Annotated in this window: 92 protein-coding genes (2 of these 92 only partly in view); 71 read left to right on the forward strand and 21 right to left on the reverse strand. The window is 68.4% G+C overall.

All coding sequences use genetic code 11. The annotated features are described in order from the left end of the window. Both AC57B8_RS01965 and AC57B8_RS01970 read left to right on the forward strand, forming a co-directional pair. A protein-coding gene (locus tag AC57B8_RS01965) for a UDP-glucose dehydrogenase family protein (RefSeq protein WP_496478491.1) crosses the window boundary here: on the forward strand, positions 1 to 1,088 show its 3' portion. 253 nt of this gene lie to the left of the window's left edge; the window shows 1,088 of its 1,341 coding nt (coding positions 254-1,341); its start codon lies beyond the left edge, outside the window; the stop codon is at positions 1,086 to 1,088. 61 nt (positions 1,089 to 1,149) lie between these two features. Further along, positions 1,150 to 2,172, forward strand: coding sequence for a hypothetical protein (locus AC57B8_RS01970; protein ID WP_496478492.1), 1,023 nt, complete (start codon positions 1,150 to 1,152; stop codon positions 2,170 to 2,172). Between the two features lie 134 nt (positions 2,173 to 2,306). On the opposite strand, the gene AC57B8_RS01975 is transcribed toward AC57B8_RS01970, so the two are convergent. Continuing rightward, entirely contained in the window at positions 2,307 to 2,906 is a 600-nt protein-coding gene (locus AC57B8_RS01975; RefSeq protein ID WP_496478493.1) for a TetR/AcrR family transcriptional regulator, read from the reverse strand. A 419-nt stretch (positions 2,907 to 3,325) separates the two neighbouring features. Here AC57B8_RS01975 and AC57B8_RS01980 point away from each other — a divergent pair, with 419 nt between their 5' ends. Next, entirely contained in the window at positions 3,326 to 4,435 is a 1,110-nt protein-coding gene (locus AC57B8_RS01980; protein WP_496478494.1) for a DUF3800 domain-containing protein, read from the forward strand. Positions 4,436 to 4,531: 96 nt separating this feature from the next. Then, complete coding sequence (gene mrdA / locus AC57B8_RS01985; protein ID WP_496478495.1) at positions 4,532 to 6,508, forward strand: penicillin-binding protein 2; 1,977 nt, start codon at positions 4,532 to 4,534, stop codon at positions 6,506 to 6,508. Positions 6,509 to 6,526: 18 nt separating this feature from the next. Here the strand turns inward: mrdA and AC57B8_RS01990 are convergent, their stop codons facing one another. Together AC57B8_RS01990 and AC57B8_RS01995 are read right to left on the reverse strand one after the other, a co-directional pair. Then, positions 6,527 to 6,670 carry a hypothetical protein gene (locus tag AC57B8_RS01990; RefSeq protein WP_496478496.1) on the reverse strand — a complete coding sequence of 48 codons (144 nt, stop codon included), beginning with the start codon at positions 6,668 to 6,670 and terminating at the stop codon, positions 6,527 to 6,529. After that, entirely contained in the window at positions 6,667 to 7,602 is a 936-nt protein-coding gene (locus AC57B8_RS01995; protein WP_496478737.1) for a LysR family transcriptional regulator, read from the reverse strand. Before AC57B8_RS01995 ends, AC57B8_RS01990 begins: the two co-directional genes overlap by 4 nt. 177 nt (positions 7,603 to 7,779) lie before the next feature. Here AC57B8_RS01995 and AC57B8_RS02000 point away from each other — a divergent pair, with 177 nt between their 5' ends. The 12 genes from AC57B8_RS02000 to AC57B8_RS02055 all read left to right on the forward strand — a co-directional run bounded on the left by AC57B8_RS02000 (position 7,780) and on the right by AC57B8_RS02055 (position 21,455). Then, positions 7,780 to 8,595, forward strand: a complete 816-nt coding sequence (locus tag AC57B8_RS02000) for an ABC transporter substrate-binding protein (protein WP_496478497.1) — start codon at positions 7,780 to 7,782, stop codon at positions 8,593 to 8,595. 33 nt (positions 8,596 to 8,628) lie between these two features. Further along, positions 8,629 to 9,330, forward strand: a complete 702-nt coding sequence (locus tag AC57B8_RS02005; RefSeq protein ID WP_496478498.1) for an amino acid ABC transporter permease — start codon at positions 8,629 to 8,631, stop codon at positions 9,328 to 9,330. Then, the gene (locus tag AC57B8_RS02010; RefSeq protein ID WP_496478499.1) at positions 9,327 to 10,064 is read left to right on the forward strand and encodes an amino acid ABC transporter permease; all 738 of its coding nucleotides are present in this window, start codon (positions 9,327 to 9,329) and stop codon (positions 10,062 to 10,064) included. Before AC57B8_RS02005 ends, AC57B8_RS02010 begins: the two co-directional genes overlap by 4 nt. Beyond that, positions 10,061 to 10,789: an ATP-binding cassette domain-containing protein gene (locus tag AC57B8_RS02015; RefSeq protein WP_495260002.1), complete on the forward strand. Its 729-nt coding sequence runs from the start codon at positions 10,061 to 10,063 to the stop codon at positions 10,787 to 10,789. The genes AC57B8_RS02010 and AC57B8_RS02015 overlap by 4 nt, the downstream gene beginning before the upstream one ends. Before the next feature lie 53 nt (positions 10,790 to 10,842). Beyond that, positions 10,843 to 12,054, forward strand: coding sequence for a pyridoxal phosphate-dependent aminotransferase (locus tag AC57B8_RS02020; RefSeq protein ID WP_496478500.1), 1,212 nt, complete (start codon positions 10,843 to 10,845; stop codon positions 12,052 to 12,054). A gap of 140 nt (positions 12,055 to 12,194) precedes the next feature. Next, on the forward strand, positions 12,195 to 13,331 hold the full coding sequence (locus tag AC57B8_RS02025) for an acyl-CoA dehydrogenase family protein (protein WP_496478501.1): 1,137 nt from the start codon (positions 12,195 to 12,197) through the stop codon (positions 13,329 to 13,331). 111 nt (positions 13,332 to 13,442) lie between these two features. Continuing rightward, positions 13,443 to 14,972, forward strand: a complete 1,530-nt coding sequence (locus AC57B8_RS02030; RefSeq protein ID WP_496478502.1) for a class I adenylate-forming enzyme family protein — start codon at positions 13,443 to 13,445, stop codon at positions 14,970 to 14,972. Between the two features lie 63 nt (positions 14,973 to 15,035). Beyond that, entirely contained in the window at positions 15,036 to 15,755 is a 720-nt protein-coding gene (locus AC57B8_RS02035) for an enoyl-CoA hydratase/isomerase family protein (protein ID WP_496478503.1), read from the forward strand. A gap of 164 nt (positions 15,756 to 15,919) precedes the next feature. Further along, a complete protein-coding gene (locus AC57B8_RS02040; RefSeq protein WP_496478504.1) occupies positions 15,920 to 16,882 on the forward strand; it encodes a Bug family tripartite tricarboxylate transporter substrate binding protein in 963 nt (320 codons plus the stop codon). A gap of 5 nt (positions 16,883 to 16,887) precedes the next feature. Beyond that, a complete protein-coding gene (locus tag AC57B8_RS02045; RefSeq protein ID WP_496478505.1) occupies positions 16,888 to 17,931 on the forward strand; it encodes an NAD(P)-dependent oxidoreductase in 1,044 nt (347 codons plus the stop codon). Positions 17,932 to 17,968: 37 nt separating this feature from the next. Further along, positions 17,969 to 18,898, forward strand: coding sequence for an amidohydrolase family protein (locus AC57B8_RS02050; protein WP_496478506.1), 930 nt, complete (start codon positions 17,969 to 17,971; stop codon positions 18,896 to 18,898). 169 nt (positions 18,899 to 19,067) lie between these two features. Beyond that, on the forward strand, positions 19,068 to 21,455 hold the full coding sequence (locus AC57B8_RS02055; RefSeq protein ID WP_496478507.1) for a DNA polymerase II: 2,388 nt from the start codon (positions 19,068 to 19,070) through the stop codon (positions 21,453 to 21,455). Positions 21,456 to 21,468: 13 nt separating this feature from the next. On the opposite strand, the gene AC57B8_RS02060 is transcribed toward AC57B8_RS02055, so the two are convergent. The 4 genes from AC57B8_RS02060 to AC57B8_RS02075 all read right to left on the reverse strand — a co-directional run bounded on the left by AC57B8_RS02060 (position 21,469) and on the right by AC57B8_RS02075 (position 25,268). After that, positions 21,469 to 22,032 carry a hypothetical protein gene (locus AC57B8_RS02060; RefSeq protein ID WP_496478508.1) on the reverse strand — a complete coding sequence of 188 codons (564 nt, stop codon included), beginning with the start codon at positions 22,030 to 22,032 and terminating at the stop codon, positions 21,469 to 21,471. Between the two features lie 73 nt (positions 22,033 to 22,105). Continuing rightward, positions 22,106 to 24,166 (reverse strand): elongation factor G, encoded by a 2,061-nt coding sequence (gene fusA, locus AC57B8_RS02065; RefSeq protein WP_496478509.1) that lies wholly within the window; start codon positions 24,164 to 24,166, stop codon positions 22,106 to 22,108. Positions 24,167 to 24,300: 134 nt separating this feature from the next. Then, positions 24,301 to 24,765 carry a hypothetical protein gene (locus tag AC57B8_RS02070; RefSeq protein WP_062471967.1) on the reverse strand — a complete coding sequence of 155 codons (465 nt, stop codon included), beginning with the start codon at positions 24,763 to 24,765 and terminating at the stop codon, positions 24,301 to 24,303. Between the two features lie 293 nt (positions 24,766 to 25,058). Further along, positions 25,059 to 25,268: a hypothetical protein gene (locus AC57B8_RS02075; RefSeq protein WP_139702348.1), complete on the reverse strand. Its 210-nt coding sequence runs from the start codon at positions 25,266 to 25,268 to the stop codon at positions 25,059 to 25,061. Between the two features lie 178 nt (positions 25,269 to 25,446). Between AC57B8_RS02075 and AC57B8_RS02080 the strand changes: the two genes are divergently transcribed. Then, complete coding sequence (locus AC57B8_RS02080) at positions 25,447 to 25,851, forward strand: OsmC family protein (protein WP_307693297.1); 405 nt, start codon at positions 25,447 to 25,449, stop codon at positions 25,849 to 25,851. Positions 25,852 to 25,875: 24 nt separating this feature from the next. On the opposite strand, the gene AC57B8_RS02085 is transcribed toward AC57B8_RS02080, so the two are convergent. Then, the gene (locus AC57B8_RS02085) at positions 25,876 to 26,556 is read right to left on the reverse strand and encodes a GNAT family N-acetyltransferase (RefSeq protein WP_496478510.1); all 681 of its coding nucleotides are present in this window, start codon (positions 26,554 to 26,556) and stop codon (positions 25,876 to 25,878) included. A gap of 139 nt (positions 26,557 to 26,695) precedes the next feature. Further along, complete coding sequence (locus AC57B8_RS02090; protein ID WP_095745880.1) at positions 26,696 to 27,094, reverse strand: hypothetical protein; 399 nt, start codon at positions 27,092 to 27,094, stop codon at positions 26,696 to 26,698. 1,079 nt (positions 27,095 to 28,173) lie between these two features. Between AC57B8_RS02090 and AC57B8_RS02095 the strand changes: the two genes are divergently transcribed. Genes AC57B8_RS02095 through AC57B8_RS02115 form a run of 5 tightly spaced genes read left to right on the forward strand, consistent with a single transcriptional unit; the run spans position 28,174 to position 46,692 of the window. Further along, positions 28,174 to 40,422, forward strand: coding sequence for a cadherin-like domain-containing protein (locus tag AC57B8_RS02095; RefSeq protein ID WP_496478511.1), 12,249 nt, complete (start codon positions 28,174 to 28,176; stop codon positions 40,420 to 40,422). Positions 40,423 to 40,456: 34 nt separating this feature from the next. Next, positions 40,457 to 42,382, forward strand: a complete 1,926-nt coding sequence (locus tag AC57B8_RS02100; RefSeq protein WP_496478512.1) for a TolC family protein — start codon at positions 40,457 to 40,459, stop codon at positions 42,380 to 42,382. Positions 42,383 to 42,396: 14 nt separating this feature from the next. After that, positions 42,397 to 43,194, forward strand: a complete 798-nt coding sequence (locus tag AC57B8_RS02105) for an efflux RND transporter periplasmic adaptor subunit (protein ID WP_496478513.1) — start codon at positions 42,397 to 42,399, stop codon at positions 43,192 to 43,194. A 28-nt stretch (positions 43,195 to 43,222) separates the two neighbouring features. Further along, complete coding sequence (locus AC57B8_RS02110; protein WP_496478514.1) at positions 43,223 to 44,575, forward strand: efflux RND transporter periplasmic adaptor subunit; 1,353 nt, start codon at positions 43,223 to 43,225, stop codon at positions 44,573 to 44,575. After that, a complete protein-coding gene (locus AC57B8_RS02115) occupies positions 44,569 to 46,692 on the forward strand; it encodes a site-2 protease family protein (RefSeq protein WP_496478515.1) in 2,124 nt (707 codons plus the stop codon). The genes AC57B8_RS02110 and AC57B8_RS02115 overlap by 7 nt, the downstream gene beginning before the upstream one ends. Before the next feature lie 60 nt (positions 46,693 to 46,752). Here the strand turns inward: AC57B8_RS02115 and AC57B8_RS02120 are convergent, their stop codons facing one another. Next, entirely contained in the window at positions 46,753 to 46,887 is a 135-nt protein-coding gene (locus AC57B8_RS02120) for a hypothetical protein (protein WP_260684871.1), read from the reverse strand. 149 nt (positions 46,888 to 47,036) lie between these two features. On the opposite strand from AC57B8_RS02120, the gene AC57B8_RS02125 reads away from it, so the two are divergent. Further along, complete coding sequence (locus AC57B8_RS02125) at positions 47,037 to 47,534, forward strand: arsenate reductase/protein-tyrosine-phosphatase family protein (protein ID WP_496478516.1); 498 nt, start codon at positions 47,037 to 47,039, stop codon at positions 47,532 to 47,534. A gap of 17 nt (positions 47,535 to 47,551) precedes the next feature. Here the strand turns inward: AC57B8_RS02125 and AC57B8_RS02130 are convergent, their stop codons facing one another. Continuing rightward, positions 47,552 to 47,872 (reverse strand): hypothetical protein, encoded by a 321-nt coding sequence (locus tag AC57B8_RS02130; protein WP_062482657.1) that lies wholly within the window; start codon positions 47,870 to 47,872, stop codon positions 47,552 to 47,554. 266 nt (positions 47,873 to 48,138) lie between these two features. Here AC57B8_RS02130 and AC57B8_RS02135 point away from each other — a divergent pair, with 266 nt between their 5' ends. Further along, on the forward strand, positions 48,139 to 48,396 hold the full coding sequence (locus tag AC57B8_RS02135; protein WP_062482654.1) for a hypothetical protein: 258 nt from the start codon (positions 48,139 to 48,141) through the stop codon (positions 48,394 to 48,396). A 243-nt stretch (positions 48,397 to 48,639) separates the two neighbouring features. Here AC57B8_RS02135 and AC57B8_RS02140 read toward each other — a convergent pair whose 3' ends face one another. Next, positions 48,640 to 49,011: a hypothetical protein gene (locus AC57B8_RS02140; RefSeq protein ID WP_496478517.1), complete on the reverse strand. Its 372-nt coding sequence runs from the start codon at positions 49,009 to 49,011 to the stop codon at positions 48,640 to 48,642. A 235-nt stretch (positions 49,012 to 49,246) separates the two neighbouring features. On the opposite strand from AC57B8_RS02140, the gene AC57B8_RS02145 reads away from it, so the two are divergent. The 14 genes from AC57B8_RS02145 to AC57B8_RS02210 all read left to right on the forward strand — a co-directional run bounded on the left by AC57B8_RS02145 (position 49,247) and on the right by AC57B8_RS02210 (position 75,834). Next, positions 49,247 to 49,981 carry a secretin and TonB N-terminal domain-containing protein gene (locus tag AC57B8_RS02145; protein WP_496478518.1) on the forward strand — a complete coding sequence of 245 codons (735 nt, stop codon included), beginning with the start codon at positions 49,247 to 49,249 and terminating at the stop codon, positions 49,979 to 49,981. A 4-nt stretch (positions 49,982 to 49,985) separates the two neighbouring features. Further along, positions 49,986 to 50,546, forward strand: a complete 561-nt coding sequence (locus AC57B8_RS02150) for an RNA polymerase sigma factor (RefSeq protein WP_095745876.1) — start codon at positions 49,986 to 49,988, stop codon at positions 50,544 to 50,546. After that, on the forward strand, positions 50,536 to 51,534 hold the full coding sequence (locus AC57B8_RS02155; protein WP_496478519.1) for a FecR family protein: 999 nt from the start codon (positions 50,536 to 50,538) through the stop codon (positions 51,532 to 51,534). The genes AC57B8_RS02150 and AC57B8_RS02155 overlap by 11 nt, the downstream gene beginning before the upstream one ends. A gap of 153 nt (positions 51,535 to 51,687) precedes the next feature. Beyond that, a complete protein-coding gene (locus AC57B8_RS02160) occupies positions 51,688 to 65,343 on the forward strand; it encodes a filamentous hemagglutinin family protein (protein WP_496478520.1) in 13,656 nt (4,551 codons plus the stop codon). 258 nt (positions 65,344 to 65,601) lie between these two features. Further along, positions 65,602 to 67,260 (forward strand): ShlB/FhaC/HecB family hemolysin secretion/activation protein, encoded by a 1,659-nt coding sequence (locus AC57B8_RS02165; RefSeq protein WP_496478521.1) that lies wholly within the window; start codon positions 65,602 to 65,604, stop codon positions 67,258 to 67,260. Positions 67,261 to 67,340: 80 nt separating this feature from the next. Next, positions 67,341 to 69,149 carry a DUF2341 domain-containing protein gene (locus AC57B8_RS02170; RefSeq protein WP_496478522.1) on the forward strand — a complete coding sequence of 603 codons (1,809 nt, stop codon included), beginning with the start codon at positions 67,341 to 67,343 and terminating at the stop codon, positions 69,147 to 69,149. 12 nt (positions 69,150 to 69,161) lie between these two features. Next, positions 69,162 to 69,575 carry an ExbD/TolR family protein gene (locus tag AC57B8_RS02175; protein ID WP_062474100.1) on the forward strand — a complete coding sequence of 138 codons (414 nt, stop codon included), beginning with the start codon at positions 69,162 to 69,164 and terminating at the stop codon, positions 69,573 to 69,575. A gap of 10 nt (positions 69,576 to 69,585) precedes the next feature. Beyond that, the gene (locus tag AC57B8_RS02180; RefSeq protein ID WP_496478523.1) at positions 69,586 to 70,329 is read left to right on the forward strand and encodes an energy transducer TonB; all 744 of its coding nucleotides are present in this window, start codon (positions 69,586 to 69,588) and stop codon (positions 70,327 to 70,329) included. Next, positions 70,326 to 72,185 carry a putative porin gene (locus AC57B8_RS02185; protein ID WP_496478524.1) on the forward strand — a complete coding sequence of 620 codons (1,860 nt, stop codon included), beginning with the start codon at positions 70,326 to 70,328 and terminating at the stop codon, positions 72,183 to 72,185. Before AC57B8_RS02180 ends, AC57B8_RS02185 begins: the two co-directional genes overlap by 4 nt. A gap of 13 nt (positions 72,186 to 72,198) precedes the next feature. Continuing rightward, the gene (locus tag AC57B8_RS02190) at positions 72,199 to 72,924 is read left to right on the forward strand and encodes a hypothetical protein (protein ID WP_496478525.1); all 726 of its coding nucleotides are present in this window, start codon (positions 72,199 to 72,201) and stop codon (positions 72,922 to 72,924) included. Then, positions 72,921 to 73,868, forward strand: a complete 948-nt coding sequence (locus AC57B8_RS02195; protein ID WP_496478526.1) for a peptidylprolyl isomerase — start codon at positions 72,921 to 72,923, stop codon at positions 73,866 to 73,868. Before AC57B8_RS02190 ends, AC57B8_RS02195 begins: the two co-directional genes overlap by 4 nt. Before the next feature lie 36 nt (positions 73,869 to 73,904). Beyond that, positions 73,905 to 74,453: a YbjN domain-containing protein gene (locus AC57B8_RS02200; RefSeq protein ID WP_496478527.1), complete on the forward strand. Its 549-nt coding sequence runs from the start codon at positions 73,905 to 73,907 to the stop codon at positions 74,451 to 74,453. A gap of 11 nt (positions 74,454 to 74,464) precedes the next feature. After that, positions 74,465 to 74,749 (forward strand): hypothetical protein, encoded by a 285-nt coding sequence (locus AC57B8_RS02205; protein ID WP_496478528.1) that lies wholly within the window; start codon positions 74,465 to 74,467, stop codon positions 74,747 to 74,749. 68 nt (positions 74,750 to 74,817) lie between these two features. Continuing rightward, complete coding sequence (locus AC57B8_RS02210; RefSeq protein WP_496478529.1) at positions 74,818 to 75,834, forward strand: phosphotransferase enzyme family protein; 1,017 nt, start codon at positions 74,818 to 74,820, stop codon at positions 75,832 to 75,834. Positions 75,835 to 75,843: 9 nt separating this feature from the next. Here the strand turns inward: AC57B8_RS02210 and AC57B8_RS02215 are convergent, their stop codons facing one another. Beyond that, on the reverse strand, positions 75,844 to 76,530 hold the full coding sequence (locus tag AC57B8_RS02215; RefSeq protein WP_095947042.1) for a class I SAM-dependent methyltransferase: 687 nt from the start codon (positions 76,528 to 76,530) through the stop codon (positions 75,844 to 75,846). Between the two features lie 108 nt (positions 76,531 to 76,638). Between AC57B8_RS02215 and AC57B8_RS02220 the strand changes: the two genes are divergently transcribed. The 4 genes from AC57B8_RS02220 to AC57B8_RS02235 all read left to right on the forward strand — a co-directional run bounded on the left by AC57B8_RS02220 (position 76,639) and on the right by AC57B8_RS02235 (position 78,658). After that, positions 76,639 to 76,941, forward strand: coding sequence for a DUF3658 domain-containing protein (locus tag AC57B8_RS02220; RefSeq protein ID WP_070061191.1), 303 nt, complete (start codon positions 76,639 to 76,641; stop codon positions 76,939 to 76,941). Between the two features lie 401 nt (positions 76,942 to 77,342). Further along, positions 77,343 to 77,588 carry a cytoplasmic protein gene (locus tag AC57B8_RS02225; protein ID WP_070061189.1) on the forward strand — a complete coding sequence of 82 codons (246 nt, stop codon included), beginning with the start codon at positions 77,343 to 77,345 and terminating at the stop codon, positions 77,586 to 77,588. 45 nt (positions 77,589 to 77,633) lie between these two features. After that, on the forward strand, positions 77,634 to 78,125 hold the full coding sequence (locus AC57B8_RS02230) for a GNAT family N-acetyltransferase (RefSeq protein ID WP_496478530.1): 492 nt from the start codon (positions 77,634 to 77,636) through the stop codon (positions 78,123 to 78,125). After that, positions 78,122 to 78,658, forward strand: coding sequence for a shikimate kinase (locus AC57B8_RS02235; RefSeq protein WP_496478531.1), 537 nt, complete (start codon positions 78,122 to 78,124; stop codon positions 78,656 to 78,658). Before AC57B8_RS02230 ends, AC57B8_RS02235 begins: the two co-directional genes overlap by 4 nt. A gap of 47 nt (positions 78,659 to 78,705) precedes the next feature. On the opposite strand, the gene AC57B8_RS02240 is transcribed toward AC57B8_RS02235, so the two are convergent. Continuing rightward, positions 78,706 to 79,905, reverse strand: a complete 1,200-nt coding sequence (locus AC57B8_RS02240) for an MFS transporter (RefSeq protein WP_496478532.1) — start codon at positions 79,903 to 79,905, stop codon at positions 78,706 to 78,708. Positions 79,906 to 80,315: 410 nt separating this feature from the next. Between AC57B8_RS02240 and AC57B8_RS02245 the strand changes: the two genes are divergently transcribed. Beyond that, positions 80,316 to 81,725 (forward strand): DUF2130 domain-containing protein, encoded by a 1,410-nt coding sequence (locus AC57B8_RS02245; protein ID WP_495267761.1) that lies wholly within the window; start codon positions 80,316 to 80,318, stop codon positions 81,723 to 81,725. A gap of 25 nt (positions 81,726 to 81,750) precedes the next feature. Then, a complete protein-coding gene (locus AC57B8_RS02250) occupies positions 81,751 to 82,158 on the forward strand; it encodes a GNAT family N-acetyltransferase (RefSeq protein WP_492740922.1) in 408 nt (135 codons plus the stop codon). 18 nt (positions 82,159 to 82,176) lie between these two features. Here AC57B8_RS02250 and AC57B8_RS02255 read toward each other — a convergent pair whose 3' ends face one another. Continuing rightward, positions 82,177 to 82,701, reverse strand: a complete 525-nt coding sequence (locus AC57B8_RS02255; protein WP_062474115.1) for an Lrp/AsnC family transcriptional regulator — start codon at positions 82,699 to 82,701, stop codon at positions 82,177 to 82,179. Positions 82,702 to 82,793: 92 nt separating this feature from the next. Here AC57B8_RS02255 and AC57B8_RS02260 point away from each other — a divergent pair, with 92 nt between their 5' ends. Together AC57B8_RS02260 and AC57B8_RS02265 are read left to right on the forward strand one after the other, a co-directional pair. Then, a complete protein-coding gene (locus AC57B8_RS02260) occupies positions 82,794 to 86,402 on the forward strand; it encodes an indolepyruvate ferredoxin oxidoreductase family protein (RefSeq protein ID WP_496478533.1) in 3,609 nt (1,202 codons plus the stop codon). Between the two features lie 86 nt (positions 86,403 to 86,488). After that, positions 86,489 to 86,845: a hypothetical protein gene (locus tag AC57B8_RS02265; protein ID WP_496478534.1), complete on the forward strand. Its 357-nt coding sequence runs from the start codon at positions 86,489 to 86,491 to the stop codon at positions 86,843 to 86,845. On the opposite strand, the gene AC57B8_RS02270 is transcribed toward AC57B8_RS02265, so the two are convergent. Beyond that, positions 86,823 to 87,779: a LysR family transcriptional regulator gene (locus AC57B8_RS02270; RefSeq protein WP_496478535.1), complete on the reverse strand. Its 957-nt coding sequence runs from the start codon at positions 87,777 to 87,779 to the stop codon at positions 86,823 to 86,825. The two genes, AC57B8_RS02265 and AC57B8_RS02270, sit on opposite strands and share 23 nt — an antisense overlap. 134 nt (positions 87,780 to 87,913) lie before the next feature. On the opposite strand from AC57B8_RS02270, the gene AC57B8_RS02275 reads away from it, so the two are divergent. From AC57B8_RS02275 to AC57B8_RS02305, 7 genes are all read left to right on the forward strand, one after another. Continuing rightward, positions 87,914 to 89,155: a metal-dependent hydrolase family protein gene (locus AC57B8_RS02275; RefSeq protein WP_496478536.1), complete on the forward strand. Its 1,242-nt coding sequence runs from the start codon at positions 87,914 to 87,916 to the stop codon at positions 89,153 to 89,155. Between the two features lie 65 nt (positions 89,156 to 89,220). Next, positions 89,221 to 90,411, forward strand: a complete 1,191-nt coding sequence (locus tag AC57B8_RS02280) for a M24 family metallopeptidase (RefSeq protein WP_496478537.1) — start codon at positions 89,221 to 89,223, stop codon at positions 90,409 to 90,411. A 41-nt stretch (positions 90,412 to 90,452) separates the two neighbouring features. Further along, a complete protein-coding gene (locus AC57B8_RS02285; RefSeq protein WP_496478538.1) occupies positions 90,453 to 91,427 on the forward strand; it encodes a Bug family tripartite tricarboxylate transporter substrate binding protein in 975 nt (324 codons plus the stop codon). Between the two features lie 5 nt (positions 91,428 to 91,432). Continuing rightward, a complete protein-coding gene (locus AC57B8_RS02290; protein ID WP_496478539.1) occupies positions 91,433 to 91,882 on the forward strand; it encodes a GAF domain-containing protein in 450 nt (149 codons plus the stop codon). Next, on the forward strand, positions 91,879 to 92,865 hold the full coding sequence (locus AC57B8_RS02295; protein WP_496478540.1) for a Bug family tripartite tricarboxylate transporter substrate binding protein: 987 nt from the start codon (positions 91,879 to 91,881) through the stop codon (positions 92,863 to 92,865). Before AC57B8_RS02290 ends, AC57B8_RS02295 begins: the two co-directional genes overlap by 4 nt. A 65-nt stretch (positions 92,866 to 92,930) precedes the next feature. Then, on the forward strand, positions 92,931 to 93,608 hold the full coding sequence (locus tag AC57B8_RS02300) for a response regulator transcription factor (protein ID WP_496478541.1): 678 nt from the start codon (positions 92,931 to 92,933) through the stop codon (positions 93,606 to 93,608). A gap of 56 nt (positions 93,609 to 93,664) precedes the next feature. Next, complete coding sequence (locus AC57B8_RS02305) at positions 93,665 to 95,536, forward strand: ATP-binding response regulator (protein ID WP_496478542.1); 1,872 nt, start codon at positions 93,665 to 93,667, stop codon at positions 95,534 to 95,536. Between the two features lie 89 nt (positions 95,537 to 95,625). On the opposite strand, the gene AC57B8_RS02310 is transcribed toward AC57B8_RS02305, so the two are convergent. Next, positions 95,626 to 95,925 carry a hypothetical protein gene (locus AC57B8_RS02310; protein WP_496478543.1) on the reverse strand — a complete coding sequence of 100 codons (300 nt, stop codon included), beginning with the start codon at positions 95,923 to 95,925 and terminating at the stop codon, positions 95,626 to 95,628. A 319-nt stretch (positions 95,926 to 96,244) separates the two neighbouring features. Between AC57B8_RS02310 and AC57B8_RS02315 the strand changes: the two genes are divergently transcribed. Beyond that, a complete protein-coding gene (locus AC57B8_RS02315; RefSeq protein WP_447745344.1) occupies positions 96,245 to 97,132 on the forward strand; it encodes a hypothetical protein in 888 nt (295 codons plus the stop codon). A 45-nt stretch (positions 97,133 to 97,177) separates the two neighbouring features. Here the strand turns inward: AC57B8_RS02315 and AC57B8_RS02320 are convergent, their stop codons facing one another. The 4 genes from AC57B8_RS02320 to AC57B8_RS02335 all read right to left on the reverse strand — a co-directional run bounded on the left by AC57B8_RS02320 (position 97,178) and on the right by AC57B8_RS02335 (position 102,217). Continuing rightward, complete coding sequence (locus tag AC57B8_RS02320) at positions 97,178 to 99,697, reverse strand: TonB-dependent siderophore receptor (protein WP_496478544.1); 2,520 nt, start codon at positions 99,695 to 99,697, stop codon at positions 97,178 to 97,180. 100 nt (positions 99,698 to 99,797) lie between these two features. Beyond that, the gene (locus AC57B8_RS02325; RefSeq protein ID WP_496478545.1) at positions 99,798 to 100,778 is read right to left on the reverse strand and encodes a FecR domain-containing protein; all 981 of its coding nucleotides are present in this window, start codon (positions 100,776 to 100,778) and stop codon (positions 99,798 to 99,800) included. Beyond that, complete coding sequence (locus AC57B8_RS02330) at positions 100,775 to 101,275, reverse strand: sigma-70 family RNA polymerase sigma factor (protein WP_496478546.1); 501 nt, start codon at positions 101,273 to 101,275, stop codon at positions 100,775 to 100,777. The genes AC57B8_RS02325 and AC57B8_RS02330 overlap by 4 nt, the downstream gene beginning before the upstream one ends. 144 nt (positions 101,276 to 101,419) lie before the next feature. Further along, the gene (locus AC57B8_RS02335) at positions 101,420 to 102,217 is read right to left on the reverse strand and encodes an IclR family transcriptional regulator (RefSeq protein ID WP_240531139.1); all 798 of its coding nucleotides are present in this window, start codon (positions 102,215 to 102,217) and stop codon (positions 101,420 to 101,422) included. Positions 102,218 to 102,326: 109 nt separating this feature from the next. Between AC57B8_RS02335 and AC57B8_RS02340 the strand changes: the two genes are divergently transcribed. From AC57B8_RS02340 to AC57B8_RS02420, 17 genes are all read left to right on the forward strand, one after another. Further along, positions 102,327 to 103,484, forward strand: a complete 1,158-nt coding sequence (locus AC57B8_RS02340) for an acyl-CoA dehydrogenase family protein (protein ID WP_496478547.1) — start codon at positions 102,327 to 102,329, stop codon at positions 103,482 to 103,484. After that, entirely contained in the window at positions 103,481 to 104,620 is a 1,140-nt protein-coding gene (locus tag AC57B8_RS02345; protein ID WP_496478548.1) for an acyl-CoA dehydrogenase family protein, read from the forward strand. The genes AC57B8_RS02340 and AC57B8_RS02345 overlap by 4 nt, the downstream gene beginning before the upstream one ends. 34 nt (positions 104,621 to 104,654) lie before the next feature. Further along, the gene (locus AC57B8_RS02350; RefSeq protein WP_496478549.1) at positions 104,655 to 105,623 is read left to right on the forward strand and encodes a Bug family tripartite tricarboxylate transporter substrate binding protein; all 969 of its coding nucleotides are present in this window, start codon (positions 104,655 to 104,657) and stop codon (positions 105,621 to 105,623) included. Continuing rightward, positions 105,623 to 106,840, forward strand: a complete 1,218-nt coding sequence (locus AC57B8_RS02355; RefSeq protein WP_496478550.1) for a CaiB/BaiF CoA transferase family protein — start codon at positions 105,623 to 105,625, stop codon at positions 106,838 to 106,840. The genes AC57B8_RS02350 and AC57B8_RS02355 overlap by 1 nt, the downstream gene beginning before the upstream one ends. 210 nt (positions 106,841 to 107,050) lie before the next feature. Further along, the gene (locus AC57B8_RS02360; protein WP_167395048.1) at positions 107,051 to 107,197 is read left to right on the forward strand and encodes a hypothetical protein; all 147 of its coding nucleotides are present in this window, start codon (positions 107,051 to 107,053) and stop codon (positions 107,195 to 107,197) included. Between the two features lie 16 nt (positions 107,198 to 107,213). After that, entirely contained in the window at positions 107,214 to 107,798 is a 585-nt protein-coding gene (locus tag AC57B8_RS02365; protein ID WP_492696766.1) for a prepilin peptidase, read from the forward strand. A gap of 33 nt (positions 107,799 to 107,831) precedes the next feature. Then, entirely contained in the window at positions 107,832 to 108,671 is an 840-nt protein-coding gene (cpaB, locus tag AC57B8_RS02370) for a Flp pilus assembly protein CpaB (RefSeq protein ID WP_492696767.1), read from the forward strand. 89 nt (positions 108,672 to 108,760) lie between these two features. After that, entirely contained in the window at positions 108,761 to 110,221 is a 1,461-nt protein-coding gene (locus AC57B8_RS02375; RefSeq protein ID WP_095947059.1) for a type II and III secretion system protein family protein, read from the forward strand. Between the two features lie 11 nt (positions 110,222 to 110,232). Continuing rightward, positions 110,233 to 110,526 (forward strand): hypothetical protein, encoded by a 294-nt coding sequence (locus AC57B8_RS02380; protein ID WP_095947060.1) that lies wholly within the window; start codon positions 110,233 to 110,235, stop codon positions 110,524 to 110,526. A 138-nt stretch (positions 110,527 to 110,664) separates the two neighbouring features. Continuing rightward, a complete protein-coding gene (locus tag AC57B8_RS02385) occupies positions 110,665 to 110,874 on the forward strand; it encodes a Flp family type IVb pilin (protein ID WP_095947061.1) in 210 nt (69 codons plus the stop codon). Positions 110,875 to 110,979: 105 nt separating this feature from the next. Then, positions 110,980 to 111,159 (forward strand): Flp family type IVb pilin, encoded by a 180-nt coding sequence (locus AC57B8_RS02390; RefSeq protein ID WP_095947267.1) that lies wholly within the window; start codon positions 110,980 to 110,982, stop codon positions 111,157 to 111,159. 106 nt (positions 111,160 to 111,265) lie between these two features. Then, positions 111,266 to 111,442, forward strand: a complete 177-nt coding sequence (locus AC57B8_RS02395; RefSeq protein ID WP_496478551.1) for a Flp family type IVb pilin — start codon at positions 111,266 to 111,268, stop codon at positions 111,440 to 111,442. Positions 111,443 to 111,483: 41 nt separating this feature from the next. Further along, on the forward strand, positions 111,484 to 112,755 hold the full coding sequence (locus AC57B8_RS02400) for a pilus assembly protein TadG-related protein (protein ID WP_496478552.1): 1,272 nt from the start codon (positions 111,484 to 111,486) through the stop codon (positions 112,753 to 112,755). Positions 112,756 to 112,760: 5 nt separating this feature from the next. Beyond that, the gene (locus AC57B8_RS02405) at positions 112,761 to 113,219 is read left to right on the forward strand and encodes a TadE/TadG family type IV pilus assembly protein (RefSeq protein ID WP_492696770.1); all 459 of its coding nucleotides are present in this window, start codon (positions 112,761 to 112,763) and stop codon (positions 113,217 to 113,219) included. Beyond that, entirely contained in the window at positions 113,216 to 113,644 is a 429-nt protein-coding gene (locus tag AC57B8_RS02410) for a TadE/TadG family type IV pilus assembly protein (RefSeq protein WP_095947064.1), read from the forward strand. The genes AC57B8_RS02405 and AC57B8_RS02410 overlap by 4 nt, the downstream gene beginning before the upstream one ends. A gap of 19 nt (positions 113,645 to 113,663) precedes the next feature. Further along, positions 113,664 to 114,815 (forward strand): CpaE/TadZ family protein, encoded by a 1,152-nt coding sequence (locus AC57B8_RS02415; RefSeq protein WP_095947065.1) that lies wholly within the window; start codon positions 113,664 to 113,666, stop codon positions 114,813 to 114,815. 42 nt (positions 114,816 to 114,857) lie between these two features. After that, positions 114,858 to 115,343 carry the start of a TadA family conjugal transfer-associated ATPase gene (locus tag AC57B8_RS02420; protein ID WP_496478553.1) on the forward strand. Its footprint extends 894 nt past the window's final position, so the window shows 486 of its 1,380 coding nt (coding positions 1-486); its start codon is at positions 114,858 to 114,860; its stop codon lies beyond the right edge, outside the window.

Genomic DNA, 115,343 nt, shown 5'->3' on the forward strand with positions numbered 1-115,343 from the left:
ACACGCCGGCCGACGCGCAAGGCGACGTCGACCTGCGACATGTGATGGCCGTGGCCCGCAGCATCGGGCAGCACCGGGACCGCGACGCCGTGGTCGTCTGCAAGTCCACCGCACCGGTCGGCACCGCTGAGCAGGTCGAGGCCGTGCTGCGCGCGGCGCTTTCGCAGCGCGGTGCGGCCCATCGGATCACGGTGGCCGTGAACCCCGAGTTCCTGCGCGAAGGCTCGGCCGTGCGCGATTGCCGGCAGCCCGACCGCGTGGTGATTGGTGCGACCGACCCCGCGGCCATCGACCTGCTGACACGGCTCTACGAACCCTTCGTGCGCGACCCGGCGAAGCAGCTGCTGGTGATGGACCGGCGCTCCGCCGAGCTCACCAAGTACGCCGCCAACGCGATGCTCGCGACCCGCATCAGCTTCATGAACGAGATGGCGCGCGTGGCCGAGCATGCGGGCGCCGACATCGAGATGGTGCGCCGCGGCATCGGCTCGGACCGGCGCATCGGCCCCGACTTCCTGCAAGCTGGCGCGGGCTATGGCGGCTCGTGCCTGGCGAAGGACGTGCGGGCGCTGCGGCATGCGGCCGATCGCGAGGGGCAGCCGCTGCGCATCCTCGCGGCCGTCGAGACCGCGAACCATGAGCAGAAGGGGCGCCTCTTCGACCTGATGACGCACCACTTCGAAGGCCGCATCGCGAACAAGACCATCGCCCTCTGGGGCCTGGCCTTCAAGCCCGACACCGACGACATGCGCGATGCGCCGAGCCTCGTGCTGCTGGAGCGCCTGTGGGCGGCGGGCGCGCACGTGCAGGTGCACGACCCGGCGGCGATGCCGAATGCGCGCGCCATCGTCGGCGAGCGCGCCGATGTGCGCTGGTGCGACACGCCCGAAGACGCCTTGCAGGGTGCCGACGTGCTGGCGCTCGTGACCGAATGGCCCGTATTCCTCCGCCCCGATCTGGCGCACATCGCCCGCACATTGACGGCGCCCGCGATCTTCGACGGCCGCAACCTCTACGACGCCTCCGAAGTCGAAGCCGCCGGCATCGCGTACTACGGCATCGGGCGCGGGCGGTCAGTGCGGCGCTGAATCGTCGTCAGCAGCATGCCGGTCATTCGCCGGCTTTTGATCCATTGAAAACGTCAACCCCATGTCGGAACGCATCGAACTGAAGCTTGATTGGACAAGAGAACAGGTCCGGCAACTGGCCGCAAACGGCGAGGTGTCCATCCTGCAATTTTCCGCCGCACAGGAGGTGCCGCCTTCGATGCTGGAAATCCTGAACGAAGATCTCTTCAGGCATCGGCCGGACATCACATGGCGGATGTATGGAAGCTACGCGCGTGTGTGCGATCTTTCTTGCCTGAGGCTCATGCCCCATGTCGAAAGGTTGAGCCTTGACTGCCTCACTCGGATCAGCAATGCGCATGCCGTAGAGGCCTTGCCGAAGCTGAAGGAGTTCGTCTTTGATGTGTACGAAGCAGAATCACTGGATGTGTTGAACGCAGTGCCCACGGACCTGCAAAGACTCCGAATCGGCAAGACGAAAACGAAGAAGACCGATCTTTTCGGGCTGGAGCGCTTTTCCCATCTGAGACGACTCGTTGTTGCCGGCCACACGCGAGGCCTCGAGGTGATTGGAAAGCTGTCGACCTTGAATGAGGTGTCCCTCATGGGGATGCCTCTGTCGAACCTGGTCTTTCTGCGGCATCTGCCCCACCTGCATACGCTTCAACTGGGATTCGGAAGCGCGCAGAACCTGGACACGCTTGCGGGCCTGAACGCCCTGAGACACCTGGCACTGCTGCGGATCAAGGATTTGTCGGACCTGTCAGTCGTCAGCCAACTGGAGACGCTGCAAAGGTTGACCGCGCAAGATCAGCCACACCTTGCCAGCTTGCCCTCGTTGGCTGCGCTCGAGGATCTGGCGCTGATCGTCCTCAACAACGTGGGGCTGAAGGACCTGAGGTGGGCGGCCTCTGCACCGGCGCTCGAAAGCCTGGCCATGTTTCAGATGCCAGCGCTGGCGCACGGTGACATCCAGAGTCTCCTGCGTCAGCCCGGCCCTCTGAGGCGGCTGATGGTGGGATTGAAAAGCGCCCGCGAGCACAAGCTCGCGCGACAGGCGATCGAGGAATCAGGCCTGTGGGACGATGGCGGATGGTGGCGGTGACATCGCGACCCTTGGTGTGGTCGTCGCATTGAACTGCGAGGTGACGTCTGTACTCATCAATTCGGAGACGGCCTGCATGAGCATGGCCGCACTGACCGGCTTGGGCAGCCCCACTCGCATATTCGGGCCAGCGCTCATTCCTGGCGCGCGTGGCTTTGGCGCACGGCTTGCAGGTACCCGTCCAATGCCAGCAGGACCTCCTGAACCATGACGTCCGCGCTCGGCAGGGCGGCGCTCACCAGCAGCGTCTGCTTCACCAGCGCATCGACGACGGTATAGGCGCCGAAGGCCACGCGCGCATCGTGCAGCCCTTCGGGCCAGTCCACCGCGCACGTCAGTGCCTTGCCGAAGAGGTTGACGTTGTGCTGGTACAGGCGGTTGTAGACGAGCTGCGGCGAGACGCGGCGCTCGATGGAGCTCAGCACCCGCCAACGCCCGCCGCCCTCCAGCATCGTGTGCACCTGGGTCTGCGCCAGCAGACGCGTGATCTCGCGCAGCGTGCGTTGGCCTTCTGCCTGGACGACGTCGTCCACCGCGCTGGACAGCGCGGTCGAGAGCTTGCGCACCCAGGTGCGCACGGTCATGGCCGCAACCGCTTCCTTGCCGGGGAAGTATTGGTAGACGCTGCCGACGCTGACGCCGGCCACGTTGGCGATGTCGCGCATCGACGTCTTCTCATAACCCTTTTCCAGCAGCAGGAGCACGAAGGCGTCCTGGATGGCGATGGACGTCATCCATGCGCGTGACTGGGAGGGCTTGCGTCGGGGTTTGAGGGCGGTCGTCATGGCTGAAAAGCGAACACCGGGACGGCGCACGCAAGGAGGAGGGCCTCGTTGCAGAGGGAAATCAAGGCCTCGGGGCGCGTCCCGAAAACTGAACATGCCTGCCCGGTCGATTTCCTAGACTTCTTCCAACCCAAGGCAGCCGGTGGCCGCGAGCCCCGAACCTCACTTCAACCCAAGGCCAACGCGCGCACTCGTCATTCTTGCATGTCACCTCCTGCGTCCTACAAAGCACCTCTGCGCGAACTGCGCTTCGTCCTGAACGATCTACTCGGCATCGACGGAGAACTGACGACGCTTCGTCCCGCCGACGCCCCGCACCGTCTCGCGAGGGCGAAGGGAGACCCGACGCGAGGCGTTCGCCCCGCACCATGACTACCATCTACATCGACGAAAGCGGCCACAGCGGCGACATGGTCGACAGCGGCACGGGCTACGACTTCAAGCGGCAACCCTACTTCGCGTTGGCGGGCGTCGGGCTGCAGGACGAAGAGGAGTGGGACGAACGCATCCAGGCCTTGCGCGATCGCCACCGCATTCCCTCGGGCGAACCCGGTGCCCGATCGCTGGCATCCAGGCCGGAGTTCTCCGCGGCCGTGATCCACGCCTTGCTCGACCGGCGGGCACCGCTTTTCGTCGAGCTGGTCGACAAGCGCTACTTCATCTGCACCTGCATCACGTCGTTCCAGTTGCTGCCGTCCTGCCTGGGCTACCCCGAGTCGATGCGGCTCGACTTTCTCAGGAACGCCGTCGCGGATTTCCTGCACGCCCATGCCGATGCGCATGTGCTGGACAGCTTCGTCGCGTCCTGCCTGACGCCGGAGGCCGAGACACTTCACGCATCGTTTGCCAGCCTGCGCGACCTGGCCACGCAAACCGAGGAGGAGGAAGAGGCCGCGGCGCAGGTCGCCAAAGGGTTCGGTCGCATCGTCGAAGCGGCGAACACGGAGTACCACGCGCTGAGTGGCGCCCAGCATCAGCCCTGGCTGGAGTTTCTTCCGCCTCCCGAGCTCAACACGTCGTCGACGCAGGCCTGGACGTTGCCGAACCTGGCGTCGTTCATGCGCATCTACGCCCGGATCCACCTCTACTACCGGCACTGCCTGGCCGATGTCCGACTGGTGCACGACCAGAATTTCGAGGTGCAGCGCATCCTGGGTCAGGGGAAGGTCGCCGCCGAAGGACGGGACCGTGCGATGGAACTGCTGTGCACGCCTCCGTCCGACCACCGTTTCGAAGAAGTGGCCGCCCTCGACTTCAGGCAATCGCACGAAGCGGCCGGCGTGCAGATGGCCGAGGTGGTGGCGGGCGCCACGATGCGGTTCTTTCGTGACCTGCACGCAGGCACAGGCGTGTGCCCCGCGCTGCGCGAGGCCATGATGCGGCTGATCTCCGAAGGGGACGAGCGCACGGGGTACGGCCTCAAGCAGGTGGTGCCGACCCGCCAGGTTCGCATCGGTGCCGAAGAAGCGTGGGCCTGAGCGGACGATCGCGTTTCGTCGACCGCCGACGCGGAACCTTCGGGCGGGCAGGGCCTCCTATCTGGCTTCTCCGCTTCTTTCCCCCCGTTTCGCCCGATGAATGAAATCCGCAATGCCGCCGCCGAGCTCGCTCTTTTTCGCCGCCGCGTGGTGGTGGTCGGTTGCGCGGTGCTGTTCGGATTCGGACTGATCGGCGCGCGGCTGGTCTACCTGCAGGTGGTGCGCCATGAAACGCTGGCGGACCGGGCCGAGAGCAATCGCACCGCGATCGTCCCCGTGGTGCCCAACCGCGGGCAGATCCTGGACCGCAACGGCGTGGTGCTGGCCTCCAACTACGCCGCCTACACGCTGGAGATCACGCCGTCGAAGGTGGGCGACATCGCCACCGTCATCGACGAGCTGGGCGAGCTGCTCGAAGTGACGCCCAGGGACCGCCGCCGCTTCCAGCGCCTGCGCGAGGATTCGCGCAGCTTCGACTCCCTGCCCATTCGCACCCGCCTGAGCGATGAAGAGGTGGCGCGTTTCGCGGCGCAGCGCTACCGCTTCCCCGGCGTGGAAATCAGGGCGCGGCTGTTTCGCACCTACCCGCACGGCGAGGTGGGCGCGCACGTGATCGGCTACATCGGCCGCATCAACCAGCGCGAGAAGACCGCGATGGACGACTGGGACGAAGACGAGCGCGCCAACTACCGCGGCACCGACTACATCGGCAAGGTCGGCATCGAGCAGAGCTACGAAAAGGCGCTGCACGGCCAGACCGGCGTGGAGCAGATGGAAACCTCGGCCGGCGGGCACGCAGTGCGCCGCCTGTCGCGCCACCCCGCCAGGCCGGGGCAGACGGTGATGCTGTCGCTCGACATCAAGCTGCAGAAGCTCGTGGAAGACATGTTCGGCGAGCGCCGGGGCGCGCTCGTGGCCATTGACCCGAAGACCGGCGAGGTGCTGGCCTTCGTGAGCAAGCCCACGTTCGATCCCAACCTGTTCGTCGAGGGCATCGACACCGAGAACTGGAAGGCGCTGACCGAGTCGCCCGACAACCCGCTGCTGAACCGCGCGCTGCGCGGCACCTACCCGCCGGGCTCCACCTACAAGCCCTTCATGGCGATGGCGGCGCTGCAGACCGGCAAGCGCAGCGCCGAGAAGGTGGAGAACGACCCGGGCTTCTACAACTTCGGCGGGCGCACCTTCCGCAGCCACCGGGGCGGGCTGGGCGGCGTCGACATGCACCGCGCCATCCAGTTCTCGAGCAACACGTACTTCTATTCGCTGGCCGCCGAGATGGGCGTGGACCTGATCCACGACTTCATGGCGCCCCTGGGCTTCGGGCAGTTCACCGGCATCGACCTGCAGGGCGAGTCGCGCGGCGTGCTGCCCAGCAGGGCGTGGAAGCGCGCGGCCTACCGGCGTGCCGACATGAAGACCTGGCACCCGGGCGAGACGATTTCACTGGGCATCGGCCAGGGCTACAACAGCTTCACGATGCTGCAGCTGGCCTCGGCCAACGCCACGCTGGCCAACGGCGGCGTGCGCTACCAGCCGCACCTGGTGCGGGCCATCCGCGACACGTCGACCGGCGAGGTGGTGCGGCAGGTCCAACCCCCGGCCCAGGACCTGGGCTATGCGCGCAAGCACGTCGAGGTGGTGCGCGACGCGATGGTGGCGGTCACCAAGGGCGGCACCGGCACGCGCGTGTTCGCGGGCGCCGCGTACACCTCGGCCGGCAAGACCGGCACCTCGCAGGCCGTGGGCCTGAGCCCGAAGGCGCGCGCGAGCGGCAAGGCCCTGGAGGCGCGCCAGCGCGACCACGCGCTGTACATGGCGTTCGCCCCGGCCGAAGACCCGACCATCGCGGTGGCCGCGATCGTCGAGAACGCGGGCTTCGGCGCGGCGCACGCGGCGCCGATCGTCCGGCGCGTGTTCGACTACTGGATTGCGGGGCAGTACCCCAACGACGCCGACATGGCGGCGGTCCAGGTGGGGAAGGCCGGCGCGCCCATCGGCCAACCGCTGGTGGCCAGCGAGGTGCCGGTGTTGGACGACGGTGTGCAGGGGGATGAGGCTGGGGTGCTTTGAGGGGCCGGGGGCGAAGCGTCAACCCGGCGCGAGCCGCTGAGCAAACCAGTCCGCCACGAAGGCGGTCCGCTCCGACGCGTGGTTGTAGATCGTGTGCTCGCCGTCTTCCCACACGCGCAAGGTGACGTCGGGGTTCGTCGCGGCTTCCCGAAGTCCGATCAATAGCTGGGGGGCGCCGGGGCGTCGGCGGGGATGGCGCCGGGTTGGAAAACCTGCGTGAAGTCGCAGCACTCCTGTGCAAGCAGCACCGTGGAGTCGATCAACGTGCTTCGCTGCTCGCTCCTGCTCATTGCGACGTAGGTGATGTCGGGGATTGCCGGCGTGACCTTGATGGGTTGCAGCAAGCCCAGGTCGACCATCGGAGCGAGGCAATCACGAGGAAGGGGACTGATCCCGATTCCAGAAACCGTCATGCCGATGATGGCAATGATGCTGTTGCTGGGCAGCGATTGCTTCGGGGTGAGGCCGAAGGACTTGAACCAGTTCTCCGAGGCGAGGCCCGCCCCCGAGCGGCTGCCCTGGGTCAGGATTCGATGCGAGGCCAGCTCGTGGAGGCGCAACGTCCTGTCCGCAGGCAGCAGGCCGGGCTTGCACATCCAGGCACTGACCACCTTGCCGATGGCTTTCTTGGTGATCCGGCTGTCGTCTTCCGCGTCGGGAACGATCGCCAGATCAATCTCGTCGGCCAGGAGTCTCTTGCGAATGGTCACGCTGCCGTCGACGTCGGGCTCCAGCACAACGCGGGGGTGATGGACCTGCATCATGCCCACCAGCCGCGGGAACCAGGTCATTGCGGTGAGTTCGGTGAGGCCGATCCGCAGTCTTCGCTCGACAACCTGTGCCTGTGCAAGCTGCTCCATCGCCTCGTCGCGCTGGGCAAGAAGCCGCTTTGCGATCGCAAAGGTCTGCTGCCCCTTCTCCGTCAATCGGGCGGCGCGTGAAGAGCGGTCAAACAGTGAAGTGTCCAGCAGGCTCTCCAGTTCCTGGACTCGCCGCGAGATCGCCGACTGCGTGGTGTGAAGCTTCTCCGCGGCCTGCGAGAAGCCGCCAAGCTTGACCACCCAATAGATCGCCTCAAGTTGCTTGAACGACATCATGTTCGTTCTGCCGGTGGGACTTCATGCACTGCGGGTTCCCCCTGGGAATATGTGTAAAACAGATGCAATTCTATAAAAATAAATCGTTTTTTTTAATTTTTCAAAGTCTCCAGAATGCGGGCTTCCACCTCATTTCTTGGCCTCTGGCATCTAGCCGCTTCAGGAGTTGCGCTCATGTTTCGATTGACTTTCACTCGCGTCATCGCCGTCGCTCTTTGCGTCTGCGCCACCACGGCACAGGCCGATCGTCTCAGCGACATCAAGGCGCGCTCCAGGCTGGTGTGCGCCACGCTGACGGGGGCGGAACCCCTTGCGTTTCAGAACCCTGCCACCCGCGAGTACGTCGGCTTCGACGTGGATACGTGCAAGAGCCTCGCAAAGCACCTCCACGTTGAACTGGAGCACCGCCCGATTTCCGTCGAAGCCCGCATTCCCGAGTTGGCGCTGGGGCGTGTGGATGTGGTGGCGGCCTCCCTGGGCTACACGAAGGAGCGTGCCGAGCAGATCGCCTTCTCGGACATCTACTACCAGCTGCCCTTGAAGATCATCGTGGCGAGCAATTCGCCCATCCAGACGTTCGCCGACCTTGCCGGGAAGAAGATCGCCGCCAACAAGGGCTCGACCTCGGAGCTCAACGCTCGCAACAAGCTTGCGGGTTCCGAAGTGGTGACCTACCAGGACGGCACCATGGCCTTTCTGGCGCTCGCACAGGGAAAGGTTCAGGCCTATGCCATTTCTCAAGCGCCTGGCGCGCGACTGCTCCACGAAAGCTCGGGCAAGTTCCGCTTCCTCGACGAGTCCCTCGTCTACGAGCCCACGGGCCTGGGTGTGAAGAAAGGCGAGAGCGAACTGCTCGATGCGGTGAACAAGGCGCTGCGCGACATGGAGTCGTCTGGGGAACTCGACGCGTTGTGGCGCAAGTGGTTCGGGCCCGACACGAAGCTGAAGATCGTTCGCGAGAAGAAGCTGACGCCGCTCAGTGCGTTTTGATCAAGCTCGCAAATCAGAGCCACGAGCGCATCCATGCTTGATCTGAATTTCGGGGCCGTGTTGAACGGCCGCTATCTGGACTGGTTGATCGCTGGCGCGTGCAACACACTCGTGCTCTTCGCGGCTGCATGGGTGTCGGGCCTCCTTCTGGCACTTGTCGTCGTTTCCATGCGGCAGTCCGGTCTGGCCGGACTCCATGCCGTCTCCAAAGGGTTCGTTGGCTATCACCGGAACGTGCCTGGCCTGGTCCAGATCTTCATCTGGTACTTCGGCGTGCCTCAGGTGCTGCCCGAGGCCTGGCAGGCGTGGATCAACGCCCATGGGAGTGAATTCATCTTCGTCTGGATCGCGCTGACGCTGAACGCGGCGGCCTTCATGTCGGAGGATCTGCGCAGTGGTGTGCGGTCCCTGTCGCCCACGCAGATGGAGGCGGCGCGAGCGCTGGGCCTGTCCTACGCCAAGGCGATGCGCTTCGTCGTTCTTCCGCAGGCACTTCGCGTCGCAGTGCCGCCCTTGACCAACCAGTCCCTCGGGCTGTTCAAGGCGACGAGCTTGGCCATGGCGATCGGCCTCGCCGAACTGACCTATGCGGCCCACCAGATCGAGAGCGAGAGTTTTCGCACCTTCGAGGTCTACGCCATTGCGTCGATCTTCTACTGGGTCTGCTCGTTCGCGCTGATGGGCATCGGCCACGCCTGGAGCGTTCGCCTGGATCCGCTGCGAGGTGTCCGATGATCGACATCCTCCACGACTATGGCCTTCTGCTCCTGGTCGGCCAATTTCCGAATGGTCCCGTTGGCGGCTTGGCGCTCACGCTGTTTCTCGCCGTGTCCGGGCTGCTGCTTTCGTTTCCCCTCGCCGTCGTGATGGGGGTGGCCCGAACGTCCCCCATCAAGGCCGTTCAGTACCCGGCGACCGCTGTCGTCTACGCCGTGCGCGGCCTGCCTGTCCTGATGCTGATCTTCTGGGCCTACTTCATCGTGCCGATGGTCGTGGGGCACAGCATCTCCGGGATCACCACCTTGATCGTCGCCCTTGTCGTCTACGAGCTCGCCTTCATGGGGGAGGTCGTGAAGGCGGGCATCGTGGCCGTCCCCAAGGGCCAGGTCGAGGCCGCCCGATCGTTGGGGATGACCTACTTTGCAACGATGCGCAAGGTGATCCTGCCGCAGGCGCTCGTCAACATGATCCCGAGCATCCTGAACCAGTTGATCAACCTGATCAAGAACACGTCGCTCGGCTACATCATCAGCGTCGGCGAACTGACCTACTCGGCCTACCAGATCAACGCCCAACTGCTCACCCGTCCATTTCAGGTGTATCTGATTCTGGCCATCACCTATTTCGTCCTGTGCTGGGCGCTGGGATTGGCTGTCTCCCGGTTGGAGAAGAAGTTGAACCAAGCACGCTGCACGCCCGACGTGCCGACCCCCCTCCAGCGCCTGGTGTCCAAAGAGACCACGACATGATCACCTTCGACAACGTGGACAAGTTCTACGGCGGCTATCAAGCCCTCAACCAGATCAACGAAACCGTCAAGCAGGGCGAGGTGGTGGTGGTGTGCGGACCCTCGGGTTCCGGCAAGTCCACGTTGATCCGAACGGTCAATCGGCTGGAGCCGATTTCGAAGGGCCGCGTCATGGTCAACGGCGAAGACGTGCACAACCCGAAGACGGACGTGAACAGCTTGCGCAGTCGCATCGGCTTCGTCTTCCAGAGCTTCAACCTTTTCCCCCATTTGAGTGTCATGCGCAATCTCGAGCTGGCGCCCATGACGGTGGCGAAGGTGAGCCAGAGCGAGGCGCGCGAGCGCGCAATGGAGTTGCTGGTGAAGGTTGGCTTGGCGCACAAGGCGGATGCCTACCCCCCACAGCTCTCGGGAGGCCAGCAGCAGCGTGTGGCGATTGCCAGAGCGCTCGCGATGCGTCCGCCGGTGATGCTTTTCGATGAACCCACGAGCGCGCTGGACCCTGAGATGGTGGGTGAGGTCCTGGCCGTCATGAAGCAGCTGGCCTTGGATGGCATGACCATGATGTGCGTGACCCACGAGATGGGTTTCGCGAAAGAAGTGGCCGACCGAATCCTGTTCATGGACGCGGGGGCGATCGTCGAGCGTGCCGTTCCCGATCAGTTCTTCGCCAATCCACAACACCCCCGCGCCCGGAAATTCATCGCCGAAGTTCGGCGACCCTGAGTCCCGGCCGCATTCCGATCAAGCCGATTGTGCGCAGCTGCACAGGAGTCGTCATGTCCAATTTTCTTTCCAAGTCTCTGGCTCGCATCAAACCGTCGAGCACCATTGCCGCCACGCAGCGGGCTCGCGAGCTTGCCGCGCAGGGCCGCGACGTGATTGCGCTCAGCACGGGCGAGCCCGACTTCGAGACACCCGAGCATGTTCAGGTGGCTGCCATCCGCGCACTCACTGGCGGCAAGACCAGGTACACGCCGACCCACGGCATTCCCGAGTTGCGTGATGCCGTCGTCGAGAAGTTCCAGCGGGAGAACGGCGTTGTCTACACGCGCGATGAAATCATCATCAGCAATGGCGGCAAGCAGGTCATCGCGAATGCGTTCATGGCCACGCTCAACGCGCACGACGAGGTGCTGATTCCCGCGCCCTACTGGGTCTCGTATCCGGAGCTCGTGGCCCTGTGCGGAGCGACCTCCGTCATCGCGCAGACGACCGCCGCCAACGGCCTGAGGCTGACACCGGAAGCGCTCGAGCGGCACATCACTCCCCGAACGAAATGGGTCGTTCTCAACTCGCCAGGGAACCCCTCCGGCGCAGCCTACACGCGCGATGAACTGCGTGCGCTTGCAGAGGTCCTGCTGCGTCATGAGCACGTCTGGGTCATGAGCGACGACATCTACGAGCACCTGGTGTACGACGCGTTCGAGTTCGCAACCATTGCAGCCGTGGAGCCGCGGCTGCGGGAGCGGACGCTGATCGTCAATGGCGTTTCGAAAGCCTATGCGATGACGGGGTGGCGCATCGGCTATGGCGCCGGGCCGGCCTCCTTGATCAAGGCGATGGACGTGGTCCAGGGGCAGGTGACATCCGCCGCCAGTTCCGTCGCGCAATGGGCGGCTGTGGCGGCGCTGCAAGGCCCACAGGATTTTCTGGCGGCGAGGCGCGAAGTCTTCAGGCAACGCCGAGACCTGGTCGTTGACCAACTCGATGCCTGCGTTGGCCTCGCATGCGCACGACCCGAGGGCGCCTTCTATGTATTTCCATCGTGCGCCGGAACCTTCGGGAAACGAGCGCCCAGTGGCCAGTTGATTCAGGACGACGCGACATTCGTGCTGGAGCTTCTTGCCGCAGAAGGCGTCGGCGTTGTGCATGGAAGCGCATTCGGCATGCCCGGTCACTTCCGCGTTTCGTACGCCGCGAGCACGCAGAGCCTGGTCGAAGCCTGCAAGCGCATCCAGCGCTTCTGTGCCGAACTCTCTCCCTGCTGAATCCGCCGGCCACGCGACGCAGCCGCGCGCGAGCTGCTCTCAATCCCTGCCGTAGAGGCCGCGCGAATTGAAGCTCCCAGATTTCTGGTTGATACGGAATCAAAAGCCTTACCCCTTGATTGACAAGATAGGAGATAAAAATGCCGCTGTGGACGGAATTTGAACCTGCACAAGCCGTGAATGAATTTCGCGCCTTTGCCCAAACCTACGCAAAGCCCGCTGCGGCTCAACTCGATCGGGATGACGCATACCCCTCCGATGTCGTGGAGCAAGCGGCAAAACAGGGCCTGAATGCGTTGATCGTCCCTCAAGAATATGGAGGTGGCGGATGCTCATTCCGGCGAGTGGTTTCGTTTTTCGAAGAAATTGGGGTGGCCAGTGCCTCTGTCGGAATTTCTCTGAATTCCAATTTCCAGGCGCAGAACGCAATTTTGCGATCTGGCAACGAAAAGCTAAAGAACGAGTTCTTGCCGAAATTTTCTCAGGGCTTGACAGCGGCCTATGCGCTGACTGAGCAAAACCATGGCAGCGACATCCGTTCCTTGGACACCAAGGCGGTGCTCGAAAACGATCACTGGATCCTGTCCGGCCAAAAATCATTCATTACATCGGGGAGTGGTGCCGATCTGTTCATCATCTTGGCCCAAACCGAGAAAGGACTAGGGGTTTTTGCAGTTCCGCGAGAAATACCTGGCGTGAGCACCTTTGTTGGCGAGAGGAGCGAGACCTTTGGCGGGCGAAACGGGCCACACGTGGAACTCAAACTCGAGAACGTTCGGTTGCCCTACGAATACCTTCTCGGCGAGCCGGGTGGAGGCCTGAAAGTCGTGCTGCGCAATCTGAACTATTCGCGCACGCTCAACGCGGCCATGGTCATTGGAATGGCGCGTGCAGCATTCGACGAATCCCTTGCCTACGTCAAAAACCGAAAGGCCTTCGGGCAATCGGTCTTCGATTTTCAAGGAATCCAATGGTATTTCGCAGAAATGCTCACGGACATCGACGCCGCCCGCCTGTTGCTGTACTCGGCGGCTGACGCATTGGAGGCGCAGCGCGAGCCCGAGCGCTACGCCAGTGAAGCAAAGCTGTTTTGCTGTTCCGTTGCCAACCGGGTGACGTCCCAGGCCATTCAGGTTTGCGGCGCATACGGAACGGCTGTGAATTCGCCTTTCAATCGCTATTGGCGGGATGCCAAGGTTGCTGAGATCGGGGGAGGGTCGGTGGAAATATTGAAGAACACGATCGGTAAATACATTGGCCGAATGGAGTTGGGTTGATTGAAAAGCAGCCTGCAAATCGGTCGACTGACACAAAGGTCGCTGCCCATCTTCTTCTGAAGAAGACAGTGGTGGCGAAACGCTTCAAATATCCTGCGGAGAACCCAAGCAATGCTCAATCAAAATATCCGTAATCTGGCGCTCTTGATCCAGGACGCCGTTCGACGATCGCCTGAAGCGGTGTTCGGCACAGACAAGGTGTCGGCCCCCATGGCAGATGCTTTCAAGACGGCGCAGACGCTTTGCGCATCGATGTCTGGCGCCATTCTCAAGGGACAAACAGTGGCTTTTGTTGGAGTCACCAGCGAGCACTACTTGATCTTTTGGATGGCTTGCCAGTTGCACGGCGTCCGCACGGCACTCATCAATCCGCACTACCCTCAAGACCTGATCAGGGAAATGCTGCTTGATCTGAATCCAGATGCCGTTGCATTTTTCGATGACACGTACCGCGCACCCACTCATCCGAACTGGGCTTCTATCGATGCACGAAACGCGTGGTCCGGCCATTTGGTTGTAAAGAGTGCCGAGATCCCGAGATCAGGCAAATCAGACGTGCCAGTCGAGGGCGATGCGCTCTTGACGGGGCTGGCCTGCGACGGCTCGGAGATCGCGTGCTATATGCATACCTCGGGCACCTCGGGTCGCCCCAAGTTTTGCGCACTGAGCCACTCTTATTTCATCAGGCTGGGCCGCTTCATTGCCGACTCTCTCGGCTACGTTCGCAATGACGTTGTCTTTGCGCCGATGCCGATGTTCCATATCAACCCTCTGGGCTACGGTGTCGTGGCTGCCTGGACTGCAGGCGCGGGCGTTCTGGGGACACAGCGTTTTGCCGCACAGAATTTCTGGAGCACCGTGAAGCAGATCGGCGCGACCGCACTCGTTCTGCATGTCACGCCCCTTCAGATGCTGATGAAGGAAGCGGATGTCGACGCAAGCGCGGGCCATAAGGTGCGCGTGGTGTTTGGCGCCATCAGCGAATTCCTGGGCATGTTCGGAATCCCCATTGGAATCACGGCGTATGGGTCCACCGAAGCCGGTGGGCTTTGTCATACATGGCATGTTCGCGCAGGCGACCGCTCCTTGGCGGAAGAAGGCCCTACCCACTACGCCGGGCGCGTGCGTTTCGACGCCGAATTCAAGATATCCGAAGAGGGGGAAATCCATGTCAGAGCGCGGGAGGCGGACACGCTGTTTTCTGGCTACCTTCGCGACGGAATGTTGGACCCCTCGACGGATGCTGACGACTGGTTTCACACGGGCGACCGAGGCCGCGTCGACCACCTTGGAAACCTTGTCTTCATCGAGCGGATGAGCGAATCCATCCGGGTCAACGGCGAATACGTTCCGATCGATTTCGTGGAACGCTCTTTGGAAAAAGAAGCGGAGTTGTCCGAGTTCGCGATCTGGTCGAGAGCGGACGCGGTGAGCGGTCAACGCGTTGTCTTGTGGATTGCAGATCCTCGAATTGACCTGGAGAAGACGCTTGCAGCAATTCAACGTTTGCCGAGCATCATGCGGCCCGTTGAAATCATCCAGATCGCGAGCCTCCCTCGGGACACCGGAGTGAACAAGGTTCAGCGCCGACGGCTGCACGATGAGCACGCACTGTGGCGCCATGAAGTTTCCGCGCAATAGCACTCGAGGGTACTTTTCATGAATGCTTGTCGTGTCAGCTGTGAACTCACAGGGCATGTTGCCGTGCTCGAAATCAACAATCCCCCGCACAATTTCGTCGACGTCGAGCTCGTCAAGGAATTGGCCGACAGTTTCGAGCATCTCGATGCTGTCGAGGATTGCCGCTCGATCGTTCTGCGCAGTGGCGGCAGCGTGTTTTGCGCTGGAGCGAATTTCGACCGAACCGAAAACAGCGCGGCGCTCGACCCGTCGCCGTTCTATGCGCAGGCCATGCGGCTTTTCTCGAACAGGAAACCCATCGTTGCGGCGATACAGGGCGCTGCCATCGGCGCCGGATTGGGGCTTGCCCTGGTCGCTGACTTCCGCGTGGGATCGCCCCAGTCCCGGCTCAGCGCCAACTTCAACCGACTGGGCATTCATCCCGGTTTCGGAATCAGCCACACCTTGCCGCGCATCGTCGGTGCGCAAAAGGCAGCCTGGATGCTCTACACGGGCGAGCGGGTCAGTGCGCAGCAGGCATTGGCGCTGGGGTTGATCGACGCTCTTTCCGAGGATCAAGGCCCGTTTGCCACGGCACTGGCCATGGCGGAAGAGATTGCGCGCTCGGCGCCCGGTGCCGTCCAAAGCACGAGGCGCACGTTGCGAGCGGGATTCGCGGACCACGTGATGCAAGTGAATCGCCATGAGTGCGCGGTTCAACTCGAGCAGTTTCGGCATCCCGACTTTCTGGAGGGCGTGAGGGCTGCCGCACAACGCCGCGTTCCGGTGTTTCAGGGTCGTTGAACGCCTTCTACATCAGGCCCGCAGCGTTGCGGAGCCTGGACCTTCGCTTGATCTGTCAGTGCAGGGCGCATTGAACATTCACGGGACACGATATGAATCGAACACTTACCGAGAGACATCCAGGGGCTCCTGATCGCTCGACCCACCTGAGTCGGCGATCCGCCATGCAGCTCGTGACCGCCGGTCTGGCGGTGTGGACTACAGGTGCATGGGCGGCGTCGGCGCAGAGCGATGCCTTTCCCGTGCGGCCCATTCGCATGGTCATTCCATTTCCTCCATCGGGCGCCGCCGATCTCGTCGGCCGCGTGTATGCCAAGGCTCTGGCAGAACTCTCGGGCCAGCCGGTGGTTCCTGACAACAGGCCTGGTGCGAGTGGCCTGATCGGTGCACAGAACGTGCTCGCCTCTGCGCGCGACGGATATTCGCTGCTGATCGGGAGTTCGTCGACGCTTGCAGTGAACGCCGCCATCGCCAAGAGCTTGCCCTACGATCCCCTGACGGACTTCGTACCAGTGGGCGTCCTGGCAACGGGGCCCGTTGTGCTTGTGACGGGGGCATCCTCGGGAATCAAGAGCTTCGAAGACCTGGTCCTGAAAGCACAGGCTCATCCCAGGACCCTGAACCTGGGCACCGGCTCCACGGCCTTGCAGCTGCAAGCCGAATGGCTCAACGAGACAGTGGGCATGAAGATGACGGCCATTCCGTACAAGGGTGGCAGTGAAGTGGCATCCGCCTTGTTGGCAAACGCCGTCGACGTTGGAATGCTGGATGTGTCGGCAGCGCATGCCCTCATCCGGTCGGGCAAATTGCGAGGTCTTGTACTTGGTGCAAGCCAGCCTCTCGCCTCGCTCCCGGGTGTGCCGACGACCGCGCAACTCGGTGTCAGGGGCTATACCGGTGAATCCTGGATCGTCGCTGCGGTAGCTGCGGGCACTCCGGATCATGTGGTTGACTACTACGCCACGGTGCTGGCGAAGGCCGCCAGGCTGCGGTCGACGCAGGATTGGCTCCGCGAGCGAGACCTCGGCTACGTCTATCGCACCGCAGCGCAGACCAAGGCGTTGATCGCTGCCGACATCGCGCTCTACAAGCAGTTGGTCGATCGACTGGGTATCCCGAAGGTATGAAGGCCATGACACCAGCACCTCGCACACTGCTACTGGCTGGGCGCTACAGCCAGGTCTTCAAGGAACCTCTGTTGGCTTGTCTCGGCCCCGGTTGGGTTGCCGAGTCATGGTGCGCCGAAGAGGGCATGGAAGGCTTGACGCGCAAGGCAGCTGCGGCCGAAATCCTGATCGGATCTGCCGAATGGGCGCGACACGCACAAGGCCTCGGTGTTGAAGCGACCTTCGCCGCCAGCCGCCGGCTCGGCCTGACCATTCTCCCGTTCTCGGGTGTCGACTGGTTGCGCTCCGAGTGGGTGCCAGCCAACTCGGTGGTCTGCAACGTCAGCAACGGCAGCGATCCCATTGCCGAGTACGTGATGGGCGCCATCTTGAACGCCGAGATTCCATTCCGCGAGATGGATGCCGAATTGAGGCAGCACCGATGGACCTGGGGCGGCGGCTCCGTTGTCGGTCGCAAGCACGGCGAGTTGCAAGGCAAGACCATCGGCCTGGTGGGCTACGGAAGAATCGGCCAGCGTGTCGCTCAATTGGCCGCTGCGTTTCGAATGCAGGCGATCGCCGTGAGTCGATCGCCCGGCGTCTCCCGCGAGCTGAACTGGTGGCGCGGCATGGAGGCTCTGCCGACCCTCCTTGCGCAGAGCGACTATGTTCTTCTGTGTGTACCGGGTGGCGCAGAAACGCTGAACCTGATCGACAAGGATGAGCTGTCTCGCATGAAGTCGAACGCCATCCTGATCAACGTCGCACGTGGGCCGGTCGTCAACGAGGCGTCACTCTTTGGAGCACTTCAACGGCGCGAAATTCGTGGTGCCATCGTTGACACCTGGTACACGTATCCGCCGCCGTCTTCGATGGTGGGCGCGCCCGGCAGCCTGGCGTTCGAAACTTTGGACAACCTGGTGATGACACCGCATGCCGCGGGATGGACGGATGCACTGGAAACGCGCCGGGTTGAAACCGTCGTGCGCAACGTGCACTGCTACCTGCATCGCAAGGCGCTCACCGAGGTTGTCATCGACAAGCGTTCGGCGACGAGCGAATGCCTTTGATTTCATGGAAAGCGTTTACTGTGTCTGGAGAAGAACGATGCAATTGACAGCAGCCTGCCTGCCGCCGCCGGAGAACTATGCGGCCCCCGACTTTCAGGTCCCCGCGCGGGCGTGCGATTCTCATTGCCATGTCACGCCTGAAGATTTCTTGAACACGGTGCCGGACGCGAGCTACGAACCCGCACCGGCACCGCCGGCGGAACTGCGCCGCTTGCGCCGATCGATCAAGTTCGAGCGATCGGTGGTCGTTCAGGCCAGCGTGTATGGCAAGGACAACCGCGCCGTCGAGCAAGCGCTGCGCGCTGAGCCGCAGGTGCTGCGTGGCGTGGTGGTGGGTGATGCGGACACGACCGATGCACAGCTCGATGCCTGGCACGCCATGGGTGTCAGGGGGATGCGATTCATCATGTCGGGCCAGCTTGGCGGTACCGTCGATCTCCATGACCTGAAGGTCCTGGCGCCGAAACTGGCGGACCGTGGTTGGCATGCCGAGATTCTTCCCAGGGAGGATCAGTGGCCCTCGCTCAAGTCAACGCTGGAGCAGTTGCCCTGCACGCTGGTCGTCGACCATCTCGGCGGGTTGTCCTTGGGGGCGCAGTCCGGTGAGGCTGAGCGTGTCTTGTCGTCGCTGCTCTCAACGGGCCGTGTGTGGGTCAAGCTGATCGGCTATCGCCTGTCGGCCGACCTTCGAGATCCTCGCATCGCCCGCCGCGCCCAGCGCTTGTACTCGGAAGCGCCAACTCGCATGGTCTGGGGAACCGACTGGCCCCATGTTGGCTTTTCGGTTGAGCAGGACGCTGGCGTCTTGCTCAATGCTCTGGCGACCTGGTTTGACCACGATGCAAGCGCCATCGAGAGGATCCTTGCCTCCAATCCTGAGGAGCTTTTCGACTTCCCGCGAGCTGCCGTCCGCGTGGATCCCGTCGATCCGATCATCGTTACTGGAACCCCACAGCGCCGAACTTGACGCTCGGGGCGAGAACGGGGGAAGGCGATTCGGCACGGTCAGCGCATCTGTTCAATCCGGTAGCCCCGCTCGGACGGGTTGCGATCACCGGGCGCCAGCTGGCCGGGCCGGGCGAGAATCCTCCGATTCCCCGTCCGCCTTCCCGTCCCACCCGAATCGCCTAGCGCCCGTGACCTCCACCGACCTCCAGGGCTTCATCCTCACGCGCCACTGGCGTGATGCACCGACCGGCACGGAGATCGAGTACTGGCTGGCCACCGAGGCCGGGCCGAGAAAAGTGGTGCTGACTTCCCGCAGCAGCGTCGCGTTCGTCGCCGCCCGGCACAGGGCGGCGGTGGAAGTCCACCTCGCGGCCATGCCGGGCGTGCAGTTGCGCGAGCTGGAGCTCCGGAATTTCCAGCAGGAAGCCGTCCTCGGCGTCTATGCGACGCACTTCCGCCAGATCGGCCGGTTGGCGCGCGCCCTGCAGGCGCAGGGCATCCCCTTGCTCGAAGCCGACGTGCGCCCGCACGACCGCTACCTGATGGAGCGCTTCATCACCGCCGGTGTGCGGGTGGAAGGCGGTCGCGCCGAGCGCGCCACGCTCGTCGACTGCAAGCTCAGCCCCGCGCCCGAATTCCGGCCGGTACTCAAGTTCGTGTCGCTGGACATCGAGACGAGCCAGCATGAAGGGCTCTACTCCATTGCGCTGGACGGCACGCCCGAGCGCATCGTCTTCATGCTCGGTGAGCCGTCGCCCGGGCCGGGCGAGCCCATGGACTTCTCGCTCGTCTACTGCCCGACCCGCAAGGCGATGATCGAGCAGCTCAACGACTGGTTCGAGCGCAACGATCCCGACGTCCTCATCGGCTGGAACGTGGTCCAGTTCGACCTGCGCGTGCTGCAGAAGACCGCCAACGACTGCGGCGTGCCGCTGCTGCTGGGGCGGGAGCGCCGGCCCATCGAGTGGCGCACGCATCCGGGCAAGCAGGGCTACCTGTTCGCGCCCACGCCGGGGCGGATCGTCCTCGATGGCATCGAGGCGCTCCGGGCCGCGGTGTGGAGCTTTCCGTCCTTCAGCCTCGAGAACGTCTCGCAGACGCTGCTGGGCGAAGGCAAGGCCATCGGCGACGAGTACGACAAGATGGCGGAGATCGAGCGGCGGTATCAGCACGACAAGCCCGCGCTCGCGCTGTACAACATCCGCGACTGCGAGCTGGTCCTGCGCATCTTCGAGAAGGCGAAGCTGCTGCAGTTCATGATGGAGCGCGCCCAGGTCACCGGCCTGCAGGCCGACCACTTCGGCGGCTCCATCGCCGCGTTCAGCCACCACTACCTGCCGCGGATGCACCGCCTGGGCTACGTGGCGCCGAACGTGGGCGAGATCGCGAGCAAGGCCTACCCGGGCGGCTACGTGATGGACTCGAAGCCGGGCTTCTACGACTCCGTCGTGGTGCTGGACTACAAGAGCCTCTATCCCTCGATCATCCGCACCTTCCTGGTCGATCCGGTGGGCCTCGTCGAGGGCTCGAACGCCGCCGATCCGACCGGTCTCATCCACGGACCCCAAGAGACCGTCTTCTCGCGCGACAGGCACTGCCTGCCGCAGATCGTGACCACGCTCTGGCACGCGCGGGACGAGGCCAAGCGGGCGAAGAACGAGCCGCTGTCGCAGGCGCTGAAGCTGCTCATGAACTCCTTTGCCGGTGTGCTGGGCGCGTCCGAGTGCCGCTTCTTCAACCCGAAGCTGGTGTCCGCCGTGACGCTGCGCGGGCACGAGATGATGAAGCTCACGCGCGAGTTCGTGGAGCAGCGGGGCTACGAGGCCATCTACGGCGACACCGACTCGATCTTCATCTGGCTCCGGCGCACCCACACCAACGAGGAGGCGCATGCCGTCGCGGCCCGCCTGGCGGCCGACATCAACGACTGGTGGGCGCGCAGGCTGCGCGAGGAGCAGGGCCTGGAGAGCTTTCTCGAGATCGAGGTCGACACGCACTACAAGAAGTTCTTCATGCCCACCATCCGCGGCTCGGAGGTCGGCAGCAAGAAGCGCTACGCCGGTCTCAGCGTGGATGCCGCAGGCAAGGAGGAGATGGTGTACCGCGGCCTGGAGATGGCGCGCAGCGACTGGACCCCGCTGGCGCGCCAGTTCCAGGAGGGCCTGCTGTCACGCATCTTCCAGGGTGAGCCGTACAAGGCCTTCGTGACCGACTATGCGAAGGCGACGCTGGCGGGCGCCAAGGACGACCTGCTCATCTACCGCAAGCGCCTGCGCCACCGGCTCGACGACTACCTGGTCAACGTGCCGCCGCAGGTGCGGGCCGCGCGCATCGCCGACGAGCACAACGCCCGGGTCGGCCGGACCCAGCAGTACCAGAAGGGCGGCTGGATCCAGTACGTCATGACCCGCAACGGGCCGGAGCCGCTGGAAACCCGCCATTCGCACATCGACTACGAGCACTACCTCACCCGGCAACTGCAGCCGATCGCCGATGCCATTCTTCAGCCCATGGGAGACAGCTTCGCGGCCTTGACGACGTCGCAGCGCGAGCTCTTCGAGCCAGGATCGCCGTGAAGCGACCGCAGGATCAGGTGCCGGGTCGCGGGTCCTTGTCCGTGATGGACAGGTCGACCGGCACCCGCGTCTCGTGCCGGATGTTCCCGGGCATCTCGAACACCACCGTGAGGTGCCCCTTGACGCGCTCGAATGGCTTGTCCAGCTTCACGTAGAAGCCCCGCTGGCTGCTCAGGGCGTTGTCGTAGGTCCAGAGCGAGAAGTCCTGCAGCGACGGCGCACTGCCGTCGTCCTTCAGGCGCAGCTTCTCGTTCTTCTCGTTCGTCAGCGCGTAGTCCTTGATCCGGTAGGTGGCAGCGTCGGCGATGTCGTCGTTCGTGTTGACGATGTGGCCGTTGCGCTTGTATTCGTCGACCTTGGCCTTGGGCAGCGGGTAGTAGGTCAGCACGTCGAACGCGCTCGCCGGCTTTTTCCGGATCAGCGTCTGGTCGGAATTGATGACCATCACATGGGCACCGAGTTGCGTGAGCAGCGCCCGCGCCTGGTCCGGGGTGTACGGCTGGCGCGGTGCGGCGTGGGCCTGCGAAGCGGGCAGGGCGAACAGGGTGGACAGGACCAGTGGCAGCAGTTTCTTCATCGGGGAGCCCGTGCGGGATGAATGGCGGATGCCGGCCATTAGGCCATGGCAGCGTCATGCCCCCGGGGTGCTCCTAGTCGTCGTCGCGCACCCGGTACTGCCCCATCAGCGTGCGCTGCACGGTCGGCGGAACGGCCTCGTAGTGCGACAACGCGATGGTGTAGCGCCCCTGGCCGCTGGTCATCGCGTTGAGCCGCGACTGGTAGTTGGCCAGCTCTACCTCGGGCACCTGTCCGCCGATGGCCACCGTGCCGGCCCCCAGGCCCGACGTGCCGGTGACCAGGCCGCGCCGCGACGACAGGTCGCTGGTGACGTCGCCCACGGCATGCTCGGGCACGGCGATCTCGATTTGCACGATCGGCTCGAGCACGGCCGGTTGCGCCTCGCGGATCGCCGCCATGAAGGCCTTGCGGCCGGCGGTCGCGAAGGCGATGTCCTTGCTGTCCACGCTGTGGTGCTTGCCGTCGTAGACCACCACGCGCACGTCGACCACGGGGTAGCCGGCGATCGCGCCGTAGGCCAGCACCTCGCGCACGCCTTTTTCGACCGCGGGGATGAACTGATTCGGAATGGCGCCGCCCCGGACTTCGTCCGCGAACTCGAAACCCGCGCCGCGCGCCAGCGGTTCGATGCGCAGGAAGACTTCGGCGAACTGGCCGGCGCCGCCGGTCTGCTTCTTGTGGCGATGGTGGCCCTCGGCCGGCGCGGTCACGGTCTCGCGGTAGGCGATGCGCGGCGGCCGCGTCTGGACCTCGAAGCGGTACACCTCGCGCAGGCGTTCGAGCACGAGGCGCAGGTGCAGCTCGCCGAGGCCGTAGAGCACCGTCTCGTTGGTCGCGGCCACATGCTCGATGCGCAGGCACGGGTCTTCGGCCGCGAGCTTGCCGAGGATTTCCCAGGCGCGCTGCTCGTCGCCATGGCGCTTGGGCTCCACGGCCAGGCCGTACACCGGCACCGGGAACGGCAGCGGCGCAAGGTGCACATGGCTGTCTTCGGCCGCGTCGTGCAGCACGGCATCGAAATGGATCTCGTCGACCTTCGCCACCGCCACGATGTCGCCCGGCACCGCGTGCGACACCTCGACATGGTCCTTGCCCTGGAGCATGAACAGGTGCCCGACCTTGAAGGGCTTGCGGCCGTCGCCGATGTAGAGCTGGCTGTCGCGCGTGACCGTGCCCTGGTGCACGCGGAAGATGCCCATCTTGCCGACGTAGGGGTCGATCGTGACCTTGAACACATGCGCCAGCACGTGCAGCGACGGGTCGGGCCGGGCCTGCATGGGCTGGGCCTGCGCGCCTTCGCCGACGAGGAACTCCGGCGGGTTGGCCTCGGTCGGGTCGGGCAGGAGCTTGACGATCACGTCCAGCAGCTCGGCCACGCCGGCGCCGCTGCGCGACGAGGTGAAGCACACCGGGATCAGGTGGCCTTCGCGCAGCGCCTGCTCGAGCGGCGCGTGCAGCTCGGACGGGTCGACGTCGCCTTCCTCGAGGTAGCGGTCGACGAAGGCCGCGTCGACCTCGACCACCTGTTCCACCAGCGCGCGGTGCGCCGCTTCGACGGGGCCGAAGTCGGAGCGTCCGAAGCGGTTGAAGAAGCAGTCGATCACCTGCCTGTTGACCCCGTCGGGCACGTTCAGCGGCAGGCATTCGCGGCCGAAGGTGGCCTGGATGTCGGCCAGCAGGCCCGCCAGCGAGATGCCTTGCGAATCGATCTTGTTGACGATGATCATGCGGGCCAGGTGGCGCGCGGCCGCGTAATCCATCATGCGCACCGCCATCGGCTCGATGCCGGTGGCGGCATTGATGACCACCGCCACCGTCTCGACCGCCTCCAGCGCCGGCAGGCTCTGGCCGAGAAAGTCGGGGCCGCCGGGCGTGTCGATGAGGTGGATGCGCGTGCCGGCGTGCGTGAGGTGCATCACCGAGGCGTTGAGCGAATGCAGCATGCGGCGCTCGAGCGGGTCGTGGTCGCTGACGGTGCTGCCGCGCTCGACGCTGCCGCACGCGCCGACGGCGCCCGCCTTGAACAACAGGGCCTCGGCCAGGGAGGTCTTGCCAGCGGCCGCCGCGCCCACCAGCGCCAGCGTTCGCACTGCTTCCATTTCGGCCGCGAGGCCGTTCGATCGGCTTGGCATGGCGGGACTCCTTTGCGCGTCCGCAAGGCCGGCCCGGCGGCCCGCAAGGGCTCGGGTGCTGCGCATCGACGCCGGGCCAGCGTACGGGATTGACCGTGCCGATGCAAGCCGGGGAGGGCGCACCGGTCGGCCGCTCAGGGCTCCTGCGGCGCGGTGCCTTCGGATGGTGGCCGGTCGGCGGGCAACCTGCCCAGCCGCGACGAGGTCGCGCGCTCCGTGCGGATCTTACGCAACGTGTTCGTCAACGCCTGCGGGCTCGTGTTGAGCTGTCTCGCGGCCTTGGCCGGACGCATGCCCTCGACCAGCACCAGCCGCGCGGCGGCAAGGGACGGGGTGGCCTGCAGGTGCAGCAGCTCGGCCACCTGCCAGAACTCGGCCGAGGTGAAGGTGCCGAGGTCCGGCGGCAACGAGCGCGACGGGACGGCCTGGCGTTTCTCGAAAACGCAGTGGGGCGCCGGGTCCATCTGCCCGACCCGCGCGACCAGCGCCTCGAGGTAGGCCTGCGTGGCGGGGGTGTTGGAAACCCAGTTCGAATGGATGACCAGCTTCGTCCCGTCGTCGGGGAACGTGTGCTCCCAGCTGACCCTCAACTCCGTCATGGCTGGCTGCGGAACGAGCGCATCGTGGGGCGGCTCGTTTCCATGTGATTTTTTTGCATTCGTGCAGTATGTCGCGACAACTCGCGCATTCTTTTGTCGATGTCGCCAGTGTGACCGATGAAGGTGGGTTTTATCCCGGACTTTCGGTGTAGGCGAATGGAAAGACGGGCTGCCTCGCGGCGATGTGGCACGCGATGCCCAGCGGTCACCGGAGGCGAGCCAAGAAGGGCGCACGAACACGCGCCGCGCGCGGCCGGCGCGACGAGGGCTGTCTTCCTTGCGGTCTGTCCGCCCTAGGCCGATGCGGCCGATGGCTGGGCGGATGCGGCCTGCGGTTGTTCCTGCGAGGTGCGAACCGGCGCGGGGGGACCGCAGTCGTCCGGCATCTTGCGCGAGGTGCCTCTCACGAGGTGGCGGGGCACGTGGTGTGTCTTGATGAAAAGTGCCAGCGCCTCGCTGCGCGCGGGCTCGGAGACCGGTAGAAACATGTGCAAAGCGCTCATGGTGTCGTTCCGTCGATGCCAGGCAGGAAGGCGGCGCACCCGCTTGTGCCGGGTGGCTGGCGACCCCTGGCATGGCCGCCCGGCGAGCATTATGAGCGTCTGGATCAACCGCGTTGGCGCTGATGTTTTCGGGCGTTCGGCCGCGCCAGAATGCTTGCTTGTCAACAGGAGCACTCCCATGGGCCACACCGCAACGATCGTCTCCACCGACGTCAATTTCAACCACCGCATCCAGGTCGGCAAGTTCCAGCTCGTGGCGGACGAGCCGGCGTCGCTGGGCGGGCAGGGCGCGGGGCCGGCGCCCTACGACTACTACCTGGCCGCGCTGTCCGCCTGCACCGCGATCACGCTGCGGATGTACGCCCAGCGCAAGGGCTGGGAGCTGGGCGAGTTCAAGGCCGAGCTGAGCTTCACGAAGGACGCCGACGGCAAGGCGCACATCCACCGCGTGCTGCACGCCAGCGCACCGCTGACCGACGCGCAGTGGAGCCGGCTGCTCGAGGTGGTGGCCAACACGCCCGTCACGAAGACGATGCGCGAAGGCGCCGAGATCACGAGCGAGCGTGGGGTGGCGGCCGCCTGATTCGGGCCGCAGGCGCGGCGCCGCTCAGCGCCGAGAGATCACGCGAACCACGGGTTCGCTGTGCACGCGGAAACCCATGCGCTCATAGATGCGTCGCGCGCCCGCGTTGCCCTGCATCACATGCAGCACGGGCACTTCGCCGCGCTGCATCTGCTGCGCCACCAGGCGCGTGACGAGGCGCTTCGCGTAGCCCTTGCCTTGCGCATCGGGGTGCGTGCAGACACCGCTGATCTCGCGCAGCGTGCCGGCGGCCATGCGCTCGCCGGCCATCGCCACGAGGCGGCCGTCGGCGTCGAAGCAGCCGACGTACTCGCCGAGTTCGATGGTGCGCGTGGAGAAGGGGCCGGGGCGGGTGAGGGCGGCCAGGGCCAGCACTTGTTCTAGATCTGCTGCGCCGAGCCGAACGACATCAGGAAGCGTGTCGGCCACGGGTGCAGGCGCGTCCCAGATCATCTTCACGATGACCGATTCCATGTCGACCTGCCAGGTGGACGGCGCGGGGCCCGACCAGCCGATGGCATAGAAGCGCTCGTCCGGCGTGCAGAAGGGCAGCAGCGCGTCGAGGTCGGGGTGCAGTGCGTCGGCAAAGCCGACGATGGGGGAGAAGCCTGTGGCGTAGCGGCGTGCGGTCGATGTGCCGGCGGCAAAAGACGCATGCGGGCCCGAGAGGGCGTGCCAGGTGAGGTTGGTGAGGAGGTCTGTCATGGGGGCTGGATTGTCTCGGTCTGACAGGAACCGTTTCGGCGCCGTCCGCTGTATGGGGCGGCGCCTCCTCGTTGAGGACGAGGAGGTGTGTCGCGTTGCACGGCGAGGGCAAGCTCGCCGGCGTCAGCGACTCAGTGCATCAGCACTTCATGGCCGTGGCTTGTGCGGCGAAGGCGTCGGAAGCGGCCTTGCAGGCAGCGCCGAGTTGGGCTGCGTTGGCGCCGTAGCTGGCCCAGGTGGCCTTGGTCTGCTCGAGGCTGGACTTCAGGGCGTCGGCGGCGGCGCCACTTTGCTTGCCCACGCAGGCGCTCACCTTGTCCAGGTACTCCTGGCATTCCTTGGGCACGTCGGCCGATGCCGTCGTGGTGGCCGCGGGCGCTGCGGCAGCCGGTGCGCTGGCGGCCGGTGCGGGTGCCGGCGTGGCCGGTGCGGTGGCAGCAGGTGCTGCGGGAGCGGCCGGCGCTGCGGGCGTGGACTCTTGCTTCGAGCAAGCGGTGATGGCGGCAGCCACGAAGATGAGTGCGAGCAGTTTGTTCATTTTTTCTTACATGAGCGAGTTGGATGATGTGCCACGCCTCGTGTCCTCCGGCGCGCAGTGCGCACACCAGGAACGCAAGATTCGGGGCCGGAACAGTATCACCGCGCCCTGTGCAACAGACTCCTGTGAAGGCAGGAATCGAGGGTCTGCAGATGCTCCAAAAACGTAACAATTATCTTGAATCGTTAAATATTGCCGGGTTAAGCAGTCGAAGCTGCGCGGGCGTACGCAGGGGGCGCGATGGCCCGCCGAACCGGGTGCTCGACCAGCCTCGCATCTGCAAGCGGATGTTGTTGATTCTTTCGAATTACATCGAAGCGACGAGGCCGCGCGAAGCGTCCCGGATGCGCGGTGCGGGCCGTTTCGGAAGTCCGCCGGGCGGCCCTGCCGTGCCCTTCGGCCGTTGCGCACATGGTTACAACCCCATGCCGCGGACCCGTCCGTCGTGGTGCGCGGCCGCAGGCAAGCAATGGCCGGATGGGGCCCGGTTCCCGGTGATCGAATTACCTCCGGACCCTTGGTTTGTGCATTGCATCAATTAATTCTTATGGTGAAGGTTTTCATTGCCGATCGCGCTCCGCATATTTTTACAGTTGTGAATCGACCTCGATGAATTGAGGCGTTGTTCCATATATCGCGAATAGCGAATGCCTTGTCGCCAAGGAAGAGGGAATTCCCGCCCCTGTTTTCCACGGAATTCCGTAGTTGAAAACCGGCAATGGATCAGGCGTTTCGATCGGACGAGGTTGCAAAGGCGCTGAGCACCCGGCTGTCGAGGGAAGATCGCCTTGCACAGAGGGGAAATACGGCAATGGATATGCCTTTCATATGAGCCGGTGAATGAACCACGATGCGGGTAACAATTAATTTCAAAATGCGGAGGAAAGCAAGGAAAGGCGTGGTTTTTGTGTTTTTTTGACGTGGTTGGCGCGAAACGAGAGAACGTTAATAGTGGACACATTTGCATATTTGTCGTCACACTTTGAGCCATGCCAAGGTCTCAATCGCCCCAATTCCTTCGCCCACGCGCTCATCGATTTGCGCTGGAAAGCCGGCAGCTATTTGATGGCGCCGCTTTTGTGGAGGCCGCCGCGGCGGCACCGGCGGACGCGCCGCAGGGCCCGCACGGGGATGCGCCGCATGCCGCCGACGCGGCGGCGCCCGTTGCCGTGCCGCATGGGCGCGAAAGCACGCCCGAAGCGGACGCGCGATCCGCGCCTGGCCCGGCCCCGACCCCGACCCCGGCCAGCGAGGTCTACGTCGTCGACAAGAATGTTGCCAATTGGCAGCAGCTCGCCGCCTCGGTGCCGCAGGGCGCCGACCTGATCCTGCTGGACACCGGCTCGTCCGGCGTCGAACAGTTGCGCCAGGCGCTCGAAGGGCGCAGCGGCCTCACGGCGCTGCACATCCTCAGCCACGGCAGCGCGGGCGAGATCACGCTGGGCAACGAAACCCTCGACGTCGCCGGCCTGGCGCGCTCGGCCGGCGCCTGGCAGGCGATCGGCGCGAGCCTGGGTGCGGACGGCGACATCCTGCTCTACGGGTGCGACGTGGGCGCCGACGGGCAACGCTTCGTGCAGGCCCTGGGTCGCGCCACGGGCGCCGACGTGGCGGCGTCGCTCGACGCCACCGGCGCGGCCTCGCGCCAGGGCGACTGGTCGCTCGAAGCCGCAACGGGCCTCATCGAGACGCGCGCCTTCGCCGCCGCCGACTACGACGGTCTGCTGGCCGCGCCCACCGTGTCGACGACCACGCCGCGCATCACGGTCAGCGAACCCAGCTCGCTCAACGCGCCGGGCGCCGACCGCGCCACGCTCAGCGGCTGGACGCTCACCGACGACGGCGCGGGCAACGTCACGGTCGACGTGACCGTCGAGAACCCCGCGCTGGGCGCGCTGTCCAGCGCCAGCATGGCGGGCGTCACCACCGTGCCCGGCGGCTACCGCTTCGTCGGCAGCGTGGCCGACGCCAACGCCTGGATCAACCAGCTGGTGTTCACCGCCGCCGACACCGAACTGGGCAACGCCACGGCCACCACGCGCATCCTGGTGTCGATCACCGATTCGGAAACGCCGGCGCTCACCGCCAACCGCGCGCTCGACGTGACGATCACGCCGTCGAACGACCCGACCACGGTGGCCGACGCGGCGCAGACGGTCTCCGAGGGCGGCACCACGCTGCTGACCGGCACCACGCTCAACGCCGTCGACCCCGAGGTGACGATCGGTTCGCAGAACACCGGCCAGATCGTCTACGGCATCGCGACCAACACCACGCACGGCTACCTCACGCTCAACGGCGAGCGCATCGGCGTGGGCTCGGTCTTCACGCAGGCCGACGTGCTGGCGGGCCGCGTCGCCTACGTGCACACGGCCACCGGCGCGGACCAGAACCTGGACGACAGCTTCGTCATCGTCGTCAACGACGGCGCCACGCCGCTGGCCGGCTCCGACCACGCCACCATCACGCTGAACGTCACGCCGCTGAACCAGCCGCCCGTGGTCTCGGGCGGGGGCAGCGTGTTCGAAGGGCAGCCGCCCAACGCCATCGACCCCGGCGGCAACCCGGCCTCGGTCGTGGGCAACTTCATCGTCGCCGACGGCGGCGGCGACGACGCCAGCGGCGACCTCACGGTGCGGCTGACCAGCCTGCCCACCGACGGCACGCTGTACTTCACCGGGACCGTGCTGATCGGCGGCGTGCCCCAGAACGTCACCAACCGCGCCATCACGCAGGCCGACATCGATGCCGGCTTCGTGTTCGGCTACGACGACCGCGGCGGCCTCACCTACGGCAACAACGGCCAGCGCGACAACAACGGACAGAGCTACCCGTTCACCGACGGCTTCGGCGTCACGGTGAGCGATGCCGGCGGCGGCACGGGCACGCCGTCGTCCACCTCGGGCACCATCGCCATCAACGTGCGCCCGGCCAACGACGACCCGGTGCTCGACCCCGGCAGCACGCTCGAGGCGACCGTGGACCCGGCGGGCGGCGGCTACACCGTGACGCTCACGCCCGGCATGCTCGGCGCGACCGACGTCGATTCGAGCGACGACAACCTGACCTTTGCCGTCACCTCGATGAACGGCCTGAACCAGGGCTACCTGCTGCTCGACGGGAAGATCCTGCCGCCGGGCGGCACCTTCACCATGGAAGACGTGCGCTCGGGCCGCGTGCAGTACGTGCAGACGCAGGGCGCGGCGGCGGGCGACACCGACACCTTCAGCTTCCAGGTGGTCGACAACACGCTCGGGCCGACCTGGGACGCCAACGGCAACACCGTGATCCGCGAAGGCGCCGACCGCAACCCCGACGGCACGCTGAAGACCTACGAGTTCACGATCAACCTCGTCGAAACCCCGGCGGGCAACGGCGATCCGCTGCAGACCATCGACGGCACCGTCACCACCTCGGGCTCCAACCACGCGGGCACCGACCAGAACGGCGCCACGCGCGGCACGCTCAGCGAAGGCGGCTCGGTGGTGCTGGGCGGCACCGGCTCCGACTTCAACACCGTGCCGGGCCTGAGCTACGTGGTCGAAGGCGTGCCGCCGTCGCAGGTGATCTACACGGTCACCGACTACACCGGCACCACGGGGCCGGTGCGCAACGGCGTGCTGCAGCGCTTCGATGGCGCGACGTGGGTCGACATCGACACCTACGAGACCTTCACGCAGGAAGACCTGAACGCCGGGCGCATCCGCTTCCAGCACGACGGCGACGTGGAAGACTTCGAATCGGCCGTGTCGCTCTCGGTGACGGCCGGCGTCGCCGTCGGCGGCGTGCGCAACGTCTGGAACACCAGCTTCTCGTTCTTCATCACGCCGGTCAACGACGTGCCCGTGGCCACCGGTTCGTCGAACACGGTCATCCGCGAAGGCGAGACCGCCTACCTCACGACCGGCCAGATCCGCGTGGTCGATGCGGACGACGCTGCGAGCGAAAGCTACCTCGAAGGCTCGGCCACGCTGCTGAACGGCGACCCGAACTACGCCTTCAACAACGGCAGTACCGGGCCGGGCGCGATGCAGTTCGAGTTCGACAGCCTGCCCACCGGCGGCCAGCTGCAGTACTGGAACGGCGCCGCCTGGGTGGCCGTGGCCGTGGGGCAGCGCATCGACGCCTCGCTCATCACCGGCAGCGCCGGCACCACGGGCCTGCGCTTCGTGAGCGACGGTTCCGAAGTGCGCACGACCCAGTTCAACGTGCATGCCGTGGACCGCTGGGGCGCTGCGTCGAACCCCGTCACCGTCGGCATCCAGATCACCAACGTCAACGACGCGCCGGTGATCGCGCCCGACCCGACGCAGCCCGACCCGCCCGGCACCGCCAACCAGCCGCTGACCGTGGCCGAGGGCGGGCGCGGCCAGATCACGCCGGGCATGCTCAGGGCCTTCGACCCCGACAGCACGCTCACGCAGCTGCAGTACACGATCACCTCCGTCACCACGCACGGGCGCATCATGTACTCGACCGACGGCGTCAATTTCGTGGCGCTGGGCGTGGGCTCCTCGTTCACGCAGGCCGACGTGAACGCCGGGCGCATCTACTATTTCAATTCGGGCGACGAATCCGACGGCCACACCGAAGCCAACGGCGATCCGCCGAGCGACCGCTTCACCTTCACGCTGAGCGACGGCGACAAGGAACAGGCCGGCGGCCAGTTCTGGATCTACGTCACGCCGCTGAACGACGCGCCCACGGTGACCGCGCCGGCCGGGCCCATCGACATCGACAGCAGCAACCCGGCGCACAACCCCGTGCCCGGCTTCAACGTCGGCGACACCGACCTGGACGCGGTGATCCAGGGCGAGACCGACTTCGTCCAGGTGACGGTGCGGCTGCTGGACGCCAACGGCAACCCGCTGAATGCCGCGGCCTACACGGGCGCCACCATCGGCTCGACCTCGATGGGCGGCGTGACCGTCGACGGCGACAAGAACGGCAACGGCGACTTCCTCACGCTGCGCGGCACGCGCGCCCAGGTGAACGCCGCGCTGGCCGGCCTCACGCTCACCTTCGACACCGACCGCGACCAGGCCTATCGGCTGCAGGTGATCGTCGACGACCGCCTGCGCGACACCGCCACCGGCGTGCTGCAGCCCGGCGCCAACGGCGGCCCGCAGAACGAGCCGAGCGTGCCGGGCGGGCCGAACATCGCGATCCCGACCACCGAGTACGACTGGTACGCCGACACGGTGCCCACCACCGGCGACATCACGGGCAACATCGCGGCCGCCTCGGTGCTGGTGCGCGCGTCGAGCGAGAACGACCCGGGCGTGCTGGTCGTGCCGCCCGTGCACACGGTCTATGAAGACCAGCCGACCTACATCGGCACGGGCTTCGTGGTGTCCGACCCCGAGTCGGCCGCCTTCGGCACGCCCATCACGCTGCGGCTGACCGTGCCCAACGGCACGCTGGGCATCGGCGGCACCGGCGGGCAGACGAGCTTCACGCTGCCCAGCGGGCGCGTCGTGACCATCGCCGGCGACAACACCGGCGCGCTCACGCTCACCGGGCGCGCCAGCGACATCCAGGAACTGATCACCAGCGGCGCCGCCACGGGCCTGACCTACCGCAGCGCCACCCACGTCAACCACGACCTCAACGGTGCCGACGCCGGCGACGTGACGCTCACCGTCTCCTTCGACGACACCGGTTCGCAGATCGGCGGCGACACCGGCGGCGGCAGCGTGTCGAACAACCCGCCCGACATGACGATGGCGCTGACCATCGTGGCGGTCAACGACGCGCCGACGGCCGGGCTCACGCCGGGCACCAACCCGAACACGCCGCTGTACCTGACGGGCGGCAGCACGCCGTCGGCCGTGCCGGGCTTCGTCGTGCGCGACCTGGACATCGACGGCGATGGCGGCGGCATCGCGTCCGGCGAAGCCGATTTCCTGCAGGTCACCGTGCGCATCACCAACGGCACGGGCGCGCCGCTGGGCGCGGCGCAGTACACGGACGGCGGCAGCGACGCCATCACCATCACCTCGAGCAATGCAGCCGGCTCGGGCGTGACCATCGACAGCACCTTCGACGGCACCGGCAGCGCGCTCGTCATCCGCGGCACGCGCGCGCAGGTGCAGGCCTACCTCGATGGCCTGCAGGTGGCGCTGGGCGGCAGCCTGGCCAACACCGACCAGACCTACCGCGTGCAGGTCATCGTGGACGACCGCCTGCGCGAGAACAGCAGCGGCGCGCTGGCGGGCGGCGCCAACGGCGGCGAGAACAACAACGCGAACGGCGGCACGGTGGCGGTGCCCACCACCAACGTCAACCCCTACGCGCTGATCCCCGCGGGGCTGACGGCGAACGTGGCCTCGGCCTACCGCACGCTGTTCCCGTCGTCGATCAACGACCCGGCCCACATCGCGGCCGGCAACCCGACGGTGGACGAGGGCAACGGCAGCGTCACGCTGACCGGCCTCACGGTCACCGACCAGGACGCAGCCGCCACCGACGTGCTGACGGCCACGGTGTCGGTGCCCCCCGGCTTCGTCATCAACGGCGTGGGCGGCAGCGGCGGCACGGTCGGCCCGTTGGGCGGCGCCAGCATCACCATCACCGGCACGCTGGCGCAGATCAACAGCCGCATCAACGCCATCTCGATCGCGCTGCCCGACGCCCCCGGCGCCGCGCTGCCGGCCGACTGGAACGGCGCCTTCACCGTGACCGTGGTGGTCAACGACGAGGGCCACACCGGCGGGCGTCCGGGCAGCCTGGCGCCCGGCGACAACAGCACGACCGGCACCTTCGCCTACGCGGACGGGGTCGGCAACCGCCTGGTCACCACGCGCACCTTCGTCTTCACGGTGGCGCCGGTCAACGACGCGCCGGTGGTGGTGGGCGGCACCACCCAGACGCTGCCGAACGTGACCGAAGACGTGGGCAACAACGCGGCCGGCACCCCCGTGGGCACCCTGTTCGGCTCGCACTTCGACGACGCCGCCGACCTGATCGACAACAGCGGCAACGGGGGCACCGGCGGCAGTTCGTCCGACCAGTTCTTCGGCGTCGCGATCACGGGCCACGTCCCGGACCCCGCGCAAGGGGCCTGGCAGTACTCGCTGGACAACGGCACCACCTGGATTCCCGTCGGCGCACGCACCGACGGCACGGCCCTGGTGCTGGCCGCCGACGCGCAGCTGCGCTTCGTGCCGGCCGCCAACTTCCACGGCACGCCCACCACGCTGACCGTGCGGCTGGTCGAGACCGACACCAACAACGACAGCGCCACCGCCGACCCCACCTCGGGCAGCCAGGTCGACGTGTCCGGTGCCCGCAACGGCGGCACCACCGTCTACAGCGCCGGCACCATCGTGCTCAGCACCACGGTGATCAACGTGAACGACCGGCCGACGGCGACCGATGCGACCGTGCCCGCCGGCGTCGAGGACGTGACGGGTGCCGGTGTGCGCGTCGACACGCTGCTGGGCGGCGGCTACGGCGACGCGACCGACAACCAGACGTCCATCAGCGGCGGCGGCGATGCATCGACCTCGTTCGGCGGCATCGCCATCGTGGGCAACAACGCCAATGCCGCGCAGGGCGCGTGGGAGTACAGCCTGAACGGCACCGACTGGCTCGCCGTGCCGACGGGCGCGTCCGACACCAGCGCCTTGCTGCTGCCCACCAGCGCGCAGCTGCGCTTCGCGCCGGCGGCCGACTTCAACGGCACGCCCGGCGGGCTGGTCGTGCGCGTGTCCGATGCGCCGGTGGCGGCGGGCAGCGGCGACATCAGCGCCAGCGTCAACGACGCCACCAGCCAGTGGTCGGTGCTGCGCAACGTGTCGACCACCATCGCGCCGCGCAACGACGCGCCGGTGATCGGCGGCACCACCCGCGCGACCGCGGTGGAGAACAACCAGACCGGCACCGGCGTCAGCATTCCGCCCGTGGCGCTGGTCAGCGGCGGCACGGTCGGCGACCTCGACCTGGCGACCACGCCCGGGCTGGCCGCCGGCGTGTTCGGCGCGGGCTCGCTCACCGTGAGCCTGGACGGCTACCAGCCGGGCGACCAGCTGTTCGTCAACGGCGCGCTGCCCCCGGGCGTCAGCGTCTCGGGCGGCAACGGCGCACCGCTGGTGGTGCAGTTCGACGCCGACACCACCGTGGCCGAGGTGCGGGCGGTGCTCGACCAGCTGTCCTACCGCAGCAGCAGCGACAACCCGACGGCGTTCGGCACCGACAACGAGCGCGTCTACACCATCGTGCTCAACGACGGCAACAACGTGCAGCCCGGCGGCAACGCGGGCGGCCCGCAGCCGTTGAACAGCAACGTGCTCGCCGGCACGCTCACGATCACCGCCGTGAACGACCCGCCGACCGCGGTCGACGACACGCACAGCATCGACGAAGACACGCCCTCGGTGGGCAGCAACGTCATCAGCGGGCGCATTCCCGGCGAAGCCGACCACGACCCCGACAGCACCACGCTCACGGTCACCAGCATCCGCACCGGCCCCGAGGCTGGCGCCGGCACGGCCGGCACGCTCGGCAGCCCGCTCACCGGCACCCACGGCAGCATCGTGCTGAACGCCGACGGCAGCTACACCTACACGCTGGACAACAGCGACCCGCGCGTGCAGGCGCTGATCGCCGGCGAGACGCTCACCGACCTCTTCACCTACGCCATCTCCGACGGAGCGGGCGGCACCGACATCGCGCAGATCACCATCACGATCCGCGGCGCGAGCAACGACGTGCCGGGCATCACGGTGACCGACGCCAACGGCAACGCGACCGGCCAGGTGACGGTGCACGAGTCGGGCCTGACGAGCGTGGGCGACACCAGCGAGACAGCGGGGGCCGGCTTCAATATCGCGGCGGCCGACGGCGTGGCGAGCATCAACGTCGGCGGCACGGTGGTGACGCTGGCGCAGCTGCAGGCACTCACGCCGGGCGCGCCGATCACGATCACCACGCCCGACGGCCAGATCCGCCTCACGGGCTTCAGCGGCACCACGCTGCCCAACGGCGTCGTGATCGGCGGCACGGTCAGCTACACCTACACGCTGACCTCGGCGCAGAACCACAGCGCGGGCGAAGTGACCGAGGCGGTGGCGCTGAGCGTGACCGACCGCGACGGCGACGTGGCCAGCGGCACGCTCACGGTGCTGATCGTGAACGACGTGCCCACCGCGAACCCCGACACGAACAGCGTCACCGAAGACACCGCGCCGAACCCCGTGACCGGCAACGTGAAGACCAACGACCGCGAGGGCGCGGACACGGCCGTGCCGGTGACGGGCGTGAGCTTCGGTGGCACGGCCGGCACGGTCGGCAGCGCGCTGGACACGGAATACGGTGCCATCGTGCTGAACGCCGACGGCAGCTACAGCTACACGCTGGACAACACCGACCCGCGCGTCAATGCGCTGAAGGACGGCGAGACGCTCACGGACACGGTGAGCTACACCCTCACCGACGCGGACGGCGACACCTCGACCACCACGCTGACGATCACCATCCACGGCCACTCCGACGCCAGCCCCGAGATCGTGCCCGTGGACGGCAACGGCGCGGCCACGGGCCAGACCGAGGTTTACGAGCGCGGCCTGGTCGACGGCCCGGGCGGTCCCGATGCGCGCGAGAACGGCAGCGGCGTCGTCACGGTGTCGGCGGCCGACGGCCTGCAGACCGTCACCGTGGGCGGGCGCACGCTGACGCTGGCCGAGCTGGCCAGCCTGGGCACCACGCCGGTCGTCATCACGACGCCGCTGGGCACGATCACGCTGACGGGCTTCACGGCCACCGCCTCGGTGGGCGGCGTGCCCACGGCGGGCAACTTGGCCTACACCTACACGCTGCGCGCGCAGGTGCCGCAGCCGGGCGCGACCGAGAGCACCGAAGCCATCGACCTGCAGGTGACCGACGCCGGCGGCGCCACGGCCACGGGCACGCTCACCGTGCGCATCGTGGACGACGTGCCGCAGGCCACCGACGACACGGCCGCCATCACCGAAGACGCCGCGCCGAACACGGTGTCGGGCAACGTGGCGAGCAACGACACCATCGGCGCGGACGACCGCAACGTCGCGCCGGTGACGGGCGTGAGCTTCGGCGGCGCGGCCGGCACCGTGGGCGCGTCGATCACGACCACGTATGGCGCCATCGTGCTGAACGCGGACGGCAGCTACACCTACACGCTGAACAACGCCGACGCGCGCGTGCAGGCGCTGTCGGTCGGCGAGACGCTGACCGAGCAGGTGCGCTACACGATCACCGATGCCGACGGTGACACCAGCACCGCCACGCTCACGATCACCATCCGCGGCGCCAACGACCTGCCGGGCATCGCCGTCACCGACGCCAACGGCGCGGCGACCGGGCAGGTCACGGTGTTCGAGTCGGGCCTGGTAAGCATCACCGACACCGGCGAGCGCGCCGCCAGCAGCTTCAACATCACCGCGGCGGACGGCGTGGCCAGCATCAACGTCGGCGGCACGGTGGTGACGCTGGCGCAGTTGCAGGCGCTCACGCCGGGCGCGCCGATCACGATCAACACGCCCGACGGCCAGATCCAGCTGACGGGCTTCAGCGGCACCACGCTGCCCAACGGCGTCGTGACCGGGGGCGCGGTCAGCTACACCTACGTGCTGGGCGCGCCGCAGAGCCATCGCTCGGGCGGTGTGCTGACCGAAGTGACCGAGCAGATCGCGCTGTCGGTGACCGACCGCGACGGCGACGTGGCCAACGGCACGCTCACCGTGCTCATCATCAACGACACGCCGCAGGCCACCGACGACACGGCCACCATCACCGAGGACGCGGTGCCCGACACGGTGAGCGGCAACGTGAAGGCCAACGACCGCGACGGCGCGGACAACGGCAACGGCGTGCCGGTGACGGGCGTGAGCTTCGGCGGCGCGGCCGGCACGGTGGGCGTGTCGCTCACCACCACGTACGGCGCCATCGTGCTGAACGCTGACGGCAGCTACACCTACACGCTGGACAACGACAACGCCGCCGTCAATGCGCTCAAGACCAACGAGCAGCTGACCGAGACGGTGCGCTACACGATCACCGATGCCGACGGCGACACCAGCACCGCCACGCTGACGATCACCATCCACGGCCGACTGGACGGCGACCCGGCCATCGGCGCGGTGGACGGCAACGGCGCGGCCACGGGGCAGGCCGAGGTGCACGAGCGCGGGCTGGTCGACGGCCCGGCTGGCCCCGACACCCGCGAGCGCACCACCGGCACCATCGTGGTCTCGGCGAGCGACGGCATGCGCAGCGTCACGGTGGGCAACCGCACGCTGACGCTGGCCGAGCTGGCGAACCTGGGCACGACGCCGGTCACCATCGACACGCCGCGCGGCACGCTGGTGCTCACCGGCTTCACGCCCACCAGTTCGGTGGGCGGCGTGCCGACGACGGGCGAGCTGGCCTACACCTACACGCTGGACGGGCAGGTGGCGCAGCCGAACGCCACCGAGAGCACGGAAGACATTGCGCTGCTCGTGACCGACGCCGGCGGCGACACGGCCACGGGCACGCTCACCGTGCGCATCGTGGACGACGTGCCCGAAGCGGTGAACGACACCCACGCCATCACCGAGGACGGCGCGCCGAACACGGTGGGCGGCGACGTGAAGGCCAACGACACCCTTGGCGCCGACGACGCCAACGGCGTGCCGGTGACGGGCGTGAGCTTCGGCGGCGTGGCCGGCACGGTGGGCGTGCCGATCACCACCACCTACGGGCGCATCGTGCTGAACGCCGACGGCAGCTACACCTACACGCTGAACAACGCCGACCCGCGCGTGCAGGCACTGGTCGTGGGCGACACGCTGACCGAGGTGGTGAGCTACACGATCACCGACGCGGACGGCGACACCAGCACCGCCACGCTGACCCTCACCATCCACGGCGCCAACGACGGCGTGACGCTGGTGATCGGCGACAACAACGGCCCCGACACGGCCGGGCAGGCCACCGTGTACGAGCGCGGCCTGGTCGAGCCGGGCGACGCGAGCGAGACCGTCTCGGGCAGCTTCTTCGTCACGGCGCCCGACGGCCTGGGCAGCATCGCGGTGCACGGCACCACGCTCACGCCGGCGCAGCTGGCCGCGCTCGGCACGAGCCCGGTCACCATCGCCACCGACCGCGGGCGCATCACGCTCACCGGCTTCGACGCGGCCACGGGCACCGTGCGCTACACCTACGTGCTGGGCGCCGCGCAGAGCCACGCGGGCGGGCAGGTCACCGACGACATCGCGCTGCAGGTGACCGACCGCGACGGCGACACCACGCAGGGCACGCTGCGCGTGCTGGTGATCGACGACGTGCCCACGGCATGCAACGACGCCACCTCGATCGGCACCGCGCGGCCCGGCGCCACCGCCACCGGCAACGTGTTCGGCGGCAGCGGCATGGGCGCGAACGACGTGGCCGACCGCCTCGGCGCGGACGGCACGCCGACGCCGGTCACGGGTGTTTCTTTCGAAGGCGTGGCCGGCACCATCGGCGGATCGACGGCGGGCCGCTACGGCAACCTGCGGCTGAACGCCGACGGCAGCTACAGCTATTCGGTGAACGCCAGCAACGTGCGCGTGGCCTCGCTGGGCGACGGCCAGACGCTGACCGAGGTGTTCGACTACGTCATCACCGACGCCGACGGCAGCACCAGCACGGCGAAGCTGGTCGTCACGATCAACGGCACCTCGCAGCACCGGCCGCTCACGGGCGACCAGGTGTTCCCGGCGGACTTCGGCGACCCCAGCCGCCGCATCGACCAGTCGATGACGCCGGCGTTGTTCGTGCAGATCGCAGTGCAGGAATCGCAGCGCCTGAGCCAGATGCTGTCGGGCGCGATCGCCGCGCGCGCGCTGGGCGGCGACCGCCTCTTCGGCGAGGACCGTCCCACCGACCTGTGGGGCGAGCCGCAGGGCGTGGACTACGCCGAACACGTGAGCCGAGACGGCGTGGCCTTCTCGCTGCGCATGGTGCGCGACGTGGAGCAGACGCTCGCGCTGCGCGGCGTCACGGCCGGCAAGCTGGTCGACGGCGCGAGCCCGCTGTTCGGCGATTTCGACAGCTTCTCGGCGCCGCAACAGCAAGCGCCGCAGGAGGCACCCGCGCGCGACGGCGGGCGCATCGTGGTGCCGCGCGCCGATGCGGCGCATCCGTCCACCGAGGCGGCGCAGGCCGATGCGGCACCGGCAGCCGGTGCCGCCGCGCCGGTGGCCACCGACACGGCGCGCTCGTTCTCCAGCCGCGTGGCCGCGGCCGCCGCGGAGCGCGACGCGGTGCGCGAGCTGCTGCGGCATCCGCAGCGCGCCACGCCCACCGTGCGCGTGCCCACGAGTTGATCGACGCAGAGAAAAACGCCGGAGCCATCGAACCATGTCCTACCCATCGAGCACCATGACCGACATTCACAAGCACCCCGCGTCGACCTTCCGTTTCCCCCTGTCGTGGACCGCCGCCGCGGCCGCGCTGATGCTGGCCGGCTGCAGCATGACGCCGGTGCAGCTCACGCGCGACGAGATCGTGGTGCGCGTGCGCCATGACCAGAAGCAGCTGTACAAGGACCAGGCCGCGGTCGCCACGCCCATGACCTATTCCGAGGTGCTGGCGCGCGCGCTCAAGTACAACGCCGACTACCGCCTCAAGCTCATGGAGTCGGCGCTGGCGCGCGGCCTGCTCGACGTGTCGGCCGCCGACATGCTGCCCAAGCTGGTGGCCGACGCCGGCTACAACGACCGCAGCAACGACTCGGGCGGCACCAGCATCGGCATCGAGGACCGCGTGGTGAGCCTGCGGCCCTCGACCTCGGAGCAGCGCTCGCATTACTACGGCCGCGCCACGCTGTCGTGGAACGCGCTCGATTTCGGCATCAGCTACTTCCGCGCCAAGCAGGCGGCGGACGAGGTCAACATCTCGGAAGAGCGCCGCCGAAAGATCCTGCAGAACATCGCGCAGGACGTGCGCAGCGCCTACTGGCGCGCCATCGGCGCGCAGCAGCTCATCGGCGACGCGGACCGGCTGGCGGTGCGCATCGAAGATGCATTGAAGAAATCGCGCGAGGCCGAGCGCGCCGGCGTGCTGCCGCCCGCGCAGGGCCTGGCCTACCAGCGCGCGCTGCTCGATGCGATGTCGCTGGTCAACGCCAAGCGCCAGGAGATGCAGTTCGCCAAGCGCGAGCTGGCCGCGCTCGTGAGCCTGCCGCCGGGTGTCGACTTCACGCTGGTCGAAGGGCCGCAGGACGGGCGCGCGCCGGTCACGCTGGACATCGACAAGCTCGAGGTCGCCGCGCTGGAAAACCGCGCCGAGCTGCGCGAGGAAGACTACAAGGCGCGCATCGGCATCGCCGAGACCAAGAAGCAGATCGCCTCGCTGTTCCCCAGCCTGAACCTGTATGCCGGGGCGCGCTACGACTCCAACTCCTTCCTCTACAACAGCAACTGGAGCGACGCGGGCGTGAGCCTGTCGATGGACCTGTTCCGGCTGGCGGCCATCCCGGCCATCAACCGCACCAACGACGCGCGCAAGAAGACCGACGAGGCCCGCCGCCTGGCGCTGACCATGGCGGTGGTCACGCAGGTGCGCGTGTCGGCCGAGCGCTACAAGCTGGCGGTGGTCGACCAGGAGCTGGCGGCCGAATCCAGCCGCGTCGACCAGCGCATGGCCAGCGTGGCGCGCGCCGGTGCCAGCAACCAGCTCGAGAGCGAGCTTGAGGCGCTGCGCGTCGATGCGCGCGCGCTGGTGTCGCGCTTCCAGCTGGCCACGGCCTATGCGGCCACGCAGACCTCGTACGGCCGGGTGCTCAATTCGGTCGGCATCGACCTGATGCCGGCCACGGTGGCCAGCACCGACATCAAGACCGTCGCCAGGGCCATCGAGCAGAGCATGGCCGAAGGCGAGAAGGCGGTGTTCCTCGAAGCCGCGCTGATCCCGGTGCGCAACCGGCCGGTGAGCGTGCGCGTGCGCGACCTGCCGTCGGGCGTGAGCGAAGCGGCGGTGCGCGGCGCGGTCGAGCGCATCGTCATGCGCAACGAGCTGGTGGCCTCGGGGGCGGCCGATGCACTCGTGCTCACGCTGGCCTTCCAGCGCAAGGTGCCGCAGCAGCGCGGCACCACGCGCGCCCAGTGGCGGCTCACGCTGGCCGAGCCGGGCGGGCGCGAGCTGCTGTCGCAGAACTACGCGAGCTACGTGCCGGCCGTGACGACCGAAAGCGCCGTGAGCGCCTTTGCCGAGGCGGCGACGCTGTCGGTGATCACGGACGTGCGCCGCCTCGCGCGCACGGGCGCCACGGTGACGCAGAAGTGAAAGCGAGCCCGCCCTTGAAACCGTCGTCCTTCTCCGCGCTTCGCATCGGCGTGCTCCTGGCGTGCGCACTGGGCGGTGCCCTGCAGGCCGGCGCCCAGCCGGCCCCCGCCCCGCGCAGCGCCCCGGCGGGTGCGCCGGGCAACCTGGCGCCGGTGCGTTTTCTCGTGGTGGCCGCGCAGGAAAGCGTGCTCTCGGCCTCGGCCCCGGGCCGCTTCGCGAAGGTGCCGGTGAGCCTGGGCGACACGGTGCGCGCGGGCCAGGTGCTGGCCGCCTACGAATGCGACGAGATCCAGGCGCGCCGCGCCGCCGCGCGGGCCGAGCACGAGGCCGCCAAGGTGCAGTACGTGGGCAAGCTGAAGCTGCAGGGCCTGCAGTCGGCGGCCGAGATCGAGGTCGAGCTGGCCGCGGCCAACGTGAACAAGGCGCAGAGCCAGGTCCGCATCTTCGACGCGCAGATCGCGCAGTGCAATTTCGTGGCGCCCTTCGCCGGCAAGGTGGCGCGCGTGCATGTGAAGGTGGGGCAGGGCGTGAACCCCGGCGCGCCGGTGGTCGAGCTGGTCGGCAACGGGCCGCTGAAGGCGCGCATGAACGTGCCCTCGCAATGGCTCGCGTGGTTGAAGACCGGCCAGCGCCTGGACGCCACGGTCGACGAGACCGGCGCCGCCGTGGTGCTGAAGGTCACGCGCGTGTCGGGCCGCGTGGATGCGGTGAGCCAGACCATCGAGATCGAGGCCGAACTCGCGGGCGAGGCGGCCGGCCAGGTGCTGCCGGGCATGAGCGGGCAGGTGCGCGCGCCGGTCGGCAGGGGATGAGCGCCGCGCGCGGCAAGGGCGGAGCGTCGTGACCGATCTCGCGTTCCATGCGCTGGCCGCCAAGGTGCGCGCGGCGCAGCGCCCGGCCGACCTGGCCTTCCTGATCTGCAACGAGACCCACGCACTTGCGCCGTACCGGCAGGCCGCGCTGGTCGGCTTCTTCGGTGCGCGCCGCACGCGGCTGGTGGCGCATTCGGGGCTGGCCGATGTCGAGTCCGACTCGCCCTATGCGCTGTGGCTGGCCTCCGTGGCCGACCACCTGAAGGCGCGGCTGGACGAACTGCCGGCCGCCGCGCGCGTGCTGGCGCTGTCGCCCGGCATGCTGCCGCCGGCGCTCGCCGCCTCGTGGGCCGACTGGCTGCCCGACCAGGTGTGGGTGCTGCCCATGGCCGACCCCGACGGCCGCGCGCGCGCCGCGCTGTTCCTGGCGCGCGAGGCGCCGTGGCCTACCGAGTTCGACGCCAAGGCGCCGGAGTTTTTGCTGCTGCAGGCCGCCGCGATGTACGGCCACGCGTGGTGGGCGCTGACCGGGCGCCGCCGCTCCATCGGCACGCTGCTGCACGAAGCGTGGGCGCGCAAGCCACTGCGCCGGGCGCTGGCGCTGCTGCCGCTCGCGCTGCTGGTGCCGGTGCGCGAGTACGCGCTGCTGCAGGCCGAGGTGATCTCCACACGCAGCCAGGTGATCGCCTCGCCGCGCGACGGCGTGATCCGCCGCATGACCGTGCCGCCCAACACGCCGGTGGTGGCCGACCAGACCATCGCCGAGCTCGACGACACCACGCTGGACAACCGCCTGGCCGTGGCGCGCGCGGCGCTGTCGACCGCGCGGCTGGAACTGCACCAGGCCTCGCAGCGGGCCATCGAGTCGCAGTCGGCCAAGGCCGAGTTGAGCCTGGCCGAAGGCAAGCTGCGCGAGCGCGAGGTGGAGGTGGGTGCGCTGCAGCGCGAAGTGGCGCAGCTGCAGATCAAGGCGCCGGCGGCGGGCGTGTTCGTGTACTCCGACCCCGACGACTGGGCCGGCCGTCCGGTGCAGACCGGCGAGCGCGTCGGGCTTCTGGCCGACCCGGCCGTGCTCGGCGTGCAGGCCTGGGCGCCGGTGAGCGAGGCGGTCAACCTGGCGCCGGGCGCGCCCATGACGCTGTTCCTGCGCGTGGCGCCGCTGGACCCGGTGTCGGCCCGGCTCGACCACGCCGGCTACCAGGCGGTCGAGGCGCCCAACGGCGTGGCGAGCTACCAGCTGCGCGGCCACCTGAGCGAGCCCTCGGGCGTGGCGCGCATCGGCCTGCGCGGCACGGCGCGCGTCTCGGGCGAGTGGACCGTGCTCGGCTACCTGCTGCTGCGCCGGCCGTTCGCGGCGGCGCGGGAGTGGTGCGGATGCTGAGCGGCACGGCGCCCGCAGGCCGTGGCGCCCCTGCGGGCGCTGCAGCGCCGCCGCCGTGGCCGGCGCTGCGCGAGGAACTGCAGATCCACCCGGCCGGCGCCAACGGCGACGGCTCGCCAGCCTGGCATGTGTGCGACCCGGTGCGCAACCTGTTCTTTCGCATCGGCTGGCTGGAGTTCGAGATCCTGCAGCGCTGGCCGATGGCCGACGCCGCGCGCATCGCGCAGGCGATCGAACGCGACACCCCGCTGGCGCCCGACGCCGACGACGTGGCGCGCTTCCAGGGTTTTCTCGAACAGCACCAGCTGCTGCGCACCGTGCGCCGCAAGCCGCCGATGCCGGCCTGGCGCTGGCTGCTCAACAACTACCTGTTCGTGCGCATTTCGCTGGTGCGGCCGGCGCGGCTGCTCGAGAAGATGCTGCCCTGGGTCGAGTGGCTCTACAGCCGTTGGTTCGTGGCGCTCAGCGCGCTCGCCGCCGGCGTCGGCGTGCTGCTGGCCGCGCGGCAATGGGACACGGTGGCAGCCAACCTGCGCGGTGCGCTCAGCTGGGAGGGCGTGCTGGGCTTTGCCGGCGCGCTCGTGGTGTCGAAGCTGCTGCACGAGATGGGGCACGCGCTCATGTCCACGCGCCACGGCGTGCGCGTGGGGCACATGGGCGTCGCGCTGCTGGTGATGTGGCCGATGGCCTACACCGACACCGGCGAAAGCTGGAAGCTGGCGCGCTCGCGGCACCGCCTGGCCATCGCGTCGGCCGGCATCTGCGCCGAGCTGGTGCTGGCCGCGTGGTCGACGCTGTTGTGGGCCTTCATGCCCGACGGCGACCTGCGCAATGCGCTGTTCTTTCTGGCGACGACGGCCTGGGTGCTGACGCTGGCCGTGAACGCCAGCCCCTTCATGCGCTTCGACGGCTACTACATGCTGACCGACGCACTCGATTTTCCGGGGCTGCACGAACGCGCGGGACAGCAGGCCCGGCGCGCGCTGCGGCGCTGGCTGCTGGGCTTCGACGATCCATCGCCCGAGACGCTGACGCCGGGCTTCCGGCGCTTTCTCATCGCCTTCGCTTTCGCCACCTGGGTCTACCGACTGGTGCTGTTCATCGGCATCGCGGTCGTCGTTTACCACGCGTTTTTCAAGGCGCTGGGTGTGTTCCTTTTCATCGTCGAGATGGGCGTGTTCGTCGTGCGGCCGGTGATGGCGGAACTGCGCGTGTGGCACGCGCGGCGCGGCGAGATCAGGCCGCGGCGGCGCCTCGGCGCGGCGCTGCTGCTCGCGTTCGTGGCGGTCGTGCTGCTGGTGCCGTGGCACGGCGGCATCTCGGCGCCGGGCGTGATCCGGGCCGGCGTCGAGCAGCCCGTGTTCTCACCGTATGCGGCGCGGCTGGCGGCGATGGAAGCGAACGACGGCGCGGCCGTGGCGGCGGGTCAGTCGCTGGTCACGCTCGAAGCGCCCGGCCAGACCGAGGAGCGCGAGAAGGCGCGCGTGATGTCCAGCGCCTACGCGCGCGCGGCGCGCGGCGCCATGGGCCTGGAAGAACGCCCGGCGGCGCAGCAGGTGCTGGCCGAGCAGCAGGCCAGCCGCTGGGACACCGAACGCCGCGCGCGCGACGCCGAGCTGCTGCGCCTGCGGCTGGTGGCGGCGCACGGCGGCACGCTGCGCGACGTCGATCCGCTGCTGCAGTCCGGCACGTGGGTGGCGCCGTCGCAACTGATGGCGATGGTGGTCGACGGGCGGCGCTGGCGCGTGGAAGCGCTGGTGCCCGAGCACGACCGCCAGCGCCTGGCGGCCGGCAGCCGCGCGGTGATCCTCGTGAAGGGCCGCACGCGCAAGCTCGAAGGGCAGGTGCGCGCCATCGACAACAGCCCGGTGCGCCGGCTGCCGCACCTGCTGCTGGCGCAGGACCACGGCGGCCCGATCGCGCTCAACCCGACCGCGCAGAAGAAAGACCTGCGCCCGGCCGAAGCCTGGTTCCGCGTGACGGTGGAGGGAGAAGACGACGCGCCGGTCGATGGCGTGCGCGAGGTGCGCGCGCATTTCGAAGGCACCCGCGAGAGCCTGGCCCGCCGCTGGATCCATGCGGCGACCTCGGTGCTGATCGAGCAGTCGGGGTTCTGAACAAGCGCGCCCGCTTGCGCCGGCCGGCCACGTGCCGGCAGGCGATGCCCGCGGTCTGCCTTACAGCCGGGTGTGCTCGGAGCGCGGCAGGCGGTCCTGGTCGGAACGCAGGACTGCCAGCATGCTCATGAGCGTCACGCCCGCGGCAAGACCGACCAGGAAAGCAAGCACAACGAGGGAGGGGTCGGTTGTCATGCGGTTCTAACGCCGACCCATCCCGCAAGGTTTACGAGTGTTTACACTTATTTGTCATGTCTGCAGGTCCGGGGTAAACAGGCGTCTGCAAAAGGGTCCCTGTGCTTCGGCACCCACCTGCCACACGGCGTGGCTATAGTCGTTCGACCATGCAGAAACGGATCGAGGTTGTCTTTGTCTCGCGGCGCAATTCGCTGCGCAGCGTGCTGGCCGAGGCCTGTCTTGCCCACCTCGATGCGAAGCGCTTTTCGGTGCGCTCGTGCGGGCAGCCGGGGCGGCTGGCGGCGGACGTGCACCCCGCGGCCGTCGAGGCACTGGGCAGCGCCGGCATGGCCTTGCCGATCTCGCCGCCGCGCAGCTGGGACCTGCTGGCGCGCGCGGGATCGCACAACGCCGATGTCGTCATCACGCTCGACCCCGCGCTCGAACCGCTGCAGCCGCGCTGGCCCGGCCAGCCCGATGCGGCCCTGTGGCCTTACCCCGACGTGGCCGGCGCCCACACCGGCCCGGACGACGCGGCGCATGGCGCGCTGCAGGTGCTGTATTCGCTGCGCCGCCGGCTCGAGTTGCTGGTCAACCTGCCGCTCGCGGGCGCCGACCGCAGCGCGCTGCGCTCCGACATCCGCGACATGGCGCACATGCGCTGACGCGCTGACGCGCTCCGCTAGGGAGCGGCGAGCCGCAGCACGAAGGTCTTGGTGTGCGGGTCGGTGAGAAACACCTGCGCCACCTGCCAGGCCTGCGCATGCGCGTCGCGCCAGGCGGTGGCGTACTTGATGTCCAGGCGGGTCATGGGGGGCTCGTCGAGCCGCTCGAGCCGGCGCCAGAGCCGGTAGCAGTGCGCGACCTGCCGGGGCGAGCCGAGCAGTTCCTCGAGTTTGATGCGGTAGGTGAATGCCGCCACCATCACGTCGCGCACCGTGACGTTGCGGCCCTCGACTTCGATGGTGTAGAGGTGCTCGGCGGAGTGGATCTCGTCCTTCATGCGGCGGCGCGGAAATCGGGGCGGACGGTGTCGACCTGCGGGGCAGGCCGGTCGGGAGGATGCGCAGAAAGAGGGAGACGGATCACGGCCGCTCCATCCTAGATGGCACGCTGTTTCGGCGCGAGTGCCGAAAGTCATGCGGATGTTCACACATGGTGTCCCTTTGCGCGAAGCGCGTGAAATTGTTATTAAACGAAATTAAATGCTAATACCTAGGAACTATGTCCTAGGGCGGCGCCGGCAGTAGCCCTAAGCTCCTCACTGACATGAGCGCCACACAGCAACATCTTTTCGTCGAACTTTCCGACGGTTGGTCCAGCGAGATCGACATCCGCCAGACCACCGGCGGCCGCTATGCCGGCGTGGCCGAACTCCGCCTGCGTGGGCTCAAGCGCGGCGTGCTCGTCTTCATGCAGCAACCCTCGCTGGACGCCGCGGTCGCGCGCGTGCGACTGCGGGCCAGCCAGTTCGCCCGCGAGCGCCTGTCGCTCGCCGAAGCCCGGACCGGCGCACGGGCGAGCTGACCGGGTTCACCCGCACCCGCCGCACCTGCGGTTGAAGTTTTTCTATCCCGGCCATCGGGATTGCCAAACCCGCTGCGCCCGCAAGCGGCGCACCATCGAGGCTCACGGATCTCACCGATGGAGCACACGACATGTTGAAGACCTTCAGGAAAGCCATGGGCGTCGCCATTTCGCTGGCCGGGTTCGTGGTGCTGGTGACCCAGCAACTCTGAACGCCCGGCCTCTTTTCCCGCATGCCGCCGCTCAGGGCCGGGGCGGCAGCAGCGGCGAGGTGTACACCGCCGGCGGCGGACGCTGCGGATACACCGAGGTGCCGAAGGTGTTGCCCATGCGGTGCCCGGTCGCCGCGCGGTTGAACAACCCCAGCTGATTGCCCGGCCGCTGCGTGATCGCTTCCGAGGCCAGCCCGGGCGCCGCGTCGTCCGGCCCGCGTGTCGGCAGGGTGGGTGCGAGCTTGCGGGTCAGGCAGTCGTAGGCGGGCGTGCGCTCGCCATTCACCACCACTTCGACGCAGCTGCCGTCGGCCTCGCCGCCACCGGAGGGCGGCGTCTGCGCCTCCGCGCCAGTGCCGATCACCGAGAGCATCACGCCGAACAGCCACACACCGACGCGCATCGTTGCACTCCAGGAAAAAAAGAAGAAGGAACGCCGTGCCGCGATCACGGCCAACCGGGCAGTCTGGGCCCCGTGCAAGTCAGGAAGAAGACGGAATCTCGCGAGGTCGGAAGTGTGAACGAAACGTCACATGTCGGTCATGCACGGTCGCTAGTCTCGCCCGCACGCTCACCCGGGCCGCACGGCGGACGGCCGCTTTCCAGACCCTTCGTTGCTGCTGTTGATCCTCCGTCACATGACACGTACTTCCGCATCGGGCGGTGGCCTGACACTGTCCTGGTGCCTCGTCATGGCGCTGGTGATGTGCGCCGCCCACGCCGCGGCAGCCGACGACATGGCGAGCGACGCGCCGGCGCTGCATTTCGATCTGCCGGCGCAGCCGCTGGCGCGCTCCCTCGCCGTCTTCGGCCACCTCACCGGGCATTCGGTGCTCGTCACCAGCCGCCTCACCGACGGCCGCGAGGCGTCGCCGGTGCAGGGCGACTTCGCACCGCGCGACGCGCTGCAGCGGATGCTCGCGGGCACCGGGCTGGTGGCGCGCTACACCGGCGCCAGCGCGTTCACGCTCGTGCCCGCACAGTCGGCGACCGCCGTCCCCGACGAACGCGCGCCGGCGGGCGCCGCCCCGGCCGGCAACGTCCCGGCCTTGCAGGCTTACGCGGCCGTCCTGCAGGGCGCGGTCACGCGCGTGCTGTGCATCGCGCAGCCCGACGCCTTCGGCCGCTACCGGCTCGCGGTCCAGTTGTGGATCGACCCGGCGGGCGCCGTCACCGAGGCACGCCTGCTCGAGGGCAGCGGCGTGCCGGCGCGCGACGCAACGGTGCTCGCCAGCCTGCGCACGCTCGGCCTGGACACGCCGCCGCCGGCCGCGCTGCCGCAGCCCGTCACGCTGCTGCTGACCCCGCGCCCCGACCCGGCGCGCGACTGCCGGCTGTACCTGCGCGCGCGCGCGGCCGGCGCTGCGGGCTAGGCGCATGTCCGAATCGATCAAGGCCTCGCTGCGTGCGCTGTTCCTCGCGCGCTATGCGCAGTTCCGCAAGCACCTGCACCACCGCCTCGGGTCGGAAGACCTCGCCAACGACGCGCTGCAGGAGGCCTACCTGCGCGTGGAGAACTCGACCGTGCGCAGCGCCGTGCGCTACCCCTCGGCCTACCTGTTCCGCATCGCGCTCAACGTGGCGGAAGACCAGCGCAAGAGCAATTCGCGGCTGCTGAGCGTGGGCGAGGTCGAGGCGCTGTACGACATGGCCGACGAGGCCGCCGACCCCGCGCGCGGTGCCGAGGCGCGCAACGAACTCGAGGCGCTCGAGCGCGCGCTGGCCGAACTGCCGCGCCGCCGCCGCGCCATCGTGCTGGCCGCGCGCGTCGACGAGATGCCGCACAAGGACATCGCGGCGCGCTACGGCGTGTCGGCGCGCACCGTCGAGAAGGAATTGCGCGCCGGCCTGGAACATTGCTGCGAGCGGCTCGGCCGGGATTTCATCCAGCGCTTCGGTCCTGGCGCCGGAAAACAGTCTCCCCATGATGACCGCTGAAGAACCCCAGGCGACCGAGGCCATGAAGCAGACCCTGCAACGCGAAGCGCAAGCCTGGGTGGTGCGGCTCGGCTCGCAACAGGCCACCGAAGACGACGCCCAGGCCTTCCGGCGCTGGTGCGCGCGCAGCCGCGACCACGCGCAGGCCTTCGTGCAGGCGCGCCAGGTGTGGCAGGCCATGGCGCCGGCCGCGCAGCGCGTGCGCCAGCAGGAAGCGCGCGAGGCGGCCCGCCGTCTGCCGGTGCCCGGTCGCCGTGCTTTCCTGGGCGGTGCGGTCGCGGCGTCGGTCGCCTACCTCGCGGTGTCGCCGCCGCTGGCGCTGTGGCCCTCGGTCGCCGAATGGGGCGACGACTACCGCACTGCCACCGGCGAGCAGCGCGAGGTCGCCATGGGCGACGGCGTGGTGCTGCAGATGAACACGCAGACGCGCATCAACCTGCGCCGCGGCGCGACGCCCGAGCTTGCAGGCGAGGCCATCGAACTGGTGTCCGGCGAGGCCGAGGTGCTCGCCGGCGGCCCGGCCTCGGCGCGCGTCACGGTCGCGGCGGGCGGCGGCACGGTGTCGGCGACGCGCGCGCGCTTCAACATCCGCCACCTCGACGGCGAGGTCTGCGTGACCTGCCTCGCGGGCCAGGTCGATGTGGCGCAAGGTACGCAGCAGGCGCGGCTCGACGAAGGCCGGCAGCTGCGCTACGGCCCCGCGGGGCTCGGCGTCGTCACCGGCGTGGACACCGGCCCCGTCGTCGCCTGGCGCCGCCGCCAGCTCGTGTTCGACCAGGTGCCGCTGTCGCAGGTGGTGGCCGAGGTCAACCGCTACCGCCACGGCCGGCTCATCCTCACGAACGAGGCGCTGGGCCGCAGCCGCGTGCAGGCCAGCTTCTCCATCGACCGGCTGGACGACGTGGCCTTCCTCGTGCGCGACGTGTACGGCGCCGAACTCACGCAGCTGCCCGGCGGCATCGTGCTGCTGGGCGCCGCCAGCGCCTGAGGCGCGTCGCAGCGTGCCGATCCGCGCGTTCGTGAAGATTTCGTGACATGGTGCAGTCGCGCCGGACCTTCGCTGTCATAGCTCGGTAGTCCACGGGCCCTTGCGCTTCGTGGCCCCGATCGAGCAACGAAACACGAACCCATGGAAGTCCGCATGCAACGCAGCAGCCGCCGCACGGTGTCCCGGCGCAATCCGCCGAACGCGTCCTCTTCTTCTTATTCGTCTGCCGCATCCGCGCAGGTCCGGCTCACGCCGCTGGTGCGCGCCATCGCGCTGCTGCTGGCCGGCGGCGCCGCGTTCGACGGCGCGCAGGCGCAGCAGGCGTTCAGCGGCGCGTGGATGGCGCAGAAGAACATGGCGCAGAGCACCGCGCTCGCCACCGGCCGCCTGCCCAACGGCCTGCCCGCCGCGATGCTCGCGGGGCCGCAGGTGCAGCAGCAGCGTGCCAACGAACAGCTGCAGCAGTCCCTCGGCAACCTGAACCTGGCGGCGCGCGCCATCGCGGCGCAGCAGTCGGCGCAGGCCGCGGCGCGCGCCGCCGCGCAGCACGACCCGTCGGTGCCCGACGGCCTGGCCGAAGGCGGCCTGAAGGTCGACACCAATTCGCTCACCGCCGGCTGGCACAACGCACGTCCGCTCACGCCCGATTCGCAGCGCCTGGCCGCAGGCCGCACGGTCGTCACGGTCGAGCAGACGGCCGACAAGGCGATCCTCAACTGGGAGACCTTCAACGTCGGGCGCAACACCACGGTGAAGTTCGACCAGCAGGCCAGCTGGTCGGTGCTCAACCGCGTGAACGACCCGAAGGCGCGGCCTTCGCAGATCCAGGGCCAGATCCAGGCCGACGGCACGGTGATGGTCGTGAACCGCAACGGTATCGTGTTCAGCGGCAGCAGCCAGGTCGACACGCGCAACCTCGTGGCCGCGGCCGTGGGCATGAGCGACGCGCAGTTCAAGCGGGGCCTGTACAGCGAAACGCGCGGCAGCACGCAGGTGCCGGTGCTGGCCAACGACGTGGTGCTCCACGCCACCGGCGCCACGCACGGCGCGGCCACCGCCGACGTGGTGGTGGAGCCCGGCGCGCGCATCGCCACGCGTCGGCCCACCAGCGTGACCGAGGGCGGTGGCTACGTGCTGCTGGCCGGGCGCGAGGCGCACAACCACGGCAACATCACGACCGCCAACGGCCAGACCGTGCTGGCCGCCGGCGACGCCTTCGTGATCCGCAAGGGTATGGGCACCGACGGCAACAGCGACTCGAGCACGCGCGGCAACGAGGTCGATCCGCTGCGCCTGGGCGGCAGCGCCGCCGGCCGCGTGCGCAACACCGGCCTCATCGCCGCGCCGACCGGCGACGTGACCCTGGTCGGCAAGACGGTGGAGCAGCAGGGCGTGCTGCTGTCCAGCAGCTCGGTCAACACGCGCGGCACGCTGCACCTGCGGGCGGTGGGCGAGGCCGGCGAGGCGCGCGTCACGCTGGCGCCGCAGAGCACCAGCGCGATCGTGCTGGAGAACGACGGCGCGACCGCGCTCGACGTGCAGCGCGACACCCTGCTGAAGGACTCGATGCGCCTGAGCGACGGCGGCTACAACCGCCGCGACCAGTCGCTGGTGAAGATCGACTCGGCCGGCGACATCGACTTCGACGGCGGCTCGCTCACCCTGGCCACCGGCGGCCAGGTGCAGGCGCGCGCCGAGCGCCGAACGCGCGTGGCCAGCGGCGCCGCCATCGACGTGGCCGGCGCGGTCGGCGTCGGCGTGGCCATGGCGTCCAACAACGTGAAGATCAACGTGCAGGGCAACGAGCAGCGTGATGCGCCGCTCAACCGCGACGGCAAGCGCCTGAACAACCTGGACATGTGGATCGACCGCCGCGACCTCGTGCGCGTGGCGGCCGGCGTCAACGGCTACGCCGGCGAGCGCTGGTACACCGGCGGCGGCCTGCTGGAGGTCGGCGGCTACCTCAACACCGACGGGCACACCGTCGGCGAATGGGCCGCGTCGGGCGGCACGGTGGCCTTTGCCGGCGGCGAGCTGGTCACGCAGCGTGGCTCGCGCATCAACGTGGCCGGCGGCACGCTCGACGTGCAGACCGGCCGGCTGCAGCAGAGCTGGCTCAAGGGCCCCGACGGGCGCCTGTACAACCTGTCGACCGCGCCGGCCGACATCGTCTACACCGGCCTGTACCGCGGCTTCGAGGACGAGCACGCGCGCTGGGGCAAGACCACCACCGGCTACTTCTACAACCCGCTGATCGCGCCGCGCGAGCGGCTGGAAAACGGCTACACCGTGGGCCGCGATGCCGGCCAGGTGCAGGTCGGCACGCGCGCCGCAGTGCTCGAAGGCGACATCGACGCCACCGTGTTCCAGGGCGAGCGCCAGCAGCGCAAGCGCGATGCGGGGCTGGACAGCTACCGCCAGCTGCAGACCGCGGCGCCGCTGGCCGGGCGCCTGGTCATCGGCGGCGTGGCACCGGTCTACGACGCCGCCACCGGCCTGCTGCGCGACAACCCGTCCGCGCGGGTCGACCGCGTCACCTTCGCCGAGGCGCCGATCTCGCCCGCCTCGCTGGCCGATGCGCTGGCCGCCGGCGAGGCACTGCCGAAGGACCTCGCGGGCCATGTGCGCATCGACAGCCAGTGGCTGCAGCGCCAGCGCCTGGGCGGTGTCGTCGCCTATGCGAACGACACGGTGGCGGTGACGTCGGCCCTTGCCGTCGCGCCCGGCGGCAGCATCGCGCTGCACGCACCCACGGTGGCGGTGGAGGCCGACCTGGTCGCGCGCGGCGGCAGCATCGCGCTGGGCGACCTGGTCAGCCGCTTCGCCAGCGCCAACGGCGGCAGCTGGGTCGACATCTCCATTGCCGACGTGCTGCCGGTCGGCTACGCGCCGCGCGTGGCGGTGGGCGAGGGCGTGCGGCTGGATGCGCGCGGCCTCTGGAGCCACATCGCGCAATCGCCCGATCGCATCGAGGGCCTGCCTTACGTGGATGGCGGGCAGGTCACGCTGCGCAGCACCGGCGATGTGGTGCTCGGTGCGCGCAGCCTGGTCGATGTGTCGGGCGGCGCGGCCCTGCTGGCCGGCAACGAACTGCGCGGCGGGCGCGGCGGCGACGTGACGTTGATGGCGGCCCAGCCCGGCAACGAAGGCGCGGGCCCGGGCACGTTGCGCATGGACGGCGAGCTGCGCGGCCACGGCGTGAAGGGCGGCGGCAAGCTGACGCTGGCCAACGGCGCGGCCATCGGCATCGGCGAGCTGCCCGCGGGCGGCGACGGGCAGCTCGCGGCGGGGCGCAGCAGCACCGTGCACCTGCGGCTGGCCGGCGACTACGTGATCGCGGCCGGCAGCGAGATCCCGATGGACTTCGCCGTCACGGTGTCGCGCGCGCTGCCGGGCGAGGCGCTCAAGGAGAGCGTGCAACCCGGCGTCAGCAACGCGCGCACCGTCATCACCGGCGCCGACTGGGTGGTGCCGTCGGGCACGCAGGCGTTCCTGCTCGACGGCAAGGGCTACGAGCCGGGCCAGACGGTGCCGGCCGGCAGCGTGCTGGCGGCCATCACCCTGCTGTCCCAGGGCTACGTGCTGCCCAAGGACGTGTTCCCCTCGGGCCTGCCGATCCCGCCCAAGACCACGTCGTACAAGGCCGGCACGGTGGCCGCCGCCGACACCGTGATGCCCGCGGGCACGCCGATCGTCGCCGGCACCGCGCTGCCGCGCGCGGTCGCGGTGCAGCCGCTGCTGCGCCTGGACACCGACCTGTTCCGCAGCGGCTTCGCGCAGTACACGGTGCGCGGCCAGGACGGCGTGGCGGTGGCCGACGGCGCGCGCGTGGACGTGCGCATGCCGGTGCAGCGCTTCGACCCGGTCGCCGGCGCGCTCGCGCCCACCGGCGCCGACCCGTCCATCGCGCTGCCGCTGTGGATGCCGCCGGTGTACCAGGACGATCCGGTGAAGCAGAGGCTCACCCAGCGCGCCGGCGCCGACCTGACGCTGGAGGCCGGCACGCGCTACCAGCGCGCGCCGCTGGTGGTGGGCGAGGGCGCCCACATCGCGCTCGACCCGGGCCGCACGCTCACGCTGCGCGGCAACGACCAGATCACGGTCGATGGCACGCTCTCGGCCTGGGGCGGGCGCGTCGCGCTGCTGCCGGGCGAGCACGGCATGGGCAACGCGCGCAACCTGGCCGACGGCATGCCCAACGCGCGCTCGTACTGGATCGGCGAGCACGCGCTGATCGACGTCGCCGCGCGCCCGGTGGTGGCCACCGACGCGCGCGGCCACCGCTACGGCCAGGTGGCCAACGGCGGCACCATCGAGATCGGCGCGCGCCATGTGCTCGATGCCACGCAGGTGGACGCGGCCGATGCCTTCGTGGTGCTGCGCCCCGGCGCGCGGCTGGAGGCCTCGGGCACGTCAGCGACGCTCGACCTGCCGGGCCGTGGCGCGACCGAGGTCGCCAGCCACGGCGGCACCATCGCGCTGAGTTCCTTCCGCGGCCTGTTCCTGGACGGCGACCTGCGCGCCGCGGCGGGCGGCGCGGGCGCGGCCGGCGGCATGCTGGCGCTGAACCTGGACACGCCCATCTACGGCACGGTGGCGCGCTACAACCTGAAGGGCGAGAACGTCGACGACGCGGTGCGCGTGCCGCGCGAGATGCTGCTGGCGCAGGTGCAGGGCCGCAGCGCGGTGGCCGACGCCGCCGGCCTGCGTCCCGGCCAGGCGCACGGCGCGCTGGCCTACGGCACGGCGCGCATCGGCGTCGACCGCATCCACGACGGCGGCTTCGACAACCTGTCGCTGCTCAGCCACGGCATGCTGTCCTTCGACGGCAGCGTCGATCTTTCGCTGGGCCAGAGCCTGCGCCTGACCACCACCGCGCTGGCCCTGGCCGAGGCGTCCGCGCCCGATGCGCGCGTGGCACTGGCGGCGCCTTACATCCGCCTGGCCGCCAGCGGGCGCACCCAGATCGACGACTACATCCTGCCCAACCCGGTGCTCGGCTCGCGCAACGCCGGCGGGGGGGCCGGCACGCTGGGCGTGCCGCTGGTGTCGGCCGGCAGTTCGCTGCGGCTGGACGCGCAGCTCATCGACCTGGCGGGCATGGTGCAGCAGGGCGTGCGCGGCACCATCGTGCGCAACGTGCCCGAGGAGCTGGTCGTGGAGCGCAACGCCTTCGACCGCACGCTGCTGCGCAGCAGCGGCGACCTGCGCTTCTCGAACAACGCCAGGTTCTACGTGCCGGGCGACCTCACGCTGGCGGCGGCGCAGATCTACCCGGCCACCGGCGACAGCGGCCTGGTGCAGGTCGGCCAGCGCAACGTCATCGACAAGTGGGGCACCCGCCAGGCCGAGATGGACATGAACCGCCGGCTGGTGATCGAGCGCGTGGGCGACACGCCGGCCATGCCGCAGTCGGCCTTCGGTTCGCTCACCTTCCACGCCGCCCACATCGAGCAGCGCGGCGTGCTGCGCGCGCCGCTGGGCGGCATCGCGCTGGGCAGCGTCTTCGGCGACACCTCCACCAGCACCGTGCAGCTGCATGCGGGCAGCCTGACCTCGGTCAGCGCCGACGGGCTGCTGATGCCCTACGGCGGCACGCAGGACGGGCTGACCTATCTCTTCAACGGCAAGGACGTGGCCTACCGCGTGCCCGGCGTCGGCCCGGCCATCACGCTGTCCGGCCACGCGGTGGACGTGCGCGAGGGCGCGGTGCTCGACATGTCGGGCGGCGGCACGCTCACCGGCACCGCCTTCCTGGCCGGGCGCGGCGGTTCCACCGACGCGCGCATGCACCCGCTGGTGCAGGTGGGCGCGCAGCGCAAGGGCTTCGTGCTGCCCGGCCTGGCCACCAACCCGGTCTATGCCATCGTGCCGGGCGTGCAGCCGCTGCAGGCGCCGCTCAACGCGGAGAAGGGCGCGAGCGATCCGGCACTGGGCCGGCAGATCACCGTCGGCGCCGGCGTGCCCGGCCTGCCGCCGGGCCGCTACACGCTGATGCCCTCTACCTACGCGCTGCTGCCCGGCGCCTTCCGCGTCGAGCTCAACGGGCTGGCCGCGCAGGTCGGCGCGCCGGGCAGCGCGACGGCGATGCGCAACGGCTCCTACACCGCGCCCGCGCAGCTGGGCGTGGCCGGCACCGGCATCCACGACGCGCTGCCGCTGCAGGCGGTGTTCACGCCGGGCGACGTGCTGCGCACCTACGCGCAGTACAACGAGACCGGCTATGCCGACTTCGCCGTGGCGCAGGCGCTGCGCGACGGCGTGCCGCGCCCGCTGCTGGAGCGCGACGCCAAGGCGCTGCGCTTCCAGTTCGGCCTGAAGGGCTCGGCGGGCGAGATGCCCGGCGAACCCGCGCTGCGCTTTGCCGGCACCGCGCGCTACGCCACGGTGGGCGACGGCATGGGCGGCACGGCGCTGGTGCTCGGCGGAACGGCGCGCTCCTTCGAGGTGCTGGGCGACGGCGCCGCGCCCACGCCGGACTTCAAGGGCACCTCGCTGCACGCGCGCGACCTCAACGCCATCGGCGCCGCGCAGCTGGCCATCGGCGGCGCGCCGGCGGGCACCTTCGTGCAGGACGCCACCGCGGCCGACCGGCTGAGGGACGCCAACCGCCTGGGCTTCAGCGGCGCCGCTGAGGGCATCGTGCTGCGCGAGGGCGCGGTGCTGCGCGCGGGCGAGGTGTTCCTGGTCACCGACCGCCGCGACTCGGGCATCACCGTCGAGTCCGGTGCGGGTATCGACACGCTGGGCCGCGGGCCGGCGGCCTGGGACTCGCGCCGCGGCTATATCTACGAGCCGGGCTTGCGCAGCGTGCTGGCGGTGTCCAACGGCTGGATCGACATCCAGCCACCGTCCGCGTCCAGTGGCGGCCAAACGGGCCCCGGCCGCATCGACATCGGCGTGTGCGCCCCCAGCGGCAACTGCAGTGCCGGCGCGCGACTGTATTCCGAAGGCACCATCACCGCCGCCACCGACCAGGCCTTCACGCTGGGCGAAAGCACGCGCTACGGCACGCGCAACCTGGTGCTGGCACTGGGTGGCATCAACGTCGGCGGCGAACGCGCGCTGGGCGATGCCGCCGCGCGCGGCGCGCTGCCGCCGGGCCTGACGCTGAACCAGTCCGTGCTCGACCGCCTGCTGCGCGGCGACACCAGCACCGGCGCGCCGGCGCTGGAGAACCTGGTGTTCACCGTGCGCGACGCGGTCAACTTCTTCGGCTCCACGCAGCTGTCGACCATCGACCCCGCCACCGGACGGTCGACGATCTCGCGCCTGATGCTGACCACGCCCGCGATCTACGGCTGGGGCGATGCCGACAGTGTGGCGCGCATCCACACCGACGTGCTGGTGTGGAACGGCACGCGCACGCCGCCCGGCCTGGTGGCCACCGGCGGCGCGGGCACCGGCAGCGGCCGGCTGCAGATCGACGCCCGGCGCATCGAACTGGGCGCCGCGCGCGACATGCGCGTGGACACCGTGCACGACATGGACCGGCTGGTGCTGGGCTTCGGCGAGGTGCAACTCAACGCGAGCGAACAGGTCACGGCGCGGCAGAAGGGCTCGCTCTCGGTCTACCAGTCGCAGGGCGCGTGGGACGAGGCGGCCAAGGGCCATGTGCGCACGGGCGGCGCGCTGCGCATCGACACGCCGCTGTTGACCGGCGAGGCCGGCTCGGTGATGCGCTACACCGCCGGCGGCGACGTGCGCGTGGCCGCGCCGCAAGGCATGCAGCCGGTCGCGATGACCGACGCCGAAGCGTCGCGCGCGCTCGGCGCCGAGATCGCCATCGACGGACGCAGCGTGGCGCTCGACACCGCAGTGGTGCTGCCCAGCGGCAAGCTGGTGCTGCGCGCCGACGGCGACGTGCAGCTGCACGACGGCGCGCGGCTGGACCTGGCCGGCCGGCGCCTGCGCTTCTTCGACGTCGACAAGTACAGCTGGGGCGGCGACGTGGAGATCGAAAGCCGCACGGGCAACGTGCGCCAGGCACAGGGCGCGCAGATCGACCTCTCGGCGCAGAACAACCGCGCCGGCCGGCTGGCCGTCACTGCGCTGGGCGCGGGCGCCGGCCAGGTCGAGCTGCTGGGCCGCATCGCCGGCGGCAGCAGCGGCGAGTACGACGCGGGCGGCACGGCGGTGCCCTACGCGGCGGGGCGCATCGACGTGCGCGCGCAGCGCCTGGCCGACTTCGCCGGCCTGAACCGCCGCCTGACCGACGGCGGCGTGGTCGGCGAGCGCAGCTTCCAGCTCAAGCAGGGCGACCTGGTGGTGGGCGACGAGCTGAAGGCGCGCGAGATCAACCTCTCGGTCGACGGCGGCCGCCTCACCGTGGCCGGCACCGTGGACGCTGGTGGGGTGCAGGTCGGCAGCATCCGGCTGGCGGCGCGCGACGGCGTCACCATTGCCGGCAACGCGCTGCTCGATGCGCACGGCACGCGGCTGCGCGTGGACAGCTACGGCCAGGCCATCGAGGCGCCCAACCGCGCCACCATCGAGATCGACAGCGGCAAGGGCCGGCTGGTGCTGGAGAACGGCGCGCGCATGGACCTGCGCGCCGGCACCGATGGCACGCCGCGCGCCTTCGGCACGGTGGAACTCAACGCGCCGCGCCTGGGTGGCGCGCGCGGCAATGACATCGACATCGACGCCGGCGGCACGCAGCGCATCGAGGGCGCGCGCACGATCACCGTCAACGGCTTCTTCCGCTACGACGACGCGCCCACGGGCACCGACCCGGACATCAGCGGGCGGCCCTACCAGCGCATCGACCAGGCCTACCTGCAGGCCAAGCACGAGGACAGCACGGCCTTCATGCGCAACGTGCTGGCCAACGGCGCGCTGGTCGACGGCCGGCTGGCCGGCCTGCGCGCGTACGGCGATGCCTTCCACCTGCGCCCCGGCGTGCAGATCGTGAGCCGCACGCCCGACGGCGACCTGCAGATCGACGGCGACCTCGACCTTTCGGCCTTCCGCTACGACAGCCTCAATGCGCGCACGCAGCGCACCGGCGTCTACGGCTCGGGCGAGGCCGGCGCGCTGGTGATGCGCGCGGGCGGCAACCTGAAGATCCACGGCAGCATCAACGACGGCTTCGACACCTCGGCGCTGCCGGCCACGCGCGACGACGACGGCTGGGTGCTGCTGAAAGGGCGCGTGCCCTTCGGCGGCGACGTGGTGGTGCCGCGCGGCGGCGCCGTCACGCTGGCCGAGAACACCTTCCTGCAGCCCGGGCGCGCGCTCAACTTCCAGGCGCCGCTCAAGGCCATGAGCCTGGCCGCCGGCACCGTGCTGCCGGTGCGCGCGGTGCTCACCGAGGGCTACACGCTGCCCGCGGGCACCGTGCTCGGCGGTGCGGTGCGCGATGCGTCCGGCCAGGTCCTTCATGCGGCCGGCACCGTGCTGGCGCAGCCGCTCGTGCTGGGCGCGAACATGCAGCTGGACCCCGGCGTGCGGCTGGCGGGCGCGGCCAAGGTCGGCCCGATGCTGTGGCCGGTCGGCGTGCCGCTGCCGTTCCCCGACGGCGCCGTGCTGGACGTCAACCAGCCGCCGTTCTACCGCTACAACGGCCCGGTGCTGGCGCGCGAGGTGCCGCTGCAGCGCGGCGCCGTCATCCCGGCCGAGACGGTGGTCGTGCTGCCCGGCGGCGCGGCGTCGGTCCGGCTGCGGCTGGCCGACGGCGACGGCAACCAGGGCCGCAACTTCGCCATCGCGCCGATGCTGGCCGAGGGCTCGCAGTCGTGGTCGATGCGCCTGGTGGCCGGCGCCGACACGCAGGCCGCCGACAGCCGCGCGCTGCAGCCGCGCGGGCCGCAGCGCGACCTGCTGCTGGCCGACACGCACTACGGCAACGCCTTCACGAAGCAGCTGGTCTCCGGCGGCAAGGTGTGGTCCTGGAACCAGCAGGCGGCCGACGAAGGCTGGGGCAGCTTGGGCAGCGTCCTCACGCCGGAGGAGGTGTCCTGGGGCATGTGCGACATCGGCTATTGCGACCTGGTCTCCGAGACCCCCGAGGTCTGGGACTTCAAGTCCTATCCCGTGCGCCAGCCGCTGTTCAGCGTGGTGCGCACCGGCACCGGCGACCTGGACCTGCTGGCCGGCAACGACTTCACGCAGCGCTCGCCCTACGGCATCTACACCGCCGGCACCCGCGCCGCGGCGCGCGCCGACGACGCCGACTTCCACCTGCCGCGCGCCAAGGGCCCGCAAGGCACGGTGCTCAACGGCGGCTACGACATCTTCGAGCAGTTCGTCGACAGCCAGAGCCTGTACCGCGCCTGGTACCCCGACCACGGCGGCAACCTGCGCATGCGCGTGCAGGGCGATGCGCGCGGCGACACCATCGGCGTGCGCGGCAACATGCGCCGCACGACCGACGAACTGGGCATCTTCCGCAAGCAGATGCCCAGCGCCATGCTCGGCAACTGGCTGTGGCGCCAGGGCACCGGCAGCGTGGTGCCGGGCGCCGAGGGCGTGCCCACCGCGTGGTGGATCAACTTCGGCAGCTACGTCGCGGGCCACGAGGGCACGACCTACGACCTCGGCGGCCTCTGGCCCTACCTGGTCGGCTTCACCGGCATCGGCACGCTGGGCGGCGGCAACCTGGTGTTCGAGACCGGCGGCAACGCCGGGATGATGGAGCAGATGGGCGACCACAGCGCCACCTACGTGGCGCGCAGCCAGGGCCTGCATCTCGCCGTGGGCAGCACCGGCCGCGTGACGCGCGCGGGCGAGCTGCTGCTGACCGGCGGCGGCGACCTGGACGTGCGCATCGGCGGCACGCTGAACCCGGCGCCCGAGGTGCGCGCAGTGCCCGCCAGCACCACCTGGCAGGCCGGCAGCCTCCAGCGCTACGACCGCATGCGGCTGGACCTGAACGGGGTCTTCGCCAACCTGCGCGGCGCGCTGCGGCTGGAAAGCGGTGCGGTGGGCGGCATCGAGCTGGACTTCGGCACCCCCGGCCCGAAGGACTCGCGCGCGCTCAGCCCCTACGTCGCCGGCTCGTCGATCGCCTCGGGCGGCCCGGTGCTGATCCCCGGCGATGCCGGCGTGCGGCTCGACGCGCGCGGCGACCTGGTGCTCGGCGGCGTGGCCGATCCGGGGCGCGTGCCCACGCTCACGCACGGCACGCCCTTCAGCGCCAACGGCACGCAGCACCGGGGCGAAGGCTGGACCTGGTTCTCGCTGTGGACGCCGTCGACCGCGATCGACCTGTTCAGCGCCGGCGGCAACCTCACGCCGACGCTGGGCTGGACCGACCTGGGCGATCGCACCAACCACCAGGCGACCGATGGCCGCTTCGTCTACCCGGCGGTGCTGCGCGCGCTGGCGGCCAGCGGCAGCTTGTACTACGGCAGCGCGAGCTCGGGCGTGCGCGACGAATCGAGCAACGGGCCGGTGCTGTCGCCCTGGAGCCTCACGCTGGCGCCGTCGCCGGTCGGCCCGCAGTACGCGGTGAAGCGCACCGCGCAGCTGGAGCTGCTGGCGCGCGACTCCATTCATGCGGCGGGCTACACCGTCACGCCCTCGGGCGCCGATCCGTCGCGGCTGGTGGACCCGTTCCAGCCGGGCTTCGCCGCGCTGGGCGGCGAGCTCTGGTACGGCCGCGAGCTGATCCACAACACGGCCGCCGACGCGCTGCTGCCCTCCATTGCGCTGGACGGCCAGAATTCGTGGCTGCGCTTTCCGCTGTTCACGCTCACCTCGCCCAGCGTGGCCGACGTGGCGCCGGCGGGCCAGCCGCCGTCGCGCTTCTATGCGCTGGAGGGCGACATCGTGGGCCTGCGCACCGGCTCGATCGTCTACCGCGGCTCCAACACCGGCGTGGCGACGCCGAACGGGCTCTGGTACGAAGGGGCGGGCCCGGTGGCGATCCGCGCCGGGCGCGACATCGTCGGTGCCGGCACCGCGCTGGGCGAGGTCGATCTCGTGCCGTCGGAGGGCGCGGGCTGGCGCGGGCGCGATTTTCCCGGCCGACCGGAACTGCCGCCGCAGCCGCAGACGCTGAACGCCGCCTCGGCGCGCGGCAACCTGATCGTGCACCGCCATGCCGACGACGTGTCGGTGGTGGAGGCCGGGCGCGACATCCGCAACAGCAGCTTCCACATCGCCGGCCCCGGCGAGCTGGTACTGAGCGCCGGGCGCGAGCTGTACATGGCCGACAAGGGCGAGCTCAAGAGCCTGGGCGCCATCGTCAACGTGAAGCCGGGCGACCGCAGCAGCGGCGCCGGCATCTCGGTGGCGGTGGGCGTGGGCCGCGACGGGCCGGACTGGGCCGGCTTTGCCGCGCGTTACCTCGACCCCAAGCGCCGCGCCGCCAGCGGCCAGCCCTTCGCCGACCAGCCCGGCACCGCGCTGTACAGCTACGGCGGCGAGCTCACGCTGGCCGGCTGGCTGTCGCAGCAGTTCGGCTACGGCGGCGACGAGGCCGGCGCCGATGCCTACCTGAAGCGCAAGCAGGCCGAGATCGACGGCCAGCGCAGCGAAGGGGGCGGCAGCACGCGCCGCGACCTCGTGCGTGAGTTCGGCCTGGCCGAAGGCCTGCACCTGGTGAACTGGCTGCGCGACCGCTTCGGCGGGCGCAACAGCCAGGGCCGCCACTTCGACGCCGCCACCATGGACGCGCAGGCCTTCTTCGCCGCGCTGCCGCCCGAGCAGCAGCAGGTGTACCTGCGCAACGTCTACTTCGCCGAGCTGCGCGCCGGCGGGCGCGAGTACAACGAAGAGGGCGGCCCGCGCCGGGGCAGCTACCTGCGCGGGCGCGAGGCCATCGCCACGCTGTTCCCCGCGCAGGGCGCCGACGGCAGCGCGCGCCGCTACCAGGGCGACCTGACCATGTTCAGCAGCGCCAACTACTACGCGAGCAGCTCGGACCCGTTCACCAAGCGCCCGCAGGCCGGCAAGAGCTACCTGCGGCGCGACGCCTGGACGGCCGCCGGCCGGCCCAGCGACATCGGCGTGTACGACGCGCTCGACGCTGGCATCCACACCAACTTCGGCGGCAACGTGAACATCCTCGTGCCGGGCGGGCGCACGCTGGTGGGGGTGGACGGCGGCTTCGTGCCGGGCGAGGGCTCGGGCGTGCTGACGCAGGGCGCGGGCGAGGTGCAGATCTACTCGCTGGACAGCATCCTGCTGGGCCAGAGCCGCATCTTCACCACCTTCGGCGGCGGCATCCTGGCCTGGTCGGCGCAGGGCGACATCAACGCCGGGCGCGGCTCCAAGTCGACCGTGGTCTACACGCCGCAGCGGCGCCTGTACGACGACGCCGGCAACGTCAGCCTGTCGCCGACCACGCCCAACACCGGCGCCGGCATCGCCACGCTGAACCCGATCCCCGAGGTGCCGCCGGGCGACATCGACCTGATCGCGCCGCTGGGCACCATCGATGCGGGCGAGGCGGGCATCCGGGTGTCGGGCAACGTGAACCTGGCGGCGCTGCGCGTGGCCAATGCCGAGAACATCCAGGTGCAGGGCAAGTCCACCGGCGTCCCGGTGGTGGCGGCGGTGAACGTGGGCGCGCTCACCAACGCCAGCGCCGCCGCCTCGCAGGCCGCCACCGCGGCGCAGGACGCCGTGCAGCGCGACCGCGCGGCCCAGCGCCAGGCGCTGCCCTCGGTGTTCACCGTGCGCGTGCTCGGCTTCGGCAACGAACCCGCGGGCGGCGAGGGCGGCGGCGGTGGTGCCGGCCGCGAGCGCAGCGGCGCGGCCTACGACCCCAAGGGCGTGGTGCAGGTGCTCGGCGCGGGCGCGCTCACCACCGCGCAGATGCAGTCGCTCACGCCGGGCGAGCAGCGAGGGCTGAAACGCTGAGCGGCTGAACCTTTGCGCTACCCGCGCAGGCGGAAAAAACAGAAGGGCCTCCCATGCGGAGGCCCTTCTTCTTATGTGCGCGAAACCCGTCGCGCCGGACCTCGTGCCGATTTCTTGATGAAGTTTTCGTGACAAACGACAGTCGCCGCGCACGCCGTGCGTCTAGGTATCGGTACGCAGCAGCGACATGAAGGCTCTCCACCATGAGCCGCTGCCACGCGAGCTTCATCCTTGAGAACCGAGCTGTAAATGCATGACATGAAGAAGAACGCCCCACCGACCTGCTGGAGAGCGGTGTGGCTGGCGGTGATGGCGATCGGTGCCCCGGCGGCAGCGTTCGCACAAGCACCTGCCGCTGTCTCCACGCCGGCCGCGACCTCGGCCACCCCACCGGCCGCGGGCGCGCCCGCCGCCACCGAACCGGCCCGCAAGGTCGACATCGCCGAGTACATCGTGCGCGGCAACACCGTGCTCGACGCCCGCGCCATCGAGAAGGCGGTCACGCCCTTTCTCGGTCCCGAGCGCACGCTCAAGGACGTGGAGGGTGCGCGCGACGCGCTGCTCGCGGCCTACCAGGCGGCGGGCTACCAGTCGGTGTACGTCGACCTGCCCGAACAGCAGGTCACGCAGGGCGTGGTGTTCCTGCAGGTCAACGAGACCCGCGTGGGCCGCGTGCGCGTGGTGGGCGCCGAGTACAACTCGCCGCTCGACGTGCGCGACCAGGTGCCGGCGCTGAAGGAGGGCGGCGTGCCCGACTTCAACAAGGCCCAGGCCGAGCTCACCGCGCTCAACCGCAGCCCCAAGCGCCAGGTGATGCCGCTGGTGCGCCCCGGCACCATGCCGGGCACGATGGACGTCGACCTGAAGGTCGAGGACCAGAGCCCGTGGCGCGCCAGCGTGGGCCTGAACAACGACTACAGCGCCGACACGCGCAAGCTGCGCGCCAGCGCCTCGCTGGGCCACGACAACCTCTGGCAGATGGGCCACAGCGCCTCCATCAGCTTCTTCGGCGCGCCGCAGGACCTGAACCAGACGCAGGTGTTCTCGGCCTCGTACAACGCGCCGCTCAAGGGCACGAACTGGAGCCTGGAAGCCAACGCCTTCGTCTCCGACAGCAACGTCGCCACCGTGGGCGGCACCACCGTGCTGGGCAAGGGCCACTCGATCGGCCTGAAGGCCACCTACACCGTGCCCAACACCGGCAACTGGTGGCATGCCTTCAGCGTGGGCGTCGACTTCAAGAACAACAAGGAAGCGCTGACGCTCAAGGGCAGCGGCGACACCGTGCCGCTCAAGTATGCGCCGATCACGCTGTCGTACTCGGGCTTCCGCCAGACCGACAAGAGCCAGTACGGCGTGGGCGTGTCGCTGGTGGCGGGCACCAGCAGCTCGTTCAAGTACGGCAGCGACTGGGCGGCCTTCGACTACAAGCGCTACAAGGCCTCGCCCAGCTTCATGGTGCTCAAGACCGACCTCAACGGCGCGCACAGCTTCGAGGGCGGCACGCAGGTGGCCTTCCGCGTCAACGCGCAGATGACCGATTCGCCGCTCGTCTCGAGCGAGCAGATCGCCGCGGGCGGCATGAACTCGGTGCGCGGCTACCTCTCGGCCGAGGCCACCGGCGACTACGGCGTGGTCGGCTCGGTCGAGCTGCGCAGCAAGCCGCTCGCCTTCCTGGGCAGCACCGTCGAGAACTGGCGCGTATACGCCTTTGCCGACGCCGCGCGGCTGCGCCTGAAGAGCCCGCTGCCCGAGCAGGCCGAGCGCTTCTCGCTGTATTCGGTGGGCGTGGGCACGACCTTCAAGGTGGGCACGTATTTCTCGGGCCGCGTCGACATCGGCTATCCGCTGGTCGACGGCCCGCGCACCAGGAAGCACGACACGCAGGTGAATTTCAGCATCACCGCGAGCTACTGACCGAACGAACGACCGACGGCAACAGCCATTCCTCTTTTCGATTTTTTTCTCATTCCACGAGCTTTCCGGAGAACCCTGTCATGCGACGACTTCTTTTCATCGCGCTCACGCTGCTGAGCACGCTTCTGCCGGGCCTGGCCCATGCCTGGTGGCAGGCCGAGTGGGCCTACCGCAAACCCGTCACCATCGACGGCGGCCCGCAGGCCGGCGCCATCGGCAGCGATGCCGGCCGCGTGCCGGTGCTGGTGCGCCTGCACACGGGCAACTTCAAGTTCGAGGGCGTGAGCGAGACCGGCGCCGACCTGCGCTTTGTCGCGGGCGACGACAAGACCGTGCTCAACCACCAGATCGAGCAGTTCGATCCGCTGCTGGGCATCGCGCTGATCTGGGTCGACGTGCCCAACGTCTCGGCCGGCACGCCGCAAAAGCTGTGGATGTACTACGGCAACCCCAAGGCCCCGGCCTCGGGCAACGGCCAGCGCAGCTTCGACCCCGACTACACGCTGGTCTACCACTTCGCCGAAGGCGCGGTGCCGCCGCGCGACACCACCGCCTACGGCAACAACGGCCAGACCGCGGCAGTGCCCGTCGAAGGCACGGTCATCGGCAAGGGCGCCCAGCTCGGCAACGGCGCGCTGATGCTGCCCGCCACGCCCTCGCTGGCCGTGACGGCCGGCGGCACGCTGACCTTCTCGGCCTGGATCAAGCCCGATTCGCTCGGTGCACGCCAGGCGATCTATGCGCGCCGCGACGGCGCCGGCGAACTCGTGGTCGGCATCGACCAGGGCGTGCCCTTCGTGCAGGTGAACGGCCAGCGCAGCACGCCCGGCCAGCCGGTGCAGGCCGGCCAGTGGGCGCACCTGGCGGTGAAGGCCGAGGGCGACAGCGTCGCGCTGTACGTGGGCGGCCGTCCGGCCGTGTCGCTGGCCGCGAAGCTGCCCGCGCTGAACACCGCGGCCGCGCTCGGCGCCGATGCACCGGCTGCCGCATCCGCTGCACCGGGCGCTGCACCCGTCGCCGGCTTCGCCCCGTTCACCGGCGCGATCGACGAAGTGCGCCTGTCGAAGGTCGCACGCCCCGACGCGCTGCTGCTGGCCGATGCCGTGTCGCAAGGCGCCGAGTCGCGCCTGGCCGCTTTCGGTCCCGACGAGCAGCAGGCCGGCAAGAGCCACTTCGGCTTCATCCTGGCCGCGATGCCGCTGGACGCGTGGATCGTGGTCGGCCTGCTGGGCCTGATGATGGCGCTGTCGTGGGCCATCATGATCGGCAAGGGCCGCAACTTCGGCGCCACCTCGCGCGCCAACGCCACCTTCATCGAGCACTTCCGCGAAGCCGCGGGCGCACCGCTGGACCGCCTGGCCACCAACAACACGGTGCCGCAGGAAGTGCGTGCCGATTCCTCGCTGTGGCGCCTGTACGAAGTGGCCATCGAGGAGATGCGCCGCCGCCATGACCGCGGCTACGACCTGAACGCCGTGTCGGCCTCCACCATCGGCGCCATCCGCGCCGCGATGGACGGCGTGATGGTGCGCGAGACCGAGCGCATGTCCAAGCGCATGAACTGGCTGTCGACCACCATCGAAGGCGCGCCGTACGTGGGCCTGTTCGGCACCGTGATCGGCATCATGCTGGTGTTCGTGGTGGCGGCCATGGCCGGCGCCGTGGACATCAACTCGGTGGCGCCCGGCATGGCCGCCGCGCTGCTGTGTACCGCTGCCGGCCTGGGCGTCGCGATCCCCGCGCTGTTCGGCTACAACTGGCTGGCCTCGCGCTCGGACGCCATCGGCGCCGACATGGCCGTGTTCGTCGACGAGTTCGTCACGCGCCTGGCCGAAGAGCAGGGCGAGGGCCGCTCGCTGCCGGTGGCCGTGCAGGCGCGCCGCGCCTGAGGACCGCGCACCATGGCAAACACAGCCGCGAAGTTCGCCGTGCGCAAGCGCACGGGCGGCATCAACATCACGCCCTTCGTCGACGTGCTGCTGGTGGTGCTGGTGATCTTCATCCTCACCAGCAACGCCAGCATCCCGGGCATCAAGGTCGACCTGCCCAAGGCCAGCGCCTCGGTGGCGCTGGAAAAGCCCAAGACCAAGGCCATCACGATCGACAACGCGGGCAACGTGTTCCTGGACGCCTACCCGGTCACGCTGCCCGAGCTCGAGGAGCGCCTGCGCACCGAGAAGGCGCTGTCGCCCGACTTTCCCGTGATCGTGCGCGGCGATGCCAGCGTGCAGTACGCGAAGGTGGTCGACGTGCTCGACCTGCTGCGCCGCATCGAGCTGAACCAGATCGGCCTCGTGACCGGCAAGCAGAAGTGAGGACCGGAGCGTGAACCCTCGCGACCCGATTTCTTCTGCCTTGCCTGCGCCGCGCTCCAGTGGTGCAGGTGGAACGGCCGCGCTGTGGCGCCGCTGGGGCGGGGTGGTCATCGGCCTGGCGATCGTCGTGGCGCTGGCGCTGCTCGTGTGGCGGCTCCTGTCCGACACCGCGAGCCAGAAGCGCGTGGTGGCCGACGCGCCCACGCTGATGCTGCCGCCGCCCCCGCCACCGCCGCCCGAACCCGAGAAGCTGCCCGAGCCCGAGCCGGAAAAGATCAAGCCCGAAGTGGTCGAGCCCGAGCCCAAGCCGGTCGAGCCGCTGGAAGCGCCGAAGGACGACGCGCCGCCCAGCCCCTCGAAGGACCTGGGCGACCCGGTGACCATGGACAGCGCCGGCCAGGCCGGCAACGACGCCTTCGGCATCCAGGCCGGCAGCGGCGGCGGCATGAGCGGCACCGGCGCCGGCGGCGGCCTGGGCAGCGGCTCGTACGCGCGCTACGTGTCGAGCATGTTGCAGCAGGCGCTGTCGCGCGACCCGCGCACGCGCCAGCTGGTGTTCGACGACATCCAGATCGACCTGTGGCTCGGCGCCGACGGCAAGACCACGCGCGCCCAGCTGGTGCGCGGCACCGGCACCGAGGACATCGACGAGGCCGTGCTGGCGCTGGTGCGCGGGCTCGATCGCGTCGACGAACGTCCGCCGGCCTCGATGCGCTTTCCGATGCGCGTGTCGATGAAAGGCCGCCGGCCATGACTTTCCACACTTGTACGGCCGACGCCCGGCCCGACTCCTTTCCTCCAGTGAACGAAGCGATGAACACCCTGCACAACACCCTCCCGCGCCGGGGCGCGATGCCGGCCCTGCGCCAGTGCGCGCTCGCGGCGGCCGTGGCCTCCGCCTTCGTGCTGTCGGCCGGCACCGCCACGGCCCAGACCGCCGCCGCGCCCGCGGGCGAATCCGCCATGGTCAAGCTGATCCGTGGCCTCATCCAGAGCGGCACGCTCGCCAAGGACGTGGGCGAAGCGCTGCTGGCCCAGGCCCAGACCGAGGCCATCGCCGCGCAGCAGGCACAGCGCCAGGCGGCCGTGTCGGCCACCGCCGCATCGGCCACCGTCGCGGGCGGCATGCGCCTCGAAGCGGGCGACGTGCGCGTGCCCTACATTTCGCAGACCGTGCGCGACCAGATCCGCGACGAGGTCAAGGCGCAGGTCATGGCCCAGGCCAAGGACGAAGGCTGGGCCGCGCCCAACGAGACGCCCGAGTGGAGCAAGCGCATCCGCTTCGAAGGCGACGTGCGCGTGCGCAACGAATCGCGCAGCTACGCCGGCAACAACAGCGACATCGAGATCAACTGGCCCTCGCTCAACCAGGGCAGCGGCTACGACGTCAACCCGAACACCAACCTGTCGCTGCCGTCGATCCTGAACACGCGCCAGGACCGCCGCAACCTGTTCCGCGCCCGCGCCCGCGTGGGCCTGCTGGCCGACCTGTCGGAGAACACCAAGGCCGGCGTGCGCCTGGCCTCAGGCAGCGACGAGAGCCCCGTCTCGACCACCACCACGCTGGGCGGCGGCCTGGGCAAGAAGAGCGTGTGGCTCGACCAGATGTGGATCTCGCACAAGCCGACCGACTGGCTCACCGTGACCGGCGGTCGGTTTGCCAACCCCTTCATGTCGACCGACCTGCTGTACTCCAGCGACCTGAACTTCGACGGCATTGCCGCGCAGTTCGACAAGAAGCTCGCTGCGAACCGCGACCTCTCTCTCTTCGGCACCTTGGGCCTCATCCCGCTCGAGTACTCCGCGGACGGTTCGCCCACGCGCAGCCAGCGCAAGATGAAGAGCGAGAACAAGTGGCTGCTTGGCGCGCAGGTGGGCGCCGACTGGAAGATCAACGAAGACAACCGCGTGCGCGGCGCGCTGGCGTACTACAACTTCCGCAACGTCAGCGGCCAGGTCTCCGAGCCCTGCGCGCTGTACGCGGGCGCCGACGGCTGCAGCACCGACTGGTCGCGCCCGGCCTTCATGCAGAAGGGCAACACGCTCATGCTGCTGCGCGACATCTCGCTCGACCCGCTCAACCCGGCCGGCACGCCGCAGCCGCAGTACGTGGGCCTGGCCTCGAAGTTCCGCCTGATCGACCTGAACCTGCGCTGGGACACCCAGGTGGCCGGCAACAACCTGCGCCTGGACGCCAACTTCGTGCGCAACACCGCCTACGACGCCAACGACATCTGGAAGCGCGGCGGCATCCGCGGCGCCATCGTCAACAACTTCGGCCCGACCGGCGGCACCACCCAGTCCGACTTCAAGAGCGGCGGCAACGCCTACATGCTGCAGGCCACCTACGGCAAGCCGGCACCGGCCGCGCGCGGCGACTGGAACGTGCTCGCGGGCTACAAGCGCATCGAGCCCGACGCCATGCCCGACGGCTACAACGATTCGAGCTTCCACGGCGGCGGCACCAATGCGCGCGGCTACTTCCTGGGCGGCTCGTACGCGATCGACAAGAACATGTGGTTCACCGGCCGCTGGATCTCGACCAAGGAGGTCTACGGCCCGCCGCTGTCGATCGACACCCTGCAGCTCGAATTCAATGCGCGTTTCTAAGAAGGAGTCCGCCGTGTCCCGAACGATCTTCCCGGCGCTGGCCCTGGCCGCGCTGGCCGCCACGGCCGGCGTCGCGCAGGCCCAGCAGCCGCAGGGCCAGAGCATGGAGGAGCGGCTGCGTGCGCAGCTGCGCACCACCACCACCCAGCTGCAGCAGGCGCAGAACGAGCTGGCCGCACTCAAGGCCGGCCAGCCCGCGGGCAAGGCGCCTGCGGCACCCGGCGCGGCGCCCCCCGCGTCCGAGCTCGAGACGCTGAAGAAGGAACTGGCCGCCAGCCAGGCCCAGCTCGCGTCCGAGCGCCACGCGCGCGGCCAGGCCAGCGCCGGCAACGCGCAGCTGCGCGAGCAGGCCCAGGCCGCCAGCGAGAAGGCGGGCGCGCAGATCGCGCAGTACCGCGGCGCCTACGACGAGCTGCTGAAGATGGCGCGCGCCTCCGAGGCCGAGCGCCAGCGCCTGGCCGGCGAGGCTGCGCTGCAGCGCACCGCGCTCACGCAGTGCGAGGCGAAGAACACGCAGCTGTATGCCGTCGGGCAGGAAGTGCTGCGCGCCTACGAAACCATGGACGTGGGCAGCGTGCTCGCCTCGCGCCAGCCCTTCGCGGCGCAAAGCCGCGTCAAGTACGAACAGATCGCGCAGCAGTACGGCGACAAGCTCTACGAGAGCCGCTTCGACGTGCGCGCCGTGAGCGCGCCGGCGCCTGCGGCTGCTGCATCCGCCACGGAAGGAAAGCCCCAATGAACCCCGCACAAGCCACCCCCGCAGCCGGGCTCGGCCGCCGCCTGCGCGCGGCAGCCGGCGTGCTGCTCGTCTCGTCGGTCGGCGTGGCCGCCGCGCAGCAGCCCGCCGCGCCCGGCCCCGCCGTCGTCGCGCGCATCGGCGAAGTGACCATCGGCCAGGACGAGATCGAGAAACTGCTGCAGACCCTGCCCGAGACCGAACGCGCGGCCGTCAAGGCCGACCGCGCGAGCCTCGACGGCTGGCTGCGCCAACGCCTCGTGAGCGAAGCGCTGCTGCGCGACGCCCGCGCCAAGGGCTGGGCCGACCGGCCCGACGTGAAGGCGAAGATCGACGCCGCCACGCGCGAGATCACCGCGCGCATCGTCGCCACCAGCTACCTCGAATCCGTGAGCCAGGTGCCCGCGGGCTTCCCCTCGGACGCCGAGGTGAAGGCTGCCTACGACCAGGGCAAGACCGGCTTCAACCTGCCGGCCGCCTACCGCGTGGCGCAGATCTACCTGGCCACGCCCGAGCGCGACCCGGCCGCCATCGCCAAGGTGCGCGACGAAGCCAACCGCCTCGCCAAGCAGGCACGCGGTGGCGACTTCGCCGCCGTGGCGCGCGCCAGCTCGCAGGACCGCCGCAGCGCCGAGCGCGGCGGCGAGGTCGACACGCTGCCGCTCGCGCGCATCCTGCCCGAACTGCGCGACACCGTGGCCAAGCTCAAGCAGGGCCAGGTCAGCGAACCGGTGCAGGCCGAGGCCGGCTTTCACATCGTCAAGCTGCTCGACACCCAGCCCGCGCGCACCGCCACCCTCGAGGAAATGAAGCCGCAACTGCAGGCCGCGCTGCGCCAACAACGGCAGCAGCAGCTGGTGCAGGCCTACATGGCCCAGCTGGCGCCGCCGGCGCAACTGAGCATCGACAGCGCCGCGCTCGACGCCGCGCTCAAGAAAACCAACTGAACCCGTTTCCCCCTTTTCAGAAAGAAGAACCACACCATGAACACCACCGCCACGACCCCGCAAGCCGACGACCAGGCCGCCACGCCGGTGCCTTTCGACATGCTCGACGCCGTCACGCCCGACCAGGTGTCGGACGCCATCAAGGCCGCCGGCGGCGCCGTCACCGCCATCGAACAGGATGGCGTGGTGCGCCTGCACAGCGCCAGCCACGGCATCGGCTTCCAGGTGCTGTGGGGCAATGTCGTCACCACCACCCAGTACACCGACTTCACCCTGAGCTGCCCGCTGCGCGTGCAGGGCGGCACGCTGCCCGAGGCCGTGCTCGCCGCCTGGCACCGCAGCAAGCGCTTTGCGCGCGTGGCGCAGCACGGCGATTTCGTCGTGCTCGAGATGGACGTGGTCGTGGCCGGCGGCGTCAGCCCCGCCTACCTGGCCTTCGCCGTGCGCCTGTGGATGCAGATGATGGGCGAGTTCTTCCTGCACCTGCGCAACTACGGCCCCGCTGCCGAGACGCGCGGCGATGCGGCGAATGCCGACGCTGCTGCTGCCACCGCCGCCGTCCAGGGTGTGCCCGCCGCCGCGTGATGCCACTGCCCATGCGCGCCGCATCCGGCCTGTCCGTGGACGACCACCACCATCCCTCGCACGACTCGCCCACGGGCCGCGCCATCCAGGCCGCGGCGCGCCAGGCCCAACGCGCGCGCCGCGCCGAAACCGTGCGGCTGCGCCAGCGCGCCGCGCTGCTCGAGCTGCTGGTGCAGACCATGGCGGAGCTGCACATCTCGATGGCCGAGCTCAATGCGGCGCGCAAGGCGCTGGCGCCTGCGTGGCGGCAGGTGGGGGACGGGGGCGGCTCGCTCGATCGCGATCTGGAGCGTTGACGCCATGCGGCGAGGCGGCGCAGGGTAGGGCAGAATCGCGCGCCCCACGCTCCCGAAAGGCCGCACCCGTGACGACGCCCGCCCGCTCTGCCCAGATCGCACAGACCACGCCCACGGGCGCCGCCATCGCAGAGAAGGTGGCGCAAGCCTACGACTTCGGCGAGGTCCGGTCGTGCGAGCTGCTGCGGCGCAGCTTCAACCATGTCTACGGCCTGCAGTTTGCCGACGGCCGCCACGCCGTCGCGCGCCTGAGCGCCGACCGCCCGCGCGGCGCCCCCAACATCGGCTACGAAACGGCGCTGCTCGTGCACCTGAAGGCCAGGGGCGTGCCGGTGGCCGGCGCGCTGGCGGCACGCGATGGCGCACATGCTGTCGCGATGGACCTGCCCGAGGGCGAGCGTCCGTTGATCCTGTTCGAGCATCTCGACGGCGACGTGCCCGGCGACGTGCTGCCCGACGTCGAAGCCACCGGCCGCGGCCTGGCACTGCTGCACGAAGCCGCGCAGGACTACCACGGCCCCGCCAGCCGCTACACCCTGGAACTGCCCGACCTGCTGCACGCGTCGCTGGAGCGCCTGCACGCCGCGCCCACCATGACCGACGCGCTGCGCCCGGAGTTCAGCGCCATCGCGCGCGCGCTCGAAGCCCGCATCGCCGCGATGCCGGCCCTGACGCGCGTTCACGGGCACGGCGATTGCCATGGCATGAACAACTTCGTGACGGAGGGTCTGGACGGCGTGCGCGTCGCCTCGTTCTTCGACTTCGACGACGCAGGTCCCGGTTGGCTGGCCTACGACCTGTGCGTGTACCTGTGGGCGATGCACCCGCGCACCGTGGGCGGATCGCTCGACGCGACGTCGCTGGCGCGTTGGCGCAGCTACATGGCGGGCTACCGCAGCGCGTGCCCGTTGCCCTCGGCGGATGTCGACGCCGTCGCCGCCTTCATGGCGGTGCGGCAGTTCTGGCTCATGGGCGAACACGCGGGCCGCATCGCGGTGTGGGGCACGCAGTCGATGCCGACGAGCTGGCTGCGCACGCAGGTGAAGATGTTGACGGGGTGGGCGGAGTTGCAGACGCCCGAGTGAGGATTCGGCTCAGGCTTGCGCGACCCAGCCTCTGAATGCCATGCCCGCATAGAACAAGCGGACGTTGGTGAAACCCGTCTCTTCCAGCAGTGCCTCTTCCTGCGCCGGGCTGAGCAGCGTCAGCGTGGAATCGATCGCGGAGGCCGCCTTGCGTGCGTTGTCCGGATCGACACCGGAAGCCGCTGCGAAAGCGACATAACGCGAGAGCCACAACTCCCGTTCTCCATCGGTCGCTTGGGGAAAACTGAGATGCGCCATGACGAACGGCGCACCGGGCTTCAGGCGGCGACGAATTTCCATCAGCGTCGACTTGCGTTCATCGAGCGTCAGGAAGTGCATCGTCAACAAGCAGGTCGCTGCATCGAAAGGTCCTTCGGGTGCGGTGTCGGTGTAGCCGTGGTGCAGCGTGACCCGTTCGGCGAGCGGGCCGAGCGTTTCCGCGGCGAGGTCGAGCATGGGTTGCGACGGATCGACGCCGACGAAATGCCATCGGGGATGCGCCTGCGCGAGCACCTTCAACTCCATGCCACCACCGGCGCCGATGACCAGCACGTGGGCCGCATCCGGCGCGCGTTCGGCGACGAGCAGGGCTGCCATCGTCTGCAGGTCGTGCAGGCCTGGCACCAGGCGGGCGGCTTTCTCGGCGTAGTTGTTGGTGGTGGACGACGTGCTGAAGGCGGGCGTGGGTTGGAGCATGGGGACAGTCTATGTGGGCATTGCATGCCTCGCAGGTGCAAGGTATTCGGCAGAATCTGGCCGGAAGCGGATGTCCACCCGGGGCACGCCTCATGGGGTTTCAGAACAATGACTGACAACGACACTTTCGACACCGAACTCTCACCCGCCGAGCGTGAGCAGGTAGCCAGGCTGCCTGAGTCGGACCTGGCGCTCATCGACGCGGCGCTTCTTTCGCAAGTGACCGGCCAATGGCGCAAGGTGGCGCGCGTGGTTGGCATGGCGATGCTGTCGATGCCCGATCACACGGAGAACGTTCCCGATGCGTTCTTCGCGAGACGGGTTGCCTTGCTTGTCGAGTCCGGGCGGTTGGAGTCGCAGGGCGACCTTCGACGCATGCGGTTCAGCGAGGTGCGGTGGAGATCGGCCTGACGGCAGAATGCCGCCAAGAGTGGTCCGGAACAACTTCCCCTTCATCACAACGGGAGCAGGAGCTGATGGCAAGCCGCATCATGTATATCGAAGCGAAGACAGGCGGCCTGACGGGGCCGGCTCGCATTGGGCGAGTCACGTGCTCCAAGTCCGGGGCCACGCTGTACTACGCAGGGAAGTCCTTCCGCAGCCTGAAGGGGGACGGTTTCAAGTCGAACTATTTCGACGTTGAGACCGGCGAGCACTATTGGATTTCAGGGCCTCGACGCGATGGGAGAGATGCCCTCTACGCGACGCATGTTCGGCCCATCGTAGACGCAGACGTTCAGGACGAGTACTGGACGAAGGTTCGCGGTGTGGCGAAGTTGCCCCATGGCGAACGATAGGGCCAGGAGCCAACCGTGGACATCATTTCTGCGCACGCTTTCAGCAGCAACCACAGAGAGCAGATCGAGACGAGCGAGGTCTGCGGCTGCTTCTATTGCTTCGCAAAGTTCTCGCCAGTGGAGATCGTTGAATGGACCGATCAAGGTTCGACCGCGCTGTGCCCGAGATGCGCCATCGACTCGGTCATCGGCGCTGCGTCGGGGGTTCCCTTGTCCGATGAGTTCTTGCGGCAGATGCATGCCCATTGGTTCGACGCGTAGTCAATTTCGGTCAGAAGCGGACTTCTCCTGAAGCAGACTTCATTCATGAAGACAACTGGCATGCCCGCCCCGTCCCTCCAGGTTCGACGCGCGACATTCGACGACGCCGCCCGCATCGATGCGCTCTACGGCCAACTGGTCGCAGACACGGCGCGCTGCGTGCTGCCCGAACGCCTTCAGGCGTTGTCCGAAGACCCGAGGACGGCGCTTCTTGTTGCGGAGATCGATGGCCAGGTGTGCGCCACGGTGCTGGTCTCGCTGTGCGAGGACGTGATGTACAAGCGGCAGCCGTTCGCTGTCGTGGAGAACGTTGTCGTCGACGCGGCCGCTCGCAACCGAGGGGTGGGGGCCGCGCTGATGCGGGAGGTCGAGGCGTTCTGTGCGGCGAGCGATTGCTCGAAGATCATGTTGCTGAGTTCGGTGGAGCGTGAGGATGCCCATCGGTTCTTCGAGCTGCGGCTTCGATGCCTCGATCAAGCGTGGGCTCGTCAAATATCGACGGTCCTTTGCTTGAAGAGCGACCTCGGGGGCGCATGACAACGATCCTTCATCTCATCGGACCCGGCGGGGCGGGGAAAACCACGGTGGGTCCGTATCTGGCTCGCCGACTGGGCTGGGCGTTCGTCGATCTCGACCAGCACTTCATGTCCCGCGAAGGGAACATCGACGCCGTCATCGAGGCGTCTGGCTACTTGGGCTATGCGAGGCGGAACGTGGCCGTCTATCGGGAGGTTCGATCTGCGTTGACCCGTCCCACCGTTCTCGCGCTTTCGTCCGGATTCCTCACGTATCCGGAAGACGTGGAGGAGGGGTATCCCACGTTGCGTTGCGCCATCGAAACCGATGCGCTGACCTCGCTGCTGCTGCCAGCCTTCGAGCTCGAGGCATGCGTGGAGGCGATCGTGCAACGCCAGCTTTCGCGGCCGTATTTGCGCGGTGACAGCGCGAGCGAGGAGCGGCGGATACGGGAGCGATTCCCAAAGTTCATGGCGATGCCGTGTGCCCGTTTCGGCAGCGACGCTGCGCCGGACGACGTCGCGTCGCAGATTGAACGATTCGTGTGCAGGTGACGGACGCCGCTGCCGAAGAGAGAGCCAAGCGGCTCTCTCTTGCCGCCTCAGGCCAGCGTCGATACGCGCTCAGCGCGAGACACCCTCGCAAGCCGCCACGTCATCCCGATCCCCACAACCGTCGCGATCAACCCCACCAGGAACACGCTGGCGTGACCGTAGTGGTCGGCAATCAGCCCCGCCATCGGGCCCGTGACGCCGTACGCCAGATCCTGGAATGCCGCGAAGCCGCCGATCGCTGTTCCGCGCAGGTGGGCGGGCACGCGCTTGACGGCCTCCAGTCCCATGGCGGGGAAGACCATCGAGCATCCCATGCCGGTCAGCAGTGCGCCCACCATTGCCACGGCGGGATGGGGCGCCAGCCACAGCAGCGCTTGACCCACGGCCTCGATCGCCAGGGAGACGAGCGCCACTTTGATTCCTCCGATGCGGTCGGGCAAGCGGCCCGCCAACAGTCGTACCAGGACGAAGCCCAGGCCGAAGCACGTCAGTCCATAGCCGGCACCTTGCCAGCCATGCGCCAGGAAGTACAAGGGGAAGAACGCGCCCAAGGCCGCAAAGCCGACGCCTTGCAGGCCCACGACCGCGCCTTGCTTCCAGATGAGTCCCAGCACATCCGAGAACGGTGCGCGGCGCCCCTGTGCCGACATGGCGGGCGCGATGGACCACAGCATCGCACCGCTGACCAGCGGCAGGGCGATGCTGCCCGCCATCAGGCCGGCGAAGCCGAGCCGCTCCAGCAGCCAGAGGCCCAGCGGACCGCCCACCGCGAAAGCGCCGTACATGCCGGTGCCGACGAGCGCCATGACCTGCCCGGAACGCGCGGGGCCCATGGCCGCCATCGCCCAGCCCAGCATGCCGACGAGTGCGAAGCTTTCGCCGAGGCCCAGCACGAGACGCCCCACCAGAAGAACCAGGTACGCGCCGACGCCATGGCCCAGCACCGGCAGCGAGGACGCCCAGCACAGGAGCGATGCCGCCGCATAGAGGACAAGGCCCCGGAACATGGCGAACTTGCCGCCGCGTTCGTCAGCCAGACGGCCCGCCCAGCCGCGACTCAGGATGGTGGACAAAAAGGCAATGCCGACGCCCAGGCCAGACGCGACATTGCCCATGCCCAGCGTCTGCGACACATGGAGCGTCACGGCCGGCATCGACATGGCGACAGACAGGTAAGCGAGAAATAGCGCGAGGGTCATCCAGACCAACGTGCGCAGGGAAGAAGAGTTTGTTTGGACGTTCGTCATCGAGCGCCGCTCCTTGAGTTTTCAAAGGCGGCACCAGCCGGTCGAATGGGCGGGACGATGAGCACCGAAGCGACCAACGCACACCGCCAGTCGGCATGCGGGTGCCACTGGTGATGCGTTGGTTGACGTAAACGCTTACGGCTGGATGGAACTCTGAACAGGTCAGAGTCGATTTTTGCAGCGGAGATTCTAGCAACGTGATCGAGAACGAATCGCTCGCGCGCAGACTTCGGCCCGGTCTTCATGCGCCTGCCGCTCGCTGGCTCTCCCTGTCCGGCTACAGTCGGATGGCTCCATGTCCCTGACCCTATGAACAGCATCACTTCCCGCGATCCCGCCCGAACGGCGCGGCGCTTCGCTGCACTCCCTCTCCTGTCGACGCCCACCCTGACGGTGGAGCGCACATAGCCATGCACGAAATCATCTGCCCCCATTGCAGCAAGGCATTCAAGATCGACGAAGCCGGCTACGCGGACATCCTGAAGCAGGTGCGCGACGGCGATTTCGAGAAGCAGCTGCACGAGCGGCTGGAACTGGCCGAGCGCGACAAGCGCGCCGCCGTCGAACTCGCACAGACCCGGGCCGCCGGCGAACTGCAGAAGGCCGCCGCCGCCAAGGACGGCGAGATCCAGGAACTCAAGGCGAAGCTCGAGGCCGGCGATGTCGCGCGCAAGCTCGCCGTGAGCGAGGCCCTGGGCGCCGTGGAACGGGAGCGCGACGCGCTCGCGAACGAGCTCGAAAAGGCCAAGCAGGACAAGCTGGCCGCCACCGCGCTCGCCGAAGCAAGGCACGTGGGCGAACTGCAGAAGAGCGCCGCCGCGAAGGACGTGGAAATCCAGGAACTGAAGGCCCGGCTCGATGCCATCGAGGTGGCGAAGAAGCTCGCGATCAGTGAGGCCGTCAGCGTGGTCGAGAAGGAGCGGGACCAGTGGAAGAGCGGCCTCGAGCGGGCGGAGCTCGAGAAGCAGCTCGCCGAGAAGTCGCTCAAGGACAAGTACGAGACGCAGATCAAGGACCGCGACGACGCGATCGAGCGGCTGCGGGACATGAAGGCGCGCCTGTCGACCAAGATGGTGGGCGAGACCCTGGAGCAGCACTGCGAGACCGAGTTCAACCGCATCCGGTCGATGGCGTTTCCCCGCGCCTACTTCGAGAAGGACAACGACGCGCGCACGGGCAGCAAGGGCGACTACATCTTCCGCGACGCGGACGAGGCCGGCACCGAGATCGTCTCGATCATGTTCGAGATGAAGAACGAGAACGATCGCACCGCCACGAAGAACAGGAACGAAGACTTCCTGAAGGAACTCGACAAGGACCGCATCGAGAAAGGGTGCGAGTACGCGGTGCTGGTGTCGCTGCTCGAGCCCGACAACGAGCTCTACAACACCGGCATCGTCGATGTGTTCCATCGCTACCCGAAGATGTATGTCGTGCGGCCGCAGTTCTTTTTGCCGATCATCACGCTGCTGCGCAATGCGGCGATGAACTCGCTCAAGTACAAGTCGGAGCTGGCGCTGGTCAAGGCGCAGAACATCGACATCACGAAGTTCGAGACCGAGCTGGAGACCTTCAAGGCCGCCTTCGGCAGGAACTACGACCTGGCCCACGGCCACTTCCAGAAGGCGATCGCGGAGATCGACAAGTCGATCGACCACCTGCAGAAGACGAAGGAAGCGCTGCTCGGCACCGACCGCAACCTGCGCCTTGCGAACGACAAGGCGCAGGACGTGACGATCAAGAAGCTGACGCGCGGCAACCCGACGATGGCGGCCAAGTTCGCCGAACTGAAGAAGCTCGGGTCTTCCGAGACGGAATGAGCCTGGGAGCTACGCAAAGAAATTCATGAACAACATCACCATCGACTACCGCCAGGACGTTCCCCTGGACCCGGCCGACGTCGCCCGCGTCTTCGACCGCTCCGGCATCAAGCGCCCCACGAACGATCTCGCCCGCATTGCGCGGATGTTCGCCGCGCCCAGCCTCCTGCTGTCGGCCTGGGTCGACAACGAACTGGTGGGGCTGTCGCGGTCCCTGACCGACCATGCGTACTGCTGCTACCTGTCGGACCTGGCGGTGGACAAGAAGTACCAGGGCCATGGCATCGGCCGGGAGCTCGTCCAGCGCACGCAGGCGATCATCGGCGATGAGGTGTCGCTGATCCTGCTCTCGGCACCCGACGCGATGTCTTACTACCCGACGCTCGGCTTCGAGCTGGCGCAGAACGCGTACGTCATCCGGCGCAAGCGCTAGAGGCCACTGCGCCACGCCTCACGGCGACCGCCGTGACCCCGCCAGCCCGGCCTTCGCGTCCAGCAGGTGCCCGAGCGGCAGCGCCGTTTCCGACTTGATCTCGCGCAGCACGATGCTCGAGCGCACGTGCGTCACGCCGGGCAGGCTGAACAGCACCTCGTGCAGGAAGCGCTCGTAGTGCTTCATGTCGGGCACGGTCACGTTGAGGATGTAGTCCGCGGGCCCGGTGGCCGACACGCAGCGGATAATCTGCGGGCTCGCAGCCACGGCTTCTTCGAAGCGCTGCACCATCGCCTCGCTGTGGCGGTCGAGGTTCACCTCGGCCACGGCCGACACGTGCAGGCCCACGTGCTCGGGGTCTACGAGCGCGGTGTAGCCGCGGATGACGCCGGCCGCCTCCATGTCCTTGATGCGCTTCCAGCAGGGCGTGGGGGACAGGCCCACGGCCTCGGAAATCTGCTGCACGGTCTGCCGGCCGTCATGCTGCAGTGCAGAAAGAATCTTGAGGCAATGCTCATCAAGAGAAACAGAACCGACGTTCATCGTGATTTTTGAGTGAATTCTTCTTCAAACAAGGGTCTGCGCCAGTGTATTGAAGAAACACTTACTTGGGGGGCCGCAGAACAATTCCGGGCATGAACGCCCCACTTGAAGCGACCGCACTCCGACGGCCCGACTACCAACTTTCCGACAACCTCTGGGCCGATGCCGGCTCGGTCTTCCTCACCGGCACGCAGGCGCTGATCCGCATCCTGGCGATGCAGGGCCAGCGCGACGCGGCACGCGGCCTGCACACGCAGGGCTTCGTGAGTGGCTACCGCGGCTCGCCGCTGGGCATGGTCGACCAGGCCATCTGGAAGGCCGGCGAGCGCTTCAAGAAGACCGGCATCCGCTTCGTGCCCGCCGTGAACGAGGAGCTGGCCGCCACGCAGGTGCTGGGCACGCAGCGTGTCGAATCCGACCCCGAGCGCACCGTCGATGGCGTGTACGCCATGTGGTACGGCAAGGGCCCGGGCGTGGACCGCGCGGGCGATGCGCTCAAGCACGGCAATGCGTATGGCTCGTCGCCGCACGGCGGTGTGCTGGTGGTGGCGGGCGACGACCACGGCTGCGTGTCGTCGTCGATGCCGCACCAGAGCGACCACGCCTTCATGGCCTGGCGCATGCCCGTGATGCAGCCCGCCAGCGTGGCCGAGTACCTGGAGTTCGGCCTGTACGGCTACGAGCTGTCGCGCTATTCGGGCGCGTGGGTCGGCATGGCGGCGCTGTCCGAGATCGTCGAGAGCGCGGGCACGGTGGACCTCGATGCGGTGAATGCGCGCGTGGCCGCCTGGGAAGACGCCGATGCCGTGCGCGCCGCCACCGGCCACGCGGCACCGCCCGACGGGCTGCACTACCGCTGGCCCGACCTGCCGTCGCTGCGCATCGAGTCGCGGCTGGAAGACAAGCTCGCGGCCGTGGCCGCCTTCACCCAACGCAACAGCATCGACCGCCACGTCATCGTGAGCCCGCATGCCAAGGTGGGCATCGTCACCTGCGGCAAGGCGCACCACGACCTGATGGAGGTGCTGCGCCGGCTCGAGCTTTCGCCCGATCAGCTCGCGCGCGCCGGTGTGCGGCTGTACAAGGTGGGCCTGAGCTTTCCGGTCGAGCAGACGCGCCTCAAGGAATTCGCGCGCGGGCTCGGCGAGATCCTCATCGTGGAAGAGAAGGGCGCGGTGGTCGAGACGCAGCTGCGCGACATCTTCTACAACGCACCGCCCGATGCGCGCCCCGTGCTCGTGGGCAAGCACGACCATGCGGGCCAGCCGCTGGTGTCGGCGCTCGGCGAGCTGCGGCCTTCGCGCCTCATCGAGCTGGTCGCGCACTGGCTGGCCGCGCACTTTCCCGAGAACCACGACCTGGGCGATCACCTGCAGCATGTGCGCGACTTCACGCCGCCCGAGCTGCTGGCCAATGCGAGCGATGCGGTCAAGCGCCTGCCGTACTTCTGCGCCGGCTGTCCGCACAACACCAGCACCAAGGTGCCCGAAGGCTCGACCGCGCGCGCGGGCATCGGCTGCCATTTCATGGCCAACTGGATGGACCGCAGCACGGCGGGCCTGATCCAGATGGGCGGCGAGGGCGTCGACTGGATCTCGCACGCCATGTTCACGAAGACGCCGCACGTGTTCCAGAACCTGGGCGACGGCACCTACTACCACTCGGGCTACCTCGCGATCCGCCAGGCCGTGGCGGCCAAGGCCACGCTCACCTACAAGATCCTGTTCAACGATGCGGTCGCGATGACCGGCGGCCAGCCGGTCGACGGTGTCATCAGCGTGGACGCCATTGCGCGGCAGGTGGAGTCGGAAGGCGTCACCAAGGTGGTGGTCGTGAGCGATGCCATCCATCACTACGACGCCATCAAGAACAAGTTTCCGGCGGGCACCGAGTTCCACGACCGCGCCGCGCTCGACGAGGTGCAGCGCCGCCTGCGCGAGATGCCCGGCGTGACCGTGCTCATCTACGAGCAGACCTGCGCCGCAGAGAAACGTCGCCGCCGCAAGAAGGGCGAGCTGGCCGATCCGCCCAAACGCCTGTTCATCAACGAGGCCGTGTGCGAAGGCTGCGGCGACTGCACCGTGCAGAGCAACTGCGTGGCCGTGCTCCCGCACGAGACGCAGATGGGCCGCAAGCGCAAGATCGACCAGACCAGCTGCAACAAGGACTACTCCTGCGCCAAGGGCTTCTGCCCCAGCTTCGTGGGCGTCACTGGCGGCAAGCTGCGCCGCAAGAGCGGGGCGCTCGCGGCCGGGCGCGATGCCTTCCTGCACCGCGTGGGCGCGCTCGCGCATCCCGCGCCGCATGCATGGACTGGCCCCTACGACCTGCTCGTGACCGGTGTGGGCGGCACTGGCGTGGTGACGGTGGGCGCGGTCATCGCGATGGCCGCGCACCTCGAGGCCAAGTCGGCCAGCGTGCTCGACTTCATGGGCTTCGCGCAGAAGGGCGGTTCGGTGCTGAGCTTCGTGCGGCTGGCCGACACGCCCGAGCGGCTGAACCAGGTGCGCATCGACACGCAGCAGGCCGACGCCATCCTCGCGTGCGACGTGGTGGTGGGCGCCTCGGCCGACGCGCTGCAGACCGTGCGGCACGGGCGCACGCGCGTGCTCGCCAACATCCACGAGATTCCGGTGGCCGAGTCGCTGCGCAACCCCGATGCCGACCTGCATGTCGACCTGCTGCTGGAGAAGATGCGCTTCGTCGCGGGCGAGGAGCAGGTCGAGACCTTCGATGCGCAGAGCCTGGCCGAGGAGTTCCTGGGCGACACGCTGGCCGCGAACATCGTCGCGACCGGCTACGCGTGGCAGCGCGGCCTCGTGCCGCTGAGCCTCGAGGCGCTCATGCACGCGATCGAACTCAACGGCGTGGCCGTGGCGGCCAACCAGTCGGCGTTCTCGCTCGGGCGGCTCGCGGCCGGCGACCCCGCGGCGCTCGACCAGCTGCGCGCGGCACCGGTCGAGGCGGCGGCGCACCAGGTCGACGACCGCCCGCTGGAAACGCTGCTCGCCGATGCGCGCCGCCATCTCACCGGCTACCAGAGCGCCGCGTGGGCTGCGCGCTTCGAGCAGCGCATCCGCGCACTGCAGGCGGTCGAGTCCGCACTGCCGGGCGGCGACGCGAGCCTGCCTTTCACGCGCAACGCGGCGCGCAGCCTCTTGAAGCTCATGAGCTACAAGGACGAGTACGAGGTCGCGCGCCTGTACACCGACGGTGCGTTCCTGCAGAAGCTGAAGGGCCAGTTCGAAGGCGACCTGAAGCTCGAGTTCCACATGGCGCCGCCACTGCTCTCGCGCCCCGCGCACGGACAGGCACCCGCCAAGGTGCGCCTCGGTGCATGGATGCTGCCGGCCATGAAGTGGCTGGCCCACGGCAAGCGCCTGCGCGGCACGCCCTTCGACCTGTTCGGCCACACGGCGGAGCGCCGCACCGAGCGCGCGTTGATCGATCACTTCGACCGCCTGCTGCAGGAGATGGCCACCGCGCTGACCCCCGACAACCAGCCGACCGCCGCGCGCATCGCGGCGCTGCCGCTGTCGGTGCGCGGCTTCGGCCATGTGAAGCTGGCGAACCTGGATTCGGCGCGCTTGCGCGAGGCCGAGCTGCTGCACCGCTTTGCGCCATCGCGCTACGCGAAGCCGGTGGACGCGCCCGGCGCCGGGCAGATTCGGGGCATCGCCATCGTGGCGAGCGCGCGGTAGCGGGCGCGGGTGGCGAGCGTGAGTTGCTCGGCTACGATCCTTGCCGAAGCACTCACGCCCGCCACACCCCGACGATCACAGGACCCATGCGCGCTTTTCTCTACTACGCCCTGATGCTCCTGCTCGGATGTGCCTGGTACCGGTACGGACAGAAGCTGCTGCGCAAGGGCTATCGCGATGAGAAGGGTGAACTCACCCAGGGGCTCGTAGGGCCCGTCGGATTCCTCATGGCCGGTGGCGTGACCTGCTACCTCTTCTTCGCCATGCTGCGCGCCCTGGTCCGGGGCGAGGTGCCCTGCGTCGGAAAGGGCTGCGTGGGGCAGGTCTACACGCTGGCGGCGCATGCGGGCGATTACTGGGCCAACATGTTCTTCTTGGCGTGGTGCGTCCTGGGCCTGGGCTATGCGATGTACGTGACGCTCAGGATCTGGTTCCGGGCTTAGCGCGCGCAGTGCGCGCAGTCGGCTCCCGCGCCAGCATATCGACGACCAAAGCAATGAACCACTGGTGCAGCGCCGAGGTCTCGTGCCGCTCGTGCCAGACCAGTTCGACAGTGCGCGGCGGCGCCGCCAGCGGTGGGGCCACGCGCTTCAGGCCCGTCATGCGCATCGTCTCCAGGCCCTCGGACCAGGGCAGCACGGCGAGCAGGTCGGAGCGGCGCACGGCCTCGTAGGCGGCGGAGTAGTGACTCACCGTGCTGACGAGGTTGCGCTGCAGGCCCCGGCTTTGCAGCACGCGGTCGTAGATGCCGCCGACACGGCCCGCCAGGCTCACATCGAGGTGGCGGGCGGCCAGGAATTTCTTCAGCGGAATCTTGTCCAGCTTCGCCAGCGGGTGGTCGTTGCGCATGAAGCAGGCGAAGTCCACCGACCACAGCCGGCGTGAGCGCATGAAGCCCGGGCGCTGCACGTCGTCGTTGTAGGCGCCAATGGCGAAGTCGGCCCGGTTGTCGTCCAGCGACTGCCCGAAGTCCACGACCGTGCCGGGGTGGGTGTGCAAGCACATGCCCGGCGCGAGCTCGCCGAGCCGCTCGAGCAGGCGGGGGGCGACGATGCAGGCCACGTAGTCGGTCATCGAGACCGTCAGGCGTGCGTCGCTTTGCGAGGCATCGAAGCTCTCGCCCTCGAGCGTGCCCCGGATGGTGCGCAGCGACCGCGCCAGCGGCGCCCACAACTCCGTGGCGCGCCGCGTCGGGCGGATGCCCGCGCCGTTGCGCACGAACAAGGGGTCGCCGTAGGTCTCGCGCAGCCGGCGCAACGCGTTGCTGACCGTGGGCTGCGTCAGCGACAGCTTGGACGCGGCGCGCGTCACGTTGCCTTCGTTCATGAGGGCTTCGAAGACCTTCAGCAGGTTGAGATCGGCGTTGCGGTAGTTCATGGGCAGGGGAGGCTGAAACCATTCACACGGTCAATGGAGTGGATTCAGCATATAAATTTTTCGGAATTGTGACGCGATCCTACGATCCCGTCATTCCTCACCGCCCATGCCCTCGGAACCCGGCAAACAGACCCATGACTCAGATCCTCGTCAAGAACGCCCGCCTGCTCGATCCGCTGAAGCCCGAGCTGCAGGACCGCCACGACATCCTGATCGAGGGCGACACCATCCGTGAGGTGTCCGACCGGCCGATCGTGGCGCGCGATGCGCGGGTCATCGACGCCGCAGGCAAGACCGTGATGCCCGGCCTGATCGACCTGCATGTGCACGTGGTGGCCGTCGACCTGAACCTGCAGCGCCAGGCGCTGATGCCCAACGTGCTGGCGACGCTGCGCAGTCTGCCGATCCTGCGCGGCATGCTGCGCCGCGGCTTCACCACCGTGCGCGACGCCGCCGGCGCGGGCGATGCGTTCAAGCACGCGGTGCAGTCGGGGCTGGCGCAGGGGCCGCGCCTGTTCGTCTCGGGTCGCGCACTGAGCCAGACCGGCGGCCATGGCGACGGCCGCGCGCGCTCCGACTATCTGGTGGCCAACGCCGTGTGCCCCAACTGCGCCCGTGTGGGCATGCTGGCCCGCGTGGCCGACGGCGTGGATGCCGTGCGCAAGGCCGTGCGCGAAGAACTGCAGATGGGCGCGGACCAGATCAAGATCATGGCAGGCGGCGGCGTGGCGTCGCCTACCGACCCGGTCGATGCGCTGGGCTACAGCGAAGACGAGATCCGCGCCATCGTCGGCGAAGCGGCGGCCCGCAACACCTACGTGCTGGCCCACGCCTACACCCCGGCCGCAATCCAGCGCGTGGTGCGCTGCGGCGTGCGCACGATCGAGCACGGCAACCTGGTCGATGCACCCACCGCCGCGCTCATGGCCGCGCACGGCGCCTATGTGGTGCCCACGCTGGTGACCTACGACGCGCTCGCCAACGAAGGCGCGGTCCTGGGGCTGCCGCCCGCCAGCGTGGCCAAGGTGGAAGACGTGCGCGGCGCCGGGCTGCGCTCGCTCGAGATCTACAAAGCGGCCGGCGTGAAGATGGGCTTCGGCACCGACCTGCTGGGCGAGTCGCATCGGCTGCAAAGCGACGAGTTCCGCCTGCGTGCCCAGGTGCTGTCGCCGGCCGAGATCATCGCCAGCGCCACGCTGATCGGCGCCGAGGTGCTGGGAATGAGCGACCGGCTCGGCCGGCTGATCCCGGGCGCGCTGGCCGACCTGTTGCTGGTCGATGGCGACCCGATGCGCAACCTCGATTGCCTGTTGGGGCAGGGCGAGCGCATTCCCCTGGTGATGAAAGCCGGCGTGGTCGAGTTCGACGCGCTGTAGCCCGTACCCCCGAGCTGTTCAGACAACCTGCCGGATGCCTCCGGCCCTCTTCAAGGAAACGACACATGCCCAAGCTGACGCAAGCCGTCTGGCGGTACCGCCACGACCAGATGGTCCGGTTGATGGACGAACTCGCCGTCGATGCGCTGGTGTTCACCACCGCCGATTTCTTTCAGTTCGCCACCAACTTCCACACCGACGTGCAGCCCTGGGAGCGGCCGATCTTCGCGGTGGTGCCGCGCCAGGGCGAGGGCTTCCTGGTCATGAACGAGCTGTCGACGAACCACATGCGCTTCTCGATGGAGGCGCACAAGGTGTGGATCACGGACGTGATGTTCTATGCCGAGCATCCGATGGTGAGCAACCGCCTGCCGCTCGTGTCGCAGCTTCCCGAGATCCTCGCCGAGCGCCTGAGCCGCGCCGGCCTGCGCCGCTCGCGCATTGCGCTGGATGCCGGCAGCGGCGTGATGGCGGCCGTGCAGCGCCTGCTGCCCGACCTGAACGTGCGCGTCGCCACCGCGGAAGTGCGCAGCCTGCGCTGGCAGAAGCACGCCGAGGAACTGGCCGTCATGCAGGCCATGGCCGGGCTGACGGACTGGCTGCAGGACCGTTACCGCGAAGCGATCAAGCCCGGCCGCCTGGTGCAGGAGATGGACTGCGCGATGGCCAGCCTGTTCGTGCAGGAGGCCGCCGAGCGCTTCCCCGGCGAGCAGTTCGAGGTCGTGCGCTGCTGGACGCTCAGTGGCCCGGCGTCGGCCTCGCCGCACGGCGACGGTGCCTCCTGCGGCGCGCGCATCCGTGAAGGCGACGTGCTGGTGAACATCGTCATTCCCCGCCTCAACGGCCTGACGATCGAGAACGAGCGCACCTGGTTCTGCGGACGTCCCGACGAGCAGAAGAAGACACTGTGGACAGCCGCCCGCGACGCGACCGATGCGGCCATCGGCGCGGCCGTGACAGGCCGGCCCGTGTGCGCGATCGATGCCGCGGCGCAGGCGGTGATCGAACGCGCCGGCTTTGCCGACTGCATCCGTCACCGCACGGGCCACGCCATCGGCATCGTGCACCACGAGTACCCGGAGGACATGGCCTTCAGCCAGCGTCCGCTGCGCGACAACGAGGTCTATTCGGCCGAGCCCGGCCTGTACGTCTACGGCGTGGGGGGCTTTCGAATCGACGACACGGTCGTGGTGGGCGCGACGCCGCGTGTGCTCACCGCCACGCCCAAGTCGCTCGACTACGCCACCGTCGGTTGATACCGCTCACACCTTTCGCAACCACCGACCTTGACTTCATCATGACCACCCGTCGCACCATGCTTTCCGCGTTGGCCGTTGCAGCCTCGCTGCTCGCCGCACCCGCCTTCGCGCAGGGCTTTCCCTCCAAGCCGATCAAGGTCGTGGTCCCGCAGCCGGCCGGCTCAGGGCCGGACACCTTGGCGCGCACGCTGGCCGATGTGCTCGCCAAGAGCATCGGGCAAAGCGTCGTGGTGGAGAACCGGCCCGGCGCCAACGGCACGCTGGCTGCGGCCTATGTGCTCTCGCAACCCGCGGACGGCTACACGCTGTTCCTGGCCGGCGTCTCGAACATGTCGTGGAACCCGCACCTGTACAAGTCGCTGGGGCACCAGCCGGCGCGCGACTTCACCGGCGTCGCTGTCATCGCCAACACCCCGTTCGTGACCGTCGTCGCACCGAGCCTGGGCGTGAAGACATTGCCCGACCTCATCAAGATGGCCAAGGCCGAGCCGCAGCGGCTCAGCTTTGCATCGGCTGGCATCGGCAACTCCACCCATCTCGCGAGCGAGCTGCTGAAGTCGCGCACCGGCATCCAGATGCAGCACGTGCCCATCAGCGGCGCGGGTGGCCCCAACGCGCTGACCAGCGTGATGGCGGGCGACACGCCGGTGATGACGACCGTCCCCGTCGGCGTCGTGCCGCTGGTCAAGAGCGGCAAGCTGGTGCCATTGGCCGTGACCGGTGAGCGGCGGCTGGCGCAGCTGCCCGACGTGCCCACGTTCAAGGAGCTGGGCATCGACATGGAGGTGCCCGGCTGGTACTCCCTGGTGGCGCGCGCAGGCGCACCCGGCGACGCGGTCGCGCGGCTCAACGCCGAGATCAACAAGGCCCTGGACACACCTGAGATGAAGGAACGCCTGGCCGGCCAGATGCTGATCGGCGTCAAGTCGACCCCGGCCGATGTCTTGAAGTTCACGCAGCGCGAGTCGGCCGCCTGGGGGCCCATCATCGATCGGCTGGGCATTGCGCAGTGAGTGACATGGCGCAGGTTTCTTTCGAGGCGCTGGACCACGCGCTGCGGCGGTTTCCGGGGCACCGGCTGTTCACCGTGCTGGCGATCGACCCCGGCCTTGCGGCGTCCCGGCGCCTGTACACGAGCGACCCGGTGGCGTATCCGTGCGGCGGTACCAAGCCACTGCACCATGACAACGACTTCTTTCGCGAGGTGGTGCAGGGCGGCCGGGCGCGCATCTGCGTTGATCAGGAAGACTGCCGTCGCGCGTTTCCCGACCACGCGCTGATCGACACGCTGGGCTGCCGGTCTGCCGTCAACGTGCCGGTGCGGCACAGCGGCTGCACCATCGGTTCGCTGAACCTGCTGCACGAGGAACACTGGTACCAAGCCGACATGGTGCCCGCGCTGATGCGCTTCGCCGAACAGGCTGCGCCCTTGCTTCTTTCGCTCCGATACGTTGAGATGCCCGCATGACGATCCCTCGCCGAACCTTCGTGCTGAATGCCGCCGCGTCTTTGTGCGCTGCAGCGCTCGCCACCGCGGCGCGTGCAGCCGGCCCGGTTTATCCCAGCAAGCCGATCACCATCGTCTTTCCCTACGCGGCCGGCGGCGCCACCGACGCCATGACGCGCCAGATCGCCGACCTCATGGCCAAGGCGCTCGACCAGCCGGTCATCGTCGACGCGAAGCCGGGCGCCGGTGGATCGATGGCGCTGCAGCAGGCCGTGCGCGCCAACCCGGACGGGCACACGCTGGTGCTCGTGGCCAGCGGAACGATGGCCGTCAACCCCTACCTGTACGACCTGAAATACAAGCCGGTGGAAGACCTGGCGCCCATCACGATCCTGGTCGACATTCCCTTCGTGGTCGTGACAAGGCCGGACTTTCCCGCACGCACCCTCAAGGAATTCATCGCCCATGCCAAGGCGAATCCGGGAAAGATCTCGTTCGCGAATGCAGGCGTGGGCACGCAGGCCCACCTGACGCAGATGATGTTCATGAAGGAGGCCGGCATCTCGGCCAACGTCGTTCCCTACAAGGGCGGCACGGGCGCCATCGCCGACCTGCTCGGCGGCCACATCGACGCCATGATCGACAACGCCGCCGCGCAGGTTGCGAACGTGCAGGCCGGCAAGGTGCGCGCGCTGTTCGTCACCACGCGCGAGCGCAGCGAATCGCTGCCCGGCGTGCCCACGGCGCAGGAGGCGGGGTTGCCGGGCTTCGTGACCTCGGGGTGGTTCGGGCTGGCCGCGCCGAAGGGTACGCCGCAGGCCGTCATCGACAGGCTCAACGCGGTGATCGTCCAGGGCATGGCGCGGCCTGAGGCGCGCCAGCGCTTGATCGATGCGGGGTGGATGCCGGTTGGCAGTTCGCCCTCTGAGGCAGCGGCGCGGGCCCGGTCAGACCTTGCGCGCTTTGGGCTGCTTGCGCCGCAGATCGGGCTGAAAAAGGAGTAAAGGTCTGCTGGTGAGTTGACTTTCGTCACTTTCGGCCGGCGGCGCATGACCCTAACATGCGCGCCATGAGCATTCCTGCGTCGACCCGGGCGTCCGCCATCCTGATCGTGGACGACCACGACCTGGTGCGCCTGGGCGTGCGTGCCTTGCTCCAGGCGCAGGCCTCGCCCGACGGGCCGGCGGTCGAGGTCTTCGAAGCCAGCAGCATGGCGCAAGCACTGGCTGTGTACGAGCGCTCTCAGGCGAGCATCGGGCTGGTGTTGCTCGATCTGGCACTTCCTGACACACGAGGCTTGAGCGGCGTGTCCGTTTTTCTCCAGCGTTATCCGCAGGCCCGCGTGGTCGCGTTGTCGGGCGCCGGCGCCACCGCGCTGGCCCAGAACGCCATTGCGCAAAGTGCGTTGGCTCAGGGCGCCAGCGCGTTCTTGCCGAAGTCGGCCAACCTCAAGGAGGTGGTGAGCTTCATCCGTGCCTGCGGCCTGCTCGGGCGGGACGTTGTCGATGGCCTGCCAGGTACGTCCAGGTGGGTTGCGCGGGCACCCCGCCGTTGCGCCGGTGGCGCCCTGAGTTCGCTGACAGGAAGCCAGGCGCGTGTGCTGCAGATGATTCTCGAAGGCAAGTCCAACAAGGAGATCGCGCTGTTGGCCGAGTTGCGCGAAGGCACGGTGAAGAACTATGTCTCGACGATCCTCTTGCTGTTCGGTGTGCAATCGCGCGCGGAACTGATCAGCAGCCTGCGTTGATTCACCGCAGGAGGTGCAACGCGATCGTCGAAGAAACAAGAACGAAGGGCCAATTCATGAATGACGCTGCCCGATCGATGCATCAGGCCCCGGCGGCCGCCGATCTGGACCATCGGGTGCTCCGCGAACACGTGGCCTCGGTGTATGCCGCACACACGACGGCCACCTGTGCGCACATCGGCTTCGCCATTGCCATTGGCATCTTCGGCTACTTCAACATCGATTCGACCCACCACCTGTTGGTGATCGGCATGGTCGCCGCCGTCGTGTCGATGAATCTGTATGCCTTGCTTGCGCCGCGGTGGACGCCGGATGTCCCCTTGTCCGAAAGCCACCATTGGGCGCGCCGCTACACGTGGATCGTCACGCTGGTCAGCGTGACCACGGCGCTGCCATGCGCCTTGTTCCTCGTGCTCATCCAGAGCCCGGCAATGACGACCGTTGTGATCGTCGTGATCATGGTCAGTTGGACCCGGGCCATTCAGGCCCGTTGGCCGATCAAGGAGGCCATGTTCGGCTGCGGCATCCCCGTGATGGGCGGGCTGATTCTTGCCTTGATCTGGCACGGTGGCACGCTGCACTGGTTTCTGGCGCTCTTCAGTTTCGCCAATCTGGTACTGACACTGCACGAAGGGGTGAAGCAGAACAAGCGGCTGACAGCCTCCTTGATGTTGCAGTTCGAGAACGAGATGCTCGCCGCACAGTTGCGCGAACGCATCGCCGCCGTGGAGCGAGCCAGCGCGGAAAAGACCCGCTTTCTTGCCGCGGCCAGTCACGACCTGCGCCAGCCGATGCATGCCATTGCACTGTTCGGCGCGGCCATGGAAACCGCACTGCACGACCATCCTGAAAGAACGAATGCCAAACGCCTGATGCGCGCCGTCGACGCGCTCGGCGCGTCACTGGACACCATGCTCGACGTGTCGCATCTCGATGCAGGCGTCGTCGTGTCTGAACCGCAGGCCCTGGAACTCGATGCGCTGCTTCTTGTCCTCAACCAGACCTTCACCCCCTACGCTGAGCAGAAGGGTCTGCAATTGCGCATCCGTGCCAGTGGCATGTGGGTGCGCAGCGACATCCAGCTGCTGTTCCGCCTGCTTTCGAATCTGGTCGACAACGCCTTGAAGTACACCCACGAGGGCGGTGTGAGCGTGGTCGCGCGGCGGCGAGGCGACAAGGTGTGGCTGGAGGTTCGCGACACCGGCGTCGGCATTGCGCCTGAGCAGTTGAGCCGCATCTTCGAGGAGTTCTATCAGGTCGACAACCCGGGCCGCGACCGGGCGCGCGGACTCGGAATCGGGCTGTCGATCGTCCAGCGCCTGTCGCACCTGATGTCTCACCCGATCGAGGTGCACTCGCGACCGGGACGTGGCACGCATTTCCGCGTGGTCCTGCCGCAAGCCGAGGCAGCGATCACCGCACCGGCCGAACTGCTGCTCGATGAATTGGAGATGCCCGCGCATCGCAGCCTTGCTGCACCGAACCTGCACGGGCCGGTGCTGCTGATCGACGACGAAGCGGAGATTCGTCTGGCCATGGCGGCACTGCTGCGTGCGCACGCCGTCGATGTGGTGGCTGTGACGGACGAATCGCATGCGGTCGAAGCATTGGCGCACCCGGATGCGAAAAGCCTTCCGTTCTCGATGCTCTTGTGCGACTACCGGCTGGCCGACGGGGGAGATGGACTCGAGGTCGGCCTGCGCTTGCTCGAGCGCTTTCAGCTCGACATTCCCCTTCTGCTGATAACTGGCGAGACGGCCCCGCAGCAACTGCGGCGTGCACAGTCATCGGGGGTGCCGATGCTGTTCAAGCCGGTGAGCGCCGCTGCGCTCCTGCAGGCGATGGCGGAACTGACATCCGTCACGGGGCAGACGCGGTTTTTTTCTCCGGCGACCCGCTACTTCAGAGACCCGTCGCCGGTTACCTGATTGTCTGCCGCGTCATTGCCACGGCGCTGTTCGCCTGGTGGGCCGATTCGAGTTTCAGAGACGCCTTGCCAAGACGTTCTTTTTCAAAGTCAGGTGAGAAGAATAGATCGGGAAGGAAAATCCCGAATCGTCACGTGCATCCTCTCGATATTGGAAAGAGAAGACGCCGTCTCTCTTCCGATCTCACGATTCTCATTAGTCATAACTGCCTCACAACCAAATATCAATTTCCCATAGCTTTCAGGTTGTGTGACTTTCGGCATGGGGAAATTTCTGCCGCCAGCCATACAAACGTCGACGGCGATCTGACGGGCCACGCTGGGAGGCCCGATCGCCATGGACAACGTTGCCATCTCGGCAGCATTGGCTTCGACAAAATTGAAAGGCAAGGGAATGAAATTCAGAAAATCTGCAGTGGCTGCTGCAACGGCAGTCGCCTTGATGCTTGCGGCATGTGGGGGTGGCAGCGGGGGCGGAGGTGGCGGTGGCTTCCCCGTGGGGCTTATCGGGCCTGGAACGGACGACCCCGGAACACAAGGGCCAGGAACACCAGGCCCTGGAACGCAAGGGCCCGGGACGCAGGGGCCTGGAACGCCGGGCCCAGGAACGCAGGAACCTGGAACCCAGGAACCTGGAACACCTGCACCCGCGCAATATAAGACGCTCCCGTCTGCCTGGGACGGCGACAAGGATTCCTACATCGCATCAGTGCCGGCCGTCGTGCAGCAACTGAACGACCAGGGCGCCAAGGGCAGTGTCCGCATGCGCCCCGTGGGAAGCAATTCGCTGTATGTCAATCCGCAAGCCGCCAACGACAAATACAGCTACAAGGAATTCACGCTCACCTTCTCCGGTCGCGATGGCTGGGACGGGGCCAGCAACGCGCTGCTGCAGCGGTTGGAAGACGAGGGCGCCAAGGGCTATGTGCTGCACCACCTGGTGGGGGAGACGCATACCCTGGACGATTCCCTCAACGCCATTCGCAAGGCCAGCTTCATCCTGGTCAAGAACGAAAGTCAGCCCGTCACCTACACCTATCGGAAGTTCAGCTTCGATCTGATGATGCCGGCAGACTTCATCGCACAGTTGAATGCGTGGGGGCAGGAAGGCTATCGCTTCCTGAATACGGAGTTGGGTCTCAGCCCGAGCGTGAATGCGATCGTCGTCAAAAGCTCTGCAGCCGCAGGGGCGACCTACAGTTACGCGTTCGAACCCATCGTCTCCGATCCCAAGCCGCAACTCACCAGCCGCGGTCAAAGCGGATTCCGCTACAGGGGCTATTTCGAGTACTTTGCGAACCGCAGCGGACAGCCCGTCCGAGGCGTTTTCAATACCTACGAACTCGACAGCAGCAAGCCCGCGGCGGTGGCCTATCGCTTCTCGGATGAAATGCCTGGAGGCCCGGTCGATATCAATACGACCGAAGGACTCGCGCGACTCAATGACCAGGCGAGCCAAGGATTTTTCTACGCCGGCCTGAGTGTTCCTACCGGAGCGAGCGGGGGCGCCGCGATGTTCTTCGCGGATTATGCGGTCTATGTTCAGGGCGCATTGCTGGCGGACCTCAATCGCGGAGGCGCCGTTCTTTTCCCCTAGACATTTGGCATGGGGGCCGCCTGCCTGGGCAGGCGGCCATCCTGTCTAGAAGTTGCCGCGCAAGGTCACCATGGCGCTGCGCGGTTCGCCGTAGACATTGCCCCAGGCCGGCGCGCCGACGGTCTGGTAGTAGGTCTTGTCGAACAGGTTGTTCACGTTCAGTGCGGCCGACCAGTTGCGGTTGATCTGGTAGGCAACGCGCGCGCTCCAGACCGCATACGAGGCCTGCTCCAGCTTGATCGCGCCCGTGGTGCGTGAACTCGCGGTCTGGAAGTTCACGCCGCCGCCCAGCGTCCAGGCGTTCAGCGCGCCGGGCAGGCGGTACTCGGTCCACACGCGCACCATGTGCTTGGGCGAATACGTGCTGGCGAAATCGATGCCGGCATTGGCCGTGTCGTTCAGGTACTTGAAGTGGTTGAACGTGTAGCCCGCGAACACCTGCCACCCGCGCGCCACTTCGCCGCTGATCTCCGCGTCGAGTCCCTCGCTGCGCACCTTGCCGGTGGACACGGAGCAGTAGGTGCTCCTCGTGCAGACATTGACCAGGTCTTCCTGCGCCCGGTTGTTCTGGTCGAGTCGGAACAGCGCCAGCGAAGCGTTGACCTTGCCGTCGAGCAGCTCGCCCTTCAGGCCCGCCTCGTAGTTGCGGCCCTTGACGGGAGGCAGCATGTCGCCGGCGGCGGTCATCGCGTTCTGTGGCTGGAAGATGTCGGCATAGCTCACGTACGCCGACCATTGCGGAGTCAGGGCGTAGATGAGTCCGCCATAGGGCGTCAGAACGCCGTTTTCGCGATAGGGCTCGGTTGCCGGGTTGCCGGTGATGCGGTCGCGATCGCTGGCCCGGTAGCGCGTGACACGGGCGCCGGCAACCAGCGTCAACGGATCGCTGAGGCTCAGGCGCGCGACACCGTAGGCGCCCGATTGGGTGATGCGCGTCTCGGTGTCGCCGCCGCGGTAGCGCCTGGCGACGAAGGTCGCGTCGCTCGGCTCGGCGATCGCCGAGACCGGTGCGAAGACGTTGTTGGCAACGCCGGCCAATTGCATCAGCGAGAAGTCGCTGTGGTTGAACATGCGTCCGGTGTTGGCGCCGAAGCTCACCGAATGCCTTCTGCCGAAGGCGTCGAACTTGCCGTCGACGGCGAGGTCGAGCGTCTTGTTGTCGGTCTTGAAATCGAACAGGCCGCCGTACATCACGTTGCCCGCCAGGGTCACCGGATTCACGGCACCCAGCGGGAAGGCGTACTTGATGTCCTGCTGCTCGCGCACGTAGCCGGCGGTGACCTTGAGCGACCAGTCGGCGTCGAAGCGGTGCGCGAGTTCGGCGAACGCCGAGGTCTGCGCGCTTTTCCAGCGGTTCCAGTCGGCCGCCAGGTAGGTCGACCGGCGCAGGTGCAGGTCGGCGCCGTTGCTGTAGCTCGGCAAGCCCTGGAAGAACGGGGTGGCGCGCAGTTTTTCGTGGCTGACGCCGAGGGTGAGCACGGTCTGCGGCCCGATGTCGGCGGCGAGCACGCCGTACAGCACGCCAGTGCGGCTCTTCGCGGTGTCGTAGAAGTAGTCGCGGTCGTTGCCGCTCGCGACGACGCGGCCGCGCAGCGTGCCGGCTTCGTTCAGGGGGCCGCTGGCGTCGACCTCCGCGCGGTAGTTGTTCCATGAACCCGCGCTGGCCGAGAACTGCAATTGCTTGTCGGCCGTCGGACGCTTGCGCACCATGTTGATCGTGGCGCTGGGCGAGCCGGCCCCTTGCAGCAGGCCCGTGGCGCCGCGCACCACCTCCACGCGATCCAGCGTGGCGGCACTGCTCGTGAAGCTGTTGGCCTGGGGATAGTAGAAGGCGCGGTTCACCCCGTCGTACTGGTAGCTGTCCACGCGGAAGCCCCGGGAGTAGACATAGCGCCCGCCCATCGGGCTGTCGTACATCGTGATGCCTGTGGTCTGGGCCAGCACGTCGTCGATGGTGTGCAGGTTCTGGTCGTCCATCTTTTGGCGCGTGACCACCGTGACGGACTGGGGGATCTCCTTGAGCGTCTGCTCGCCCTTGCCGACGGTGACGATGCGGCTGGCATACGACCCCGAGCCCTCGGTGATCGCGCTGCGCTCGGCCTGCGCCGTGACGCGCACTTCACTGAGCAGGTTGCTCTGCGCGTCCGCGGGTGCGGCCGGTGGGGTCGCGCCCGGTGCCGGATGACGCAGCGTGTAGCCGCCGCCTGCGCGTGCGACCGCTTCGAGGCCGGTGCCCGTGAGCAGTCGCGAAAAGCCGTCGCCGACCGCATGGGTGCCGCGCAATCCACCGGTGCGGCGGCCTTCCGTCAGCGAGGGTTCGAAGGACAGCGTGACGCCGGCCTGTGCGGCGAAGCGAGACAGCGCCGGGCCCAATGCGCCTGCGGGAATGTCGTAGGCCGCGGTGGCGGCTGCCGGCGGGGTCGCCTGTGCGGTCGCGGCGCCTGAAGCGGCGAGCGCGAAGGCCAGGCAGAGGGTTCTCACGCCGTGGGTCACGGCGCTCGGGCGCGCGGGCATGCAAAGGGAAAGTGGCCGCATGGGCGCGGTGCGGGAGGAGGGCAATGCCATGGTTCGGTGGTCCTGTTCTTGCCGTACTCGCAGCACGGCTCCATGGCTTGCCCGACCAGGCTTCAAAAAGGGACAGGGATCAGCGAAAAAATTTTCGATCTCAGGCCGGCACCACCGTCACCCACCACCGCGTGCGCGTGAGCACCTGCACGGGCAGTGTGGTGGCCACCATCGAGAGCACGTAGTCGGTATCGCGCAGCTGGAACGCACCGGAGATGCGCAGGTTCGCCACCTCCGGGCTGCAGTGCAGCAGGCCCGGCCGGTAGCGCGACAGCTCGGCGCAGAAGTCGGCCAGGCGCATGTTCTCGGCGTAGAGCACGCCCTGTGTCCACGCCTGGCTCTCGGGCGAGACGGCGGTGAGGGCCGAGGCGCCCCGGGCGTTCAACACGGTCTGCTGGCCGGCCGCAACGATCCCCGCAGGCGACGACGCCCCGCGCAAGGTGACCTCGACCGCGCCCTCGGTGACCGCCAGACGCACATCGGGCGATGCGGTCTCGTGCGCGTCGTCGCCCAGGCGCACGGTGAAGCGCGTGCCGAGCGCGCGCAGCCGGCCCTGCACCGTTTCCACGATGAAGGGGCGCGCGTCGGCCGCGGTCGTGACCCGGATGGCACCCGCGCGCAGCCGTACCGTGCGTTGCGTGCCGTCGATGCGCACGTCGATCGCGCTGCCGGTGTCGAGCAGCACGCGGCTGCCGTCGGCCAGCCGCACCTCGCGCCGTTCACCGGTGGCGGTGGCGTGGTCGGCGGTCCAGCTGTCCCACGGCGCCAGGCGCCAGGCGAGCCAAGCGGCCGGCGCGGCAGTCGCCAGGACGGCCAGCGTGCGCAGTGCGGCCCTTCGGTTGCCGCGTGCCTGGCGCGCCAGCACCGGCACGCCGATGTTCGCCGGCACGGCGCCGAACTGTTGCGACAGGCGCTCGGCACGCTGCCATGCACGCTCGTGCGCCGGGTCCGCATGGCGCCAGGCCGCGCAGGCCGCGTGGTCCGCTTCGCCTGCCCGGCCGGAGTGCAGCCGCACCAGCCATTGCGCGGCCTCGCCCAGCACGGCGCTGTCGGGTGCGGATGCGGGTGGCCGTGCGCTCATTCCACCAGCGCCAGGCAATGCGCGAAGCCCAGGGCCATGTGGCGCTTGACGGTGCGTTCGCTGACCGACAGGCGCTGGGCGATCTGTGCGTAGGTCAGGCCTTCGAGCTGCGACAGCACGAAAGCCTCGCGCGCCTTGGGCGGCAGGCCGTCCAGCATCGCGTCGATGGCGTCCAGCGTCTGCAGCAGCTGCAGGCGGTCTTCGGGCGACAGCGCCAGCGCCTCGGGCACCTGCGCGAGCGCATCGATGTACGCGCGCTCCAGTGCCTGCCGGCGCCAGTGTTCGCTGACCACGCCCTTGGCCAGCGTCGTCAGGTAGGCGCGCGGCTCCCGCAACGTGGGCAGCACCTGCGGTCGCAGCAGGACGCGAACGAAGGTGTCCTGCGCCAGGTCGGCGGCGCTGTGCGCACAGCCCAGGCGCCGGCGCAGCCACGTGCTGAGCCAGCCGTGATGCTCGGTGTAGAGCGCGTGCACGGTGTGGGTGTCGGCGGAAGGCATGGAGAGGGAAGGCGATGCAATTGAGAATTACTCTCATTTTAAGAGCATCGCGGCCTGGCGCGCTGCGCGCTGCGTTCGGCATGCTGCGCGACGCAGCCAGACGCCGTCCCGGTACAGATCACGAATCCCTCAATCCGCGACCCCTCACCGCAACCCCGACTGCCGATCCGCCGCCTCCACCAGCTGCATCAACCCCGGCCCGATGGTGTCCAGCAGCTGCGCCTTCTTCCAGCGGAATCCCGGCACCGCGCAATTGAACAGGAGCCGGCGCGGCCCATAGCGGATGCGCGCCGCGGCGCCCGCGGCAAGCACGCCAAAACCTGAATCCCCAAGATTGATCGCGAAGCCGCGCTTGCCGTAGTGCGCCACGCTCTCGCGCACGCCTTCGAGGCAACGCGCGTGCTCGTCGGGCCGCTCGTGCTTCACGCGGGCCAGGAACTCCTGGCGTTCGCCCGCGGGCAGCTGCGCCAGCCACGCACGCCCCATGGCGGTTTCGACGATGCCGCGCACGGCGCCCACGCCGGGGCGCTTGAGGGTGCCGCCCTCGTGGGCACAGGTTTCCAGGTAGACCACATCCAGGTCGCTGGTCACGCCGACCGACACCGCGCCCTCGACGCGGTCGGCCAGCTGCTGCATGGCCGGGCGCAGCAGGGCCAGCATCGGCGTGTTGATGACGTAGGGGTAGCACAGCGCCACGGCGGCGGGGCCGATGAAGTAGCGGTCCAGGCGTTCGTCGTGGTCCAGGAAACCCATGGTGAGCAGGGTGCGGCACAGGCGCGAGACGGTGGGGCGCGACAGGCCGAGCTTGGCCGCGAACTCGCTGTTGGCGTGCGCGCGCGGGTCGCCCACGAAGGTCTGCAGGATGAGCAGGCCCTTGGCCAGGGTGCCGGCGATGTACGGGTCTTCGTCCCGCACGCGGCGCAGGTCGTCGGAATGCTTCATGGGCTGGCGGCGATTCTGGACAGGGCGGGGCATGGGAGTGAATTGCAGTTTCAATGATTGAAATTCAGTGCCGGCAATTGTGGACCTGCTTCCTACAGTCGCGGCCACCATGATCCGAGACACCCCCCACTTCGAGGCCCTGCGGGCCGACATCCGCGCCTTCGTTCGCGAACGCTGGCATCCGCTGGAAGACCAGGTCAGCCGCGACAACGACATCCCGCCCGACGTGGTCGACGAGCTGCGGCGCAAGGGTTACTTCGGCTGGAGCATTCCCGAGGCGTACGGCGGCCTGGGCCTCACGACCGAGGAGCTGGTGCTGTGCGCGATGGAGCTGTCGCAGTCGTCGGTGGCGCTGCGCGCCCGCGTGGGCACCAACACGGGCATCGGCTCCGAAGCGCTGGTGGCCGACGGCACCGAGGCGCAGAAGCAGCGCTGGCTGCCGCGCATGGCCACGGGCGAGCTCACCGGCTGCCTGGCGCTCACGGAGCCCGAGGCCGGCTCGGAGGCGAGCAACGTGCAGACCACCGCGCGCCGCGAGGGCGACCACTACGTGCTCAACGGCAGCAAGCGCTTCATCACCAACGCGCCGGTGGCCGATGTGTTCACCGTCATCGCCCGCACCGAGGATGGCTCGAAGGGCAGCAAGGGCGTGTCGGCGTTCCTGGTCGAGCGCGGGCCGGGCCTGACGACGGGCGCGCCCTACCGCATGATGGGCCAGGCCGGCTCGTTCGTGTCGGACGTGCATTTCGACGAATGCCGCGTGCATGCCGACCAGCTCATCGGCGGGCGCGAGGGCGCGGGGTTCCAGACGGTGATGAAGGTGCTCAACAAGCAGCGCCTGCACCTGGCGGCGCTGTGCACGGGGCCGGCCATCCGTATGCTGGACCTGGCCATGGCACACACGAGTGGCCGCAACCAGTTCGGCCAGGCCGTGGCTGACTTCCAGCTGGTGCAGGCCATGATCGCCGACAGCCGCACCGAGATCTACGCGGCGTGTTCGATGATCCTCGAGGCGGCGCGCGCGCGCGATCGCGGCGAAGACGTGGCCCTGTCGGCGTCGATGTGCAAGTACTTCGCGTCGGAGATGTGCGGCCGCGTGGCCGACCGCGCGGTGCAGATGTTCGGCGGCTCGGGCTACGTGGCCGACTTCAGCCCCATCGAGCGCTACTACCGCGACGTGCGCCTGTTCCGCCTGTACGAGGGCACGAGCCAGATCCACCAACTGAACATCGCCAAGCTGGCATTGCGCGAGGCGGGGGCGCGATGAACGTGCGCACGGACCTCGTCGCACGCGTGCGCGACTTCGTCGAGCGGCATTGCATCCCGCTCGAATCGAATGCCCACGTGCACGACCCACGGGCGATGGATGCGGCGCTGTCGCAGCTGCGCCCGGTCGCGCGCGAGCTGGGCCTGTACCTGCCGCAGATGCCGGTGGAGCAGGGCGGGCTGGGCCTGTCGTGGGTCGAGCGCGCGGCGGTGTTCGAGGAGGCCGGCCGCAGCTACCTGGGCCCGGCCGCGCTCAACTGCGCCGCGCCCGACCAGCCCAACATGATCAGCCTGCTGCGCCAGGGCACGCTCGCGCAACGGCAGCGCTACCTGCAGCCCTTGGCCGAGGGCCGCATCCGCTCGTGCTTCGCGATGACCGAGCCGGCGCCCGGCGCAGGCTCCGACCCGTCGATGCTGCGCACCACCGCGCGGCGCGAGGGTGACGGCTGGGTCATCGACGGCCACAAGTGGTTCATCACCGGTGCGGTGGGTGCGGCCTTCTGTATCGTGCTGGCGCAGACGGACGAAGGCCCCACGCAGTTCATCGTGGACATGGACCACCCGGGCCTTTCGCTGGTGCGCGCCATCAAGGCCATCGACCCCTTCGCCGTCGGCGGCCATGGCGAGCTGCGCTTCACCGCCTGCCGCGTGGGCGCCGACGCGGTGCTGGGCGAGGTGGGCTCGGGCTTCGTGGCGGCGCAGCAGAGGCTGGAGCCCGCGCGGCTGTCGCACTGCCTGCGGCTCACGGGCCGCGCGCGGCGCGCGCTCGAGATCGCGCAGGCCTACGTGTGCGAGCGCACATCGTTCGGCGAGCGGTTGGCCGACCTGCAGCAGGTCCAGGCGATGGTGGCCGACTGCCACATCGACCTGCATGCGAGCCGGCTCATGAGCCTGGACTGCGCGCGCCGCATGGACGAAGGTCTGTCGGTGAAGACCGAGTCGGCGATGACGAAGGTCTTCGTGTCCGAGGCCCTGAACCGCGTGGCCGACCGCGCGGCGCAGATGTGCGGTGCGCTGGGCATGTCGGAAGACGCGCCCATCGCCCTCATCGTGCGCGAGCTGCGGCCCTTCCGTATCTACGACGGCGCCTCCGAGCTGCACCGCGCCACGCTCGGGCGCCGCTTCCTCACGCACTGACACGCTGAACACACAGAGAAACTGGAGACTGACGATGACGTCCTTGATCAAGAAAATTTCGCACCTGGCCGCCGGCCTTGCATTCGGCCTGGCCGGCTCGCTGGCGATGGCTGCCTTCCCCGATCGCCCCGTGAAGCTGGTCGTGCCTTTCCCCGCCGGCGGTAGCACCGACCTGGTGGCGCGCGAGGTGGCGCTGGAACTGGGCCACGCGCTGGGCCAGCCGGTCATCGTGGAGAACAAGCCCGGCGCCGGCAGCCTCATCGGTTCCGAGCTCGTGGCCAAGTCCGCACCCGACGGCTACACGCTGCTCATGGCGGGCCTGACCAACATCTTCCTGCCCTACGTGCACAAGGGCCTCAGCTGGAACCCGGTGGACGACTTTGTGCCCGTGGGCCTGGTGGCCGACCTGCCGAACGTGATCGCGGTCAACGCGAAGACGCCGTACCAGAAGCTGCCCGAGCTCATCGCCGCCGACAAGGCCAAGCCGGGCCAGCTTGCCTTCGGCTCCGCGGGCCCGAGCACGCCGTCGCACCTGGTGTGCGAAATGATCAACCACCAGGCCGGCATCAAGATGCAGCACGTGCCCTACAAGGGGAACGCGCCGGCGGTGAACGACCTGATCGCCGGCCACATCCCGGTGATGTGCAACAACCTCGGCGGCACGCTGCCCTACATGAGCAGCGGGCAGATCCGCATCCTGGCGCAGACCGGCCGCACGCGCTCGCCCTCGGCGCCCGACGTGCCCACCTTCGCCGAGCTGGGCCTGCAGGGCTTCGACAGCGGCCTGTGGGTGGGCATCGTCGCGCCCAAGGGCACGCCCGATGCCGTGATGCGTCCGCTGCGCGCGGCATTGGCCAAGGCCTTGCCCGCGGTGAAGGACAAGCTGGCCAAGCTGGGCGCGGCCGCGCTCGATCCGTCGCTGCCCGCCTACGGCCAGCGCATCGCCGCCGACCGCAAGCTGTGGGACCCCGTGCTCAAGCGCGTCGACCTGAAGGGCAACTGATGGGCCAGCCTGCCGACCACGCGCCCCTGCACGGGGTGCGCATCCTGGACATGGCGACCGTGCTCGCCGCGCCGTTCTCGGCCACGCTGTGCGGCGACATGGGCGCCGACGTCGTCAAGCTCGAGCTGCCGGGCGGCGGCGATCCGCTGCGCGGGCTCACGCCGGTGCACGAGGGCCATCCGCTGTTCTGGAAGACCGCGAACCGCGGCAAGAAGGGCATCTCGCTGGACGTGCGCAAGCCCGAGGGCCGCGCGCTGTTCCTGCGGCTCATCGCCGGCTTCGACGTGCTGGTGGAAAACTTCCGCACCGGCACGCTGGACGGCTGGGGCATGGACATCGCCACGCTGCACGCGGCCAACCCGCGCCTCATCGTGCTGCGCCTCACGGGCTTCGGCCAGACCGGGCCGTATGCGCGCCGGCCAGGCTTTGCGCGCATCTTCGAGGCGATGAGCGGCTTCACGCACCTGACCGGCGAGCCCGACGGTCCGCCGCAGCACATGAACTATCCGCTGGGCGACGTGGTGGCGGGCCTCTTTGGTGCGTTCGCCATCAGCACCGCGCTGGCCGAGCGCAATGCGTTGCCACGCGATCGGCAGCGCGGCGCCGAGATCGACCTGTCGGCCACGGAGGCGATGTCGCGCCTGCTCGATCCGCTGGCGGCCGAGCACCGCATCGGCGGCGTGGTGCGTGAACGCACCGGCTCGCGCGCCACCTATACCGCGCCGTCCAACGTGTTCCGCGCGCTCGACGGCGTGTGGTTCACGCTGGTGGGCACGGGCGGGCCGATCTTCGCGCGCATCTGTCGCGCGATCGACCGCGACGACCTGCTCACCGATGCACGCTTTGCCGACAACGCCGCGCGCATCCGCCACCTCGAGGCGCTGGATCGCATCATTGCCGACTGGTGCAGCAGTCTTCCATTCGCGGAACTGGCCGTGCGGCTGGACCGCGAAGACGTGCCCTACAGCAAGGTGTATTCGATCGCCGACCTGCGGGCCGACCCGCACATGCAGGCACGCGGCGCCTTCATCGACGTGCCCGACGAACAGTTCGGCTCCGTGCCCGCACCGGCGGCCGTGCCGCGCTTCGTGGGGCGCGAAGGCGTGCGCCCGGCCGCCACGGGGCCGCGCACAGGGCAGCACAACGCCGAGGTGTATGGCGGGCTGGGCCTGGGCGAGGCACAGCTCGCGGCGCTGCGCGACGCGCAGGTGATCTGAAGCGCGCCTGTGCTTTCGCCTGCCCTGCGGGGTAGGCGTTTTGTCATGCCTGTCCCCGTGCCGTCGCGGGACACCTGACTCCCCCAGAAAAGGGCGCTCCGCTCATGTGCGAAAGCGGTGCGATTCCTACAGTCATCCCCATGCCGAACGCTTCTTCCCACGCCGGGAAGGCCAGCGGTTTCGGCCGGCCACGATCACCGGGGAAACCGCATGGAACCGCTCGAAGTTCTGCCGAGAACCGCCCTGAGCCTGCTGCGCGAAGACGCCGGCATGTCGTTCATGGAGGTTGCGCTGATCGGTGCGCTGGTGATGGTCGTGGCCATTTTGCTGGTGCTCGCCCTGCGGCGCAGTGCCTGAACACGGGGAGCCCGCCATGCAGGAATTCAACGCTGTTCTCGAACTGCTCGCGATGCTGGCCACCGACATCCGCATGCTGGCGCTCTTCGCGCTGCTCGGCGTGGCGGCTGTCAGCGACTGGCGCTCTTATCGCATTCCCAACTGGCTGACCTTCGGCGGCGCGTGCTTCGCCCTCATCTACGGAACGATGGCGGCACGCACGCCGGCGTCGGGCGCGGCGAGTGCATTCGGTGGCCTGGCCGTGGGCTTCGCCGCGATGCTGCCGTTCTATGCGCTCGGGATCATGGGCGCCGGCGACGTCAAGCTGATGGCGATGACCGGGGCCTTCCTGGGGCCCCAGCAGACGCTGATGGCCTTGCTCTTCACTTTCATCGCGGGCGGCGTCGCGGCGCTGGCCTTCGCGATCCATCGCCGCCGCCTGGTCCACATGCTTGGCAACGTCAAGGCCACGGCGCAGGGCATGGTCATTTCCAGCATCGCGGGCATGCGGCCCGACGGGCGCCTGCAGGCGGGCCAGTCTGTGGGCAAGTTGCCCTACGGCGTCTGCATTGCGGCGGGCACGGTGGTCCAAGTGCTGGCGCACCAGCTGGGCTTTGTCTAGCTCCTACATGTTTCACCCCTGGCGGAGGTTCGTATGAAGAACATCAAGGCGATCGGGCTGATCTTTCTGGCCCTGCTGTTCGGGCTGGCGGCCGCGGTCTACGCGACCGGCTGGATCTCGCGACAAGGCGGCATCGCGTCCAACAAGGTCGTGGTGGCCGCCGTCGACATCGACCTGGGCAGCCGCGTCAACGCGCAGATGCTGTCCACGGTCGACTGGCCCAGCGGCTCGGTGCCGAACGGCTCTTTCAGCGACATCAAGGCGCTGAACGACCGCGTGGTGAAGGTCGGCGTGCTGCGCGGCGAAGCGCTCATCGAGGGCAAGCTGGCGCCGGTGGGCACGCAGGGCGGGCTGTCGGCAGTGATCGCCAGCGGCAAGCGGGCCATGACGGTGCGCGTCAATGACGTCGTCGGCGTGGCGGGCTTCGCGCTGCCGGGCAACTACGTCGACGTGATGGTCAACGCCCAGCAGGACAAAGGGCGAGGCGAAGACGCGCTGCAGATCAGCAAGACCGTGCTCGAGAAGGTGCTGGTGCTGGCGGTGGCCCAGGAGGCCAACCGCGACGACACCAAGCCGAAGGTCGTGAGCGCGGTGACGCTCGAGCTTTCGCTCGAAGACTCCGAGAAGCTCGACCTGGCACGCAGCGTGGGCACCCTGTCGCTCGTGCTGCGCAACCAGATGGACAAGACCACGGTCGCCACCCTGGGCATCACCAAGGGGCAGCTGTTCGGCGAGAAGAAGGACATCGTGCCGGTCTCCACCGCGGCGGCTCCGGCCCGCCCGCGGGTGCGGCTGGCAGGTCCCGCCACGCCGCGAGCCTCCGAGTGCGTGGAAGTGATCCAGCACACAGGCCGCTCGCTCACCTGTTTCTGATCGTCCATCAGGAGGAACACCAAGTGCGCCCACTCACAACAACCATCGCCCGTCTGCTGGCGACCCTCGCGACAGTGGCGACCCCCGCCATGGCCGCGGAGGTCGTGGCAGCCGCCCCCACCACGGCCGCCGCCATGCCTGCGCCTGCTGCGGCAGCTGCAACGGTTGCGGCAGCACCCGCGGCCCCGGCCAGCCGGCGCTGCACCGCCATCATTCCGGACTCCGACCCGACCTATGCCGTGCTCGGCAAGTCGGTGGTCATTCCGTTGAAGGCGCGCGTGGTGCGCATCGTGGTCAGCGGCCAGCCCCAAAACCAGGCGGCCGCGCCGGCGGCGGCGCAGGGTGCCCCAGCCATGGCGGCGCCCCCCCAGCCCCGCAGCGATGGCGTCGGTGACATCGAGGTCACGCTGCTGAGCCCGACCGACCTGTTCTTCCGCGGCCGCCAGGCCGGCTCGATGAACGTCGTGCTGCAAAGCGCCGACGGCACCTGCTACATCAAGGACGTGATCGTCACCATCGATCCCGGGGCGCTGCAGGCCAAGCTGGCCGAGCTGATGCCCGAAGAGCGCCGCATCCGCGTGCGCAGCGCCGAGCGCTCCATCGTGCTCACCGGCGAGATCAGCGACGCGCTGAAGCTGGACGACGTGATGAGCCTGGCCGCGGCCTACGGTGCCGACGGCAAGAAGGTGGTGAACCTGCTGCGCGTGGGGACACCTCAGCAGGTGATGCTCGAGGTGAAGATCGCCGAGGTCAGCAAGACGCTGCTCGACCGGCTGGGTTCGCGCGTGGGCTACTCGCGCACGAGCGGCGGCGGCCTGCACAACTACTCGCTGATCTCCAATTTCCTGAGCACGGGAGGCGGCCTGGTTGAGGCGCTGCGCATCGGCCGCGGCGTGGTGACCATCGACGGCCAGAAGGACGACGGCCTGGTGCGCATCCTGGCCGAGCCCAACATCATGGCCATCAGCGGCCAGCAGGCCAGCTTCCTGTCGGGCGGAAAGATCTTCATCCCGGTGGCGCAAAGCGGTGGCAGCGGCATCGGGAGCACCATCACGCTGGAAGAAAAAGAGTTCGGCATCGGCGTCAAGTTCATGCCGACGGTGCTCAACGGCGACCGCATCAATCTCAAGATGGTGTCGGAGGTGTCGGACCTGTCGCAGACCGGCTCGCCCTTCACCACGGTCGGGGGCGTGACGTCCGTCGTGCCGTCGCTCACGGTGCGGCGCGCCGACACCACGGTGCAGCTCAACGACGGACAGAGCTTCGTCATTGCCGGGCTCATCAAGAGCAACGCGACGGAGGCGATCAAGCGCTATCCGGGCCTGGGCGAAGTGCCGGTGATGGGCGCGCTGTTCCGCAGCACCGAGTTCCAGAACGAGCAGACCGAGCTGATGTTCGTCATCACGCCGCGCCTGGTGCGCCCGCTGGCCGAGTCGCCGCGTGTGCCGACCGATAACCACGTGCTTCCCAGCCGCGCCGAGATCTACCTCAACGGCGCCCTCGAAAGCAGCACCCCGGCCCCGGCCGCCCCGGCCAGCGAAACCCCGTGAGGAGCCCCGCCATGTTCATCCGATCGACCCCCCTCGTGCTCGCATGCCTCCTGGCAGCAGGCTGCTCGAGCGTCACGCCCCACTACGACGCGCGCTTCGGCGAAGCCGTGCGCGACGCCAGAAAGAAGATGACGCTGAACCCGAACGCCGGCAAGAACGGCGACCCGGTCACGGGCATGGACGGCCGTGCGTCGCGCGAGGCGATGGTGCAGTACCAGGAGTCCTACAAGACGCCACCGCCGGTGACCAACGTCATCAACATCGGCGGCGGCATCGGCAGCCAGAGCGGCGGCTCGGGAAAGTGACAGGCCGCGTGAGGCGGGTTCATTCCACTCGAGTCTTCACATGGAAAGGAGAACGCGACGAATTGCAATGACATTTTTCCACCACCACTCTTTTTCAAACCCGATTTCCAACTGTTCAAACCTTGAAAGGAAAGAACCATGAAAAACTTTCTTAAGGCCATCGGCCAATCGACACGCGGCTTCATGCTCGAGGAAGAAGGCGCACAGGTCGTCGAGTACGCGCTGATCATCGCGGTCGTCTCGATCGCGCTGGTCATCGCGTTGAGGTTGCTCACCACAGGGGCCACCTTCACGAACTTCATCGGTCGCGTCAACACGTGCCTGAACGGGCCGGGCCCCTGCGTCTAAGTGGCGTTCAGGGAGGGAGCAGGGCCGGTCCTCCGGCCTGCTTCATTCCATCCGTTCATGCGCTTCCACCTGACTCTTTTTTCACCACAAATCGAGGTCATCACCATGTTCAAAAGATTTCTGAAAGACGAAAGCGGTGCTCAGGTCGTGGAGTACGCGCTGATCATCGCCGTCGTTTCCATTGCGCTGGTTGTTGCGCTGCAGTTGCTTGCCAGCGGGGCGCCCTTCACGAACTTCATCGGTCGCGTCAACACGTGTCTGAACGGGCCGGGCCCCTGCGTCTAAGTGGCGTTCGGGGAGGGGAGCGGGGAGGGCCCCTCCGGCTCGCTTCGCTCCACCTTCTCACCCGTTTCCACGCGACTGTTTCTTCACAAGAGCCGAGGACATCACCATGTTCAAGAAATTCCTGAAGGACGAAAGCGGTGCCCATGTCATGGAGTACGCGCTGATCATCGCCATCGTCTCTATTGCATTGGTGCTCGCGCTGCAGCCGTTGGTGACCGCAGCGGATTTGGGAACCCTCGTCGCCCGGATCGTCGTCTGCCTGAGCGGCTCCGGCTGCGTGTAGGGCAGAAACGTCTTCTCCATCGTCCAACAAGAGGTCCGATCATGAAAGCCCGCCGCACCCCTCGCCGCCAGCGCGGCGCGATGATCGTCACGGCCGCGCTGTTCCTGTTGTTCCTGCTCGGCTTCATGGGCATTGCGCTCGATTTCGGCCATTTGTTCGTCGTCAGGACCGAGCTGCAGACAGCGGTGGACAGTTGCGCGCTGGCCGCGGCGCGCGAGCTCGACAAGACGAGCTCGGCGATCACGCGGGGCAAGAGCGCCGGCCAGACGGCCGGCAACGCGAACCGGGTGAACATGCAGTCGGCCACCTGGGGCGGGCAGGGCCAGATCACAGCCGCTGAAGTCACGTTCCGCGACGCTTCCTATGCGCCCACGAGCGTTCCCACCGCGGCCGTCTACGCACAGTGCGCGCACAGCCAGCCCAACATCAGAATGTGGCTGATGCAGGCCATCGGCGCCTTCTCGGGCGACACCGCCGGCAACCCCGCGACACGCAGCGTGGCGGCGAGCGCCGTCGCCACCCGGGCGAGCGCACAGACCGCATGCCCCATTCCGGTCGCGGCGAAGCCGAAGCCGGGCGGCACGGCGCCGAACTACGGCTTTGTCGTCGGCGAATGGGTGACGCTCATCATGGCGCAGAACGCTGCCGTGGGCGGCCAGATCGGCTGGGCCAACCTCGACGGCAGCAACAGCGCCTCGGAAACCGAAGCCGAACTCAACGGCCGTTGTGGCGCCAGGGTGGGCGACACGATCGGCACCCCCGGTGTGCAGACCTCGGTGGCCGACACCTGGAACTATCGCTTCGGCATCTACAAGAACAGCGGCGATCCGAGCGTGGATCGGCCCGACTACACCGGCTATGCCTACACCTCGCTCAACTGGCCCGCGCAGTTCAATGCCTATACCGGCGCGCCAGGCGGTGGCGCAGACCCGACCGCCCAGAACTTCGTGACCAAGCGAGCCGCTTTCGCGTCCTGCGCGGACACCGGCACCAAGGTGAAGGGTGCGAACAGCTGCGAGTCGATCACCGGGTTGTCGCTCAACAGCTTCCAGAAGCTGGCCACGCCCGGCAACGTGGCCGGAGGCCACATGCAGTACGGCATGGACCGCCGCTTCGTCACGGTGCCGGTCATCGACGGCGGCAACCACGTGATCGACTACCTCTGCATGCTGATGTTGCAGCCGCTGAGCATTCCGATGACCGACACGCAACTGGAATTCCTCGGCAACGCAGGGGCCGCCGGCAGCCCCTGCACCACCAGCGGGCTGGCCGGTGGATCGGCAGGCCCGTTGGTTCCGGTCCTGGTGAGGTGAGCATCATGAAAAATTCCCATCGCACCCAGCATGGCGCCGCGCTGATCGAGCTGGCGCTCATCACGCCGCTGCTGCTGCTGCTGACCTTCATCACCACAGAGTTCGGCCGTGCGGTGTACGAGTACAACACGGTCGTCAAGTCGACCCGCGATGCGGTGCGCTACCTGTCGGTGCAGACGCCCGGCACGCACATCGCCGAGGCGCGCAACCTGATCGTGTACGGCAACATCGCCGGCACCGGAACACCGCTGGCACGCGGGCTGAGCCTTTCGAACGTGCCCGCCGGAAGCTGCTGCACCTGGCAGGCAGCAGGAGCCAACCCGATCATCACCACGGTCACGGTGCGCGTCAGCAGCTACGCCTTTCATTCGCTGTTCCCTTCGGTGATGGGCGTCGTTCTCACCGGAGCGAACGGCAACATCGTCTTCAGCGACATCACCGCCACCATGAGGGCTCCGTCATGAGACACCACGTCAAGGGCGCGACCACCGTCGAATTCGCCTTGGGTCTGCTCATCTTCCTGATGCTCGTGCTCGGTATCGTCGACTTCTCGCGCATGCTGTTCATGTGGAGCGCGGCCCAGGAGGCCACGCGCGCGGGAGCCCGGTATGCGGTGGTGTGCGACGACACCGCCTACCAGGCCCAGGTGCTCGCTCGGATGCAGGCGCTGCTGCCACAGATCAACACGGTGTCGGTGACGTGGGAGCCTTCGGGCTGCACGGCGGCCACGTGCCAGGGTGTCACGGTCGGCATCACCGGCCTGAACTACCAGTGGATTTCTCCCATCGTGGGCGCCGCGGCGCCGCTGATCCCCATGCCTGGGTTCTCCACGTATCTGCCGCGCGAGGTCATGCGCAGGGATCCGAACAGCGCGGCCATCTGTTCCTAACAGCACACCGGACACGACCATGAAGATCGCCATCGTTTCCCCCAATCCGAACCACCTGCAGGACATGCGCAAGGTGCTGGAGCCGCGCGGCCATGCCGTGTCGCTCTTCGAAGGCGGCAAGAGCCGGATGCAGGCGGTCGTCGACAAGGTCGCGCCCGACCTGCTGCTGGTCGACGGCATGTGCTGCGACCCGCAGGAGCTCTCGCTGGTGGAGGCCCTGACGCTTCGGCATCCGGCGGTGGCGGTGGTGCTGCTGTGCGCGATGCAGACGCCCGAGTTCCTGATCCACGCGATGCGCGCCGGCGTGCGCGAGGTGCTGCCGTCGCCCGCCGACACCGCCGCGCTCGAGGCCGCCGTCGATCGCATCGCGCTCAAGATGGCCGGCTCGCAGGCGCGCAGCCCCGGGCGGGTCGTGGCGTTCATGCCCTGCAAGGGCGGCAGCGGCGCGACCTTTCTCGCGACCAACGTCGCGTACCAGCTGTCGCGCGAGCGCTCGGTGCTGCTGATCGACCTGAACCTGCAGTTCGGCGATGCGTTGTCGTATGTGAGCGACCTGCGCCCGACCGCGACGATGGCCGACGTGGCGCGCGACATCGGACGCCTCGACGCTTCGCTGCTCGCGGCGAGCGTGGTGCGCGTGTCGCCCAGCTACAGCATCCTGCCCGCGCCGGAGGATCTGGCGCGCGCGATGGACGTGAAGGCCGAGCACATCGACGCCATCCTGCAGGTGGCGCTCGCGCAGTACGACTTCGTGATCTTCGATCTCGGCACGCGCATCGACACGCTCACGCTGCGCGTGCTCGACCGCGCGGAGCGCATCTTCCCCGTGCTGCAGACCAGCCTGCCGCACATCCGCAACGTGACGCGCCTGGTGCAGGTGTTCAAGTCGCTCGGCTACGCCCCCGGCAAGGTCGAGCTGTTGGTGAACCGCAGCACTGGCGGTGGCGAGATCGGGTTGTCGGACATGCGCCGGTCGTTGCCGGGTGCGACGTTCACGACGGTGCCGGACGGTGGCAAGGATGTCGACGCCTCCATCAACCGCGGCGTGCCGCTGGCGGAGATGTCGCGCAGCAGCGCACTCGCCAAGCGCCTGGACGAGATCGCCCACACGCTCAGCCCGCGGCCGGAGGCGACGCCCGGCTTCATGGGGCGGCTGTTCCGCCGTGCCTGAGACAGGTCGGATTCCCATCAATACCCAGGCGGAGGTGCCAACATGTCATTCAGGGAACAACTCAATGCGATCGACAGCGATGCTGGCGCGCGCTCGGCGGGGCCAGCGGGGCCGGTCCTCGAGCTGACCACGTCGCCTTTCGCCTCGGACACCTATAAGCTGCTGAAGGAGCGCATGCACCTGAAGCTGCTGGACCGCTTCGACCTGGCGGCGCTCGAAACCCTCCAGCCCGACGCCCTGCGCCAGGAAATCTCGACCATGGTCGGGCGGCTGCTGCAGGAAGAGCCCGAGGCGCTCAACGACATCGAGCGGCGCACGCTGATCCGCGACATCCAGCACGAGATGCTGGGCTTCGGACCGATCGAGCTGCTGATGGCCGACCCGACCGTCTCGGACATCCTGGTCAATTCGCCGGACCAGATCTACGTGGAGCGCCGGGGCCGGCTGGAGCTGACCAACGTGAGCTTCACCGACGAGAAGCACCTGCTGCGGATCATCGACAAGATCGTCTCGCTGGTGGGGCGTCGC

Source organism: Variovorax sp. BGA-UO-ETr-C22 (assembly GCF_059567965.1).

Excerpts from the sequence above, each read along its gene's own strand:
- AC57B8_RS01970 (WP_496478492.1), top strand. The coding sequence starts at position 1,150 with ATGTCGGAACGCATCGAACTGAAGCTTGATTGGACAAGAGAACAGGTC.
- AC57B8_RS01975 (WP_496478493.1), bottom strand. The coding sequence starts at position 2,906 with ATGACGTCCATCGCCATCCAGGACGCCTTCGTGCTCCTGCTGCTGGAA.
- AC57B8_RS01980 (WP_496478494.1), top strand. The coding sequence starts at position 3,326 with ATGACTACCATCTACATCGACGAAAGCGGCCACAGCGGCGACATGGTC.
- mrdA (WP_496478495.1), top strand. The coding sequence starts at position 4,532 with ATGAATGAAATCCGCAATGCCGCCGCCGAGCTCGCTCTTTTTCGCCGC.
- AC57B8_RS01995 (WP_496478737.1), bottom strand. The coding sequence starts at position 7,602 with ATGTCGTTCAAGCAACTTGAGGCGATCTATTGGGTGGTCAAGCTTGGC.
- AC57B8_RS02000 (WP_496478497.1), top strand. The coding sequence starts at position 7,780 with ATGTTTCGATTGACTTTCACTCGCGTCATCGCCGTCGCTCTTTGCGTC.
- AC57B8_RS02005 (WP_496478498.1), top strand. The coding sequence starts at position 8,629 with ATGCTTGATCTGAATTTCGGGGCCGTGTTGAACGGCCGCTATCTGGAC.
- AC57B8_RS02010 (WP_496478499.1), top strand. The coding sequence starts at position 9,327 with ATGATCGACATCCTCCACGACTATGGCCTTCTGCTCCTGGTCGGCCAA.
- AC57B8_RS02015 (WP_495260002.1), top strand. The coding sequence starts at position 10,061 with ATGATCACCTTCGACAACGTGGACAAGTTCTACGGCGGCTATCAAGCC.
- AC57B8_RS02020 (WP_496478500.1), top strand. The coding sequence starts at position 10,843 with ATGTCCAATTTTCTTTCCAAGTCTCTGGCTCGCATCAAACCGTCGAGC.
- AC57B8_RS02025 (WP_496478501.1), top strand. The coding sequence starts at position 12,195 with ATGCCGCTGTGGACGGAATTTGAACCTGCACAAGCCGTGAATGAATTT.
- AC57B8_RS02030 (WP_496478502.1), top strand. The coding sequence starts at position 13,443 with ATGCTCAATCAAAATATCCGTAATCTGGCGCTCTTGATCCAGGACGCC.
- AC57B8_RS02040 (WP_496478504.1), top strand. The coding sequence starts at position 15,920 with ATGCAGCTCGTGACCGCCGGTCTGGCGGTGTGGACTACAGGTGCATGG.
- AC57B8_RS02045 (WP_496478505.1), top strand. The coding sequence starts at position 16,888 with ATGACACCAGCACCTCGCACACTGCTACTGGCTGGGCGCTACAGCCAG.
- AC57B8_RS02050 (WP_496478506.1), top strand. The coding sequence starts at position 17,969 with ATGCAATTGACAGCAGCCTGCCTGCCGCCGCCGGAGAACTATGCGGCC.
- AC57B8_RS02060 (WP_496478508.1), bottom strand. The coding sequence starts at position 22,032 with ATGAAGAAACTGCTGCCACTGGTCCTGTCCACCCTGTTCGCCCTGCCC.
- fusA (WP_496478509.1), bottom strand. The coding sequence starts at position 24,166 with ATGCCAAGCCGATCGAACGGCCTCGCGGCCGAAATGGAAGCAGTGCGA.
- AC57B8_RS02070 (WP_062471967.1), bottom strand. The coding sequence starts at position 24,765 with ATGACGGAGTTGAGGGTCAGCTGGGAGCACACGTTCCCCGACGACGGG.
- AC57B8_RS02075 (WP_139702348.1), bottom strand. The coding sequence starts at position 25,268 with ATGAGCGCTTTGCACATGTTTCTACCGGTCTCCGAGCCCGCGCGCAGC.
- AC57B8_RS02080 (WP_307693297.1), top strand. The coding sequence starts at position 25,447 with ATGGGCCACACCGCAACGATCGTCTCCACCGACGTCAATTTCAACCAC.
- AC57B8_RS02085 (WP_496478510.1), bottom strand. The coding sequence starts at position 26,556 with ATGACAGACCTCCTCACCAACCTCACCTGGCACGCCCTCTCGGGCCCG.
- AC57B8_RS02090 (WP_095745880.1), bottom strand. The coding sequence starts at position 27,094 with ATGAACAAACTGCTCGCACTCATCTTCGTGGCTGCCGCCATCACCGCT.
- AC57B8_RS02100 (WP_496478512.1), top strand. The coding sequence starts at position 40,457 with ATGTCCTACCCATCGAGCACCATGACCGACATTCACAAGCACCCCGCG.
- AC57B8_RS02115 (WP_496478515.1), top strand. The coding sequence starts at position 44,569 with ATGCTGAGCGGCACGGCGCCCGCAGGCCGTGGCGCCCCTGCGGGCGCT.
- AC57B8_RS02120 (WP_260684871.1), bottom strand. The coding sequence starts at position 46,887 with ATGACAACCGACCCCTCCCTCGTTGTGCTTGCTTTCCTGGTCGGTCTT.
- AC57B8_RS02125 (WP_496478516.1), top strand. The coding sequence starts at position 47,037 with ATGCAGAAACGGATCGAGGTTGTCTTTGTCTCGCGGCGCAATTCGCTG.
- AC57B8_RS02130 (WP_062482657.1), bottom strand. The coding sequence starts at position 47,872 with ATGAAGGACGAGATCCACTCCGCCGAGCACCTCTACACCATCGAAGTC.
- AC57B8_RS02135 (WP_062482654.1), top strand. The coding sequence starts at position 48,139 with ATGAGCGCCACACAGCAACATCTTTTCGTCGAACTTTCCGACGGTTGG.
- AC57B8_RS02140 (WP_496478517.1), bottom strand. The coding sequence starts at position 49,011 with ATGCGCGTCGGTGTGTGGCTGTTCGGCGTGATGCTCTCGGTGATCGGC.
- AC57B8_RS02145 (WP_496478518.1), top strand. The coding sequence starts at position 49,247 with ATGACACGTACTTCCGCATCGGGCGGTGGCCTGACACTGTCCTGGTGC.
- AC57B8_RS02150 (WP_095745876.1), top strand. The coding sequence starts at position 49,986 with ATGTCCGAATCGATCAAGGCCTCGCTGCGTGCGCTGTTCCTCGCGCGC.
- AC57B8_RS02155 (WP_496478519.1), top strand. The coding sequence starts at position 50,536 with ATGACCGCTGAAGAACCCCAGGCGACCGAGGCCATGAAGCAGACCCTG.
- AC57B8_RS02160 (WP_496478520.1), top strand. The coding sequence starts at position 51,688 with ATGCAACGCAGCAGCCGCCGCACGGTGTCCCGGCGCAATCCGCCGAAC.
- AC57B8_RS02165 (WP_496478521.1), top strand. The coding sequence starts at position 65,602 with ATGAAGAAGAACGCCCCACCGACCTGCTGGAGAGCGGTGTGGCTGGCG.
- AC57B8_RS02170 (WP_496478522.1), top strand. The coding sequence starts at position 67,341 with ATGCGACGACTTCTTTTCATCGCGCTCACGCTGCTGAGCACGCTTCTG.
- AC57B8_RS02175 (WP_062474100.1), top strand. The coding sequence starts at position 69,162 with ATGGCAAACACAGCCGCGAAGTTCGCCGTGCGCAAGCGCACGGGCGGC.
- AC57B8_RS02185 (WP_496478524.1), top strand. The coding sequence starts at position 70,326 with ATGACTTTCCACACTTGTACGGCCGACGCCCGGCCCGACTCCTTTCCT.
- AC57B8_RS02195 (WP_496478526.1), top strand. The coding sequence starts at position 72,921 with ATGAACCCCGCACAAGCCACCCCCGCAGCCGGGCTCGGCCGCCGCCTG.
- AC57B8_RS02200 (WP_496478527.1), top strand. The coding sequence starts at position 73,905 with ATGAACACCACCGCCACGACCCCGCAAGCCGACGACCAGGCCGCCACG.
- AC57B8_RS02205 (WP_496478528.1), top strand. The coding sequence starts at position 74,465 with ATGCGCGCCGCATCCGGCCTGTCCGTGGACGACCACCACCATCCCTCG.
- AC57B8_RS02215 (WP_095947042.1), bottom strand. The coding sequence starts at position 76,530 with ATGCTCCAACCCACGCCCGCCTTCAGCACGTCGTCCACCACCAACAAC.
- AC57B8_RS02220 (WP_070061191.1), top strand. The coding sequence starts at position 76,639 with ATGACTGACAACGACACTTTCGACACCGAACTCTCACCCGCCGAGCGT.
- AC57B8_RS02230 (WP_496478530.1), top strand. The coding sequence starts at position 77,634 with ATGAAGACAACTGGCATGCCCGCCCCGTCCCTCCAGGTTCGACGCGCG.
- AC57B8_RS02235 (WP_496478531.1), top strand. The coding sequence starts at position 78,122 with ATGACAACGATCCTTCATCTCATCGGACCCGGCGGGGCGGGGAAAACC.
- AC57B8_RS02240 (WP_496478532.1), bottom strand. The coding sequence starts at position 79,905 with ATGACGAACGTCCAAACAAACTCTTCTTCCCTGCGCACGTTGGTCTGG.
- AC57B8_RS02245 (WP_495267761.1), top strand. The coding sequence starts at position 80,316 with ATGCACGAAATCATCTGCCCCCATTGCAGCAAGGCATTCAAGATCGAC.
- AC57B8_RS02250 (WP_492740922.1), top strand. The coding sequence starts at position 81,751 with ATGAACAACATCACCATCGACTACCGCCAGGACGTTCCCCTGGACCCG.
- AC57B8_RS02255 (WP_062474115.1), bottom strand. The coding sequence starts at position 82,701 with ATGAACGTCGGTTCTGTTTCTCTTGATGAGCATTGCCTCAAGATTCTT.
- AC57B8_RS02260 (WP_496478533.1), top strand. The coding sequence starts at position 82,794 with ATGAACGCCCCACTTGAAGCGACCGCACTCCGACGGCCCGACTACCAA.
- AC57B8_RS02265 (WP_496478534.1), top strand. The coding sequence starts at position 86,489 with ATGCGCGCTTTTCTCTACTACGCCCTGATGCTCCTGCTCGGATGTGCC.
- AC57B8_RS02270 (WP_496478535.1), bottom strand. The coding sequence starts at position 87,779 with ATGAACTACCGCAACGCCGATCTCAACCTGCTGAAGGTCTTCGAAGCC.
- AC57B8_RS02275 (WP_496478536.1), top strand. The coding sequence starts at position 87,914 with ATGACTCAGATCCTCGTCAAGAACGCCCGCCTGCTCGATCCGCTGAAG.
- AC57B8_RS02280 (WP_496478537.1), top strand. The coding sequence starts at position 89,221 with ATGCCCAAGCTGACGCAAGCCGTCTGGCGGTACCGCCACGACCAGATG.
- AC57B8_RS02285 (WP_496478538.1), top strand. The coding sequence starts at position 90,453 with ATGACCACCCGTCGCACCATGCTTTCCGCGTTGGCCGTTGCAGCCTCG.
- AC57B8_RS02290 (WP_496478539.1), top strand. The coding sequence starts at position 91,433 with ATGGCGCAGGTTTCTTTCGAGGCGCTGGACCACGCGCTGCGGCGGTTT.
- AC57B8_RS02295 (WP_496478540.1), top strand. The coding sequence starts at position 91,879 with ATGACGATCCCTCGCCGAACCTTCGTGCTGAATGCCGCCGCGTCTTTG.
- AC57B8_RS02300 (WP_496478541.1), top strand. The coding sequence starts at position 92,931 with ATGAGCATTCCTGCGTCGACCCGGGCGTCCGCCATCCTGATCGTGGAC.
- AC57B8_RS02305 (WP_496478542.1), top strand. The coding sequence starts at position 93,665 with ATGAATGACGCTGCCCGATCGATGCATCAGGCCCCGGCGGCCGCCGAT.
- AC57B8_RS02320 (WP_496478544.1), bottom strand. The coding sequence starts at position 99,697 with ATGGCATTGCCCTCCTCCCGCACCGCGCCCATGCGGCCACTTTCCCTT.
- AC57B8_RS02325 (WP_496478545.1), bottom strand. The coding sequence starts at position 100,778 with ATGAGCGCACGGCCACCCGCATCCGCACCCGACAGCGCCGTGCTGGGC.
- AC57B8_RS02330 (WP_496478546.1), bottom strand. The coding sequence starts at position 101,275 with ATGCCTTCCGCCGACACCCACACCGTGCACGCGCTCTACACCGAGCAT.
- AC57B8_RS02335 (WP_240531139.1), bottom strand. The coding sequence starts at position 102,217 with ATGAAGCATTCCGACGACCTGCGCCGCGTGCGGGACGAAGACCCGTAC.
- AC57B8_RS02340 (WP_496478547.1), top strand. The coding sequence starts at position 102,327 with ATGATCCGAGACACCCCCCACTTCGAGGCCCTGCGGGCCGACATCCGC.
- AC57B8_RS02345 (WP_496478548.1), top strand. The coding sequence starts at position 103,481 with ATGAACGTGCGCACGGACCTCGTCGCACGCGTGCGCGACTTCGTCGAG.
- AC57B8_RS02350 (WP_496478549.1), top strand. The coding sequence starts at position 104,655 with ATGACGTCCTTGATCAAGAAAATTTCGCACCTGGCCGCCGGCCTTGCA.
- AC57B8_RS02355 (WP_496478550.1), top strand. The coding sequence starts at position 105,623 with ATGGGCCAGCCTGCCGACCACGCGCCCCTGCACGGGGTGCGCATCCTG.
- AC57B8_RS02360 (WP_167395048.1), top strand. The coding sequence starts at position 107,051 with ATGGAACCGCTCGAAGTTCTGCCGAGAACCGCCCTGAGCCTGCTGCGC.
- AC57B8_RS02365 (WP_492696766.1), top strand. The coding sequence starts at position 107,214 with ATGCAGGAATTCAACGCTGTTCTCGAACTGCTCGCGATGCTGGCCACC.
- cpaB (WP_492696767.1), top strand. The coding sequence starts at position 107,832 with ATGAAGAACATCAAGGCGATCGGGCTGATCTTTCTGGCCCTGCTGTTC.
- AC57B8_RS02375 (WP_095947059.1), top strand. The coding sequence starts at position 108,761 with ATGGCCGCGGAGGTCGTGGCAGCCGCCCCCACCACGGCCGCCGCCATG.
- AC57B8_RS02380 (WP_095947060.1), top strand. The coding sequence starts at position 110,233 with ATGTTCATCCGATCGACCCCCCTCGTGCTCGCATGCCTCCTGGCAGCA.
- AC57B8_RS02385 (WP_095947061.1), top strand. The coding sequence starts at position 110,665 with ATGAAAAACTTTCTTAAGGCCATCGGCCAATCGACACGCGGCTTCATG.
- AC57B8_RS02390 (WP_095947267.1), top strand. The coding sequence starts at position 110,980 with ATGTTCAAAAGATTTCTGAAAGACGAAAGCGGTGCTCAGGTCGTGGAG.
- AC57B8_RS02395 (WP_496478551.1), top strand. The coding sequence starts at position 111,266 with ATGTTCAAGAAATTCCTGAAGGACGAAAGCGGTGCCCATGTCATGGAG.
- AC57B8_RS02400 (WP_496478552.1), top strand. The coding sequence starts at position 111,484 with ATGAAAGCCCGCCGCACCCCTCGCCGCCAGCGCGGCGCGATGATCGTC.
- AC57B8_RS02405 (WP_492696770.1), top strand. The coding sequence starts at position 112,761 with ATGAAAAATTCCCATCGCACCCAGCATGGCGCCGCGCTGATCGAGCTG.
- AC57B8_RS02410 (WP_095947064.1), top strand. The coding sequence starts at position 113,216 with ATGAGACACCACGTCAAGGGCGCGACCACCGTCGAATTCGCCTTGGGT.
- AC57B8_RS02415 (WP_095947065.1), top strand. The coding sequence starts at position 113,664 with ATGAAGATCGCCATCGTTTCCCCCAATCCGAACCACCTGCAGGACATG.